General features: G+C 38.6%; 101 protein-coding genes, 2 tRNA genes, 1 pseudogene and 1 riboswitch (1 of these 105 running past the window's edge). Of the genes and pseudogenes, 32 read left to right on the top strand and 72 right to left on the bottom strand.

Going from position 1 to position 115343, the window contains the following annotated elements:
* Nucleotides 1-85, top strand: the 3' portion of a protein-coding gene (locus AAEY68_RS06130) for a response regulator transcription factor (protein ID WP_010553236.1). 503 nt of this gene lie to the left of the window's left edge; only the last 85 of its 588 coding nucleotides appear in the window; its start codon lies off the left edge, out of view; the stop codon is at nucleotides 83-85.
* Between the two features lie 22 nt (nucleotides 86-107).
* On the opposite strand, the gene AAEY68_RS06125 is transcribed toward AAEY68_RS06130, so the two are convergent.
* The 3 genes from AAEY68_RS06125 to AAEY68_RS06115 form a co-directional block, all read right to left on the bottom strand.
* Complete coding sequence (locus tag AAEY68_RS06125; RefSeq protein WP_350585679.1) at nucleotides 108-2063, bottom strand: bifunctional diguanylate cyclase/phosphodiesterase; 1956 nt, start codon at nucleotides 2061-2063, stop codon at nucleotides 108-110.
* Complete coding sequence (locus tag AAEY68_RS06120) at nucleotides 2063-2770, bottom strand: transglutaminase-like cysteine peptidase (RefSeq protein ID WP_101217122.1); 708 nt, start codon at nucleotides 2768-2770, stop codon at nucleotides 2063-2065. The genes AAEY68_RS06125 and AAEY68_RS06120 overlap by 1 nt, the downstream gene beginning before the upstream one ends.
* A 137-nt stretch (nucleotides 2771-2907) precedes the next feature.
* The gene (locus AAEY68_RS06115; protein WP_024593173.1) at nucleotides 2908-3366 is read right to left on the bottom strand and encodes an LPP20 family lipoprotein; all 459 of its coding nucleotides are present in this window, start codon (nucleotides 3364-3366) and stop codon (nucleotides 2908-2910) included.
* A gap of 140 nt (nucleotides 3367-3506) precedes the next feature.
* On the opposite strand from AAEY68_RS06115, the gene AAEY68_RS06110 reads away from it, so the two are divergent.
* Nucleotides 3507-4700 carry a flagellar assembly protein FlgT gene (locus AAEY68_RS06110; protein ID WP_350585677.1) on the top strand — a complete coding sequence of 398 codons (1194 nt, stop codon included), beginning with the start codon at nucleotides 3507-3509 and terminating at the stop codon, nucleotides 4698-4700.
* On the opposite strand, the gene AAEY68_RS06105 is transcribed toward AAEY68_RS06110, so the two are convergent.
* Nucleotides 4697-5596 (bottom strand): LysR substrate-binding domain-containing protein, encoded by a 900-nt coding sequence (locus AAEY68_RS06105; protein ID WP_010553232.1) that lies wholly within the window; start codon nucleotides 5594-5596, stop codon nucleotides 4697-4699. The genes AAEY68_RS06110 and AAEY68_RS06105 overlap by 4 nt on opposite strands.
* Before the next feature lie 112 nt (nucleotides 5597-5708).
* Between AAEY68_RS06105 and AAEY68_RS06100 the strand changes: the two genes are divergently transcribed.
* The 4 genes from AAEY68_RS06100 to AAEY68_RS06085 all read left to right on the top strand — a co-directional run bounded on the left by AAEY68_RS06100 (nucleotide 5709) and on the right by AAEY68_RS06085 (nucleotide 9756).
* Nucleotides 5709-6437, top strand: coding sequence for a glutathione peroxidase (locus tag AAEY68_RS06100; protein ID WP_010553231.1), 729 nt, complete (start codon nucleotides 5709-5711; stop codon nucleotides 6435-6437).
* Nucleotides 6438-6519: 82 nt separating this feature from the next.
* A complete protein-coding gene (locus AAEY68_RS06095; RefSeq protein WP_039484710.1) occupies nucleotides 6520-7968 on the top strand; it encodes a dihydrolipoyl dehydrogenase in 1449 nt (482 codons plus the stop codon).
* 145 nt (nucleotides 7969-8113) lie between these two features.
* On the top strand, nucleotides 8114-9046 hold the full coding sequence (locus tag AAEY68_RS06090) for a DHH family phosphoesterase (protein ID WP_165740789.1): 933 nt from the start codon (nucleotides 8114-8116) through the stop codon (nucleotides 9044-9046).
* Between the two features lie 116 nt (nucleotides 9047-9162).
* Complete coding sequence (locus AAEY68_RS06085; protein WP_350585676.1) at nucleotides 9163-9756, top strand: DUF4303 domain-containing protein; 594 nt, start codon at nucleotides 9163-9165, stop codon at nucleotides 9754-9756.
* Between the two features lie 77 nt (nucleotides 9757-9833).
* On the opposite strand, the gene AAEY68_RS06080 is transcribed toward AAEY68_RS06085, so the two are convergent.
* The 17 genes from AAEY68_RS06080 to rppH form a co-directional block, all read right to left on the bottom strand.
* Nucleotides 9834-9908: transfer RNA gene (locus AAEY68_RS06080), tRNA-Arg, on the bottom strand.
* A 72-nt stretch (nucleotides 9909-9980) separates the two neighbouring features.
* Nucleotides 9981-10649, bottom strand: a complete 669-nt coding sequence (locus tag AAEY68_RS06075) for a FlgO family outer membrane protein (RefSeq protein ID WP_165727548.1) — start codon at nucleotides 10647-10649, stop codon at nucleotides 9981-9983.
* Nucleotides 10650-10656: 7 nt separating this feature from the next.
* Nucleotides 10657-11349 carry a FlgO family outer membrane protein gene (locus AAEY68_RS06070; protein ID WP_024589981.1) on the bottom strand — a complete coding sequence of 231 codons (693 nt, stop codon included), beginning with the start codon at nucleotides 11347-11349 and terminating at the stop codon, nucleotides 10657-10659.
* A gap of 13 nt (nucleotides 11350-11362) precedes the next feature.
* Nucleotides 11363-11956, bottom strand: coding sequence for a FlgO family outer membrane protein (locus AAEY68_RS06065; RefSeq protein ID WP_007583140.1), 594 nt, complete (start codon nucleotides 11954-11956; stop codon nucleotides 11363-11365).
* A 56-nt stretch (nucleotides 11957-12012) separates the two neighbouring features.
* Entirely contained in the window at nucleotides 12013-12642 is a 630-nt protein-coding gene (locus AAEY68_RS06060) for an SPOR domain-containing protein (RefSeq protein ID WP_197160393.1), read from the bottom strand.
* Between the two features lie 10 nt (nucleotides 12643-12652).
* On the bottom strand, nucleotides 12653-15550 hold the full coding sequence (locus tag AAEY68_RS06055) for a hypothetical protein (protein WP_350585675.1): 2898 nt from the start codon (nucleotides 15548-15550) through the stop codon (nucleotides 12653-12655).
* 34 nt (nucleotides 15551-15584) lie between these two features.
* Nucleotides 15585-16415 (bottom strand): fimbrial biogenesis chaperone, encoded by an 831-nt coding sequence (locus AAEY68_RS06050; protein ID WP_197140022.1) that lies wholly within the window; start codon nucleotides 16413-16415, stop codon nucleotides 15585-15587.
* A 9-nt stretch (nucleotides 16416-16424) separates the two neighbouring features.
* Nucleotides 16425-16907: a DUF4402 domain-containing protein gene (locus tag AAEY68_RS06045; RefSeq protein WP_024589985.1), complete on the bottom strand. Its 483-nt coding sequence runs from the start codon at nucleotides 16905-16907 to the stop codon at nucleotides 16425-16427.
* A gap of 3 nt (nucleotides 16908-16910) precedes the next feature.
* Nucleotides 16911-17513, bottom strand: a complete 603-nt coding sequence (locus AAEY68_RS06040; RefSeq protein WP_024589986.1) for a DUF4402 domain-containing protein — start codon at nucleotides 17511-17513, stop codon at nucleotides 16911-16913.
* Nucleotides 17514-17628: 115 nt separating this feature from the next.
* Nucleotides 17629-18183, bottom strand: coding sequence for an SPOR domain-containing protein (locus AAEY68_RS06035; RefSeq protein ID WP_350585673.1), 555 nt, complete (start codon nucleotides 18181-18183; stop codon nucleotides 17629-17631).
* A gap of 370 nt (nucleotides 18184-18553) precedes the next feature.
* Nucleotides 18554-19237 carry an SPOR domain-containing protein gene (locus tag AAEY68_RS06030; RefSeq protein ID WP_024592961.1) on the bottom strand — a complete coding sequence of 228 codons (684 nt, stop codon included), beginning with the start codon at nucleotides 19235-19237 and terminating at the stop codon, nucleotides 18554-18556.
* 703 nt (nucleotides 19238-19940) lie between these two features.
* Nucleotides 19941-20819 carry a UTP--glucose-1-phosphate uridylyltransferase GalU gene (gene galU, locus AAEY68_RS06025; protein WP_007583126.1) on the bottom strand — a complete coding sequence of 293 codons (879 nt, stop codon included), beginning with the start codon at nucleotides 20817-20819 and terminating at the stop codon, nucleotides 19941-19943.
* Nucleotides 20820-20842: 23 nt separating this feature from the next.
* Nucleotides 20843-21694: a thymidylate synthase gene (locus tag AAEY68_RS06020; RefSeq protein WP_350585671.1), complete on the bottom strand. Its 852-nt coding sequence runs from the start codon at nucleotides 21692-21694 to the stop codon at nucleotides 20843-20845.
* A gap of 10 nt (nucleotides 21695-21704) precedes the next feature.
* Entirely contained in the window at nucleotides 21705-22508 is an 804-nt protein-coding gene (gene lgt / locus AAEY68_RS06015) for a prolipoprotein diacylglyceryl transferase (protein ID WP_007583122.1), read from the bottom strand.
* A 13-nt stretch (nucleotides 22509-22521) separates the two neighbouring features.
* The gene (locus tag AAEY68_RS06010) at nucleotides 22522-23331 is read right to left on the bottom strand and encodes a sulfite exporter TauE/SafE family protein (protein WP_024589991.1); all 810 of its coding nucleotides are present in this window, start codon (nucleotides 23329-23331) and stop codon (nucleotides 22522-22524) included.
* Nucleotides 23332-23421: 90 nt separating this feature from the next.
* Nucleotides 23422-25686, bottom strand: a complete 2265-nt coding sequence (gene ptsP, locus AAEY68_RS06005) for a phosphoenolpyruvate--protein phosphotransferase (protein WP_007583118.1) — start codon at nucleotides 25684-25686, stop codon at nucleotides 23422-23424.
* 30 nt (nucleotides 25687-25716) lie between these two features.
* Nucleotides 25717-26235 carry an RNA pyrophosphohydrolase gene (rppH, locus tag AAEY68_RS06000; protein ID WP_002958704.1) on the bottom strand — a complete coding sequence of 173 codons (519 nt, stop codon included), beginning with the start codon at nucleotides 26233-26235 and terminating at the stop codon, nucleotides 25717-25719.
* Between the two features lie 683 nt (nucleotides 26236-26918).
* Here rppH and mutH point away from each other — a divergent pair.
* A complete protein-coding gene (mutH, locus tag AAEY68_RS05995) occupies nucleotides 26919-27590 on the top strand; it encodes a DNA mismatch repair endonuclease MutH (protein ID WP_024589993.1) in 672 nt (223 codons plus the stop codon).
* Nucleotides 27591-27787: 197 nt separating this feature from the next.
* On the opposite strand, the gene eno is transcribed toward mutH, so the two are convergent.
* The 5 genes from eno to rlmD form a co-directional block, all read right to left on the bottom strand.
* Complete coding sequence (eno, locus tag AAEY68_RS05990) at nucleotides 27788-29086, bottom strand: phosphopyruvate hydratase (RefSeq protein ID WP_121953496.1); 1299 nt, start codon at nucleotides 29084-29086, stop codon at nucleotides 27788-27790.
* Nucleotides 29087-29198: 112 nt separating this feature from the next.
* Nucleotides 29199-30833: a CTP synthase gene (pyrG, locus tag AAEY68_RS05985; protein WP_169044253.1), complete on the bottom strand. Its 1635-nt coding sequence runs from the start codon at nucleotides 30831-30833 to the stop codon at nucleotides 29199-29201.
* Nucleotides 30834-30995: 162 nt separating this feature from the next.
* Nucleotides 30996-31793 (bottom strand): nucleoside triphosphate pyrophosphohydrolase, encoded by a 798-nt coding sequence (mazG, locus tag AAEY68_RS05980; protein ID WP_197183166.1) that lies wholly within the window; start codon nucleotides 31791-31793, stop codon nucleotides 30996-30998.
* 2 nt (nucleotides 31794-31795) lie between these two features.
* The gene (relA, locus tag AAEY68_RS05975) at nucleotides 31796-33952 is read right to left on the bottom strand and encodes a GTP diphosphokinase (protein ID WP_010553214.1); all 2157 of its coding nucleotides are present in this window, start codon (nucleotides 33950-33952) and stop codon (nucleotides 31796-31798) included.
* An 8-nt stretch (nucleotides 33953-33960) separates the two neighbouring features.
* Nucleotides 33961-35286 (bottom strand): 23S rRNA (uracil(1939)-C(5))-methyltransferase RlmD, encoded by a 1326-nt coding sequence (rlmD, locus tag AAEY68_RS05970; protein WP_350585670.1) that lies wholly within the window; start codon nucleotides 35284-35286, stop codon nucleotides 33961-33963.
* 109 nt (nucleotides 35287-35395) lie between these two features.
* Here rlmD and barA point away from each other — a divergent pair, with 109 nt between their 5' ends.
* Nucleotides 35396-38170 (top strand): two-component sensor histidine kinase BarA, encoded by a 2775-nt coding sequence (gene barA / locus AAEY68_RS05965; protein WP_007583105.1) that lies wholly within the window; start codon nucleotides 35396-35398, stop codon nucleotides 38168-38170.
* 82 nt (nucleotides 38171-38252) lie between these two features.
* Here the strand turns inward: barA and pdxJ are convergent, their stop codons facing one another.
* The 10 genes from pdxJ to rpoE form a co-directional block, all read right to left on the bottom strand.
* Nucleotides 38253-38984 (bottom strand): pyridoxine 5'-phosphate synthase, encoded by a 732-nt coding sequence (gene pdxJ / locus AAEY68_RS05960; protein WP_007581734.1) that lies wholly within the window; start codon nucleotides 38982-38984, stop codon nucleotides 38253-38255.
* A 22-nt stretch (nucleotides 38985-39006) separates the two neighbouring features.
* Complete coding sequence (recO, locus tag AAEY68_RS05955) at nucleotides 39007-39699, bottom strand: DNA repair protein RecO (RefSeq protein ID WP_165739865.1); 693 nt, start codon at nucleotides 39697-39699, stop codon at nucleotides 39007-39009.
* 20 nt (nucleotides 39700-39719) lie between these two features.
* On the bottom strand, nucleotides 39720-40652 hold the full coding sequence (gene era, locus AAEY68_RS05950) for a GTPase Era (RefSeq protein ID WP_007581730.1): 933 nt from the start codon (nucleotides 40650-40652) through the stop codon (nucleotides 39720-39722).
* Nucleotides 40642-41319, bottom strand: coding sequence for a ribonuclease III (gene rnc, locus AAEY68_RS05945; protein WP_007581728.1), 678 nt, complete (start codon nucleotides 41317-41319; stop codon nucleotides 40642-40644). Before rnc ends, era begins: the two co-directional genes overlap by 11 nt.
* A gap of 2 nt (nucleotides 41320-41321) precedes the next feature.
* Nucleotides 41322-42257, bottom strand: coding sequence for a signal peptidase I (lepB, locus tag AAEY68_RS05940; RefSeq protein ID WP_024589998.1), 936 nt, complete (start codon nucleotides 42255-42257; stop codon nucleotides 41322-41324).
* A gap of 16 nt (nucleotides 42258-42273) precedes the next feature.
* Complete coding sequence (gene lepA / locus AAEY68_RS05935) at nucleotides 42274-44061, bottom strand: translation elongation factor 4 (protein ID WP_007581724.1); 1788 nt, start codon at nucleotides 44059-44061, stop codon at nucleotides 42274-42276.
* Nucleotides 44062-44336: 275 nt separating this feature from the next.
* Nucleotides 44337-44786, bottom strand: a complete 450-nt coding sequence (locus AAEY68_RS05930; protein WP_154903490.1) for a SoxR reducing system RseC family protein — start codon at nucleotides 44784-44786, stop codon at nucleotides 44337-44339.
* Nucleotides 44787-44805: 19 nt separating this feature from the next.
* A complete protein-coding gene (locus AAEY68_RS05925; RefSeq protein ID WP_007581719.1) occupies nucleotides 44806-45756 on the bottom strand; it encodes a MucB/RseB C-terminal domain-containing protein in 951 nt (316 codons plus the stop codon).
* A 4-nt stretch (nucleotides 45757-45760) separates the two neighbouring features.
* Complete coding sequence (locus AAEY68_RS05920) at nucleotides 45761-46378, bottom strand: sigma-E factor negative regulatory protein (protein WP_350585669.1); 618 nt, start codon at nucleotides 46376-46378, stop codon at nucleotides 45761-45763.
* A gap of 1 nt (nucleotide 46379) precedes the next feature.
* Complete coding sequence (gene rpoE / locus AAEY68_RS05915; protein ID WP_002958721.1) at nucleotides 46380-46961, bottom strand: RNA polymerase sigma factor RpoE; 582 nt, start codon at nucleotides 46959-46961, stop codon at nucleotides 46380-46382.
* Nucleotides 46962-47207: 246 nt separating this feature from the next.
* On the opposite strand from rpoE, the gene nadB reads away from it, so the two are divergent.
* Nucleotides 47208-48818: an L-aspartate oxidase gene (nadB, locus tag AAEY68_RS05910; protein WP_007581714.1), complete on the top strand. Its 1611-nt coding sequence runs from the start codon at nucleotides 47208-47210 to the stop codon at nucleotides 48816-48818.
* Here the strand turns inward: nadB and AAEY68_RS05905 are convergent.
* A complete protein-coding gene (locus tag AAEY68_RS05905) occupies nucleotides 48793-49149 on the bottom strand; it encodes a hypothetical protein (RefSeq protein WP_007581712.1) in 357 nt (118 codons plus the stop codon). The two genes, nadB and AAEY68_RS05905, sit on opposite strands and share 26 nt — an antisense overlap.
* A 55-nt stretch (nucleotides 49150-49204) precedes the next feature.
* On the bottom strand, nucleotides 49205-49456 hold the full coding sequence (locus tag AAEY68_RS05900; protein ID WP_007581709.1) for an FAD assembly factor SdhE: 252 nt from the start codon (nucleotides 49454-49456) through the stop codon (nucleotides 49205-49207).
* 164 nt (nucleotides 49457-49620) lie between these two features.
* Between AAEY68_RS05900 and ygfZ the strand changes: the two genes are divergently transcribed.
* Together ygfZ and AAEY68_RS05890 are read left to right on the top strand one after the other, a co-directional pair.
* The gene (gene ygfZ / locus AAEY68_RS05895; protein ID WP_010553210.1) at nucleotides 49621-50532 is read left to right on the top strand and encodes a CAF17-like 4Fe-4S cluster assembly/insertion protein YgfZ; all 912 of its coding nucleotides are present in this window, start codon (nucleotides 49621-49623) and stop codon (nucleotides 50530-50532) included.
* A 12-nt stretch (nucleotides 50533-50544) separates the two neighbouring features.
* Nucleotides 50545-51030: an FKBP-type peptidyl-prolyl cis-trans isomerase gene (locus AAEY68_RS05890; RefSeq protein ID WP_007581704.1), complete on the top strand. Its 486-nt coding sequence runs from the start codon at nucleotides 50545-50547 to the stop codon at nucleotides 51028-51030.
* Between the two features lie 42 nt (nucleotides 51031-51072).
* Here AAEY68_RS05890 and AAEY68_RS05885 read toward each other — a convergent pair whose 3' ends face one another.
* Genes AAEY68_RS05885 through AAEY68_RS05875 form a run of 3 tightly spaced genes read right to left on the bottom strand, consistent with a single transcriptional unit; the run spans nucleotide 51073 to nucleotide 52756 of the window.
* Nucleotides 51073-51555 carry a hypothetical protein gene (locus AAEY68_RS05885; protein ID WP_008168001.1) on the bottom strand — a complete coding sequence of 161 codons (483 nt, stop codon included), beginning with the start codon at nucleotides 51553-51555 and terminating at the stop codon, nucleotides 51073-51075.
* Nucleotides 51556-51580: 25 nt separating this feature from the next.
* Nucleotides 51581-52393, bottom strand: a complete 813-nt coding sequence (locus AAEY68_RS05880) for a DUF481 domain-containing protein (RefSeq protein WP_007581700.1) — start codon at nucleotides 52391-52393, stop codon at nucleotides 51581-51583.
* A gap of 42 nt (nucleotides 52394-52435) precedes the next feature.
* Nucleotides 52436-52756: an HI1450 family dsDNA-mimic protein gene (locus AAEY68_RS05875; protein WP_007581697.1), complete on the bottom strand. Its 321-nt coding sequence runs from the start codon at nucleotides 52754-52756 to the stop codon at nucleotides 52436-52438.
* 367 nt (nucleotides 52757-53123) lie between these two features.
* Between AAEY68_RS05875 and AAEY68_RS05870 the strand changes: the two genes are divergently transcribed.
* The 7 genes from AAEY68_RS05870 (at nucleotide 53124) to AAEY68_RS05840 (ending at nucleotide 60948) form a co-directional block, all read left to right on the top strand.
* Nucleotides 53124-53915 (top strand): crotonase/enoyl-CoA hydratase family protein, encoded by a 792-nt coding sequence (locus tag AAEY68_RS05870; protein WP_024592976.1) that lies wholly within the window; start codon nucleotides 53124-53126, stop codon nucleotides 53913-53915.
* Nucleotides 53916-53986: 71 nt separating this feature from the next.
* Nucleotides 53987-54340, top strand: a complete 354-nt coding sequence (locus AAEY68_RS05865) for a CidA/LrgA family protein (RefSeq protein WP_024592977.1) — start codon at nucleotides 53987-53989, stop codon at nucleotides 54338-54340.
* A complete protein-coding gene (locus tag AAEY68_RS05860) occupies nucleotides 54333-55076 on the top strand; it encodes an LrgB family protein (RefSeq protein WP_197110891.1) in 744 nt (247 codons plus the stop codon). The genes AAEY68_RS05865 and AAEY68_RS05860 overlap by 8 nt, the downstream gene beginning before the upstream one ends.
* Nucleotides 55077-55114: 38 nt before the next feature.
* The gene (locus tag AAEY68_RS05855) at nucleotides 55115-55951 is read left to right on the top strand and encodes a mechanosensitive ion channel family protein (RefSeq protein WP_002958733.1); all 837 of its coding nucleotides are present in this window, start codon (nucleotides 55115-55117) and stop codon (nucleotides 55949-55951) included.
* Nucleotides 55952-56118: 167 nt separating this feature from the next.
* Nucleotides 56119-59373 (top strand): nSTAND1 domain-containing NTPase, encoded by a 3255-nt coding sequence (locus tag AAEY68_RS05850; RefSeq protein ID WP_350585668.1) that lies wholly within the window; start codon nucleotides 56119-56121, stop codon nucleotides 59371-59373.
* Between the two features lie 20 nt (nucleotides 59374-59393).
* Nucleotides 59394-59774, top strand: coding sequence for a DP-EP family protein (locus AAEY68_RS05845; RefSeq protein ID WP_350585667.1), 381 nt, complete (start codon nucleotides 59394-59396; stop codon nucleotides 59772-59774).
* A gap of 184 nt (nucleotides 59775-59958) precedes the next feature.
* Entirely contained in the window at nucleotides 59959-60948 is a 990-nt protein-coding gene (locus AAEY68_RS05840) for a sensor domain-containing diguanylate cyclase (protein ID WP_121954206.1), read from the top strand.
* Nucleotides 60949-61026: 78 nt separating this feature from the next.
* On the opposite strand, the gene AAEY68_RS05835 is transcribed toward AAEY68_RS05840, so the two are convergent.
* On the bottom strand, nucleotides 61027-61509 hold the full coding sequence (locus AAEY68_RS05835) for a winged helix-turn-helix transcriptional regulator (RefSeq protein WP_024590009.1): 483 nt from the start codon (nucleotides 61507-61509) through the stop codon (nucleotides 61027-61029).
* A 169-nt stretch (nucleotides 61510-61678) separates the two neighbouring features.
* Here AAEY68_RS05835 and putA point away from each other — a divergent pair, with 169 nt between their 5' ends.
* Nucleotides 61679-65482, top strand: coding sequence for a bifunctional proline dehydrogenase/L-glutamate gamma-semialdehyde dehydrogenase PutA (putA, locus tag AAEY68_RS05830; protein WP_010553201.1), 3804 nt, complete (start codon nucleotides 61679-61681; stop codon nucleotides 65480-65482).
* A 117-nt stretch (nucleotides 65483-65599) separates the two neighbouring features.
* Nucleotides 65600-66793, top strand: a complete 1194-nt coding sequence (locus AAEY68_RS05825) for a cyclic di-GMP phosphodiesterase (protein ID WP_165721045.1) — start codon at nucleotides 65600-65602, stop codon at nucleotides 66791-66793.
* A 53-nt stretch (nucleotides 66794-66846) separates the two neighbouring features.
* Here AAEY68_RS05825 and AAEY68_RS05820 read toward each other — a convergent pair whose 3' ends face one another.
* The 6 genes from AAEY68_RS05820 to AAEY68_RS05795 all read right to left on the bottom strand — a co-directional run bounded on the left by AAEY68_RS05820 (nucleotide 66847) and on the right by AAEY68_RS05795 (nucleotide 72285).
* Nucleotides 66847-67884, bottom strand: coding sequence for a general secretion pathway protein GspB (locus AAEY68_RS05820; RefSeq protein WP_007581677.1), 1038 nt, complete (start codon nucleotides 67882-67884; stop codon nucleotides 66847-66849).
* Nucleotides 67885-67895: 11 nt separating this feature from the next.
* Nucleotides 67896-68813, bottom strand: a complete 918-nt coding sequence (locus AAEY68_RS05815; protein WP_024592309.1) for an ExeA family protein — start codon at nucleotides 68811-68813, stop codon at nucleotides 67896-67898.
* Between the two features lie 165 nt (nucleotides 68814-68978).
* On the bottom strand, nucleotides 68979-69497 hold the full coding sequence (locus tag AAEY68_RS05810; protein ID WP_024592308.1) for an Lcl C-terminal domain-containing protein: 519 nt from the start codon (nucleotides 69495-69497) through the stop codon (nucleotides 68979-68981).
* A 9-nt stretch (nucleotides 69498-69506) separates the two neighbouring features.
* The gene (locus tag AAEY68_RS05805) at nucleotides 69507-71156 is read right to left on the bottom strand and encodes an Lcl C-terminal domain-containing protein (RefSeq protein WP_350585666.1); all 1650 of its coding nucleotides are present in this window, start codon (nucleotides 71154-71156) and stop codon (nucleotides 69507-69509) included.
* A 69-nt stretch (nucleotides 71157-71225) separates the two neighbouring features.
* Entirely contained in the window at nucleotides 71226-71558 is a 333-nt protein-coding gene (locus AAEY68_RS05800) for a hypothetical protein (RefSeq protein WP_007581673.1), read from the bottom strand.
* Between the two features lie 22 nt (nucleotides 71559-71580).
* Nucleotides 71581-72285 (bottom strand): DUF2982 domain-containing protein, encoded by a 705-nt coding sequence (locus tag AAEY68_RS05795; protein ID WP_165727571.1) that lies wholly within the window; start codon nucleotides 72283-72285, stop codon nucleotides 71581-71583.
* A 246-nt stretch (nucleotides 72286-72531) separates the two neighbouring features.
* Here AAEY68_RS05795 and AAEY68_RS05790 point away from each other — a divergent pair, with 246 nt between their 5' ends.
* From AAEY68_RS05790 to msrA, 3 genes are all read left to right on the top strand, one after another.
* Nucleotides 72532-73584, top strand: a complete 1053-nt coding sequence (locus AAEY68_RS05790; RefSeq protein WP_350585665.1) for an efflux RND transporter periplasmic adaptor subunit — start codon at nucleotides 72532-72534, stop codon at nucleotides 73582-73584.
* Between the two features lie 3 nt (nucleotides 73585-73587).
* Nucleotides 73588-76686 (top strand): efflux RND transporter permease subunit, encoded by a 3099-nt coding sequence (locus AAEY68_RS05785; protein ID WP_350585664.1) that lies wholly within the window; start codon nucleotides 73588-73590, stop codon nucleotides 76684-76686.
* Between the two features lie 85 nt (nucleotides 76687-76771).
* Entirely contained in the window at nucleotides 76772-77308 is a 537-nt protein-coding gene (gene msrA, locus AAEY68_RS05780) for a peptide-methionine (S)-S-oxide reductase MsrA (RefSeq protein WP_101164298.1), read from the top strand.
* Between the two features lie 90 nt (nucleotides 77309-77398).
* On the opposite strand, the gene AAEY68_RS05775 is transcribed toward msrA, so the two are convergent.
* The 3 genes from AAEY68_RS05775 to AAEY68_RS05765 all read right to left on the bottom strand — a co-directional run bounded on the left by AAEY68_RS05775 (nucleotide 77399) and on the right by AAEY68_RS05765 (nucleotide 80981).
* Nucleotides 77399-79228 carry a TonB-dependent receptor domain-containing protein gene (locus tag AAEY68_RS05775; RefSeq protein ID WP_350585663.1) on the bottom strand — a complete coding sequence of 610 codons (1830 nt, stop codon included), beginning with the start codon at nucleotides 79226-79228 and terminating at the stop codon, nucleotides 77399-77401.
* A gap of 37 nt (nucleotides 79229-79265) precedes the next feature.
* Nucleotides 79266-79448: riboswitch (cobalamin riboswitch) on the bottom strand.
* 63 nt (nucleotides 79449-79511) lie between these two features.
* Complete coding sequence (locus AAEY68_RS05770) at nucleotides 79512-80297, bottom strand: transporter substrate-binding domain-containing protein (protein ID WP_169059752.1); 786 nt, start codon at nucleotides 80295-80297, stop codon at nucleotides 79512-79514.
* A 201-nt stretch (nucleotides 80298-80498) separates the two neighbouring features.
* Nucleotides 80499-80981 carry a YajQ family cyclic di-GMP-binding protein gene (locus tag AAEY68_RS05765; protein ID WP_007377833.1) on the bottom strand — a complete coding sequence of 161 codons (483 nt, stop codon included), beginning with the start codon at nucleotides 80979-80981 and terminating at the stop codon, nucleotides 80499-80501.
* A 152-nt stretch (nucleotides 80982-81133) separates the two neighbouring features.
* Between AAEY68_RS05765 and AAEY68_RS05760 the strand changes: the two genes are divergently transcribed.
* Nucleotides 81134-81487 carry a VanZ family protein gene (locus AAEY68_RS05760; protein ID WP_007581666.1) on the top strand — a complete coding sequence of 118 codons (354 nt, stop codon included), beginning with the start codon at nucleotides 81134-81136 and terminating at the stop codon, nucleotides 81485-81487.
* Nucleotides 81480-82382: a ketopantoate reductase family protein gene (locus tag AAEY68_RS05755; RefSeq protein WP_197118673.1), complete on the top strand. Its 903-nt coding sequence runs from the start codon at nucleotides 81480-81482 to the stop codon at nucleotides 82380-82382. The genes AAEY68_RS05760 and AAEY68_RS05755 overlap by 8 nt, the downstream gene beginning before the upstream one ends.
* A 40-nt stretch (nucleotides 82383-82422) precedes the next feature.
* On the opposite strand, the gene thiI is transcribed toward AAEY68_RS05755, so the two are convergent.
* Nucleotides 82423-83880, bottom strand: coding sequence for a tRNA uracil 4-sulfurtransferase ThiI (thiI, locus tag AAEY68_RS05750; protein WP_350585662.1), 1458 nt, complete (start codon nucleotides 83878-83880; stop codon nucleotides 82423-82425).
* Between the two features lie 97 nt (nucleotides 83881-83977).
* Nucleotides 83978-84631 carry a TetR/AcrR family transcriptional regulator gene (locus AAEY68_RS05745; protein ID WP_007581663.1) on the bottom strand — a complete coding sequence of 218 codons (654 nt, stop codon included), beginning with the start codon at nucleotides 84629-84631 and terminating at the stop codon, nucleotides 83978-83980.
* A 198-nt stretch (nucleotides 84632-84829) separates the two neighbouring features.
* On the opposite strand from AAEY68_RS05745, the gene coaD reads away from it, so the two are divergent.
* On the top strand, nucleotides 84830-85321 hold the full coding sequence (gene coaD, locus AAEY68_RS05740) for a pantetheine-phosphate adenylyltransferase (protein WP_350585661.1): 492 nt from the start codon (nucleotides 84830-84832) through the stop codon (nucleotides 85319-85321).
* 35 nt (nucleotides 85322-85356) lie between these two features.
* Here the strand turns inward: coaD and AAEY68_RS05735 are convergent, their stop codons facing one another.
* The 9 genes from AAEY68_RS05735 to argC all read right to left on the bottom strand — a co-directional run bounded on the left by AAEY68_RS05735 (nucleotide 85357) and on the right by argC (nucleotide 94323).
* Entirely contained in the window at nucleotides 85357-85863 is a 507-nt protein-coding gene (locus tag AAEY68_RS05735; RefSeq protein WP_350585660.1) for a hypothetical protein, read from the bottom strand.
* Nucleotides 85864-85967: 104 nt separating this feature from the next.
* Nucleotides 85968-86480 carry a hypothetical protein gene (locus AAEY68_RS05730; protein WP_033026433.1) on the bottom strand — a complete coding sequence of 171 codons (513 nt, stop codon included), beginning with the start codon at nucleotides 86478-86480 and terminating at the stop codon, nucleotides 85968-85970.
* A gap of 994 nt (nucleotides 86481-87474) precedes the next feature.
* Nucleotides 87475-88008, bottom strand: coding sequence for a hypothetical protein (locus AAEY68_RS05725; protein ID WP_197188940.1), 534 nt, complete (start codon nucleotides 88006-88008; stop codon nucleotides 87475-87477).
* A gap of 16 nt (nucleotides 88009-88024) precedes the next feature.
* On the bottom strand, nucleotides 88025-88225 hold the full coding sequence (locus tag AAEY68_RS05720) for a hypothetical protein (RefSeq protein ID WP_197188941.1): 201 nt from the start codon (nucleotides 88223-88225) through the stop codon (nucleotides 88025-88027).
* Nucleotides 88226-88490: 265 nt separating this feature from the next.
* Nucleotides 88491-90356, bottom strand: a complete 1866-nt coding sequence (gene argH / locus AAEY68_RS05715) for an argininosuccinate lyase (protein ID WP_007581654.1) — start codon at nucleotides 90354-90356, stop codon at nucleotides 88491-88493.
* Nucleotides 90357-90405: 49 nt separating this feature from the next.
* Complete coding sequence (locus AAEY68_RS05710; protein WP_007581653.1) at nucleotides 90406-91608, bottom strand: argininosuccinate synthase; 1203 nt, start codon at nucleotides 91606-91608, stop codon at nucleotides 90406-90408.
* Nucleotides 91605-92537, bottom strand: coding sequence for an ornithine carbamoyltransferase (locus AAEY68_RS05705; RefSeq protein WP_024592295.1), 933 nt, complete (start codon nucleotides 92535-92537; stop codon nucleotides 91605-91607). The genes AAEY68_RS05710 and AAEY68_RS05705 overlap by 4 nt, the downstream gene beginning before the upstream one ends.
* 7 nt (nucleotides 92538-92544) lie before the next feature.
* Nucleotides 92545-93312: an acetylglutamate kinase gene (argB, locus tag AAEY68_RS05700; protein WP_350585659.1), complete on the bottom strand. Its 768-nt coding sequence runs from the start codon at nucleotides 93310-93312 to the stop codon at nucleotides 92545-92547.
* Nucleotides 93313-94323, bottom strand: coding sequence for an N-acetyl-gamma-glutamyl-phosphate reductase (argC, locus tag AAEY68_RS05695; RefSeq protein WP_350585658.1), 1011 nt, complete (start codon nucleotides 94321-94323; stop codon nucleotides 93313-93315).
* Nucleotides 94324-94547: 224 nt separating this feature from the next.
* Here argC and argE point away from each other — a divergent pair, with 224 nt between their 5' ends.
* Nucleotides 94548-95708 carry an acetylornithine deacetylase gene (gene argE / locus AAEY68_RS05690; protein ID WP_165734551.1) on the top strand — a complete coding sequence of 387 codons (1161 nt, stop codon included), beginning with the start codon at nucleotides 94548-94550 and terminating at the stop codon, nucleotides 95706-95708.
* Between the two features lie 65 nt (nucleotides 95709-95773).
* Here argE and AAEY68_RS05685 read toward each other — a convergent pair whose 3' ends face one another.
* Nucleotides 95774-96706 (bottom strand): aq_1923 C-terminal domain, encoded by a 933-nt coding sequence (locus AAEY68_RS05685; RefSeq protein ID WP_101164313.1) that lies wholly within the window; start codon nucleotides 96704-96706, stop codon nucleotides 95774-95776.
* Between the two features lie 75 nt (nucleotides 96707-96781).
* Nucleotides 96782-98167 carry a DNA repair protein RadA gene (gene radA, locus AAEY68_RS05680; RefSeq protein WP_024590039.1) on the bottom strand — a complete coding sequence of 462 codons (1386 nt, stop codon included), beginning with the start codon at nucleotides 98165-98167 and terminating at the stop codon, nucleotides 96782-96784.
* A 362-nt stretch (nucleotides 98168-98529) separates the two neighbouring features.
* On the opposite strand from radA, the gene AAEY68_RS05675 reads away from it, so the two are divergent.
* Nucleotides 98530-101007: a PilZ domain-containing protein gene (locus AAEY68_RS05675; protein WP_350585657.1), complete on the top strand. Its 2478-nt coding sequence runs from the start codon at nucleotides 98530-98532 to the stop codon at nucleotides 101005-101007.
* A 20-nt stretch (nucleotides 101008-101027) separates the two neighbouring features.
* On the opposite strand, the gene serB is transcribed toward AAEY68_RS05675, so the two are convergent.
* Nucleotides 101028-102056 (bottom strand): phosphoserine phosphatase SerB, encoded by a 1029-nt coding sequence (gene serB / locus AAEY68_RS05670; protein WP_342879289.1) that lies wholly within the window; start codon nucleotides 102054-102056, stop codon nucleotides 101028-101030.
* Nucleotides 102057-102208: 152 nt separating this feature from the next.
* On the opposite strand from serB, the gene AAEY68_RS05665 reads away from it, so the two are divergent.
* Nucleotides 102209-102829 carry an AhpA/YtjB family protein gene (locus AAEY68_RS05665; protein ID WP_007581635.1) on the top strand — a complete coding sequence of 207 codons (621 nt, stop codon included), beginning with the start codon at nucleotides 102209-102211 and terminating at the stop codon, nucleotides 102827-102829.
* On the opposite strand, the gene AAEY68_RS05660 is transcribed toward AAEY68_RS05665, so the two are convergent.
* From AAEY68_RS05660 to prfC, 4 genes are all read right to left on the bottom strand, one after another.
* The gene (locus AAEY68_RS05660; protein WP_165721059.1) at nucleotides 102796-103563 is read right to left on the bottom strand and encodes a TatD family hydrolase; all 768 of its coding nucleotides are present in this window, start codon (nucleotides 103561-103563) and stop codon (nucleotides 102796-102798) included. The genes AAEY68_RS05665 and AAEY68_RS05660 overlap by 34 nt on opposite strands.
* 21 nt (nucleotides 103564-103584) lie before the next feature.
* Nucleotides 103585-104223, bottom strand: a complete 639-nt coding sequence (pdxH, locus tag AAEY68_RS05655) for a pyridoxamine 5'-phosphate oxidase (RefSeq protein ID WP_010553172.1) — start codon at nucleotides 104221-104223, stop codon at nucleotides 103585-103587.
* 313 nt (nucleotides 104224-104536) lie between these two features.
* Nucleotides 104537-106288, bottom strand: coding sequence for an arginine--tRNA ligase (gene argS / locus AAEY68_RS05650; protein WP_350585656.1), 1752 nt, complete (start codon nucleotides 106286-106288; stop codon nucleotides 104537-104539).
* Between the two features lie 59 nt (nucleotides 106289-106347).
* The gene (gene prfC / locus AAEY68_RS05645; RefSeq protein ID WP_007581628.1) at nucleotides 106348-107937 is read right to left on the bottom strand and encodes a peptide chain release factor 3; all 1590 of its coding nucleotides are present in this window, start codon (nucleotides 107935-107937) and stop codon (nucleotides 106348-106350) included.
* A gap of 852 nt (nucleotides 107938-108789) precedes the next feature.
* Between prfC and AAEY68_RS05640 the strand changes: the two genes are divergently transcribed.
* Nucleotides 108790-111456 carry an ATP-binding protein gene (locus AAEY68_RS05640; RefSeq protein WP_350585655.1) on the top strand — a complete coding sequence of 889 codons (2667 nt, stop codon included), beginning with the start codon at nucleotides 108790-108792 and terminating at the stop codon, nucleotides 111454-111456.
* A gap of 75 nt (nucleotides 111457-111531) precedes the next feature.
* On the opposite strand, the gene rimI is transcribed toward AAEY68_RS05640, so the two are convergent.
* From rimI to AAEY68_RS05625, 3 genes are all read right to left on the bottom strand, one after another.
* Nucleotides 111532-111999, bottom strand: coding sequence for a ribosomal protein S18-alanine N-acetyltransferase (rimI, locus tag AAEY68_RS05635; RefSeq protein WP_007581622.1), 468 nt, complete (start codon nucleotides 111997-111999; stop codon nucleotides 111532-111534).
* Nucleotides 111986-112291 (bottom strand): hypothetical protein, encoded by a 306-nt coding sequence (locus tag AAEY68_RS05630; protein WP_024608990.1) that lies wholly within the window; start codon nucleotides 112289-112291, stop codon nucleotides 111986-111988. Before AAEY68_RS05630 ends, rimI begins: the two co-directional genes overlap by 14 nt.
* A gap of 64 nt (nucleotides 112292-112355) precedes the next feature.
* Nucleotides 112356-112432, bottom strand: a tRNA-Trp gene (locus tag AAEY68_RS05625).
* 463 nt (nucleotides 112433-112895) lie between these two features.
* Here AAEY68_RS05625 and AAEY68_RS05620 point away from each other — a divergent pair.
* Together AAEY68_RS05620 and AAEY68_RS05615 are read left to right on the top strand one after the other, a co-directional pair.
* On the top strand, nucleotides 112896-114479 hold the full coding sequence (locus AAEY68_RS05620; protein ID WP_350585654.1) for a BCCT family transporter: 1584 nt from the start codon (nucleotides 112896-112898) through the stop codon (nucleotides 114477-114479).
* A 108-nt stretch (nucleotides 114480-114587) separates the two neighbouring features.
* Nucleotides 114588-115343 (top strand): annotated as a pseudogene (locus tag AAEY68_RS05615) (helix-turn-helix domain-containing protein); the annotation flags it as partial.

The raw sequence follows: 115343 nt of genomic DNA, 5'->3' as shown, positions 1-115343 counted from the left end.
AATTAAAGAGCATATGAGCTCTATATTTAATAAGCTAAAAGTTCGCGACCGTATTCAATTAATGTTAGTTGTAAAAGGGCATTAACCGCACCGTTAATGCCTATTACTTACTCTTTAATAACCCCATCAAAACCTAAGTTAATAAGCGTATCTATATCATCTTGGCTTGTTACACCTTGAGCCACCACTTTAATGCCAATAGAATGCGCTAACGTGCACACTCCTCGCAGAAATGTTTGGTTATCTTGGCTGTAACTAATATTGTGTCCGTAAACACTATCAACCTTAATCATTTCAAGACCAAATTCCTGAATTTTATTAATTTTAGTAAATTCAGGGCCCACACGTTTTAATGCTACCTTAGCGCCCATACATCGAGCCTGCTCACAAAAATCTTTAAATATCTCAATTTCGCTAACGGCAATACTTTCACGAATATCAAAACAAATTTTAGAGGCTAAATCAGGAAACGCCGAAAGGTACGTAAGAATCGAAGCAAGTGCAGCATCATCAAGTAACGTTTGAGCAGATAATTCAACCGAAATCAGTTCACTTGGTGGCTCAATACTATAATGAGCCACCAACGCCTTAATTAAACCCCAATCTAAACGCGCTAATAACTTTAATCGGTTAGCCCACTGGTAGTAGTAACTAGCACGGTATACTTGCCCACCAAGCTTTAGGCTCAACCCTAATTGATTTTGCATTACCTGCCCTGTAAAGCTCGTTACTGGGTAAGTATTTATTTCTAAATTATTATTGTTGAGTGCCTCTTCTATGGCATTTTTCCAGCTAGTTGCATTATCAAACAGCTCACTTTCTTGCTTGATTTGAGCTACTTTTGCTTGTACATCAGATTGTTTACCCGATGATTTTAAAAGTTCATCCGCACGCTTTAATACATCAAATCGCGTATCGTCTTTTTGAATATAAGTACAGCTGTGAGGTATCGCTAGCTTAACGTTTTTATACTCTTCAACAAACGATTGATGCATCAATAAAATACGTTCACTGATTGCTTGAATATCATCAATATCACTAAATAAAACGGTAAAATCGCTGTGAGAAATACGTGCAATGTAATTTTCAGAAAAGTGTTCTTGATTGCTCTCTAAGAAGCTAACCAACATCTGTGAAAATCGACGTAGAAAATTAACCATTTCTACTCGTCCCACTTCCTCACTTACGCGATCGAGGTTAACAACCCTAAATAAAAACAAGGCACCATGGGCATGATCTTTCGATTTCTGTAAGTGAGCCTCAAGTGTTGCACCAAAGTATTCTCTATTTGCTAAACCAGTTAGCTCATCGTGTTGCGATTTAAATCTAAGCTCTTCTAAACGTTTATTATCTTCTTTAATAATACGACTAAAACGGGTAGATAACTGGTTCATTGATTGCACTAAACGTGCAAATTCAAATGTACGAGGGACGGTGGATTTAATAAAACGTTTTTCACCAAATGCATTAGCCTGATACACAACATCATCTAGCGGTTTTAATATCCTACTTAAAAAGTAAGCACTAACTATACAAGCAAAAAAAGCGACAATTAAAAAACTAAAAAATAGTTTAAGCGCACTTTCCCATAAGGCTTGCTCAGCATATTGACTATGGCTTTCTATAAACAAAGTACCAAATTGCTGCCAACCATTATTTACTTGCCCAACCCCTGGCTGTACATTTAATCCATACATTGCTCTAAACCACTGCGGAGCCGTCGCTTCGAGTTCATCGGTAAACGTGCGTTTAACAATCACCTCACCATTAGGGTTTTGTAGTTCTATTCGCTTATAGTGACCGGTATCAAATGTGGCCGATACTAATAATTCAAGCTCAACGGGGTCTTTGTCTAATTGGCTGATCATTAACGCGAGTGAACTGGCGTTATCTACATTTTTTAAGTACAGCTGGGTCGAAAAATAACTTTTAGCCGAATTAGTGCTAATTAAAACACTACTTATAAAGCCTACAAAAATAACAATTAATAATGCAATCCACAGCTCTTGCCTGAGTGTTATTTTTCGTTTTTTAAGATACTTAGATAAGGAAAATGATGCCATTACCACATAACTCCTTCTTTGGTTGTCTGCTCCAAAATTTTACGCCAGCGTGAAAGTCTTGCTGTTGGGCTGGCTACACTTTTGGTTGAATTATTAGCCCATAAACCTTGGCTGTTAAAGCTAAAAACAGGGCTTAAATCTACACGTTTTGCAGCAGGTAAAACCTTTGTTATTAAACTGTCTAAAATAAGTGGCTGAGCGTTTGGTGTAACAAAATAACCTAACACCATATGTGCTTGCGTTTTGTTAGTGCCCGCAATTTTTGCTTTTACATAAATAAGGCGTAACTTGTCGTCACTCACCCCTAGGGCTCTCAAGCTTATATACTTTGCTATTGCGTAATCTTCACAATCACCTAGGCCTCTGCCTAACGTTTCTAAAGGGGTTGCCCAATAATCGTTTTGTTTCCATAGCAAAATATCAGTTTGATAGCGTAAATTACGCGCAAAAAAATCATTAACAATAAGAATTTGTTGTTGCTCTGGTTTGTTTTGAGTTTGTACCAACATACTTTGCCAGTTACGTGCAACAGCCGCTCGCGCAGGTCCATATTTTTGACCCATCAGCTCAATAAAGGTATTAAATTGAATAGTTAGTCGGCTTGCAAGCACACCACTAGAGAGTACAAAAAACAGTAATAGGTAGCGCAAATTGGCTTTGCACCATATAAATAATTTAGGATTTAAATAAGTTGGCTTAAACGCCATTTACAGAGCCACTGTTAATATAAGTGGCAATAAAATACATCTGTTGAGCACTACGCAATCTGCTTAAAAATTAATCCTAACAACAGCATAGCACTCAATATAAGAGGATGAGATATTTTGAATAACTTTTTTAATGATTAGTAATAAGTTACTTTTTTAACTTCGCGTGGTTTTACTTCACCTATGTATAAATCGTGCACACGCTTCATATTAAGCTCAAGCTCGGTCACGTAAGTGTCATCTACTGCGTAAGTTTTAATTATTTGTGCACCTTTAATAAGCCCCTGCACTTTACTTTCTAAGTAATCGTCTTGAGCAATTGAACCTTCCACCGTTGTTCCGGCGGTAATTTTTTGCCCATATACTTGCTCAGTAAGCTCGCGGTAAGCCTCAAGCTTAGAAGCCTTAATTGCCATAAGTTGCTTTTGCGACAGGTTAGCGCCTTTTTGCAAGCTAATAGGTGCATACCCTATCGCTTTTAAAACGGGGTAATTATTTGGCTCTACATATTTATATTCAACATGCTTATCAAAAACGCTGCTACAACCACCTAAGGTTAAACACCCAAGTGTAATAAGTAATGAAATTGCTCGCATAGCATTTAGCCCTTGTATAGTAATTAGCAGTACATATGCACGTTTAATGCCATTTATAGCATTACTAATAATTACCAAATAACATTGGTACAGTCCTTGCTCTACCTAGTTAATAGCTAACGTTTAATTGGAGTAAAAGTATGAAGTCGTTTTTATCATTGGCATTTGCAGGGTTAAGTGCAACGGCATTATTAACTTTCTCCCCTTTTACTAAAGCGCAGTGGTATGAATCAACAGGCCATGCGAACGTTCAAAATGGTGATACGAGCGCAGCTAAATCTGCCGCTATAAAAGATGCGATTACACAAGCGCTAGTGTTCTCTGGCGCACGGGTTAGCTCTGTACAAACCTTGGTAGATGGCGTGTTAATGCAAGATCAGCTAAAAATTAGCAGCCACGGCGAGATTCAAAAAATTGAACTAGTCAGCGAAAATAAATACGACAATAAATTTGCTATTACATTACGACTCGATATATTTTCTCAAACAGAGCAATGCCCACAAAATAGCTTTAATAAGTTTGTGGCCGTTACACAAAGCCAACTTGTTCATCGTGAACACGCTAAAATGGGTCAAATATTTGACGTAAGCAAAGCGATTAGCAAAAATATTTTTACCTCACTGCAAAAATCAAAAATGAGCGCAGTGCCTATTGCTTACTATAATAATGCAATAAGCGTTGATAAATACTTTTCGCAGCAGCACGACTATTCAAACGCTCAATTAGAAGAAATATCTTCGCGCAGTAACGCTCAATATGTTCTGCTTAGCCAAATAACCAGCCTTTCGACTAGCGACAAACTCAATAACGATTATGCATTTTGGCAAGACGAGGCGTATGAGCGCAGTTACAACATTGAATTTGTATTATTTGATGGCACTACCTATGAGCAACTTTGGCAAAATAGTTACCATACTCAAGCAATTTGGCCATTTGAAAAAACAACCATAGTTGATGTTAATAGTGATAGATTTTGGCAATCGCCTTATGGGCAAAGCATAACCGATATCAACCAAACAGTAAGTTATGACATTCAAGCAGCCATGGCGTGTTTACCTACTCAAGGTAAAATAATGCATATGGAAAATAGCAAAATCGTTATTAACTTGGGTAAAGCTCATGGGTTAAAAAAAGGCCAAATGCTAAGCATTGCGCACCATAACTATTTAACCGACGCGGCAGGTAATGTTATGCCGCACACCATCACCACGCTTAATAAAATTCGCGTAGAGCAGCTTTATCAGCAAACCGCAGTAGCAGTCAGTATTGATGACAAACCGCTACCTGGCGTGCAAATTAACGATGTAGTAGAAATAATCAGCCAAGATATTTAGAGTTTTTTACTCAATTTAGCTTTTAAATTAGGGTGAGCCGATAACCACTCGCCCAATTGTTCTACACCAGATAAATGCGGATAATGCTTTCTGCATGCAAACACCACATTACGCTGCTGATTAGGGAATATAGGCAAGTAATCAATCCCTACACGGTCGGTACATGCCAACTTTGGTACAAATGTAATACCGTCATCCATAGCCACTAACGCTAATAATGTTTCTAAACTATTACCTTTATACTGGTTAGATACATCGACTCCTGCAGAAAAACAAAACTTTTGGGCTTGATCTTTAAAGCAATGGCCATCACTTAACATTAATAGGCTGCATCCTTGAAGATCGCTCAGCGCTACTTTTTTATGCTTAGACAGCGCGTTATCGTGTGATACCGCCACTAAAAAATCTTCTTTGTATAAAGCAACCGTATGGTAATTAATAAGCTCTGGCACATCGGCTAAAATAGCAAAGTCGAGTTCACCCTTGTTTAAAGCTTCTAAAATTGTTGCTGTTTGCATCTCAATAAACGAAAACTGGCTATCAATAAATGCCGCTTTCATCGATGTTAGTAACGCAGGCAACAAGTAAGGCGCAATGGTAGGAATAATACCAATAGTTAATTTACCTTGTAGAGGCTCGTTAGAAGTAGCAGCAAGTTCTTTGAGTATTTGCGTTTGTTCTAAAATAATCTCTATTTGCGTCAACAAACGTTCACCTTTAGCTGTTAAGGTAACTTGCTTGGTTGAGCGATCAAACAGAGTAACGCCAAGCTCATTTTCGAGTTTTTTTACTTGGCCACTTAATGTAGGCTGACTAACAAAACATGCATCGGCAGCTTTGCGAAAATGTTTATATTGCGCTATTGCTTTTACATATTCAAAATCTTTTAAGTTCATATTCAGCTCTACGTGATAGTTTATAACTATCAGTTTAATACAAACAAACGATTGGAACTATATTTAATTATTCACCATAATGGCTATCAACAAATCAAGAGGAACAAAAACTATGTTAAACAATATCGAAGGTCAAACAATCCCAAGTGTTACATTTGCAACTCGTCAAAATAACGATTGGAAATCAGTAACAACAGATGACATTTTTAAAGGTAAAACTGTTGTAGTGTTTTCACTACCAGGTGCATTCACACCAACATGTTCATCAACTCACTTACCACGTTACAACGAATTAGCAGGCGTACTTAAGCAAAACGGCGTTGACGAAATTGTATGTTTATCAGTAAACGATACCTTTGTAATGAACGCATGGGCTGAGCATCAAGAAGCGCAAAACATTACTTTATTACCAGACGGCAACGGCGAATTTACTGACGGCATGGGCATGTTAGTAGATAAAAACGACCTAGGCTTTGGTAAGCGCAGCTGGAGATACTCTATGCTTGTTAAAGATGGCGTGATTGACAAAATGTTTATCGAACCAGATTTACCAGGTGACCCGTTTGAAGTATCTGACGCAGACACAATGCTTGATTACATCAACCCTAAGCAAGCTAAACCAGAACCAGTAAGCATCTTTACTAAACCTGGCTGTCCTTTCTGTAAAAAAGCAAAAGAGCTTCTTGCAGAAAAAGGCTTCGCATATGAAGAGATTGTTATGGGTGCAGGCGCATCACTAACAAGTCTAAAAGCTGTATCTGGTCGTGACACTGTTCCACAAATATTCATTGGTGGTAAACACATCGGTGGTTCAGACGACTTAGAAAAATACTTTGCTTAATTAATAAGTAAATTAAATACCTAACGTTAGTAGGTAAAAAATAGGGGCTTTTATGCCCCTATTTATTAGAGGAAAAAATACTATGAAAGAATTGCAAACCGATGTTGTTGTTATAGGCGCAGGCACTGCTGGTTTAAGTGCTTATCGTAATGCTAAACAGTTCACACAAAATGTATTAATGATCGAATCAGGCCCATACGGCACCACATGTGCACGTGTTGGTTGTATGCCAAGTAAGTTATTGATTGCAGCCGCTGAAGCTGCACACGCAATTGAAATGGCACCTGCATTTGGTGTTCATAGCTCAAAGCCTATCATTGATGGCAAAGCAGTTATGGCACGCGTTAAAAGTGAACGAGATCGTTTTGCAGGATTCGTAGTAGAAGCCGTAGATGAATTACCAGATGGTGATAAAATTCGTGGTTACGCTAAATTTTTAGACACAAACCGCATACAAATAGACGACCACACAATTATTACAGCAAAACGCTTTGTAATTGCCACCGGTTCACGCCCTTCGTACCCTGGCGTATTTAATAACTTTGGCGACAAACTTATTATAAACGACGACGTATTTGATTGGGATGATCTACCAGAATCAGTCGCTGTATTTGGCCCTGGTGTAATAGGTCTTGAAATTGGCCAAGCACTTAGCCGACTAGGCGTAAATGTAAAACTATTTGGTGTAGGCGGCGCAATTGGCCCACTTACAGATCCAGTCGTAAAAGACTACGCAAATACTGTTTTTGCTGAAGAATTTTTTGTAGATACCGACTCAAACGTATCTGACATGATGCAAGTTGGCGACAAAGCACAGCTAACTTACACCGACAAACAAGGTGAAAAACACACCGAACAGTTTGACTACGTACTTGCAGCCACAGGCCGAGTACCTAACGTAGATAAACTAGGCCTTGAAAACACAGGCATTGAACTTGATGAACGCGGCGTACCGCACGCAGACACACATACAATGCAGTGTGGTGAGTCAAACATATTTATAGCAGGCGATGCGAGTAACATGCTCCCATTGTTACACGAAGCATCAGACCAAGGTGCTATTGCAGGTCAAAATGCAGGGCGCTTCCCAGATGTACGTATAGGTCTGCGCAGAGCTAAAATTGCAGCTGTATTTAGCGACCCACAAATAGCAATGGTAGGCGAAAGCTACAAGCAAATTACTGACCGATTAGGCCCATGCGGTTGTTTTGAAGTAGGCGAAGTCAGCTTTGAAAACCAAGGTCGTAGCCGAGTAATGCTTAAAAACAAAGGTCATATGCGAGTATACGCAGAGCAAGGTACAGGTTTATTTTTAGGTGCAGAATTTATTGGCCCACAAGCCGAACACATCGCTCACTTACTAGCATGGGCTGTACAAAACAAAATGACCGTACCAGAAATGCTTGATATGCCATTTTACCACCCAGTAATTGAAGAAGGGTTACGTACCGCCCTTCGCGACTTAAATGCCAAACTTAAATTTGGCCCAGACATTGTAAATTCATGTATGGAATGTGGCCCAGGCGCATAACCTATTTACTACACATACAAACTTGCTAAGTAAAAGCCAAAACTAACGTTTTGGCTTTTTTTTATAATTTTTTTAAGCTGATCTCTCAAAAAAAAATTTAACTGTTACACTTAATTGATAATTCAATTAAAAAGATGGAATAGCTATGCCCAATAATAAATTTAGACTAGTCACTCGCAGCGATTTTGATGGCTTAGTGTGTGCCGTATTGCTTAAAGACTTAGACCTAATTGACGATATTTTATTTGTTCATCCAAAAGACATGCAAGACGGCAAAATAGGCATTACCGAAAATGACATTACGACCAACCTCCCCTACGTTGCAGGCTGTCATATAGCATTTGATCATCACCTTAGCGAAACCGTTCGTAACTCAAGCGACATAAAAAATCATATTATTGACCCAGAAGCCCCATCAGCTGCTCGCGTAGTTTATGACTATTATGGCGGCGCTGAAAAACTTCCAAATATTTCTGTTGAAATGATGGACGCGGTAGATAAAGGCGATGCTGCTCAGTTTTCAAAAGACGAAATATTAAACCCAACCGATTGGGTATTAATGAACTTTATTATGGATGCGCGTACAGGACTTGGCCGTTTTCGCGAGTTTAAAATTTCAAATTACCAATTAATGATGAAACTGATTGATGCGTGTAAAGATCAGAGCATACAAGACATTCTAAAAATGGAAGATGTAGCCGAGCGTGTTGCTTTATATAACGAGCATAACGAAAAAGCAAAAGAGCAAATTTCTCAATGCGCTACCGTGCATAAAAACTTAGTGATCCTTGATTTAACCCAAGAAGAAACTATTTACGCCACAAATCGATTTGTTATTTATGCAATGTACCCCGACTGCAATATCTCGATTCATAAAATGTGGGGCCTTAAAAAGCAAAACGTAGTGTATGCCGTTGGTAAATCTATCACTAACCGCAGTTCGAACACCAATGTTGGCGAGCTGTGCTTAAAATATAATGGTGGTGGCCACTTAAATGCCGGTACTTGCCAAGTAGAAACAAGTAAGGCCGAAGCGGTACTGAGTGAGTTAATCAATACAATTACGAGTGATGGTTAATATTAACTTACAATAACCAGAGTAGTAGCTCTGGTTATTTTATTTTTTGCAGGGTGAGTTTTAATCACTCTCTTTTTCATATAAATTTCTGTAATCATAAAAGAAATAATGACCTCATGTTAGATACTAAAAACTTCGAAAAAACACTTTATCAAGATACCAAAAAAGCATTTAAAGACATCATTCAAAAATATGGTAACGATCTTTATGTAATGGGTTATTACCACACAGGTAGCTACTCATTACTGCCAATGTTTAATACTTTATCAGATTTAAAAGAAGTATTTGAAACAGAGTACAACAACGATGTAAGTAGCTTTTACATGGCTAAATGGAACCCTGAGGACTACCTGACGCTTGAATATTATTCAGAATACTTTGATGAAACAACGCTAGAATGCCAAAAACTAGAAAACAGCATTGATTTGTTTCAATCAGATATAGAGGCGATGGATAATTGGCACCAATGGCTTACAGCAATGGAAAAAGTACTTATGCAATTAGATGCAGAAGGATTATTTTCAAATGGTATTGAACGCGAAAAAATCACTTTAGCCATACTCGCCTATGATGAAGAAGAAAGCATTCAATTTAAAAGAATCAAACGACTTAATCCACCAGCCGTTCTAACGCAAATTCAAGCTGACTTTGAAGCAATGATTACAGAGCTTGAAAAATGTGAGCAAGAAGTGTTAAACGCCTTCAATTAAAAAGTGCAACACTACTACATATACGCTATACACAAAGTATAAGGGAGGGAGGTTAAAATATAACTCATTGATTTAATTGGTAGCCCCTGCAAGAATCGAACTTGCAACTGCCCCTTAGGAGGGGGCCGTTATATCCATTTAACTAAGAGGCCACAAACAAGCTGTGTGCTTAGAGGTGTGAATTATAACGGCATCTGGTTTTTTATATCAAGTGACAACTGAACTTAATTGCTTGATAAGTATATATCTTCTTTATTTAGTACATAAATTGGGATTAGTTTTCGACTACTCGCGACGATTTTTTTTGTATGCGCGTTAATTACACGTGTATTTACAACAACAGCATCACTGCGATAAATTAATGTACCCGCTAATACATGGCTCGCCATTTGATCTTCACTAAGCTTTTCAATATCGCGCGAAAAAGCAAAATCACCACGACTATTTACATCTATTGTTTGAGTGGTTTTAAAATCAACCACGCCATAACCAAACTTTTGTAACTGATGAATTAACGTTTCAGAAATTTGATTACCTAATTGATTACTTTTAGTAAGCGATGAATCAAGATCGACCAAGGTAGTAACGGCAATATTAATATTGGCGTCGGTATCACTTTCAAACTCAAGCGTATCAACCAAATCAAGTGCCATTTGCTCTACATAGTTAGCAAGTGTTTTATGGTGCTGAAGTGGTGTAAATTGATTGCCATTAGCATCATCTTGAGTTGATTTTTGCTCGGCTGTTTTAAGCATGCTTGCTAAGTCATAATTTACTTGTGTGGTTGAAGATGCATTCATTTCAGCACTTTCATTATTTTGAGTAAAGGCACAACCAGTTAAATTAGCTAAAGCAAAAAAAACGATAAAGCGGTTAAATAATTTACTATACATAATTATCTCACTTGCTTGCTTGTTTTAACATTATGCCATCAGTGCGATAGCTACTATTAAGCGCATCAACAACTGACTGTGGAATAAACCCTTGTGCAGAACCGACTACGGCCTTACTTTCTAGCCCAACAATACGTGCATTAACAAGTACACCACCTTGATGGTTTACAAGCGTACCGGCTAGTACATACTTAAAGTTTTGATCTTGATTTAGCTCTAAATAGTCGCGACTAAATACAAAGTCGCCTGTTGAGGTAACACGCATATAATCAGTTGTTTTAAAATCAATAACGGGTACACCAAAGCTGTGTAATTCATGCATGAAGCTTTCTGCAATTTGGTTTCCTAGTAAGCTACCATCGTTGTAGTCTTCATCTAAAAAAATAAAACTCGAAACAGCTAACGGTGTTTGTTCACTTACGTACTGTAAGTTTTCAACCATGTCTTGCATTATGCCGCGCACATAATGGTTAATATTTTTGCGCATTGGCGGTGTTGCTTTTGTGTAGTTATCTTGTGGAGCCATTCCTGACTGAAATAAGTTATCGTCAGAAACAGGTGCTGCAACGTCGCGTTGGTTACTCACCAGTTGGTTGCTTTGCTCACTTTGTGGTGTTGCGGTGTCTGTATTCATTGTGCCTAGTATTTGAGAGCAACCAAAGCCCAGTGGTAAGCATAATGTAATTAATAGGTTTTTCATTTTGTGCTCCAAATTAGTATTCGCTTCGGTATAAAAGTCCGTCACGCTGCTGAATTTTCTCATTGCCCCACATTACATTAATTGGGATCTCGGTACTTCCCGCAGAGAGCACCTGTTTATTTTCTATATTCACAAGTCGTGCATTAACTATGTATGCATGCTGCTGACGAGTCACTGTTCCTGTGATAACTAAGTCAATATTTTGGCGATTACGTAATTTACTTAAATCGCGACTTAAAATACTGTCTGAGTTTTCTGATAAAGAGAGGTTATTCCCAAGTCTGTACTCAACGGTGTGATAACCCAGTTGAGTAAATTGTGTAAGCAGACTTTCTTGGATCTGCTGACTTAAGCCTGAGGCTTGCCCTGTCACTAATTTTGTATCTAGTGCATCTGCATAAAAGAAGCTACTAACGCCAACACGTGCATTAGCATTTAATGCTCCGTTTAGGTGGTTAAGTTGCGACGTTAAATTAACTACATAGTCATTAACCGTAAAAGGAGCCATGGCTGCTTTAGGTGCATCTGTAGGCACACTTGGTTCTGGCGGCGGCACCAAGTTACAAGCAGCTAAATTTAAAAATAATAAAGGCAGTAAAAGGCGCATAATTGCCATCCTCTTCAAAACATACTGAGGATGAAGCAATTTGTATGCCGACTTAGCTATTGTGCGGTAAAGGGCTGATCTACGTAATAACTAACTAAACAATTTATATTTTGGCTCTTTAATTTTTGACAGTCACCCATAGCGTTTTTTTTGTCTATGTATGCGCCTAGCTTTAAGCGGTTATACATAACTCCTTTTACATTTATTGTTTCAACATTCATCACAAAATTATCGCCTAGTAAGCTAGGAAGCTTTTTTTGAAGTTGCCTAAAAGCTAAAGAGAGTTGTTCTTTTTGCGTTATTGAAAGCACTTGTAAAGCAAATTTAGGATCAACTGGTTTTGTTACTTGTAAATTGGAGCGATTAATTGTGTTGGTATTAACGATTTCTGCTTTTATTACTGGTGCATTTTTCTGCTCATTTTCTTTTGCAATTGTATTGAGTTGCGATATTAGTAAGCTTAAGTCGTCTTCAATAAGTAATAAACGCGCAAGTTCTGGCTTCATATTTTGCCACTGCTGGGAGCTTATTTTTAAAGTTTCAAGTTCTTGCTTTGTTATTTTTACGTAGCTTTTTTCGTCAGTTACGTTGGTCTGAGTAGCACTACCATCAATTGCTTTATTATTCGCACAACCATAACTTAGCAACATTGCACTGATTAAAAATATACATTGAACTCTTTTCATCCTAATTCCTTTAATGGAGTATTTTATGTGTTTCAACAACACACTTTAATCCTTGCGCTTTTACTGAGTCGCATACAGAAATAAGCTCTGGCGAACTGTTTGTTGCGTACGCTAAGGCTAAAATAAATTTATTTTTAGCTTTATCATGCATATAAAAAGCTTCTTGCTGCTCTATTCGTGGTGCTATTAAACGGTAATAAATTTTTAAGATATTTAACGAACTAAAACTTCCTGCATTGGCAATGCTTCCAGTTGTTGCACTGAGCGCCTTTAATGTTAAATCAACGCCCATTACTACATCTCCTTGAGGCGATAAATTAACTGTTATATTTTGAGTGTTTTTTAGCTGCTTGCGTTGTTTATATTCATCATCAATTACTGCTTTATACTGCCCCGGTTTAAGGTCTGTAAATAAGTAATAGCCATCATATGCTGCTTGAGTTTGTGCAACTTGATCCCCTTTCTCATTCAACAGCGCTATATTTGCAAAGGGTTGGATCTGTGTTGTATCACCTTTTTGTTGATAAACAACTCCCTCTACTTCACTGGCATTATTTAATGCGAAGTCCATATACTCTACAAAACCAGCCCTTGGTGTAATAGAAAAACCCTCATTAGCTGGTATTAAAAACGGATCTTCAAAACTATTTCTATCCAGTATTATATCTGTTGTACGATTTGCTGGCATTGAAGTTAATAGCGCAACGCCGTGTTCGTCTGTAATTGCTTGACGATAATTGTGAACGCCTTTTACTTTTACGCCGGCAACGCCGTGCTCATCATCATCCATAATACCGTTATTATTTTGATCTAAAAATACGCGTAACATTAAGCTACCCGTGTTAGTTAAGGTGCGCTTAGAGACAAAATATGTATTATGTTCAACATCAAAACCTAAGCTAAAACGGCTATAAATGCCGAGCCGCCAATCATCGTTACTGTTGTAGTTTAAGTTACTCGTTAAACTAAACTTGTCGCTTTGCCAATTGAGCCCTAATTCGGCCGATTGAATATTATTACGAAGTGAATCAGTTAAAGTAAGTTCCGCTTGTAAATCTCGGCCCAAGTTGCGGCTAAACTCAGCCTCGTAACTAACAAGCTCACTTACTGGCGATATACTATAATCTATACCAAACCTTGTGTAGGTTCTCCCAAAGCGCTTTTGAAAACGTGTTGTTCCAAAAGTACTCTTAGAGCTATCGTCTTGTTGCCACAGCAATTGGTTACTTAGTGCAAATCCTGAGTATGAGTAGTTGAACTGGTTGCGTACTTGTTTAAAGCGCCCTCTAGTATCACTATCGTCATATAGGATGTTATTTTGATAAGAAAGGCGTCCATAGGTATTATTCATTAGCCCACCAGCTAAATTTATTTGGTAGCTGTTAAAATCTTGCTGCTGTTCGTCTGTACGATTTGTAGCGCTAAAAAGTAGTGATTGTTCGGCAATTTGAGTTCGGGCTGTAAATTCAAATTCTTGTTCATTGTTATTATTTTTTTCAACATTCGCATTTAATAATAATCGGTCAAATAAGCTTATGTTGGTACCAAATGCATACTTAAGTAAATCGTCATCTGTGTTTTTTTGACCTGATGTAGCAGTGTATACAGATATATTATCTGTAAGCCCTTGCTCATATCTACCCGCAATTTGCCAACCCTGCCCCTGCGAGCTTGAAACATTGTTATTTAGTAATTGCTTGCCTTGTTCAGTAACCGACAATTCATAGTTACCTTGTCCCTGCTTAAGTTGATTTCCGTCCACAAAGTAATAATCACTTTTACGCTCAACTTGACCTTGAGGCCCATAAAAAATAAGCTCAAAATTATTAGCTCCGAATAATAGGTTTATATTATCAAAAATATAACGCCCATCTGCGAGGCTAAGCTGCTGGTCTATTAATATTTCATTACGGTACAGTTCTACATCCCAACCTGGCTGTATAGCACCGCTTAAGTTAACTTGATTATTGACTATTTTTCTATTGGTTACATTATTAGAAACTTTAACACCTCGGGCATACTGACTACTGTAGCTATTGCCAACTTGCGTGGCGATAACATCACCAAAAGATATTTCAGTAGGCATGAAGCTGTTTTTTATTTCTTTGTCTAAGTTTTGCTTTGTAAACGTTAACCTAGAGTTGGTAAGTAAGTCAGTACTTCGTCCAGACAAAAAATACTCTGCAGATAAATACGCAAAGTCTTGAGTGCCTAAAAGTGAATAGTTCGTAGAATGTCTATCATCGCTCGCGGTAAAATTTAGTTGTAAGTCGGCAACCGGAGAAGATAGCGCTTTATATGGGCTAGCTTTCCATGGCAGCGTAGGTGGCGATCTTTTGTTAGGTGATTTAAGGTTGCGCGACTGTCTGTATCTTTGTTGTTCAACCGGTAAGGGGCTATCTGAGCTTATAAGTAATTCTAAATCTGGGTAATCAATATTAAACTCTAGATTTAAAGCATTATGTAAACTTTGAATATCTACATAAATATCATCTTCAATGGTAATTTGATTTTTTGCTAATAAGTAGCTCTGTGTAGGACTAGTAAATACAGCGGGTGTAACCGCTGCATTTAGAAAAAGAGGTTGTTGATTTGCTCCAACACCTTGAGCAATTCGATTGCTAGCATCAACATTCATTGCAAATTGTAGAATATCAAATAAGTCGCTTAAACTAACTTGTACACTTTGCTCGCTTTTAATTGCTGCAACTTCACCTAAGTAGTATGAGTTTAAATAAAGCGAAAGTATTAATAACTCGCCTGTGGCGATTCGCTGTTGCTGATTTTCTTTGTTTTTATAATCAATTACTTCAACGGGCTTAGTTAGCTTTAGTTCAATTGCGCGTAGTGTTGTTAAAGCATCCTCCACGGAAGAATTAGGATTAGCTATTACACTATTACTAAGCAAACTACTTATGCTTAGTAATAGTGCATACAATAAATTATTTAGCGTCATTCACTGTTAAAACATTAAGTGATTGTGAGGTTAAAGGCAGAGTGTATTGTGCAAATGTAAGGTCTTTATATTCTTGACTGCCTTCATATTTAAAAATGACTTTTCCTGCTTTATCTAAATTTTTGTCACTAAATAAACTAAGGGTTACAAACGCATTATCTACTTCTGGATAAATACTTAAATTACCAATTTCTGCAATTTTAACTTGCTCGTTATTACTATCAACAAAGTAAGCACTTAATTTACCGTAGCTACTAAACTTACCTTCTCGTTTTATATTCAATAAAAACTGAGGACGTTGATTGCTTTCATTTAGCACTAGCTTAGCTTGTTCTATGGCAACTACTGGCTGTTTAATGTCTTTACGTAACAAAATAGGTATACTGTAGCTCATAATCATATTAACTTTTATTGAGCTTGTTTTATTAGTATTTTCACCAGGCAATGCTTGAAATAGAAGATGAGAGCGGTACTCACCAGAAGCTAGGCCTTTAGGTTTACGTATTGCTATTTTTACTGTTTGTTTTTCACCAGGTGCTAAACGCATTTGTTTTGGTGACAAACGTGCCATTGAACTTAAACTTTCGCTTGTAGCCTCTGCCAACTGTATGTAGCCACCGCTAGGTTGCGCTTGCTTCTCACTCCATAAAACACGATATGTTTGATATTCATCACCCGTATTAATTACGGTAACTTTAGCGGTTCGTTGACGTTCATCAAAACTAATACGGGTTGGAGAGATAAGTAAATTTGCGTATGCATTTTTTCCTAAAATACATACACTCAGTGCGAGCAGCACTACAACTTTATAAAGCATGTTTTTCCTTTAGTAATCAATCGTAATTTCTAATTGGGTGTCAGTAATAAAACTACCATCTAAGTAACTTTGGCTAGTCCCTGTCGTTATTAAACGGCCACCTACTTTGAGTAAAAGCTCTCCAAACTCATCGCTAGTTTGCGTTCTTGGTAAATCCACTAATACAACCGAAAACTTGGCACTATTAGCTCCTAGCGCTTCACTTTGCAATGTAGAGTCACTCGTTTTGTTAAACGATATTTGAGTAAGGGGAGGTAAATCGGTAAATAAAAGTTCTGCGGGATTCCCCTCAGTTAATACGTAAATATTACCAAATGTGGTTGTTTCACCTTCATGGCTAATGGTTATAGAGCTTAAAGTATTATTTTGAGGGATAACTAAAGTGCCAAAATTAAGCGCTTCTTGTTGTATGCTTGCGCTATAGGCTTGCTCGCTAAACATTAACGAAAGCCAAGCAGAAACATACAAAAAGCGCATTGTTTGTTTAAACACTAATTAATATGACACTTCAATATTAAAGCTACCAGAATACTCACCATCAGGGTAATCCACACTTGATGCGTTTGATGAAGTAGAAAGAGTCGCGCCTATATTAAATGATACAGCGCCATCAACGCCAGCTTGTAGGTTGGGCGTAGCACTTGTATATAATCCACCAGCATTAGTACCGCTCGTTATAAAGTAAGTCCAAGTACCTACAGTAAAATCAGGTTCATTTAACCCTTGACCAGCTAAAGGTTGTACTAAAGTATTTACTGGGTCGCTAATGGTTAAAATAGAATTTGGTACTACATCTGACACACTAAAAGCACCCGCTTCACCACCTTCAATTATTGATATAGTTGCCACATTACCAGCAGCGTCGTCTTGCGAGGTAACATTAGTTGCATCAGGATCAGGATTAATTGTAAGCGTAGCTTGCAGATTGCCTGTAGGATCTGAAATAGCACGAATAGTACCAAAATTTAAATCGTTATCTTTTGTGAGTACTACAGCATTTTGTACCGTTACTTTCGCTTCAAATGACTCTGTAGCAGCATAAGTGCTAAACGAGCTGACCACGGTGGCTACAGCTAATGCAGATAAATAAAACTTCATGCTAAATCCTTATAAGAAAATGGGCTTTATCAAATATTTGCCCAACTATAGTTAGTATCGACTATTAGTACAAATACTTTAATACTATATAAGTTTAAAAGGCCTAATTTATTAATTATATTGGCTTTCCGACAAAAGCAGCAATATTACATGCTTGATCAAGCTGATTAGCTAAATAACAAAACGCACTTACTTGAGCATCGTTTTTAAATGGACCTACACGTAATCCATACAAAGTCATATTATTATTTTTACGTTCAAACATAGTAAAATTAAATTGAGTAAATGCACTGGGGTATAATTGCTTAAGCCTTTCGACTCTTGCTTTAACAAGCTCTGGCTTTAAATACCAACCAAGCTGTGCTCCAATTTTAGTTTCATCTGTTAAGGTGAGTTCTGAATTTTGTAAGTTTGGTGTTTTTACTTCGGGAGTGTTATTTAGTGCCGTCGGTTCCAAATTCTGTGAAGGCTGATTACCATAGGTGATATCGGTTTTATTTTGCATGAGTAAAGGAGGGTTTTCAGTTAATTCACTTCGAGACGATAACGCCATAATTAACAGCTGTAAATCATCTTCCATAGCAGTTAAACGACCAATGCTTTCTTGCTCTAAGTGCCACTGCGAAACATACTCTTTTAGTTGTTTATCAGTAATTAAAGAATGCTGCACGCTCTCGTTATTTACAGTTGCGCTGCTACATCCATATAAATAAAAAGATAAGAATAAAACTGATATTAAATGACAAGACTTAAAATACCGCATTGCAAAAGCACTCTACTAACCAAGATAATAAATCAAAGCAAATTTTGCGCCACTTTATAGCAACTTTTTAATTAAGTAGTCTATCTTGAAGTAAGAAAAGCCATATCGATAACAAGGCAAAATTTCATCATTTAGTTGGTATCACTAATTGCTGCTGCATTGCCCTACCTCCTGCATTCATGCAGTCGTATATCAAAAATTATTAGCGAAGTTAGCATCAGGTCTAATCCTTCAAATTGATTAGGTATTATTGCAGATTGATATTACATACTGTGAGCTAAAGCTTTACTGGCTTATCAGTGTAGTTACTTACTATGCAATCGAGTTTATATAACTTGAATACGTCACAGTCTGCTTTTGCATTTTTAAAGTTTTGGTAAGAGCCAAGTTTTAGCCTGTAAAACATTTTGTCGTTTATTTTGGCGGTTTCTACGTTAGTCAATATTTTGTCTCTAAACAACGGTGCTGCTTTAGTATTTAGCTCTTGCCATGCTTTAGCCACACCTTGCTCTGAGTCAACCGAAGCTACCTGTAAAGCAAATACATGTTTAGGTTTATTTAATTTTACAGTTTGTTTTTTATTACTGTAATTTTGTTTAACTTGTTGGCGTGACTTAACATTGCGTGTGTTACGTGGTGAGCGTACAGACTTGCTGCTATACCCTTGATTAGACTGTGCAATAGCTTTACTGTTTATAATATCGATATGATTTACGAGGTAAGTTATTTCTTTTTCTAATCTTAAAATTCGCTCTATGCCTTCACGAGCTTGTTGCCACTGCATTGCGGCATCTTTTAGCTGTGCAAGTTCAAGGGCTGTAATTGATACGTAGTCAGGCGAGTTACTTTGAGGTTGTTCATCAATGGTTTTTATTTCAGGCGAGACGCTGCATGCTGTACCAAATAAAAGCATTAGCAAGCTAAGTAAAAGCCCAATGTTATTTTTTTTATATATAAACATGTATTAGTTGTCCTGAAAGCAGTGTTTTTACACTACATTTCAGTTAAACATTCTCACAAGAAAGCGTTTAACTTTATTTAAGCTGTGAGCTATAAAACTTAGCTCTTCGCATGCTTGTCAGTATTTCGTAAAACACAACGTTGCATACTCCATCCCTTCCTTGAGAGCATTATTTAATACAAATTCAATGCCAATTAACACAAACTTTACAACATAAATAACAATATGTCTGTAATGACTTAAAAAATTTTATTTTAGAGCTATTCCTTTTCTTATTTTATTCTAGGGCCTGTTGACCTTTCAGGATTAAAATTTGTTCAATCTAGGGGCCATTTAATCGCGGCGCGAGGTTTGTAACCTAGTGGGCTCGATAACTGCTCCTGCGTTATTCTACTGGCTTACATCCATGTAAGAATAAGTAAAAACCGAGTAAAGCTTCCGCGTCCTGCTCACGCCCCTTACCTACATCCATGTAGGCAACAAAGAGTAAATTGCCCCGAGGCAGAACCCTTCGGGCAGCGCATGTTTGGCATTTATGCTACGTTATCGCCTATTTATGGGGAATAACCACACTACATAGGCTCTGCCTTGCTTAAATACCAAACAGCCTGCTGCAAATTTAACCTCGAAAGATAAACAGGCCCTGATAAAACTCATAAAAAAAGGCGCCGATATAGGCGCCTTTCATGTTTTACGTTAACTGTTAAATCAGTTTTTTAATAAATGATTTTAATTCATCGGCAAATTCATCGCGACGAAGTGCAAACTCAATCGTTGCTTTTAAGTAACCAATTTTACTTCCACAATCGTGGCTACGGCCTTTTATAGCGTATGCATCTACTTTTTCGTGTTCCATTAACATCGCAATTGCGTCAGTTAATTGAATTTCGTCGCCTGCACCTTGCGGAGTTTTTGCAAGTAACGGCCAGATATTTTCGCTTAATACGTATCGACCCACTACAGCTAAGTTTGATGGAGCTTCATCTACTGGCGGCTTTTCTACCATATTAAGAATTGGCGAGCTTTCACCTTGCTTTAAGTCAACATCACCTAAATCAACCACACCAAACTGGTTCACTTGTGCCATTGGTACTGGTTCTACCATAATTTGGCTGTGCTTAGTTTTCTCAAAATTAGCGATCATTTCTGCTAAGTTATCTTTTTTAAGATCGCTCTCTACATCATCAATAATTACATCTGGCAAAATAACTACAAACGGTTCGTTACCAATAATAGGCGCTGCACAACTAATAGCATGGCCTAAGCCTTTTGCTTCACCTTGGCGTACGTGAATAATGGTTACGTCTTTAGGGCAGATTGCTTGCACTTCGGCAAGTAATTGCCGCTTAACACGCTTTTCTAAAGTAGCTTCTAGTTCAAAGCTCGTATCGAAGTGATTTTCGATTGAATTTTTACTTGAGTGCGTTACTAACACTATTTCTTTAATTCCTGCAGCAACGGCTTCGTTTACTACATATTGAATTAAAGGACGGTCTACCACTGGAAGCATTTCTTTAGGAATTGCTTTAGTGGCTGGTAACATACGAGTACCAAGGCCCGCTACTGGGATCACTGCTTTCATTTTATGTTTTCCTTAATCTTTTATTATACTGAAAATGGATATTGAATCGCTTCATGGCATTGATAGCCTGTTACTTCAAAGTCGTCTCGTGTTACCCACGTTTCTATGTCTTCTAATGATTTAATTTTTGGATTAATTTTTAACTGAGGTGACGCAAATGGCTCACGCGTTAACTGCACATCTCGCATCAGTTCAAGTTGGTTTTCGTAAATATGTGCATTAGCAATTTTATGATACGCCTTACCCGCTTTGTGGCCGGTAATTTGAGCCACTAACGCAAGCAACACAAAACACTGAATTTGATTGAAATTAAGGCCAAGCGGTACATCACAGCTTCGCTGGTATGACGTTAAGTATAGCGTATCGCCAAGTAGTGAAAAAGTGTGCGTATGCATACACGGGCGCAAACAACCAAGCTCAAACTCACCTGGATTATAAAACGTGATTATTTCACCACGGTCATCAATGCCATTTTTTAAGTTATCAATAACTTTGGAAAGCTGATCAAGCGTTGAGCCATCTGGACGTTGCCAACCACGGCCTTGTACGCCATAAACACGCCCCATGTCATCCTCACCTTTACGGTTAGGGTTATTAAGCCATGCGTTATTATCGTTCGCGTTGGCATCCCATGTTTTACAGCCAATCTCACGAAACTGCTCAGCGCTGTCGTAACCGCGTAAATATCCTAGTAACTCAGCAATCGCTGCTTTGTAGTAACTTTTGCGCGTCGTGATCATTGGAAACTTATTATTAGCCACATCGTATTCTAAATCGGCATTAATAACGGTTAAACAACGCGTACCTGTACGTTTGTTCTCGACCCACTGACCTTCGTCAACAATACGCTGACATAATTTTAAATATTGTTTCATGCTTTTCTTATTATGCCTTAGCTGTTTTAACGTGTTGTGGTTGCTTATATGCCCAAATTAATAAACCTAAACCACCCACTATCATAGGAAGTGACAATATTTGTCCCATTGAAATAAAGTCGGCAAATAAACCGAGTTGTGCATCGGGTTGGCGGAAATATTCAATACAGAATCTAAACACGCCGTAACCTAATAAAAATACACCGGCTACGCTGCCTGCTGGACGTGGTTTTTTAATAAACCATTGCAGGATTAAAAACAGCACTAAGCCTTCAAAAAATGCTTCGTATAATTGCGATGGGTGGCGCGCAAGCGGACCGCCCGTTGGAAATACCATTGCCCATGGCACGTCGGTAACTCGGCCCCATAACTCACCGTTTATAAAGTTACCAATACGCCCTGCTAAAAGCCCTACAGGAACCAGTGGTGCAACAAAGTCGCCTACTTGAAGCAGTGACTTTTTACGCGTCCACGAAAAAATTGCGACGGCGGTTATAACGCCAAGTGTTCCACCATGGAACGACATACCGCCCTGATCTATCCTAAATAAATACAGTGGGTTTTCTATAAAATAACTAAACTGGTAAAACAATACGTAGCCAATACGCCCACCTAGTATTACCCCTAACATGCCGTAAAACAGTAAATCGCTTACTTGGTCTTTAGTCCAACCCGAATTTGGCTTTGATGCTTGACGATTAGCAAACCACATCGCAAATGCAAAACCTATTAAGTACATTAAGCCATACCAACGTACGCTTAGCGGTCCAACAGAAAAAATAATTGGATCAATTTGAGGAAACTCAAGTGCCATAAAAAATAAACCTTTAGCTAAAAACCATTTTAATTGCGATAACTACAAGCAGCACCGCGAAAACTTTCTTAATTGTATTAACAGGTAAATAGTGAGTTGCTTTGGCGCCAATGGGCGCAACAAACCACGAGGTAATAACAATCCCAAATAATGCAGGTAAATAAACAAACCCGGCAAAACCATGCTCTAAATCGGTAACATGCCAGCCTGCGCTGATGTAACCAATAGAGCCAAATAACGCAATAACAATTCCGCACGCTGCCGCGCAGCCAATTGCTTTTTTTATATCAACCGAAAAATAATTAAGCATAGGTACTATTAAAGCTCCGCCGCCAATCCCTATTAAACCTGATAACCCGCCCATTATTGCAGAAACGCCTCCTAAAATAGGACCAGCCGGCAACGGTTTTTCTGACATCGGTTTATTACGCGCGGAGAGCACCATTCTTGCTGCAATAAATACAACACTTATAGCAAACACTGTACGTAATATTTGTTCAGGGATTAAACTTGCTGCAAAGCCACTAATAAGTGCACCTAAAGCCACACCCGACATAACCCACGGGGCGATTGCCCAAGGCACATTATCATTTTTATGATGAGCCAGCGCTGAAGACGTTGAAGTAAATAAAATAGAAGCGAGTGAGGTTGCAATAGCAATTACTAATACATGATCAGCCGACGTTACATTAAATGAGAGTAGCAGAGTGCTTAGTACTGGAACGATAATTAAACCGCCGCCAATGCCTAGTAACCCAGCTAAAAACCCAACAATACAGCCTAGTAGTGCGCAGCTTGCGACTAACAAACCTAAGTCATACATAGTAATCTCAAATACCCTTTTAAGGTTTATATATTAAAGGATTATAAAACTAATAGCATCTGTGTATTGCAATTAATTAGGTGTACAAGCTTATTTGGGGGTGTAAAACAAATCACCTAATTTATGCTCTAGCATAAAGCTTCGCGTTAAACGTAGTACTTGTTTGGCAGTGGATTGCGCTAAACATTCACTTAGTAGTTGTTCCATGTCACTGACATTTAAACGCCTAAGTACCCACTTCACTTTATTAAGCGATGATAAGTTCATACTAAGGCGTCTGTAACCCATGGCAATAAGTAAAATAGCCCCTTCAGGATCGCCGCCTAGTTCACCACACAAACTAAATGGCAGTTCATATTGCTCACATTCGTGCGCCACTTTATTTAGTACTCTTAGTACACCTGGGTGATAAGGGTTAAAAAGTTCGGCTACACGTGCGTTAGCCCTGTCTACTGCTAATAAATACTGTGTTAAATCGTTACTGCCTACTGAGCAAAAATCGACTTTTTTTGACCACTCTGGAAGCATAAATACACTTGAAGGTACCTCCAGCATTATTCCTATGTCGGGTCTTTCTATAGTTTGCTCTGGGTATTTTTCACTTAACTCAAAATAAGCCTGTTCAAATAACGCAAGTGACTCGTCCACTTCTTCAGTGCCACTGATCATAGGGAGCATTATTTTTAAGTTACCTAAACCAATATTTGCTTTAAGCATCGCTTTTAGTTGATCTAAAAATAACTCTGGGTGATCAAGGCTAATACGAATCCCACGCCAACCTAAAAATGGGTTTTCTTCGGTAATATTAAAGTAATCAAGTACCTTATCGCCCCCAATATCCAATGTACGCATAACCACAGGATTAGGATGATAGCTAGTTAGTACTTCTCGGTACCAATTTTCTTGCTCTGATTGCGAAGGAAACTGACCCTTTTGCATAAACCACGCTTCGGTTCGATAAAGCCCCACACCGTCACAAATATGAGCGCTACTTTGCTCAGTATTAAGCTCAAGGCCTGCGTTTAATAATAAGCTAACATGTTCACCGTCAAGCGTAATTGATTCTGAGTCTTGCTCAGCTAAAAAGCGGTTATTAAGTAGGTTATCTTGATGCTGTAACTCTGTGTATTCGTCCATCAGCATTTGTGAAGGCGATATATATAAACGCCCAGCAAATGCATCTAAAATCATCGGTTTGCCATTAAACTGCAGTAGAGGTAAATCCTCTATACCCCAAATGGCAGGAATGCCCATCGCACGCGTTAATATAGAAGCATGGCTATTTGCAGAGCCATTTACGCTTACAACGCCTGTTAAATGACCTTTTGGCACTTCAGCAAGCATGGCGGGTGTTAAGGTATTAGCAATTAAAATAGTGTTGGCCGGATAATTTTTAACAGCGTGCTCGGTATTTACAAGGTGGTGTAATACGCGAAGACCAATGTCTTTAACGTCAACAGCACGCTCTTTTATATAAGGGTCTTGCATGGCATTAAATTGAGATATTAAACGCTCTATTACAATTTTTAGGGCGCTTTTAGCACACCAGCCTTCTTGTAATTGCATTTCAACATTATGCCCTAAACTTTTAGCGTCAAGCAGTTGTTGATACACATCAAATACCGCAAGAGCTTCGTGCGGAATAGAATCGCTTAGCGTCATAGATAGGGTATTAAATTCTTTGCGCGTTGCAGCTACAGCTTGAGTAAATAAACGGCGCTGCTCAGTGACGTCACTGTCTTTTAAAAGCTCAATAGATTTAAAATCAAGTTTTGGTAATACAACAAATGCTTGTCCTATACCTATTCCTGGCGCACTCGATACACCTTTTAAAACAGACGTTTGATGAGATGACTCATCTTGGCGTAGTATTTCTTTAATTTCAGCATGCGCCAACTGTGAAGCAAGTTGAGCAGAAAGCGTTATTAAAAACGACTCTTCGTCTTGGCTAAATACACGTGCCATTTTTTGTTGGACAACAATAACGCCCAGTACTTTTTTTTGATGAACAACGGGTACAGATAAAAAAGCGTTGTAGCCTTCTTCATTTACTTCGGGGGAGAGCTTAAAACGAGGATGCGATTTAGCAAATGCAATATTAATAGGTTCTTCGCGTTGCGCTACTAGGCCAACTAAACCTTCGGTAAAACCAATTCTAAACTTACCTACCGCATCGGGGTTTAGCCCTTCGGTTGCCATAAGTACAAAATTGTCCTGGCTGTAATCTGCAAAATAAATGGAGCAGCACTGGGTTTTCATGGCATCTTTAACCATTTGCACAAAGCACACTAATGCGCTGTCTAAATTCGCTTGTCGCGATACAGACTCCGCAATAGATCTCAGTGTAGCCAGCATGTCCTGCTCCTTTATTTTATTCTGAATTAACTACCTTTTACTTCGCCAATGATCTTTATGTTGTTCTCTCTTATTAAAAGGCATGGCGAAAGGAGCAAACTCTTTCATTACACGTCGATAAACATCCCGTTTAAACGATACAACCTGTCTTACAGGATACCAATAACTTACCCAGCGCCAATCATCAAATTCAGGATGATGGGTTTTAAGTAAATTTACATCTTCGTCTTTACAGCGTAATTTTAGTAAAAACCATTTTTGTTTTTGCCCAATACACACCGGACTAGAGTCTCGGCGGATTAATCGTTTGGGTAATTTATAGCGTAACCAATGTTTTGAGCTTGCGACTATTTCTACATCTTCTGGTCGCAACCCTACTTCTTCGTGTAATTCACGGTACATGGTTTGTTCTGCAGTTTCGCCATCATCAACACCACCTTGGGGAAATTGCCAAGAGTGTTGACCATAACGTCTGGCCCAAAAAACCTGTCCCTGATTATTGCAAATCACAATTCCGACATTGGCACGAAAACCTTCGGCATCAATCACCTTAGTGCCTCATTTGTAAGTCGATTTTTAATGATTGTTCCACATTAGCCGCAATACGGCAAATACTATTATACCCAACCCGATTAGTAAGCTAAGTTTGAGCTTTTAGTACATTGATAAATTATGGAGAGTGGGTAAATATTTGGAAAATAACTTAACAAGGCTATTGCGGTTCTTGTTTTCCTCTAGTTACTCACAGTTTGTGCATAACTTTTGTAAAACACGCTCATTTTGCAAACAAATCCACAATATTAGATCCAAAAACTTGGCTTCTCCACAGATTCTGTGGATAAACATGTTCATATAGTTGTATTTATCCTTACAACTTTTAAATTGCTTAATCAAAACTGAATGTACAACATTAAAAAAACCAACTGAGTCAGTAACTTAAAGTAAAGCAGCTTAATTTCAATATGTTCAAAATTAACACAAACAACAAGCGAGCAAAAAACACACAACTCTAGTGATATCCACGGCTTAGCCTATTTGCTATCATGGCTATGATATTTATACAACCGAAATTAAGAATACTGATTACGTTGAATTGATACTTATAATCGCAATAAAAAGTAGCTCAATAACAAAAAACTATCATATGCAGTTTCTCCGCATAAGTAATTTCAACGTAGTTAGTGAGTTATTAAACCTCTATAATATTCATATTTTAATAAAATTGGCATGACATGCGACCTACAAAACCACACTCAATTAACGATTTAATGCAACGCGTTAATAATATTGCCGGATTAACTCTAGGGCAGCTTGCTAACAAGTATAATTTTAAAACGCCAGATGATTTACTGCGCGAAAAAGGTTGGACTGGTCAGTTAATTGAATACGTACTAGGTGCTACTGCGGGCTCAAAACCACTTCCGGATTTTGAAGATTTAGGAATTGAGCTAAAAACACTCCCTATTTCCTATAAAGGTAGGCCACTGGAAACTACGTTTGTATCGGTTACACCTTTAATGAACGTTACAGGAATGACGTGGCATACCAGCTCTGTACGTAAAAAACTAAATCATGTTTTATGGCTGCCAATTTTAAGCGAACGTGATATTGCCCCGTTTGATAGAACCATTGGCAGCGGCTTTTTGTGGCAACCCTCACCTGAACAGGACGCTTTATTACAGCGCGACTGGGAAGAGCAAATGGAGCTAATTGCGCTAGGTAGAGTCGACGAAATATCAGGCCATTTAGGCGATGCGATGCAAATACGCCCTAAAGCAGCTCATAGCAAAATAGTGACTGATGCTATTGGTCCAAATGGGCAAATAATTAAAACCCTACCCCGTGGCTTTTACTTAAAAACCAGTTTTACAGGTGATATTTTAAAGCAGCAGTTTCAGCTTTAACTGTGTTATAAAATATTAAAACTTAAGTAACCTTTAATATTATTGCCGCCACCCTCTTTCGCTCTGTGCGCGCGCCAGCAAGCTTAACCCTACAACTTATTCTCATCTCTTTGAAAAAGTATCAGGCATAAAAAATCCCCGCTTATGCGAGGATTTTATCATCTAAAATTAAAAATTAGATTCTATATAAAATAGAATTACTGACCTTTAACTTCTTTAAGACCGTTGTACGGTGCTTTATCACCTAATTGCTCTTCAATACGTAGCAATTGGTTGTACTTTGCAACACGGTCAGAACGGCTCAATGAACCTGTTTTAATTTGACCTGCAGCAGTACCAACAGCTAAATCAGCAATTGTTGAATCTTCAGTTTCACCAGAACGGTGAGAAATAACAACAGTAAAACCAGCGTCTTTAGCCATTTTTATTGCAGCTAAAGTTTCAGTTAAAGAACCGATTTGGTTAAACTTAATTAAGATTGAGTTAGCAATACCGTTGTCGATACCACGTTTTAAAATCTTAGTATTTGTTACAAATAAATCATCACCTACTAATTGGATTTTATCACCCATTAGTTTAGTTTGATGTGCAAATCCATCCCAATCAGACTCATCAAGACCATCTTCAATAGAAACGATTGGGTACTGATTAGTAAGATCTTGTAAGAAGAAGTTAAATTCTTCAGAAGTGAATTTTTTGCCTTCACCCTTAAGGTCGTAGATATTTGCTTCTTTGTCGTAGAACTCAGATGCAGCACAATCCATCGCTAAAGTAATATCTTTACCTAGCTCGTAACCTGCGTTTGCAACAGCGACTTTAATTGCTGCAAGAGCCGCTTCGTTAGATGCAAGGTTAGGTGCAAAACCACCTTCATCGCCAACCGCTGTTGAATGACCATCAGCTTTAAGTACTTTAGCAAGGCTATGGAATACTTCAGCACCCATACGTAGGCCTTCGCGGAAGTTTTTAGCGCCAACAGGTTGGATCATGAATTCTTGAATATCTACAGAGTTATCTGCATGCTCACCACCATTGATGATGTTCATCATTGGAAGTGGCATAGAGTAAACACCTGGTGTGCCGTTTAAGTCAGCGATATGTTCATAAAGCTCAACTTTTTTAGACTGTGCAGCTGCTTTCGCAGTTGCTAGTGATACAGCTAAGATTGCGTTTGCACCTAATTTTTCTTTATTTTCGGTACCGTCTAAATCTAGCATCACTTTATCTACAGCGCTTTGATTTAATGCACTTTGGCCTTTTAAAGCATCAGCAATTTCGTTATTGATATAACCAACTGCTTTTAATACACCTTTACCTAAGTAACGTGATTTATCACCGTCGCGTAACTCTAATGCTTCACGAGTACCGGTAGATGCGCCTGAAGGTGCTGCTGCACGACCCCAAGAGCCATCTGCTAAATGTACGTCTGCTTCAACAGTTGGGTTACCACGCGAGTCCATAATTTCGCGACCGATTACTTTTACGATTTCTGACATCTTGATTCCTCTATATTCCCAAAATGGTGAGTTCAGCTAACTTTACTACGTTTTATATAGCTTAGTCAGCCCTTAAAACAAAAAAGCCGTGCAATATGCACGGCTTTTAAAATTACGAATTCGCTTTTTGGTGGATATGCGCGGCTGCTACAAACCCTTCAAATAACGGATGACCATCACGTGGAGTTGACGTGAATTCCGGGTGGAACTGCGCGGCAATAAACCATGGGTGATCTTTATTTTCGATAATTTCTACCAGTTTTTTATCTTCTGATAAACCAGTAAAGCTTAAGCCTGCTTTTTCAAGTATTTCTACAAAGTTATTATTTACTTCGTAGCGATGACGATGACGTTCAACTATTTCGTCGCTGCCATATACTTCGCGTACTTTAGAACCTGGCGTTAAATGACATTTTTGTGCGCCTAAACGCATAGTGCCACCTAAATCAGATTTTTCGCTACGTGTTTCAACATTACCTTCTGCATCTAGCCATTCAGTAATTAAGCCAACTACTGGCGCTTCTGAATTTGCATTAAACTCTGTAGAGTTTGCATCCGTTAAGCCTGCAACATTACGTGCATATTCAATTAATGCTACTTGCATACCTAAACAAATACCTAGGTATGGTACTTTATTTTCACGTGCGTATTTAGCCGCTAAGATTTTACCCTCAACACCACGTCCGCCAAATCCACCTGGCACTAAAATAGCGTCTAAATTAGATAACAGCTCAACACCTTTGCTTTCAAGATCTTGTGAATCTACGTATTGAATATTAATTGTTAAACGGTTTTTAAGGCCCGCATGCTTTAATGCTTCGTTAACCGATTTGTACGCATCTGGTAATTCAGTGTATTTACCAACCATACCAATTGTCACTTCACCCGTTGGGTTAGACTCTTGATAAAGTACTTGTTCCCACTCAGCTAAATCAGCTTCTGGTGGATCTAAGTGAAAACGACGACATACGAAGTTATCTAATTCTTGCGTTTTTAATAGCGCTGGAATTTTATAAATGCTGTCTACGTCAGGTAATGAAATAACCGCTTTTTCTTCTACGTTTGTGAATAATGAGATTTTTGCACGCTCATTATTAGGTAGTTTACGGTCTGAACGACAAATAAGAATATCTGGCTGAATACCTACTGAGCGTAACTCTTTAACAGAGTGCTGGGTTGGTTTTGTTTTAACTTCACCTGCAGGGCCTAAAAATGGCACTAACGTTAAGTGAATAAATAGCGCGCGTTCGCGGCCAATCTCAGTTCCCATCTGACGAATTGCTTCAATAAACGGTTGTGATTCTATATCACCTACAGTGCCGCCAATTTCTACAATAGCAATATCATAACCTTCAGCACCGTCGTATACACGTTGCTTAATATCGTTAGTGATATGTGGAATAACCTGAATAGTAGCGCCTAGGTATTCACCACGGCGCTCACGACGTAATACGTCTTCATATACACGGCCTTGTGTGAAGTTATTACGACTAGTCATTTTGGTACGAATAAAACGCTCGTAGTGACCTAAATCAAGGTCAGTTTCTGCGCCGTCTTCTGTAACGTAAACTTCACCGTGTTGAATTGGGCTCATTGTGCCTGGGTCAACGTTGATGTAAGGATCCAGCTTTAAAATGGTAACATTTAAACCACGGGCTTCTAAAATAGCGGCCAGTGAAGCTGCGGCAATACCTTTACCCAACGAAGAAACAACTCCGCCAGTAACGAAGATAAATTTTGTACTCATGCGAACCCTAGAATATCAGGAATTAAAAGGAATATAACACCCAAAGAAGAGCCTAAGGGTATATCATCAAGACGGGGCGAAATTGTACCAAAACACTGCTTATCAATCCAGCTAAAATTAGCTAATGCGCGCACAAAAAATGTGCATTATTTAACATTAAGCCTATTTTACTTTTTTAATCGCATCCCACGCACTATCCATCTCTTCAAAGGTGGCTGTATCTAAGCTTTTACCTTGCGCATGCAAATAGGCGTTTACCTTTTCAAAACGCGCTGAAAACTTATCATTAGCGCTACGAAGCAGTTGTTCGGGATCTCGTTTAACATGGCGTACAACATTAACAGTGGCAAAAAGTAAGTCGCCGAGCTCTTCCGCTGTATGATCAGATAACGGGTCTTGCTCAATCGCTTCTTTTACTTCAAGCACTTCTTCGCTCACTTTATCAAGTGCACCGTGATACGTTGGCCAATCGAAACCAAGTGCGGCAACGCGTTGTTGAATTTTTTTAGCTTTACTTAAGCTTGGCATATTGGCAGGAATATCTTGCCAAAAAGAAGGTGATTCTGTTTGCGCTCTAGCACTGCGTTCTTGTGCTTTGATTGCTTGCCACTGTTGCGATAATTGATCGTCTGTTAGCTCTTTTTTATCGCCAAATACATGCGGGTGACGACGTGTAAGCTTATCGTTTAATTGCTCTACTAGATCATTAAAATCAAATAGATTTTGCTCTTGTGCAAGCTGCGCATAAAAAATAATTTGAAATAACAAATCACCCAGTTCACCTTTAAGCTCACCTAACTTGCCTGACTCAATACAATCGGCAACTTCGTATGCTTCCTCTAGTGTATGCGGCACAATAGATTTAAAATCTTGTTTAAGATCCCACGGGCAACCGCCCTTGGGATCTCGCAGTGTTTTCATTATGCTAAGAAGTTGTGTAAGCGCTGCATTATCATTCATGATTAATGACCACGCTTGGCATCGTGTACACCTTCAATTTGGTGTAACTTAGAAAGAACACGGTTAGTACCCGATAAGTCATGTACTTCTATTTGCATCGTAAATATAGCTAACTGATTATCTTCAACCGTATTTACGTTCATGTTTAAAACATTTACTTTTTCGTTAGCAAGTACTGAGCTTATATCGCGTATTAACCCTGAACGATCGGTTGCTTCTATTTTAATACTTAGTGCGTACGAGCCGTTGATATCATCAGACCAACTTACCGAAATAACACGCTCTGGATGCTGATTTTTTAAGTTATTAAACGAATCACAGTCTTCCTTATGAACACCTATTCCTCGACCTTGCGTTATATAACCTATTATCTCATCGCCAGGGACAGGACGACAGCATTTTGCTACATGGCTCATTAAGCTACCAACGCCATCAACCACTATGCCGTTTTTATCACCCGTTACTTTGCTAGGCGCTTTAATACGAATAACCGGTTCATCTTCTGTCCGATCACTTACAAAGTTAAGCATTTGATTGAGACGTACATCACCCGCACCAATTGCAACCATTAAGTCATCAAGTTCTTTAAAGTTAAAACGCTTGATGGCAGGCTCTAAATCTTTGTATGTTAAATTAAGCTTTTGTAATTCACTGTCGAGAATTTCTTTCCCCGCACTTAAGTTTTTGTCGCGGTCGAGCTGTTTAAACCAGTGATGAATTTTGGCTCTAGCGCGCGATGACTTAATGTATCCTAATGACGGGTTTAACCAATCACGACTTGGATTTGGTTGTTTTTGGGTCAGTATTTCTACCTGATCCCCAGTTGTAAGTTGATGCGTGAACGGCACTATTTTGCCGAAAATTTTTGCGCCAATACAACGATGCCCTACATTTGAGTGAATGTAGTAAGCAAAATCAAGTGGTGTAGCGCCAAGTGGTAAATCGATAATATCGCCGCTTGGGGTAAATATGTATACGCGGTCTTCTACTACTTGGTTTTTAAGCTCTTCTGCTAAATCACCACCATCAACCACTTCTTCTTGCCATTGGAGTAACTTACGCAACCAGCTAATTTTTTGCTCATAACCCGAGCCGCGTCCCGGTAATGCACCTTCTTTGTACATCCAGTGTGCAGCTACACCCAACTCAGCATCTTGATGCATATCGCTGGTACGAATTTGTATTTCTACTGTTTTACCTTCAGGCCCAAATACTACTGTATGGATTGACTGATAGCCGTTTTGTTTTGGGGTTGCTACATAGTCGTCAAACTCTTTATTAAGATGACGCCAATTGGTGTGCACAATACCCAGCGCGCCATAACAATCTTGTAGGCGTTCAACAACGATACGCATTGCACGAATATCAAAAAGCTGATCAAACTCGTAGTTTTTTTGCTGCATTTTTTTATAAATGCTGTAAATGTGCTTGGGGCGGCCATAAACTTGGGCCTCTATGCCCGCTTCACTTAAACGGTTTTTTACTTGCTCAACCATATCTTCCATATAGGCTTCGCGCGTAAGACGTTTGTCGTCAAGTTGTTTGGCTATGCTTTTATAGGTGCCTGGGTGCAAATATCTAAACGATAAATCTTCCAGTTCCCACTTTAATTGCCCTATTCCTAATCTGTTTGCCAATGGTGCAAAAATATCAGCCGTTTCTTTAGCGGCAATGACGCGGTCTTCTTCATCCGCATTTTTTACATTACGTAAATGACATACCTGCTCGGCAAGCTTAATGACCACGGCGCGCACATCTTCAACCATGGTTAATAACATTTTTCGAATATTATCAACTTGCATAGTTCCTTTACCTTGATGCGATAAAGTACTAATAGTGGCCATTTGTGCAACCCCAGTTAACAGCATGGCTATATTACTACCAAGCTGCTCTTCTATGGTTTCTAGTGATATTAAATCGTTTAAAAAATACGGGGTTAAATACGCAGTAGCTAACGATTCGGGGTCGAGATTTAGCTCAGCTAAAATTTCAACCATTTCGATTGCAGTAGTTTGCCTGCTTTCATTATCACATTTTACGCAGAGCGCTTGCGCTTTAGTAAGTAGCTCTGTTTTTTCTTCAGACAAGGCAAGAAATGAAAGCCGAGTGCTAAAATCTGTTGTCTCATCTTGTTGATGTGATTGTCGTGTAGCTACCATAATGCGTTCTACCTCCGTTGAAATAACGCCATAGTTTCAATATGCCCTGTATGAGGGAACATATTCATTAGCCCAATTTTATTAAGATCAAAGCCAGCTTGTGAAATAATTGCGCTGTCACGGGCTAAAGTAACAGGGTCACAAGAGACATATAAAATAGTTTTAAACTGCTTTAAAGATAATTGCTCTAATACAGCCATTGCACCAGTCCTAGATGGATCGAGTACAAGCACATCTAAGTTTTTACTAAACCATGGGGCGCTCTGTATGCTTTGCGTTAAATCAAAGCAATGAAACTGCGCATTGGTAATAGAGTTAGTTTGCGCATTTTGAGCAGCCATTGCAACCGCTGAAGTCACACCTTCTACGCCAATTACAGATTTTGCTTGTTTTGCCAACACTAATGAGAAATTACCAATGCCACAAAATAAATCCAATAAATTTTCATCACCTTTTAAATCAAGCCAATTTGCGGCTTGCTTTAACATAGCTTCGTTAACTTGCGCATTTACCTGAATAAAATTACCTAAACCAAATTCAAATTTTAGATCAAACTCTTTAAGATAATAAAACGGCATGGCTAAGTGTGAATGCTCAATTACATCGCTCTCGCTTTGCCATACAACTTCAAACTGTTGGCTTTTTGTTATGTGCTCAACCAAAGCCTTTGTATCATCGTTAATTGCTTTAGTGTGACGAATAACAACAAAGTTTTTCTCATCACTTTGGCATAACTGTAAATGGCTTATACTGTGCAGCGCTTTGTGTTGATTAATTAAACCATCAAAAAGTGTAAAAACATCTGCAAATACTTCATCAAGTACTGCACATTTATTAATACTGACAATATTTTTTGAACCACTGGCTCTGTAACCCACACGCATTTTTTTTGCTGCTTTATCAAACATAACGGCTATGCGAGCGCTGCGCCTGTAATGCAAAGACTTACTTAATAATGGAGCTTGCCAGTTTAAGCTGTTTAATTTAGCAAACTTACTAAATAGCTGAGTAACTGCAGTTTGTTTTTCTACAACTTGTTGGCTTACTTCTAAATGCTGTAATTGGCAGCCACCACACTGATTATAGTGCTCACAAAAAGCGTCTACTCTTGATTCACTCGCTTTAATAACTTTAATTACTTTTGCACTGCTGTATTTAGCTTTATCTTCGACGAGCATTGCTTTAACTGTTTCATTTGGTAATGCACCGCTTACAAAGCATACTTTATTATTATGCTTAGCAATGCCACGCCCTTGATGATCCATTCCCGTTATATTTAATTCTAATGTTTGTTGCTTAAGCGGTTTTTTTTTCGCTTTAAAAATTTGCGCCATTAGGCATTACCTTCAGTTTATTTATGAAGCACCTATATTTAGATGCTTTAGAATGCGTGTTGAACCGTATATACTCAAATCATACTAATAACGATAAAACGCTCCCATTATGACCAAATTAGGCTTACGCGATTCTGTTTTAACACTGACCCTGATCCCAACGGTGATCATAGGATTACTACTTGGTGGCTATTTTACAATAAATCGTTACATTGAGCTTGATGAAATTTTATATCAGCAAGGTACTACTATTTCTGAGCCCCTTGCTATTGCGCTTGAGCAACCCATGCTCGAAAAAAACAAACAGCTATTGAATCGCCTTATAAGCTACACACATAACAAGCACTCCCCTACAATTAAGTCGATTGCAATTTTTGATAAAAATAATGCGCTATTAATGACGAGTAATTATCACCGCTCATTTGAAAAGTTAATTAATCAAAAGACGCTCATAAATTTAAAAACGACCCACGTGCAAAAGTCAGATGAGCTTGTTACATTCTTCACGCCCATTATTAACCATACAAGTCACGACTCTAAATGGGATCCATCTGCTTTTCAGTCATCTCTGGGCACCGTTATTATACAGCTAAACAAAGACCAAGCTGTTATAGGGCAGCAACGTGCTTTATTAATTAGCGGTATTGTAATTATTTTATCATTGGTATTTGCAGCAATTTTAGCTTTAAGGTTAAGCCGCATGTTTATGACGCCGCTTAATAAGTTAGTACTTGCAACCGACAAGTTAGTCGAAGGTAAAAGAAGTACTGGCCTTAACGACAACATGATAGGTGAATTTGAGCTATTGCGAGAAGGCTTAAATACCATTGCTCACACTATGGTGATGCAAAAAGATGAAATGCAAAAAAATATTGACCAAGCAACTAGCGACTACCGCGAAACACTAGAGCAATACGAAACTTCAAATATAGAGCTCTCATTTGCAAAAAAAGAAGCTCAAGATGCTAACCGCGTAAAATCAGACTTTTTAGCTAAAATGAGTCACGAACTTCGTACTCCGTTAAATGGTGTTATTGGATTTACACGCCAGCTTTATAAAACACCACTAAACAAGCATCAAAAAGACTATCTCGACACTATTATGCTATCAGCAAATAGTTTAATGACTATTATTAGCGACATTCTAGATTTCTCCAAACTAGAAGCGGGTGCAATGGAACTTGAGTCGATTCAGTTTCAACTTCGTGATGCTGTAAATGAAGTGATGACACTGCTCGCTCCTAGCGCACACGATAAACAATTAGAGCTATCCATTTACATTAACCAACAAGTACCAGATGACTTAACGGGCGATCCCACTCGCTTTAAACAAGTGCTGATAAACCTATTAAGTAATGCGATTAAATTTACTGAAAAAGGCTCCATTAAGGTCGACATAAGCCATCGGTTACTCGATGACGAACGTACTTCTTTACTTGTGTCAGTAACAGATACTGGCGTGGGTATACCTATGGATAAGCAAGACTCTTTATTTACGCCATTTGGGCAAGCAGACTCAAGCATTACACGTAAGTTTGGTGGTACAGGTCTTGGCCTCATTATTACCAAGCATATTGTTGAAGCGATGAATGGCCGCATAACATTAAACTCTGCACCAGGTAACGGTACCTGTTTTACATTCAATAGTGTGTTTAGTTTGCCCAATCATGTATTTACTAACGACTTACCGACTAAATCGCTCATTGGTAAACGTATTTTGTATTTAGAGCCACACGAGCATACACATCACGCTGTACTTTCGTTATTGACTCAGTGGGAATCAAGCGTAACGGCATGTTTTAATGAGACTAGCTTTTTAGACGCTATAAAAAATACTGAACATAAATATGATGTTTGCTTAATTGGCCATATGGCATCAGTTGATGATATGCAGCAACTAAAAAGCTATGTAAAAGCCGTGCGTGAATCTACTGATTACTTATATTTAATGCTTAATACTGTATCGCACAATATGCGAGAAGCCTTTATAGGCAGCGGTGCTGATGCGTGTTTAAGTAAACCACTTAATCACCGTAAGTTATGTGAAGTACTTGCTGCACCTTACAGGCTTGACCACCCTACTCATAATATTGAACAAAACGATCAAGCTTTGCTGCCGTTAAAAGTATTAGTTGTTGATGATAACGATGCCAACTTAAAACTTCTCCATACTTTATTAAGTGAACAGATTGAAGTAATAGAAACGGCACATAATGGTTCACAAGCATACAGCTTAAGTAAAAGTCATAAATACGACATAATTTTTATGGATATTCAGATGCCAATTATGGACGGTATAACCGCATGCAAGCTTATACAAGAATCATCACTTAATGAAGATACACCAATTATAGCTGTAACGGCACACGCCCTTCAAAGCGAAAAAGAGCAACTACTAAAAGATGGCTTTAAAGGCTATTTAACTAAGCCTATTGATGAAGATATGCTTAAACAAATTATTAGCGATCATAGTCCACAGACCCCGGTTAATCGCGATAAAGCTAAAACAGATACACCACAAAGCCCGGCTCCATTTCAAAGTAGTCGAATTGATTGGGCACAAGCCCTGCAGCGTGCAGGAGGAAAGAGCGAGTTAGCGCTAGAGATGCTTAATATGCTACTTCTAAGCGTCCCTGAAACTCTTACATTGCTTGCTAAAGCGATAGAGAGTAATGATTGTCAGCAAGTCCTAAGTATTGTCCACAAGTTTCATGGCGCATGTTGTTACACTGGTGTACCAAAACTTAAATCACTCGCAGAAACAATTGAAACATCACTTAAAAATAAATGCTTGTTAGAGAATATTGAACCTGAATTATTTGAGTTACAGGACGAGCTTGAAAACTTACTTGCTGATGCAAGCGTAACTGAGCTACAAAGATAAGCTTTGAATTTTAGATACAAAAAAACGCGGCATTAACCGCGTTTTTTTAATTAAGCTTTTTAAATACTTATGTAGATTCGTATTACATTCTTGCTTCAATCATTAATCGTTTCATGTCGCGTACGGCTTTATCGAGCCCATCTATCGCTGCACGAGCAATAATAGCGTGGCCAATATTTAGCTCATAAATCTCAGGCATCGCGGCAATGGGTTTAACGTTATGGTAATGAAGACCATGGCCAGCGTTAACAATCAAACCTAAGCTTGCTGCGTATTTAACACCTTCACGAATATGCTCTAACTCTTTGTGTAAATCAGTATCATTTGTTGCATCAGCATACGCGCCTGTGTGTATTTCTACATAAGGAGCACCACATTCTTTAGCTGCATCTAATTGTGCTTTATCTGCATCAATAAATAGCGATACTTTAATACCCGCGTCGGTAAGCGTTTTTGTTGCGGCTTTAATTTTATCTATATTACCCGCTACATCTAAGCCGCCCTCGGTGGTTAACTCTTCGCGCTTTTCAGGTACTAAACACACGTACTCGGGTTTTACTTCAAGCGCTATCTGTATCATTTCATCGGTAACAGCGGTTTCAAGATTCATGCGAGTTTGGATAGTTTTAGCCATCACATAAACGTCGCGATCTTGAATATGGCGTCTGTCTTCACGTAAGTGAATCGTAATACCGTCTGCGCCTGCATGCTCTGCTACACTGGCTGCATGGGCTGGATCTGGGTAACTTGTTCCACGCGCTTGACGAAGTGTTGCAATATGATCTACGTTTACACCCAAAAGAATATCTTTCATTTTCTTACCTGTAAAATTACGTTTATTGAGAGGCCATAAATAGCTCACGGCTTTTTAATGGTTTACTACCTAATAAGGGTTTTAATAAATAGCGACTTAATTGCTTTGCCATATATAGCACATCACTTTGGCTAAAGTCATGATTTGCTATGGCGTTGAGTTGTTTGCCACTAAATCCAGAACGCGTATCTTCTTGTACTAAAAAACCAAGTTCGGGGAAATAACTATACGTCTGCTTTTCATCTATTGGTTCACCACTGGCATCAAAACTAAAATCCACGCCATAACCGAGTAATTCCAATAATTGAAATTCGTACGAGCGAAGCACTTCTTGTAAATTGGCCCCGCTGTTTAGGTTTTCTAGGTGGGATTTATATAGCTCAAATACTTGTTCAATTGGCTCATTAACAGGAACGATGCGATTAGTTAGCTCATTCAAATAAAAACCACAATAAAGCTCATCACCTTTTAAAAAGTGCGGGTTACCATGCAGTTCAAACTTATTGATATATTTTAAATCGTACTTGCCACTGTAATTAACAAGGAGTGCCTGGAACGGCTGAAGTTGTGCTTTATGTTTAGTGGCCTGGCGACCACTGATTCGGGCCAGCATTCTTAACTGGCCAACGCCTTCTACAAGCATATCTAACATTACTTGGGAGTCACTATAAGGACGCCGATGCAATAAATACGCGGTGTAGAAGTCGCTATCCATTCACTAAGCTACTGCTTGGTTTAGTCTTCACTGTAACCTAAGCTTCTTAGTGCACGTTCATCATCAGCCCAACCCGACTTAACTTTAACCCAAAGCTCTAAAAATACTTTGTTATCAAGCATTTCTTCTATGTCTTTACGGGCTTCACGGCCAATGGTTTTTAGCTTTTCGCCTTTATTACCAATAACCATGCGTTTTTGTGTTTCGCGCTCAACAAGAATCAACCCATTGATGTGCCAAATACCGTTGTCTTGCCATTTAAACTGCTCAATTTCAACAGTCACAGAATACGGTAGTTCTTCACCCATAAAACGCATTAGCTTTTCACGAATAACTTCAGCTGCCATAAAGCGCATCGAACGGTCAGTTACATAATCTTCAGGAAAGTAAAATTCGCAAGGAGGTAAGCGTTTAGTTACTTCTGCTTTGATTAAATCAACGTTTTTACCTTGCGTTGCTGATACTGGCATAATTCCAACAAAATCAAACTTGTCACTTAACCACTTCATATGAGGCAATACAAGATCACGGTCTTTAACTTGGTCAATTTTATTAATAACCAATAATACAGGCTTACCACTTTGCGATACTTTATTAAGTACCATATCGTCATCTGCATTCCAATGAGTGCCTTCAACGACAAAAATAATAAGCTCTACATCGCCGATAGAACTAGACGCTGCTCGATTCATTAGACGGTTAATAGCACGCTTTTCTTCAACGTGTAGACCCGGTGTATCTATGTATACCGCTTGGTGTTTATCTACGGTATGAATACCCATAATACGATGACGTGTAGTTTGTGGTTTACGTGAGGTAATACTCACTTTTTGCTCAATGATTTCATTAAGCAAAGTCGATTTACCTACGTTTGGTCGACCGACAATCGCCACCATTCCACAAAATGTATCTACATCACGTTCATGAGGCTGTATTAAGGTATCAAGGTTCATTTTTAAGTATCTTCAATGCTTTTTCGGCAGCTTTTTGTTCGGCCTTACGGCGCGAGCTACCAACAGAAATTATGCTATCCATTCCATCAACAATACATTCAACCGTGAATGTTTGATTGTGTGCTTGGCCTTGTGTATCAACCACTGTGTAGCCCGGTAACGATAATTTACGGGCTTGTAAATACTCTTGCAGCAGGGTTTTAGGATCTTTCTGGTTAAGCCCTGGTGAAATAGCATCCAAACGTGATTGGTACCACGCCAATATAAGATCGCCACAACTGTCGATACCTGAATCTAAAAATGCAGCGCCTATAATAGCTTCTACTGCATCAGCAAGCGTTGACTCGCGACGGAATCCGCCACTTTTAAGCTCGCCCGGCCCTAAGCGTAAATAATCGCCTAGACCAAATTCAAGACCAAACTCAGCAAGTGTTTGACCACGCACAAGTGTTGAGCGCATGCGACTTAAATCGCCTTCACGCGCTTTAGGAAATTTGGCATAAAGTGCATTGGCAATCACAAAGCTTAAAATCGAGTCGCCTAAAAATTCTAGTCGCTCATTATGTTGGCCTTTGTGGCTGCGGTGCGTCATTGCTTGTTCAAGTAAACCTTGATCAGCGAATTCATAGCCAATTTTTTTATATAATTCTGTTACATTTTTTTTCATCGTTACTGAATATTACCTAGGCGTTCAAAGCGAACACCAGTTGGAACCCATCCTGGTAAAATATCATCAGGGCCATTCTCAAATTCAAAACTCATCCATATAAAGACAGCTTTACCCACCAAGTTTTCTTTTGGTACAAAGCCCCAAAAGCGACCATCTTGGCTGTTGTCGCGGTTATCACCCATCATAAAATAATGATCAGCAGGAACAGTCCATTCATCAGAAGGCGTGCCCGGTTGCTGATAGTAACGCCCTTTTCTTTCAGGCGCTTGTGGGTTGATTAATATATCATGCGTAACTGTTGTTAAATTTTCATTCACACGAGCTAGAGGCATTGGGCCTTGTTTAAATTCGTTATCATTAATTAGTTTAAAATCAATTTTATTGAATTCATTACATAAAAGCTCACCCTGTTGGGTTTCGCCTTCTTTACAGTTTGGCTGAATATATAAACGTTTATCACGATAAACAATTTTATCGCCAGGTAAACCAATCGTACGTTTAATATAGTCAACACTTTCATCTAAAGGGTATTTAAAAACAACAATATCACCACGTTCAGGCTCACCGACATCAACTAACTGAGTGCGCCAAACTGGGTCTTTTATTCCATATGAATACTTTTGTACTAAAATAAAGTCACCCACTAACAGTGTAGGCATCATTGAACCAGATGGAATTTGAAACGGTTCAAAAATAAATGATCTAAAAATAGTAATTGCTGCAATCATCGGGAAAATCGACTTTGCTGTTTCTGTTAGTACTGGTTCTGGTGCAATTAATGCCGCAGTTTCTTCATCTAACGGAGCTCCAGCAGACGTTTGCGCTATCGCTAAGCGCTCCTGTCTTTTAGGTGCATACATTAAGTGATCTATTAACCATATTAAGCCTGAGCCTAAGGTTAATAGCACCAACAAAACTGAAAAATAACCAGCCATTTATAATCCTTTGTTTTTATTTACCAACTTTTAAAATAGCTAAAAACGCTTCTTGAGGCACTTCAACATTACCTACTTGCTTCATACGTTTTTTACCATCTTTTTGCTTTTTAAGTAGCTTTTTCTTACGACTCACATCGCCACCGTAACACTTAGCAATTACGTTTTTACGTAACTGTTTTACCGTAGTACGTGCAATAACGTGTTGTCCAATAGCTGCTTGAATCGCAATATCAAACATTTGACGAGGAATAAGCTCTTTTAATGCATCAGCTAATTGGCGACCACGAGACTGAGCACCATCACGGTGAACAATAATCGCAAGTGCGTCAACACGCTCACTATTGATTAAAATATCAACACGCACCATATCTGATGTTTGAAAGTGTTTAAAGTTATAATCAAGCGATGCAAAACCACGGCTTGTTGATTTTAATTTATCAAAAAAGTCCATTACCACTTCAGCCATAGGTAGCTCATACGTAACAGCTACTTGCTTTCCGTGATAGGTCATTTTTGTTTGGCTACCGCGTTTTTCAATACACAAAGTAATAACATTACCTAAGTATTCTTGTGGTACCAAAATATTAGCTTCAACAATCGGCTCACGAATTTCTAAAATATCGTTTACTGCAGGTAAATCAGACGGGTTATCAATCTGGAATGTACCTTCTTTAGTAACTATCTCATAGATTACCGTAGGTGCCGTTGTAATTAAATCAATATCGTATTCACGCTCTAAACGCTCTTGAATGATTTCCATGTGTAGCATACCTAAAAAGCCACAGCGGAAACCAAAACCTAATGCAGTTGAATTCTCTGGTTCAAAGAATAACGACGCATCGTTTAAGCTTAATTTATTAAGCGCATCACGGAATGATTCATACTCATCTGATGCAATTGGGAACATACCGGCGTAAACCTGAGGCTTAATTTTTTGAAAACCAGGTAAACGAAGTGGAGCCGCATTTTTTTGATGAGTTATAGTATCGCCTACTGGCGCACCATGTATCTCTTTGATGCCAGCAATAACAAACCCTACTTCACCGGTTCTTAAAATACCGGTGTTAGTTTGCTTAGGTGTAAACACACCCACTTGGTCGGCTGTATGTATATGCTCATTCGACATTATTTTTATTTTGTCGCCAGTGCGTAATTCACCGTGCTTAATACGCACTAATGATACAACGCCTTGGTATGGGTCAAACCAAGAATCGATAATAAGTGCTTGTAGAGGTCCATCTGTATCGCCTACTGGCGGCGGAACATCTCTAACAATCATTTCAAGAACTTCGGCAATACCTACACCCGTTTTAGCGCTACATTGCACTGCATCAAGGGCATCAATACCAATAATTTCTTCAATTTCTTCTGCAACGCGCAAAGGATCCGCTTGCGGTAAATCTATTTTGTTAAGTACTGGAATTACTTCTAATTCCATTTCAATAGCGGTGTAACAGTTAGCTAATGTTTGTGCTTCAACGCCTTGGCCTGCATCGACAACGAGTAGTGCACCTTCACATGCAGCTAAAGAACGCGATACTTCATATGTAAAATCAACGTGTCCTGGAGTATCAATGAAATTAAGTTGATAAGTTTCGCCATCGTTCGCTTTGTAATTCAACGTTACACTTTGCGCTTTAATGGTAATACCACGTTCGCGCTCAATATCCATTGAATCCAAAACTTGTTTTTGCATTTCACGGTCGGTTAAACCGCCACAAACTTGGATCAAACGATCTGAAAGGGTCGATTTACCATGGTCAATATGGGCGATGATCGAAAAATTACGGATATGCTTCATAAACTGGATTCTATACTTCTATTTTAATGGACTAAATATGAATACCTAAGTGACTTGAAAATACTTGCTGTAGGATGCCATAAGCTCAGTTTGTAAATTACAAACATCACGAATGCTTTTTAATATTGATTAAAACCATTTTATTTATTGAATAACAATAAGTTAAATTTATTTAACTTACATAATTCAGCTAGATAAAATAATTTAAAAAACCACTATTCCCTGTATTTCCAAGTTACTTTGGTATAAAACGGCAATTTTACATTTAATTGGCGTCAATCACCATCTATTTGAGTTAAAGGAATACTAATTGGGTGAATTTTTATAACTTTTATATCGTGCTTTAGCGATTTCACGCGAGTTTTAGCTATAAAGAAACCAGTAACACCACCTAAAGCTGCAGCTAAAATTTGCCAACCTTCACAAGACATAAATAATTGCGCTGCAATCAGTGCAAAAACCAGACTTAAAAGCAGTGGTAGCATGTATACCGCAAATGCATGCTTAACGACGTGACTATCATCAAGTGACAAGGTTACCTTTTGTCCTACTTCAACAGAGGATTCAAATTTATAAGGGAAGGTTTTTTTTGCAGTGCCAAATAGCTTACCAAACACTTGTGAGCCGCAACGACCATTGCAGCCTTCACAAGCTTGTTTTTGTTGTGCTTCTAAATGAGCAATGTGGCCATCGAGGGCCACAACAGTGAGGGTTTGTTCAATCATAACAATCCTTACGAATCGTTTATAATGCGCGGGTAACTGACTCAGCAATCGCTTTTGCGGTCATACTCGGTACATTACCAACAACCGATACATCAAAATTACCGCCATTATGCACATATACTGTCGTTGCACCAGAGGTTAGTGCACCACTTAAACGCTTACCCGGTAATGGACGCTGAATAAATACCGAAATTTCAACAAAACCATCAGAGAACAAGTAATAGTCTGTTAATTCGTTATTTAAATCGAGCTTATGTCTGTCTGATTTTAGTAATTCAAAGCCATCCGGTAACCAACTAATTTGCCAGTTAGTAGCTGTACTGTCTTCGTTTATAAGTGCATCGTTTGGTAAAGGCGTTGGAAAGTTTCGATTGAGCACTTCAAGTAACATACCTGCTGGCTGCTCTGTCACACTAATGTGAGTAAGCTGTAACTGCTCTAAGGCCTCACCTTCATGGTTAACGTACGCGGCTTTTAGTAATAACGACGATTCCATATCCAGCCAAATCCAATAATTATATTTATACTCGTCTTTAGATTCTATGCGAACTAGTTGAGCAGCACGCCCTGCAATACGACCTTTCCCGCCTAATACAAAATCATAGTGCGCGCTTAAGCGATCTATATCTTTAAAAAGCACTTCAGGAATTGGACCCGCTATTGAATCTGTTTTTAGGGAGTATGGTTCTGACTGAGGTTCAAAATAAGTAACTTGGTTGTCAATACGGACCATTTCAAGCCCAGCACCGTTAAGTAAACTTAAATGCTCAAGTTCTGTGTCACCTTGTAAAGCATGCACCCATCGGTAGGGTTCCATTGTTTTACCTTTGACAACCACAAACGAAGCGTCAAAATTACGGGTGTGAACGGCATTAGCCATTTTTAGTAATAAATCTTTGGCAGGATTTGTGTCGTTGGCAAATGCATTAAAGCTTACTACCAACGACAGAACAAAAGTGATTACCTTCATTTAATTAGTTTTTTTCCTCAGACGCTTTGGTATTAGTTTGCGCTGTTTCTAAAGAATTCGCAACTCGTGCTTGGCGTTGATGCTCAAGGACTAATGCACCAATACGTTGTTGCTGTAATTCACGTAAACCTTGCTCTGCATTTCCAAGCGCAGGCTCAGATGAGTAACTTACTGGCGACGCCATACCTGTCAGCGGTGTGGTTTGTAGTAATGGAATTTCGCTTTGTTGCTCGTTGTTACTTTGAGGAAGCGTATTAACGCCCACAATAGCAAACATTGCCACACTGGCTGCAATTGCTAGTTGAGCAACTGGCTTGCGCCAATTAAAAGCCACTACTTTATTATCTTGTACCGTCTCAGTGATTGCTTGAGGCTGTGTTTTTGACTGACTAAAGTCAGCATAAACAGGCTCGCTTTCTAGTGCTAATGCAACGCGATCGCTAATATCAATATGTATGTCGTTATTATTTTTTTGAGCACGCATCGCATCACCAATTAACGCATAACGGCCAAACGTAGTTACATCTTGCTCTGCAATTTTTGCATCAGTCAGATGTTGCTCGCCATCAAGTAATGCCGATAACGCTTCGTTATCTAACTTGTTAAGGTGTGCTTTTGTCATACTAAGACTCGCCTATTAATGGGTTTAATTTGTTATCTATTGCTTCACGGGCACGAAATATACGCGAACGCACAGTCCCGACCGGGCAATCCATTACCACTGCTATTTCTTCATAGCTCATCCCTTCGATTTCTCTAAGGGTGATTGCGGTTTTAAGATCTTCAGGCAAACTATCAATCGTATTAAAAATAACAGCGCGTACTTCTTCGCTTAAAAGTAGGTTTTCAGGAGATGCATTAGATCGCATTGAATCTGCACAATCATAAAACTCGGCATCTTCAGCGTCTATATCATTTGCTGGCGGCTTACGCCCCTGGGCTACTAAGTAATTTTTAGCACAATTAACGGCAATACGGTATAACCACGTGTAAAAGGCGCTGTCACCTCTAAAGTTTGGAAGTGCACGGTAAGCTTTAATAAAAGCCTCTTGTGCTACATCAGCAATATCGCCTTGGTTTGATACATAACGTGAGATCAAACCTGCAATTTTGTTTTGATACTTCTTTACTAATAGGTTGAAGGCGTTTTTATCTCCTTGCTGGACCCTTTTTACTAGCACTAAATCTAATTCCTGCTCGCTCATTCGAGCCGGTACTCCTATGTCTGATTTTTGCTTGTTATTCATATTGTCGTCATTGTTCACAAATACTCTGACCTCTTTATGAATAAAAAGTTCTGCTTAATATTATTTTTTTATAAAATAGATGATAAATAACGGCGCTAAGCCTTTAAAATCACTACGTAGTAGTATGACAAATATGGTACAACTACAGATATTAAAAACAAATATTGCTCTATACGAGCATTGTAACCGCAAAGTACCTCTGACATGAACCAAAATAAACATCACATTGCAGATGTCGCTATTATAGGTAGCGGCGCAGCAGGCTTATCACTTGCATTATCTCTAGCTAATTATTGTAACGTTACCGTGATCAGTAAAGGAGCGCTTACAGAAGGTTCTACTTTATATGCTCAAGGTGGTATAGCAGCTGTATTTGATAAACAAAACGACAGCATAGAATCTCATGTTGAAGATACACTCGATGCGGGCGGCGGTTTATGCGATAGAGACGCTGTTCATTATACTGCCAGCAATGCTCACGATTGCCTACAGTGGTTAATCGACCAAGGTGTTCCCTTTGATATGGAGTTTGATAGCAAAGGAAAAGAGCGTTTTCATTTAACACGTGAAGGCGGTCACAGCCATCGTCGTATTTTACATGCAGCCGATGCTACTGGCAAAGCGGTGCAAACAACACTCATTAGCCAAGTTAAAATTCATAAGAATATAACGCTCTTAGAGCAATACAATGCCATTGATTTAATTACAGATAAAAGCGCCGGAAAAACAGGCTCACACATTGAAGGTATGTATGTGTGGAACAAAAAAGCTAAAAAGGTAGAAACCATTTCAGCTAAATTTGTTGCTCTTGCCACTGGTGGCGCAAGCAAAGTGTATTTGTATACTTCTAATCCAGATGTATCAAGTGGTGATGGCATTGCAATGGCATGGCGCGCAGGCTGTAAAGTTGCCAATATGGAATTTAATCAATTTCATCCAACAAGTCTTTATCATCCAGAGCTACAAAACTTTTTAATTACAGAAGCCATGCGCGGTGAAGGGGCTTATTTAAAACGACCTGATGGCACTCGTTTTATGAAAGATTTTGACAGTCGTGAAGAACTTGCTCCACGCGATATAGTGGCACGCGCAATCGATTTTGAAATGAAGCGTTTAGGTGCTAATTGTGTTTATTTAGATATTAGCCACAAAGATAAAGACTTTATTATTGAGCACTTTCCTACTATTTACGCAAAATGCCTAAGTGTAGGGCTTGATATAACAAAAGAAGCAATCCCAGTTGTACCTGCTGCGCATTACACTTGTGGTGGCGTAATGACCGACTTTAACGGTAAAACAGATCTCGATAACTTGTATGCTGTTGGCGAAGTCGCTTACACAGGCCTGCATGGTGCAAACCGTATGGCAAGTAATTCATTATTAGAATGTATTGTATTTGCCCACGCTGCAGCTAAAGATATTTTAAGTAAAATTGAACATGCACCAGAGCCAATGGCTCTACCTCATTGGGATGAAAGCCGTGTTAGTAACTCTGATGAAGAAATTGTTATTACCCATAACTGGCATGAACTACGTTTATTTATGTGGGATTATGTAGGTATTGTACGCTCTACTAAACGCTTAGAACGTGCACTGCATAGGGTTGAGTTGCTGCAGCAAGAAATACATGATTATTATGCAAACTTTAGAGTAAGTAATAACTTGCTTGAGCTTCGTAACTTAGTACAAGTGTCAGAACTCATTATTAGAAGTGCAATGGAGCGAAAAGAAAGCAGAGGCCTACATTATACTATTGATTACCCTGAACAAAATGAAAATCCAACACCGACTATTTTGACTCCAAAACGCAATTAATCGCGCTTAAAGTAGCACGTTTTAGACGCGCATAGCTTTGTTCATTAACACCATTGGCTGAAATTATAAGCCAATGGTTGTTACTAAAACCTTTAATATGTAGCCATATATTATTGCCATAAAAACGGCTTTTTTTACTAATTTCACCCTGAATTTTTAAACCTTCACCCTCGAACCTAAATAGCTTGGGTTCTAGAATTATAACGCCATGGTTTGGATGAATTGCCAACACTTTTTGCCACACTAAAAAGCCAGCTAATATATTAATTATCAAACAAAAAAGCATAGCTAGTAGCGAATCTAAAAATAAACATAATATTAAACTGAGCATGCAAAAAAAGACCACAATAGGTTTGTGGTCAGCGTTATTATTAGTAACTGTAAACCTATACACGAACTCGGTCTAAGATCAGCGAAACCATACCGTTTAACTGCTCATCTTTACATTCTTGATGACCCATAAACCATGCAAATAAGTCAGGGTCTTCTTCTGTTAGCAAACGCTGAAAAATAGCCTGTTGCTCTGCGCTTAAAGAGTCGTATGCTTCTTCAACAAACGGCATAAACAAAACATCAAGCTCTAACATGCCACGACGGCAAGCCCAACGAATACGTGCTTTACTATGAATTTCAACCATTTTAAACCTCATACTTAATTGACTCGAGTTTAACAAACACAAGCCTATTTAGCAGCTATTAATCTCTCATTAAAGAATAAACCCGCACCAATAAGCGCTTGTCTGTACCATACGTAACAACTGCGTTATTATGTCACTTCATTTATATTGCAAAGAAGGTTTTTATGTCGAGCGTTTATGCATGTCCGTTATCTCATCAACTTATTAGCCTCTGCGGTGCTGATAAATTATCTTATTTACACGGGCAAATCACTCAAGATCTAAATAAATTAACCAGCAGTAATTATTTGTGGGCTGGCCATTGCAGCGCTAAAGGTAAACTTTGGGGCGTATTTAAATTATTTTCTTATCAAGACAGCTACTACCTTACAGGCAGCGAAAACGAAGTAGAAAAATCGTTAGCTGAGCTAAAAAAGTATGCCGTATTTGCAAAAGTTGACATTAGTGCATGTTCAAAGCGATTAATTGGTCTCATTGGTGATGATTTATCGGATGTACTCGCACAACTTGATATTAACTTTGAAGGTGATGCGAGCGCGTGTGACTTTGAAAGCGGTAAAGCACTAAAATTAGCTGATAACCGTGTTTTATTGATGGTCGATAGCCAGTTTAGTATGCCTGATGACGTATCTACACTTGATAACGAAGCTCCTTGGCAACAAGCATCTATGCTTGCAGGTGAACCTCAGTTAAGTGCAGATGCAATTGGCGAGTATGTTCCTCAAATGGTAAACCTACATGCTATTGACGGTATAAGCTTTAAAAAAGGGTGTTATACCGGTCAAGAAACTGTAGCTCGCATGAAGTACCTAGGTAAAAATAAGCGTGCAATGTATATAGTCTCAGGTCAAAGCGAAGGGATACTTTCAGAGCCCGATTTAGAAACCCAATTAGGCGAAAATTGGCGCCGTGCGGGTAAACTTATTGCACAAAGCTTTAATGAACAAACAAATAAATTAACAGGCCTCGTTGTGTTGCCAAACGATACTGATGTAACTCAGGTACTTCGTGCAAAACACACACCTCAGGTGGAGCTAAGCATTCTGCCTCTACCCTACTCTCTTGAAGATGAATAAATAGGAATGACTATGATCGTTGCGGCAAACAAAGTGGTAAAAATGCATTATTCGGTAATGGATAATGATGGCAATAGCATTGATAATTCGTTCGGTGGTGAGCCACTACACTTTATCATTGGCACAGGCTACTTAATTTCAGGCCTAGAAAATGCTTTGCAAGGCAAACAACCAGGCGACACACTTAGCGTAAAAGTTGAACCTGATGAAGGTTATGGCGAACGCCACGATAACCTAATGCAAGCTGTACCTAAGTCGATGTTTGAAGGTATGGAAATTGAAGTCGGCATGCAATTTCGTGCATCAACAGATGATGGTGACCAATCAGTAATGATCATCGATATCCAAGATGAAGAAGTTATTGTAGATGGTAATAACCCACTTGCAGGCATAACACTTAACTTTGATGTAGAGATACTAGAAGTACGTGATGCAACCGAAGAAGAACTCACTCATGGTCATGTACATGGTGAAGGTGGATGTGGTCACGACCACTAATACACTGTTAAACCAAGTAAAAAAGCGCCTAGGGCGCTTTTTTTATATCATATTGTTGCGCTTAACCGTTTCAGTTTTTGCCTTACTAGGCAGCGCGATTGATACATTCTTTTCTTTTAGAGCGGCGAGTAAACCTTTTTGATCGTTTGTGCCAACTCGATACAAAGTGCCATCTTTAAGCGTTAGCTGTATTGCACTAAAGCCAGATACTGTATACACCCAACCATCGTGAGTAATTCGCATACCAATACCGTGTCTGTAAGAGTTTTGAACTGCCTTAGCTTCTACTACTTCGCCAAGCTCAATGCTTTGCCCTGCAACGCCTGGACCAAACGCCCAGCTAATTTTTTTATCATCTACTTTTACTGTTAGACCATGGAACAAAAAGCCCACCAGCACTAAAATCCCAGCAAATATCATTAAAGGTCCATCAGCGCCTAACAAGTTCCATGCAAGCGCTACAAAACCGCCTATCCACGCTAATACAAAAAAGATAAACACCGCATACTGTTTATGCTGATACATAATATTCTCTAAATTAAATAAATACTTAAAAGCTGTACACCAATGTAGCACTCAGCTCTGAGTCAAACTTGAGTTTATCATCTTCGGGTTTTGAATTATAACGATACATGTAGGTAAATTTAAGTGATACCGCACCAATCACTTGGCTTATTAGTGCAGTTTCCGATTTTAAGCGAGAATTAAGACCTGAGAGCGACTGCTCTATACTCACATCTTGATTAAAACGAGTACGCTTAGAAACCAAACGTTCCCACTGCATTGCAACACGTACTAAATAACCGGTTTTATTAATTTCATCTTCGCTCACATCCGAATCTTCATCGGCTACTGAACGGTATAAACCAGGTCCTATATCAATATCTACTTTGTTTTTAGAGCCTTGATATACACGCGCACCATAGCCTGTCGCCACCGTACTTTTAAAATCAAGTCCACTAAACTCATCTTCTTCGTAATCACCGTAAATAAAAAATGAGGAGTTTTTAACACCTACTTTATAGTTACCTTGCGCAGATACAAAAACACGATTAGCTGTAACATCAGTGCCACCGCTTTCATCGTTCTCATCACGCTTATAAAGAGAGTCTATTTTAAATTGGTTACGCCACTTTTCAAAGTCTTGGTATAAATTACCTTTGAGCTTAAAACTGGTCGAATTGGTGTTACCTTTACTTAGAATAAAGCCAAATTCAGTATCACCGTAGAACATGTCACCTTTGTGTAACTCATGAATTTCTTCATCAGAGAGCTTGCCATATTCATGAAAATCTTCAAATGGATCAACGGCCCAACTTGGGCTGCTAATTATTAAAAAAATTAAAAATAAATACTTACGCACAATACCCTCTCTGCACACAATTATAAAAATAAGCAGTATTACTTATTCAGTTTCTTTCCATAAAATATGACAAAACGGAGCATCTTTATCACGACTAATCAAAATTTTAGCAAACAAAACATCATCATTTTCAAATTCTAAACCAACCAACACCTGAATAAAGTGCTCTGGCTCTATTTCAAGGGCTACAAAGTCTTGCCACTGGTCATCTGGCTCGTCTTCTTCAATAAAGCCTAGGTCTTCTCTAAACTCATTAAAGTCTTCAACATCTTTTTCACTCAAGTTATTTGGCGCTAACTCTAAAAAAATATCATAAGCTTGGTGAGTAGCTTCTTCTACCGTATATAAACGTGGACCCGACATATGTGCTTAACCTTAAGCTTTTAAGTTGCGCTATATTATCAAATCTCATCATCATTTTGATAAAAAAAAGCTTAAAACACTGACTTTTTTGTAACCGAGTCATGCTTTATTCAGCATACAACTAAAACGACAAATAACAATTCACCTAACCTATTGAATATAAAGATTACTTTTATTATTTAAGTTAAAATAACAACGTAAAATATTTTTATTATCTTAGGTCCGAATTGTTTAGCCTTTTCTCATCTAAAACCAATCCTTTAAGACTACGGCTTTAGCAATAAATTCCATTTATTTAAAAAATACCGTCACTTTACTTAATTCCTATAACAACATAAGCTCAAGCAACAGGTCAGAGGAGTGTGTAATGATAAAACTAGAAAAACAAAATGGCATTGCAACCGTCACGCTTAGCAGAGCAAAAAAACAAAATGCATTAAGTTTTGAAATGTTTGTAGAGCTAAACAAAGTCATTAAAAATATAAAAAGAGATCGCAGTATTCGTGCTGTGGTAATAAAAGGCGATGGCGAGCATTTTTGTGCAGGCCTTGATATATCTGCAGTAATGGCTACGCCAATGAACATAGTGAAATTATTGCTTAAATGGTTACCAGGCAATCAAAATTTAGCGCAAAAAGTAGTATTAGGCTGGCAGTCACTGAGTGTGCCCGTTATTGCACAAATTGATGGCAACTGTTTAGGGGGGGGTTTGCAAATAGCTTTGGGGGCAGATTACAGAGTTGTTCATATTGATGCCAAACTTGCCATTATGGAAGCGCGTTGGGGATTGTGCCCCGATATGGGCGCAAATGTAATGATGAGCGGTTTAGTTAAGCGCGACCAAGCACTTTGGCTTGCAAGCCACGCAAACCCAATCACTGCACAACAAGCAAATGAGCTAGGTTTGGTTACTAAACTTACCGATGATACTCAGCAAGCAACGCAAAACATGCTCGATACATTACTTGAGCGTTCACCAGATACGCTTGCTGCTATTAAACGTGTTACACAACTTAGCTATAAACCAAACCAACGAAAAATACTCGCTAAAGAAACCTTCAGCCAAATTCGCTTATTGCTAAACCCAAACACTAAAAAAGCAATTGCTAAAGCAAAAGGAAAAGCGAATATAACCTACGCAAATACAAAGCACTGGTAGACTATTGCACAATGCATAAAAGAGTTTGATTTGTTAAAGTTAAGCTCTTATCTTTTCTGTGAGCCACTTTGATGAAATATCTGCTCAGTAGCGCTATTATTTTACTATGTTTAGCCTGCGCTAAACTCATTATGCACTTTATTGGTGGAAGCTTTCCTGCATCGTTACTCGCTATGGTTATTTTATTAGTTTTACTCTTGTCGGGTATTGTAAAAGAGCAACATGTAAAACCATGCGCCTCCCCTATTTTAAATATTATGCCTATCTTTTTCATTCCTGCGGGTGTGGGATTTATTGAACATCTCGGCCTTATAAAATCGCACTGGGCATTTTTAGCCTCAGTTGTGGTGCTAGTCCCTATAACTACCTTGTTGCTTGTTAGCAGTGTAATTGCGAACTTTAAGGGAAGAGAAAATAATGACTGATTTTACTTTTTCCGCTATTTCAGAGCTACAGCCTAATTTATGGTGGCTAAGTATTCCTTTTATTATTGTATTATTTTTAGCACTAAGGGCCGTAAACCAAAGTATAAAAAACAGCGTATTTAAATCGCTCACTAACCCCGTATTTTTAAGTATTAGTATTATCGCTTTATTACTAATTAACCTAAATCTGCCTTATACGCAATTTGCCTCGCACAGCAAATTATTAAGCTGGTTATTAGAGCCCGCGATTGTAGCTTTAGCACTTCCTTTATATCAGCAGTTTACACACGTACGAAAAAATCTATTACTCATAGTCGCAACATGTAGCTTAGGTATTGTTAACGCAACCGTTGTGGCATTTTTGCTAAGCATATTATTTAATGCGCCTGCGCAGCTAAGTGCATCTGTTGCCGCACTCAGTGTCACAACCCCAATATCTTTAATTGTTACTGAGTCATTAGGGGGGATTAGCTCTCTTGCTGCGGCTTTAGTTATTTTTATTGGTTTACTAGGCGCTTTATTTGGCTTTATGCTTTTTCAACTCATTAATATTTTTAATCACGAATCTCAAGGTGTTGCAATGGGCACAGCTTGTCATGCAATTGGGACTGCTGCTGCTATTGCTGAGCATCCAAAAGTAGGCGCTTACTCCTCAGTTGCAATGGCGCTAAGTGCTTTATTAACAGCAATTATAGTGCCGCTGTTATATCCATTTTTAGTCAACATTTTGCTATAGTTGGAAAAATACAACATAGCCCTAACATAGAGCGCTTTATGATCAGTTCTGAAATCGAACAGTTTGAAAAATATTACACCATGCTTACTGAGTATATGGTTACCTACAGTATGCAAATTGTTGGCGCTATTTTTATCGTCCTCATTGGTTTGTGGATAGCACAAAAGCTTGCCAAATTTGTAGCCGCGTTAATGACCCGTCATAACGTTGACATTACGCTTACTAACTTTGTCAGTAGCGTGGTAAAAGTACTGCTAATTGTAATGGTTATAATTATTGCACTTGGCAAAATAGGTATCAGCGTTACGCCATTTGTAGCAGCCATTGGTGCTGCATCTTTAGGTGCTGGTTTAGCGCTGCAAGGAATGCTTTCTAACTATGGTGCGGGCCTTGCCATTATAGCCACTCGACCTTTTGTTGTTGGTGATACTATTGAAGTTAAAAATGTAAGCGGCCAAGTTAAAACAATTGAGCTTGGCTACACTATTTTAATCAATGAAGAAAAAGTAGAAATCACCATTCCAAATAAGCATATTGTGGGCGAAATACTTCATAACTCATTTAGTTACTCATTGGTCAAAGGTGAAATAGATATAGCCTATAGTGCTTGCTCTGATAATGCGATTAGCCTTATTGAAGACGTACTTAAAGCACACGAATTAGTCGCACAAAATCCGTTATCACAAGTGGGTATTGAACGCTTTGCCGATAGCGGTGTTACAATAAGCTACCGATATTGGGTACCTACTACTAAAATTATCGAAACCAAGCTGGCTATTAATGGCGGTGTTTATAAAGCAATTAATAACGCTGATATTGAAATCCCATTCCCTCAACGCGTCATTACAATTAACAAAGCCGATCTAGAAAGCTAATTTATTTTTATATTGAGCTTGCATATCTGCAAGCTCATTCTTTCCTACCCCCTCTCCTCAGAATAAACTCAAATAGTTGTGTTATAGATTTATTTGCCATATAAATAGTGTTAATAAATACCAATACGCACTTAATTTTAATAATAAAAAAACAATAATGAGTAATTATGATGCGCAACCCCTTCTACCTAGGCGATTGGCAAGTAACACCTTCAACTAACTCAATTCAGCTCACTGGTAAAGCCAAACAGTTAGAGCCCAAAGCGATGGATGTTTTATTGCATTTGTGTCAACAAAATGGCGACATTGTAAGCAGCTATGAATTGCTCGATAAATGCTGGAAAAATACTGATATTGGCGATAATCCTTTACATAAAACTATCACTCAGTTAAGAAAAGCGCTCGGTGATAAAGCCAATGAACCACATTATATTGAGACTATCCGTAAACGTGGCTACCGCATTATTGCAAAATTATCTTTTCCATTAGCTGATCCTATCCCAAGCACTAAAAGTACATGGCAAGGAGGATCCCCTTTTTTAGGCCTGCGTGCATATAACCCAAATGATACCCACGTTTTTTTTGGCCGCACCCAATCTATAGCTACCCTGCTGGAAAGGATATCTAGCCAGGTAAATTACGGTCGTGCTTTTTGCTTAATACTTGGCCCTAGCGGTACAGGTAAATCCTCGCTTGTTAATGCTGGAATTTTACCAAAACTGCTAGATGAGCGAGGCTATAATGGCATCGGGGTTATTTCCTACACCCAGATCGACTTTGCAGATGTTCATAAAAATAGACTTTTTTTAGATTTAGCTTCTGCATTGCTTGATTGGGATATAAATGGCCTTCCTGTATTTGAAGGATTAAGCGCGCAAACACTGGCAGAGCAACTAGAATTGGCAATCGATGGCGTAATCAACGCCATACAAATTGCACTTAGCAAAGCCTCTACACAACTTAAAACACCACAGTTATTTTTATTTATTGACCGCTTAGAAGTACTGCTTTCTTCTCCTATATTTAGTAGCGAAACGCGCAGCCATTTTTTATCGGTTATTGAGCGCTTAGCAACCTCTAAAACTGTGATTGTATTTAGTGCGTGTCGTAACGACTTTTACCCTTTAGTTGTTGAACAACCAAGTCTAATGGCAGGCAAAGCTCATGGCGCGCACTACGATTTAACACCGCCAAATCGCCAAGAGCTTCAACAAATTATTCGCCTGCCAGCGCTAACCGCTAATTTAACGTTCTCCAATGACCCACAAACCCAAACACCACTGGATGAAATATTGTGCGCCGATACAGCCAATAACCCTGACGCACTGCCCATGCTGCAATACACATTGCAAGAGCTGTACTTACAGCGCAGTGATAATAACGAGCTACTGCACAGTGTTTACACAAAACTCGGGGGTATTGAGGGAGCCATAGGCAAAAAAGCAGAAGATATATTTATTGACCTCAGCAACGAGCAACAACAGCAACTAAAAAGCGTATTATCACAGCTGATCACTTTAAATCCAGATGGTAAAACCATTACGAGCCGCGCTGCCCGCTGGCAAATATTAACGAACACAAGCCAAAAAGAGCTTGTGCAAGCCATGGTCGATAGCCGTTTATTTGTATCGCATTTACAAAACCAAGAAGCCTGTTTTAGCCTTGCTCACGAGGCATTATTACGTCAATGGCCGCGCGCAAAACAATGGATTAATGACCATAAAGATGCCTTAGCAATAAAAAGTCGTTTACAACACCAAGCGCAAAATTGGATAGATGAAGGTAAAAGTAGTGCTTACCTCCTAGCGCCAGGTAAACCGCTACAAGAAGCGCAGCTATTACTAAACGACAAACTGTTTAAATTAGATGATAACGAGCACACTCTTATCAAAAGCTCTATTAAAAAAACAAAAACAAAAATAAGAGTAAAACGAGTGACCGTTGCTTTATTGTGCTTACTTACATTTACCGCGTTATTAATGAGCTTTACTAGTTTTAAGGCCCAACAACATGCGCAAAAGAAACAGCTTGAGGCCGAAAGCTTACTAGGGTTTATGGTGGGTGACTTTGCCGATAAATTACGTAGCGTTGAACGCATGGACTTACTTGATGGTATTAGTAATAAAGCACTTGAGTATTTTACTGATCAAACTGACGATTCAAGTTCACTTTTTAGCTTTAGCGATAATAAAGCACAATTTAACAACCGTTTTCAGTACGCACAAACCCTCGAAGCAATGGGTGAAGTAGCTTATTCCCGAGGTAAAACCGATGAAGCCTTTACCGCCTTTGAAAACGCCCGCACCCGCCTTGAGGCATTATTAAAAATACAGCCTAACAACTTAGAGCTACTCACGCTTGCGGGTGCCAATGCCTTTTGGCTTGGTCAATTAGCTTATGATCAAAATGATCATCAAGCTACTGAGCAAATGTTTAAAAAATACCACGCTTACAGTAAAAAAATGTATGCGCTGGCAGCCAATGATTTTAACTCCATTATGGAATTGTCGTATTCATCTAATTCTTTAGGTTCTTTATACATAGAAAAGTCTGACTACAGCGCTGCAAAAAAGAACTTTACAGAGTCGCTTTTACTTAAAAATAAAGCGCTTGAACTAAAACCGAATAACAAAAATTTACTTCGAGATAAATCCGATACGATTAGTTGGCTTGCAAAAACAGAAGAGAAGCTAAGTAACTTTAATGAAGCAGTTAATATATTGGAAGGTGCAGTTGAGGTAATCACAAAATTGATTGCTAACTACCCTCGTGACGCAAGCCTTTTTTACACGTCAGCAAACCTATATATGCAACAAAGTTATTTACTGAGCTATTTGAGTGATAAACGGATGGCTCATAAAAAAGCCAGCTTGGCTAATCAAGTTATCAATGAAGCTTTAGTACAAGATCCAAAAAACAATAAATTTCAGCTTATGTATTATCGCTCTTTAGCACATTCACTAATGCTATCTACTGATGAAGCTACTGACTCAACAATTGAAAAAATAATTAATTTTTTAAAATCTCAAAATTTTAAAAATACCAGCACTATTAATACACAAATTACACTGATTCAATATTTTATAAATAGACAATCACCACTCAAAGCGCAGGAGTTATTAACTGAGCTTGAGAATAATGAAAACTACACACATCAATTAGCCAACCTAACTAGAACTGGTGATTACTTAGTACATACAAGAATAAACTTAATCAAAGCAAACTTAGCTACAACTAATAAACAGCGAGAGCAATTTTGCTTAAATGCTATCAAAGCTATTTCTGAAGCTGCAAAAATAAGTCAGAGCGTAAAAATAACATACCCACTAGTACAAGCTTATACCTGTTTAAACAGAGAAGACGAGATATCAGAAATAAAAGCAAGCCTAGTTAAATTAGGCATTACGAACTTCCAACTATAATTACTCATAAAGGAAATGATATGAATAACACCCTAGAAAATGTCGACTTTCAAGTAAATATTAAACTCAACAACGGTGAAGCTATTTTTAGCTATACAAAAAATGGCGAACCCGCTACTGGCGGTGGTGTTGTAAGTACCGAAACCGCTGGCAACTACAATTTAGACGACGCCACAATTCAAAACGGTTTCGTATTTACTGGCGCTACTATCACCGATATCGACACACAAAAACCATGCACCCAAAACTTCAGCTATAAAGTAAGTGATAACGGCCACACAATTATCATTACCGACACAGACGAAAATAATGGATCTGTATGCTTAATCTTTAACGTTGAGTGTAATGGCAAAAAATATGAAAGCGCCGATCCTCAAGTTAAGAATGAAAAAGAACTCTAATTAGCAACGCTTCTTTTTAAATTGCACAGGCCTATTAATTGCAGTGCAATTTTTTTAAAAACGCCCCTAAATAAACATTAAATAACAACAACTTAAATCAGAAGGTTACCGAAAGGTTTAAAAACCATAAATTAAATAAACTCTTAGACATAAAGTTTCATTAACAATAAAAATGAGCAACACCATGTCTAACAATAATGAAAATAGCAGAGCAAACAACACCGACAACGCTGTATCTGCATTAATCAGCAGCATTTCTAATACCGTTAACAATGAAAAAATAAGCGCAATTATTAATGTCACTAATGTCATGGCCGATGCTATTTTTATTGTTAATGCAGATGGAGTGTTTGAATCAGTAAATCCCGTTGCAGCTCGTTTTTTTAATGTTACGTCTGACTCATTAATAGGTAAAAAATGGCAAGATTGTTTACAAGAACAGTATCGCGATGACTATCAATACATGTTTGAAAGTTGGAAAAACAACTATCAAACACCACTCAATCATGGCCCAAAAGAAGTTAAAATAATAAAAAACAATGGTAACTGTTTAGATATAGAGCTCTCAATTTCTTGTATACCCGCATCAACCACAAACAATACTCCTCTATTTATTTGTATTATGCATGATATTTCTAGGCATGTTAAAAAGTATAAAGTACTCGAAAACATAGCCAAAATAGATCACCTTACAGGCGTCGCTAATCGCTGCACTTTAGAGAAGGCGATTATTAAAAATTGGCAAGAATGCATAGTAGACAAACAGCCTTTGAGTTTTATCTTGATCGATATTGATTTTTTTAAACTGTTTAATGATAATTTTGGTCATGTAAAGGGTGATAAATGTTTGCAAAAAGTAGCTCAAACAATTGAAGACTGCCTCCCCTCAAAAGATAGTTTAGTAGCACGCTATGGTGGTGAGGAGTTTGCTGTTGTATTACCCCGCTCACATGTCTCAAATGCAGAAATGATCGCAAAACGTATTCAAGAAAAAATACTCAACATTAATTTTAGAGATATTGGTTTGCCAGCGAATGTAAAGATAAGTGTAAGCCAGGGTTTAGCGTGTGAATACGATAATCAGTACAGAACATCTGAGGCATTAATATGCGCGGCTGATACGGCTTTATATAGAGCGAAGTCGGAAGGTCGTAATAAATTATGTATAAGGTGATGTACTAACTATTTGGTATAGCCTTTATCTACTAAAATAAAAAACCGCAATTGCGGTTTTTTATTACTTGAGAAAAGCTTAAATGTCGATTAGCAGCCCTTCGTCTTTTTTAATCTTTTCGATCACCATATAAGTATGATGAGTGCCCACGCCGGGAATATCGACTAAGTCGCCAAGAACTTGTCTATATTCTTCCATATTAGACACGCGGATTTTTAATAAATAATCATAACCGCCTGCCACCATGTCGCATTCAACGACTTGTTGTATTCTTAGTATATGCTCTCTAAATACCTTAAATACTGCTGTATTTGAAGCAACAAGCGACACTTGAACATGTGCTACTAAGCTTTGATTAAGCTTTGCTTCGCTAAGCTTAGCGTAGTAGCCTTCGATATAGCCTTCTTGCTCTAATCGTTTTACACGATCAAGACACGGGCTTGCACTCAAATTAACCTGTTTTGCGAGGTTAACATTTGAAATTCTGCCGTTCTTTTGTAGAACGTCTAGTATGGCTAAATCAATACGATCTAGCATGCGTAATCTATTTGGAATTGTCATAACAGAATTTTATGCGGATAAGTTAAATTTATGCCCTGTAAATTATCGTAAAACGCGAAATTTAACCAGCATATTCTGCTGAAATTTAATTAGAATGCACTCACAATATCACTGGTAATTTATTGGTAATTAATTTTACTTTAATTCTTAACACTCCTGAGGGTTGCTTATGTTATTCAACGGCGATTTAACAACGATTTGTCCTATTAGACAAAGAATCCGTGACTTCTACCGCATAGATGAAAATGCGGTTATTGATCATATTTTACCGCTTGCAGAAGTAGGCGTAAAAGCACGAAGTCGTGCCTGGGAAAGAGCCCGCCAGATTGTTTTAAACATTCGTAAAGAGCAAGATGGGCAAGGCGGTGTTGATGCGCTTTTAAATGAATTTTCACTCTCTAGTGAAGAAGGCGTTGTATTAATGTGTTTGGCCGAAGCGCTGCTTCGCGTACCAGACAAAGCAACTCAAGATGTACTGATTCGTGACAAGTTAGCGAAAGGTGATTGGAGCTCTCATTTGGGCAGCAGCGATTCTTTATTCGTAAACGCGTCTTCTTGGGGATTATTAGTTACCGGTAAAATGGTTAACTACACAGACAAAACGAAAGAACAACAGTTCGGCATGCTTAAAAAGACTATTGGTCGTTTAGGTGAGCCAGTTATTCGTAAGTCTGTAAATTTTGCTATGAAAATTATGGGTAAGCAATTCGTTATGGGTCGTACCATTGACGAAGCAATTGAACGTGCTGCCGATACAGAGCAAAAAGGTTATGTATATTCTTACGATATGCTAGGCGAAGGCGCGCGCACAATGAAAGATGCGAAGCGTTACTTTGACAGCTACATGAATGCTATACACTCGATTGGTAAAGCGGCAAATGGTCGTGGTCCAATTAAGAGCCCTGGTATTTCAGTTAAGCTTTCTGCTATTCATCCACGTTATGAGTTCACTCATAAAGACCGTGTGATGGAAGAAATTGTACCAAAGTTAAAAGAGCTTGCGCTTGCTGCTAAGAAATACGATATCGGCTTTACCGTTGATGCTGAAGAAGCTGACCGTTTAGATATTTCATTAGATGTCATTGAAGCGGTATTTAGTGATGAAGATCTTGGTGATTGGCAAGGATTTGGCTTAGCGGTTCAAGCGTATCAAAAACGCGCTATTTTTGTAATTGAATGGCTAACAGACCTTGCAACCCGTGTTGGTCGTAAAATGATGGTACGTTTAGTTAAGGGCGCGTACTGGGATACTGAAATCAAAACCACACAACAAGATGGTTTAGAGCATTTCCCTGTATTTACTCGTAAAGCAACAACCGATGTTTCTTACAAAGCATGTGCAATTAAAATGCTTGAAGCGCGCGACGTACTTTATCCACAATTTGCAACGCACAACGCTTACACTGCCGCGACTATTTTAGAAGTAGCGAAAGGCGACAACACCGGTTTTGAATTTCAACGTTTGCACGGTATGGGTGAATCATTATTCGACCAAATCGTTAACGAAGAAAAAATTCAATGTCGTGTATATGCACCGGTTGGTCAACACGAAGACCTACTTGCTTACCTTGTTCGTCGTTTGTTAGAAAATGGTGCTAACTCATCATTTGTAAACGCGATTGTAGATACAACAAAACCTGTTGAATCATTACTACCAGACCCTGTAGAAACACTGCAAGGCCTGCGTAACAAGTACAATACGCAAATCAAAATGCCAATTGATTTATACGGTGAAGAACGTGCTAACTCTAAAGGCATGGATTTAACCGATATTAACGTTATTACCCCTTTCAAAGAGAATCTTGAAACATGGTTTAACGAGCACTTAATTGAGCAAAGCCAAGTACCAGAAGGCTCATTGGCTGTTAAAAACCCAGCAAATCACAAAGAAATCATCGGCCACGTTAAATTGCAAACTGGCGAAGAGATGAAAGTATTACTGGCTAACGCTGAAGCGGCACTTGAATCATGGTCACAAACACCAGTAAAAGAGCGTGCTAATTTACTGCGCCGCGTTGCTGACATTTTAGAGCGTCATCATGATGAACTAGTCGCTATCTGTATTAAAGAAGCCGGTAAAGTAGCGCAAGATGGTATTGATGAAGTACGTGAAGCGGTTGATTTTTGTCGTTACTACGCAGCGCGCGCTGAAGAGTTATCTAAAGATGAGCGTTTCGAAGCCCGTGGCGTTATTTTATGTATTAGCCCGTGGAACTTCCCGCTTGCAATATTCTTAGGTCAAGTTGCTGCTGCGATTGTTACAGGTAACACTGTAATTGCCAAGCCTGCTGAGCAAACAAGTTTAATCGCCCTTCGTGCCATTGAACTAATGCTATCTGTTGGTTTACCTGAGCACGTTGTTCAACCTGTTATCGCTCGCGGCTCAGAAGTAGGTAAAACAATTGTTCCAGATGAGCGCATTCAAGCGGTTATGTTTACAGGTTCTACTGAAACAGGCACATTAATTTCTCAAACACTTGCTGCACGTAACGATATTCAAGTACCGTTAATTGCAGAAACAGGTGGCCAAAACTGTATGATTGTTGACTCAACGGCGCTTCCTGAGCAAGTAGTTGACGATGTGATCAGTTCTGGTTTTCAAAGTGCTGGCCAACGTTGTTCTGCTCTTCGTGTTTTATTCATTCAAGATGACGTAGCAGATGGCATTATCGAAATGCTTAAAGGCGCTCTAGCTGAGTTACACATTGGCGATCCATCGTTACTATCAACTGATGTTGGCCCTGTAATTGATGAAAAAGCACTTAAAAACTTAAATGAACACGTTGAGTACTTAAAAGGTAATTCTATACTTCATTACGAATGTAAAATTCCTGATAATACTCAAAATGGCGCATACTTTTTTGCTCCTCGTTTATACGAAATTAAAGACTTATCAGTACTTAAACGTGAAGTATTTGGCCCGTGTGTTCATATTGTTCGCTTTAAATCGAATGAACTTGATGATGTGATGGATCAAATAAATAACACGGGCTATGGTCTGACAATGGGTGTTCACTCACGTATTGAAGAGCGCTGTGAGTACCTTGCTAAAATGTCACGTGCGGGTAATGTTTACATTAACCGAAACATGATTGGTGCCATTGTTGGTGTGCAACCGTTTGGTGGCCGTGGTTTATCAGGTACTGGCCCTAAAGCCGGTGGCCCTAACTACCTACAACGTTTAGTAAAAGAAAAAGCATCACCAGATAACGTACAAATGACTAACCTAACGCCTGACGAACTTGATTTACACCACTACAGCGGTGCGAATGAGCAAGTTAAAAAGCTAATGGCCAACTCAATGCGCGATGAAAAAATCTGGCGTGCAACACCACTAAACGACCGTGTTTCGGCTGTACGTCAGTTGCTTGCTAAAATCGCGACGGTAGAAATTATCGACGATTTAGCAGACGACTTAGCATTAACATTATCAGAAGCACGTGCACAGCTTAACCGCCTTGAAAAGCACATGCGTAAGTTTACTACCCTGCCTGGGCCAACGGGTGAGTCTAATACACTTCATCTAGAAGCACGTGGTTGTGTAGTGTGTTATGCAGATAAGAGCACATCATTTAACTTCTGGGCATTGTCTATCATCACTGCTATTGCCGCAGGTAATACGGTAATTACTGTAGCGTCTGAGCTGTTTTATGATGAAGCCGTTGCCTTTAAAGATAAATTTATCTCTACAGGTGTTGCTGAAGGTGTTTTCCAAGTAGCTAAACCTAACCAGTTACAAGCTATTTTGGCGCACCCTCATTTAGCCGGTGCGGTAGTTGCTGCTCGCTCATCTCGCTTGGGCTACTTTAGTCAACAGCTTGCACAGCGTAAAGGTGCTATTTTACCAGTAATTAGCTCTGAGTATTACGATACATTAATCAAACGTCTTATTACTGAAAAAACAATCAGTATTGATACAACAGCATCAGGTGGTAACACATCACTAATGACGCTTGTTGAAGATGATGAATAATTAAGCTAATGCTTTTTAACTAAAAAATAAAAAAGGCACTGAAAAGTGCCTTTTTTATTAGGTAGTAACGTATATATTTGTTAGCTTAATGAAAGATTAACAATAGAAGTAATAAATTTGAAAATAATTCCTGTAGGTCAGTTATTGCCTGGTATGTTTGTGCAAAGCGTTACTAGACAAACTGGCAGTATTAAAATTAAAAATCAAGGCTGGGTTAAAACTCAGGCTGGTATTAATAACCTAATAAAAGCAGGTATTTTAGAAGTAGAAATCGACCCTGATAAAACCCTCATTGAATCAGTCCCTGAAAAAGCTCCTATTGCTGTACCTGCAACAAAAATAAAGCGTGACCCTTGGCAAAAAACACACAGTGCCGAACAAGAAATGGGAAAGGCAAAAAAACTGTATGACGAAGCTAAAACACTGCAAATAAAAGCATTTAAAGATATTAAAGCAGGCCGCGATATAGATATTGCACCGTTCAAAGAGCTGGCAAGTGGCTTTATGGACTCTGTTTTTAGAAACCAAGATGCCCTAGCCTGCCTTACCCAAATGCGCCAAAAAGATGCTTACCTACTTGAGCACTCTATTAATGTATCGATATTAATGGGGATTTTCGCTAAGCATTTAGGTATAGAAAAAAACATTATCGTTGAACTGACTACCGGCGCACTTTTACACGACATTGGTAAGATAAAAATCCCTGATGAAATACTCAATAAGCCGGGTCGCTTTACCGATGATGAATTTAAAATAATGAAAATGCACTCGCTTTTCAGTAAAGAAATATTAGAAGAGTCTGGCTTAACGGGTATCGCGGTTGATATTGCAGGTATGCATCATGAAAGGCTTGATGGTAAAGGCTACCCGTTTGGTAAAAAGGGCGACGAAATAAGTCAGTACGTACGTATGGCATCAATTGTAGATGTGTATGATGCACTTACCGCAGAACGTGTTTACAAAACAGGCATGGAGCCAATAAAAGCCTTTAAAATACTAAAAGACGGATGCCCAGATAGCTTCGATCCCGTGCTGCTTAATAAGTTTATTCAATGTATTGGTATTCATCCGGTAGGAACGCTCGTCAGATTATCGAGTCAAAAAGTTGGTTTAGTGACCGAGAGTAATCCCAGTACACCACTAAAACCTATCGTTAAAACATTTTACAGCGCCAAACATAGTCGCTATACAGAGATAAAAGATATCGATTTATCTAATAAAAAAACCTTAGATACCCTTGAATCAGCGGTGAAACCTAAAGAATATAATATTGATTTAGAACGCTTTTATAAAAACTCAATATTACCTTAAGCAATATTGAGAGCTCAACATTCTACCGAGCTCTCAACATAATAGCTAAGCGTTTACTGCGGCCAGTCTTGCAAAGCCTTTAAGCTAAACTCATAACCATCAAAATCAAGTACACTTTGCTCAGGTGTAATCTCTCTTACAGTTAAAGCACCTATGCTCTCTCCTTCATGTAACTCTCGGCCATTTAGCTTGATCCAACGTTTGTCAGCACTCGATGAATAAATATGCGCTTGATATTTAATACTAGGCAACATTGATTGCAAACCATCTGGTAGTAATTCTACAGGCTCAACACGTGATGACGTTTTTGATGCATGGGTCACTTCATAATCCTGATTTTTTTCGACGTCTTGTATAGCTTGCGCAAACGCATTTTTAAGTGTTGTAGGCACCTCATCAAGCTCAGGATCGCTCATCTGTTGAGATTGGTTGTTACCATTAATTGGCTTACCTAGTACTTTATATTTACTCATATCTAGTTGAGCTGATGCTGTATTTTGACTTTGCCCAAATACCGAAGCGTTCTGTGTATTATTTGGATTGTAATTATTTTGTGGATTAAATACTGGCTGATTATAATTTTGAACTGGCATTACTTGTTGCACGTTCTGCTGATTATAACCCGTTGCGCTCGTGACCGGACTCGATGGCATAGGAATATATTGCCCATTAGGCGTTAATAACATTTGCTGTACACCATTAGGTGTTTGCACATGTACAAGTTGCCCTTCAATCGTTGCAGTATTATTTGGAGCTATTTTAGCGGGTTCTAACTTAGCTATTTGCTGCTTTTCAACTGCGGCATCTACCTCTTTAACTTGTTCTTTAGGTGACGATTTTTCGCTTTCAACCACCTTAATTACAGCGGGTTCCGATGTGTTTAATAAAGTAGTACCTTGAAACCACTTACCCGTAGTAAACCCACCAGCTACAGCAATAAAAGCAGCTAAGCTTGTACCAAATACTAACGCTAATCGTCTATAACGCTTTAGTGCTTGCTGTTGCTTTAACTGCTCTGATTGTAAGTCGTATTGCTCAGCACTCATATCTGATTGCTGCGACTGCTTTAGCGCATCTAATAAATAAGACATAACTTACCTAACTATAAAATAAATGAAAGCCCAATGCCTACGGCAAATAAAGCAACGAATGCAAGGCTATATGGTACAAATGACGTTGCTTTGTTGGCCTCATTAACTGGCGCTACAAAATCCATGGGTAATGACTCATGTGCTGATTTTTTTATTATATCGCTATCAACTATCAACTGCTGCTTTGCAAAAGTGCCTACCAAAGCTCGCTCACATACCAAGTTCATTAATCGTGGCACACCACCGGTTAATTGATGAACAGCTTGCATGGCATCCATCGAAAAAATTCCTTTATCACATCCTGCAACATGTAACCGATGCTTTATGTAAGCAACTGTTTGGCCTTGCGTAAGTGGTAATAAATGGTAACGAGCTGTTATTCTCTGGGCGAGTTGCCTTAATTCATTGCGCTTTAAAAGCTCTTGTAGCTCAGGTTGACCAACCAATACTATTTGTAATAATTTTTTATGATCGGTTTCTATATTTGTTAGCAAGCGTAATTGTTCAAGCACATTAGGGGCAAGTAACTGCGCTTCATCAATTATAAGTATGGTGTGCCCACCCGATTTATTATTGGTCTCTAAGTGCTTTTTTATAATATCGGTAAGACTTTTAAGCGTCGCATTATTAGCATCGTAACTAATGTTGAGCTCATCACAAATACTAGCCAATAACTCTAGCTCTGAAAGTGCTGGGTTATGGATCATCGCTACTTGCGTGTTTTCAGGTAACTGCTCTAACATACTGCGGGTAATTGTAGTTTTACCAGTACCTACTTCGCCTGTTAATAATACAAAACCACCGTCTTCACCTAATCCATAGGTAAGGTGTGCTAAGGCTTCTTTATGTCGTTCACTTAAAAATAAGTAATGAGGGTTGGGCGAAATTGAAAAAGGTTTTTCATTCAGGCCAAAATAGCTTAAATACACCGTGATGTTCCTTCGTAATTAAATCACGGCCTATAATGGCAAAAAAACGCACTAAGTGACAACGTTGTAAGCGCTTTATTATTGAAATAACGTAAATTTATGTAAAACAAAAAAATGCAGCGGTTTTAAGGCTGCACTTTCATCTGTCTAATCTTAGTAAGTACTTTATTCTTCGTAGCGAACTAACCGTAAATACACATTACTAGTTTTGGCGTGCAAGCTATTCAACCCACTATCAAATTGATAAACCCATGCAGAGCTCATCGTGCTCACACCCGATGTATTTGACCAATAGTTTTGAAGCTTAGTACCAAAAAACACCTCTTCATTAATGCTCGGCTCGGTGCAACTGTGCTCTAAAATACTCGCCAACTCTTTAATGTTAGGCATTTGCCAATCATCGTAATCTGCGGTTGTATCATTTTTAGCACCGCGTAGTGCTTCTTGCCAAGTAAGAGAAGGTGTAGAGCCTTCGCAAAGTTTTGTATCTGTATTATAAATTTGCCCATAACTACAACGTTGCCACATAAGGCCTGTTTCGGTATCTGACACTGTGCCATCTGTATTTATAGTAAATCTATCTGTCGGCGTTGTGGTATCTGCACCGTCGTAGCACGTTTGCGCCGCTGCAATATTAAAGCTCAAGCATATAGTTGCTAGTGCATAGAGTAATTTAAATCTCATTATTTTCTCCTAACGGCTTCTAACTAAACGAACATACGCGGTATTTTCTTTTGGATAAGCAAGATCGTTACCATCACTCATATCAATAATGTACGCTTGCGATAAACTTGTACCATCGGCTGCGGTTTGTGAAGTCCAATAACGTAAGTGGCTTAATGCACTTTCACTTGGCATATTGGGGAAAAACACCTCATCAATTAATATGCTTTGCCCTTGCTTACCATAATCAATTAAACCTAAAAGCTCTGTATAAGTAGGTAACCGCCAATTTGTACCACCACAAAAATCTAAGTTATTCACTTCGTTTATATAACTTTGTACTCCACAACTCGTATCATCCGGACAAGTTGAATTGGCTGTACTGGTATCGGTAAAAGTAGTATCGCCTAAATCCCAAAAGTAATGATTTTCCCCCTCACGCAAGCTTGTATTTGGCAATACTCCTGAGGATTCACTTTTTACTTCCCATACAAGTCCAGTAACATTATCGCGTATACAGGTAAAGTCACTACTATCATCACCAACTTCATCAGCAAACTGATTAAGTTTAGTGTAATCAAACGCTAAATTACCTTTACCAACCTTATCTAAGCGGTTTGCATAGCTATCGCGTCCAAGTTCAGCATCTTGCGCTGGAAAGTCATCGCTTTCACAGTTAATGCGTTGGGTGTTGTTATAGCACTCACCAACACCACTATCGTTTATAAGCCCAAGCGCTTTTGGTGATACATCAACAAATAAAGAATCTGTATCGGTGCGTCCTTTTGAGTCGGTTACCGTTACTTCAAAGCTCAACGTGGATTCTGTATCTACATCAGAGGCAAAAAATGTCGTTGTACATTGGTCGCTATTACTTAATGTTTCGCTATTACCGGTAAGTTGTTGCCACTTACACTGATAGGTATCGGTGACAGTTTCGCTATTCGTTGCATCAAGCGTTACTTCTTCAAACTCTTCGACATTTTGATCAGCGCCTGCATTTGCATCCACTAGTTCATTTGTTTTATTAAGCGTCATTGAATATTGAGTACTCGCCTCACCGCCTTCATCATCAGTGACTGTTAGCTGCCAAGATAAATTTACGTTACTTTCTAGTAATGGATGAGAGAAGCTAAGAGTTGACTCATTAAAGCTAGCAATATCTAAGTCAGGACCTGATAACAGTTGCCACAAATAACTATCAATTTGGCCATTATCATCAGGATCGCTCGACTCAAGGGCGCTCAAAGTCACTGTGTCTTTGTATACAGAAGGAAGTGTTTCAGGAGATGTTTGGGTAACAACAGCAAGAGGAAGTTGATTATTAGAGCTCACTGAAATAGAAATGTCGTCACTAACAGCGCTACTACCGGTGCTTTGATAGCTTACTCTTAAGATTATTTCACTATCAGTTTTTACGTCAGGGGCTGTCAATGTTTGCTCAGCACCATCAAGCGGAAAACCTTCTAAGCTTGGGCCGCTAACTTGTTGCCATGAAAACGTACCATCAGCGGGGGAACCTTGTGCTGTGATGGTAAATTCAGTTTTTTCGATAATTTGTAAATCGGTTCCAGCATTAACAGATGTTTCTACAACTGTATTATCGCTATCACCGCCACCGCCTCCACACGCACTCAGCAAACCGCAAGAAATGAGGGGGATTAAAGCAAACGCTTTCATACGCAGCACCTTATTATGTCAAATAATTACTATAGTGTAATTACTAGCAATAAAGATGCCATTAAAGTACTACATATATGTATCTTGATGAATGCGTACAAACAACTTCGTACCGATTTTACTGTAATCTACTTTGTATTCACGCCCATCTAAAGCTTGAATAAATAGTAATTGTTTTTCTTCGCCAAATACATCAGGGCTTCCAACATAGACTATTTCTAAATAGCGATCTTTTGCATCACGGCGGTTTTTAGGTAACTCTTCTTTAAATGGCTCTAAGCCATGTTGAGTCACTTTAATTTTAGGATGAATTTCAGAGTTTACAATCACTAAATCATGCTTTTTATCTTTATGTATTATGGTGTTTCGACCACTTTTTAAAAAGGCTCTCTCTTGACTCATTTTTCTTTCCTACAGTCGCAGCTTAATTATTAATTTGCGACGCTATAAACTGACTAGGCTCGCGCTTCCACTTATTTAAGTTAGCACTAAATGCCCAAATATCTCTATCTAACACACTGGCTGGTAATAATAAATCGTAACCGGTTAACAGTTGAAGGTGCTTAGTCCTGTTAGCAAACATAGCTATAAGACCAGTATAGCTTATCCCTTTATGGGATGTGTAATGTGTATCTTCTATTAGCCATTCTGATGGGCAATTGCCATTTTTGCAATGTTTTTGAACAACTTGCATAAACAAATTACGCTGCTCTATTAATAATTTCCCTGCAATGCGAGGCGCTATGCTTGTTAAAAAGTCATCTATGTCGTTTACCTTTATACCAACCGCATTTAATTCTAAGTAATCAAAGCCATCTTCTACTTTGGGTATACCACTGTGATGAAAGTTACTATGAGGCATACACCAAGCTCCGTACTTATGGCAATAAACGAGCTCAGACTCATTTAATATAAGGCTATGATATGGTTCTTGAGTTTTTAAATATCCAATAAAAATAGCGGCAATACACAAGCTCACTAAAAATATTTCAAGTATGCTAATCTCACCCGGCCTCAGTAAATTAAACAACATAATAAAAACTAAACCAATTGCACCTGCAACAAGCACTTCAATTGCGTTTCGCGCACCTTGTGCCCGAAACTTAATGACATTGTTAGGTTTATCCATATTGGTAAAACACCATATAAAAAACAAACATAATAACAGCCCAAATTATGACCTTTCTTGTTGTTATACATAAGTTACAGGTGGTTTTAAATTTCATACATTACCGCTTTTTCCTCAACAAAATAGGAACAATGAATAAATCTTATTTACTTTTACGCTTAACGCACAAATTTATGAGACACATAACCGTCTTTTCCCGGTCTTATTTCGTACAATACTTACAATTCATTTTCAGGTATGAAATCAATGTACTCAAGACAATCAGGTAAAGCACTTTTTCCATTTATTATTACGTTACTTCTAATATTTAGCGTTTATTTATATCTACCCGCTAGCCACGGCGAACAGGCCGATTTATCACAAATGTCTACTCAAGTAACAGCTCATACTGTTACTTCTCAGGAAAACGCAGTGATGATAGAAGCGATCGGTAGCGCGCGTGCAAACCAAGCAATCTATATAAAAAGTGCGCAAAACGATTATGTCACAGATATATATTTTAAAGACGGCGACTTAGCCAGTAAAGGACAAAAGTTAGTACAGTTACAGAGCCAACAAGAACAGCTTGCCGTTAAAGAGCTTGGCATTAACTTACGTGAAGAACAACGCCAGTTAGATCGCCTAACCGAACTTTCACGCTCGCAATCAACGGCAAAGTCGTTACTTGAAGAGCAGTTATCTCGTGTTGATGCAACAGAGGCCCAACTAGAAAGCGCTAAAACTAAATTAAACGAAATGACTATTAGTGCGCCCTTTTCAGGCCTGTTAGGTAAGCGTGAAATATCAATAGGTGCTTACGTAAGTAATACAACAATAATCACAACACTTGATGATATTAGTATTATTAAAGTTGACTTTAAAGTACCTGAAAAATATTTAGCACAATTAAATATGGGCATGAAAGTGCTTACGCAAAACGATGCCTACCCAGGACAAACATTTAACGGCAAGGTAACGCATATTAGCTCGCGTATTGATTCGGTTACTCGCAGTGTTGAAGTTACAGCAAGTTTTGCCAATAAATCAGGATTACTTCGCCCTGGTATGTTACTAAATACAGCACTTGAGCTAAGCAGCAACCAAGCTTTAATGGTGCCAGAAAAAGCGGTTATACCTTTGCAAGACAAACACTTTGTTTTTCAAATTCAAGATGGGATAGCTAATAAAATTGAAGTGCATGTTGCTAGCAGAAATAATGGCTGGGTTGCTATCGACGAGGGCCTAACTGATGGCGAGCAAATTGTTACTGAGGGGCTAATAAAAATTCGCTCTGGAAGTAAAGTAAGCGTAAAGGGGTAATACGTGAAAATTACAGATACTAGCGTCAAGCGCCCCGTTTTTGCCATTGTAATTAATTTACTGCTTCTTACTTTTGGACTGGTTGCGTTTACTATGCTGCCACTTCGTGAATACCCGGATATTGAAACGCCGATTGTAAATATCAGCACTGAATACACAGGTGCTTCTGCCGAAATTATAGAAACCAAAATAACGCAAATAATAGAAAATCGAATTTCAGGTATTGAAGGTATTAAAAGTATTAACTCATCGAGTCGTAATGGACGTTCAAACATTACCATTGAGTTTGATATTAACCGCGACATAGATGCTGCATCTAACGATGTACGCGAACGTGTAGCACGTGCACTTGATAGTTTGCCCGATCAGGTACGCCCGCCAGAAGTATCTAAATCAAATAGTGATGAAAGCCCAATCGCCTGGTTTGTATTAAACAGCGAAACAATGGACTCGTTACAGTTATCTGATTACGCGCAGCGTTTTATTGTTGACCGCTTAGCCGTAGTAGATGGTGTATCTAACGTACGTATTGGTGGTGAGCGCCAATACGCCATGAAAATTTGGCTAAACCGCCAAGCAATGGCTGCACGTGGCATTACCTCAAGCGATATTGAAAATACACTGCGTACAGAAAACGTTGAACTACCCGCCGGCGAAATAGAATCTATAGATCGTGATTTTACCGTGCGTACTGCCCGTAGTTATAAAGATCAGCGCGATTTTAAAAACCTGGTAATTAAACGTGGTGATGAAGGTTACTTAGTACGTTTAGGTGAAGTTGCCGATGTACGTTTAGAAGCTTCCGATGACGAAAGCTTATTTCGTGGTAACGGGCGTAATATGATTGGCTTAGGTATTGTAAAACAAGCTAAAGCAAACACACTAACCGTAGTAGATAACGCACGCAGCGAACTTGAAAAAATCAAACGAAACCTACCTGAAGGTACTACAATTCAAGACAGCTACGATTCGTCTGTATTTATTAAAGAGTCTATTAATGAAGTTTACAGCACACTTGCCATCTCTATGGGTTTAGTCGTACTCGTTATATTTTTGTTTTTAGGCAATATACGAGCAACGCTTATTCCTGCGGTCACCGTACCGGTCGCACTTGTTGGTAGCTTTATGTTTTTATTGGCAATGGGCTACTCAATTAACTTACTAACTTTACTTGCCTTAGTACTGGCCATTGGTTTAGTAGTAGATGATGCTATTGTAATGCTTGAAAACATTCACCGCCGTATTGAACTGGGTGAGCCGCCGTTACTAGCTGCATTTAGAGGCGCGCGTGAAGTAGGTTTTGCTATAGTAGCAACCACGCTTGTACTAATATCGGTGTTTGTGCCATTAGTATTTATGGATGGCCGTATAGGTGCATTATTTACTGAGTTTGCTATGGCGGTAAGTGCTGCCGTATTTTTCTCAAGTGTTACAGCACTGACTCTCGCACCAGCCTTGTGCTCTAAAGTACTTAAAGTATCAGACAAACCAAATAAATTTAGCCAATGGATGGACCGCCAGTTTACTAAAATTGAAGTAAGTTACCGTAATTCACTCTCCACCAACATAACCCGTAAATGGGGTTTAATGGTGAGCTTATTATTAGCTGGCTTTGTTAGTTACTCGTTGTTTTTACAAGTTCCTTCTGAGCTAACGCCAAAAGAAGATCGTGGTACGTTCTTTATTATGATGAGCGGCCCAGAAGGCGCAAGTTACGAAAATAACGCCGCTAATATGGCTAAAATTGAAGAGCGCTTAATGCCTTACTCGCAAGCCGGTGAGCTAAGTCGCGTACTTGTTCGAGTGCCTGGCTGGGGTGGCAGCGGCGGTGTTGCGATTGTGGGTATGGCCGATTGGGATAAACGCAAACGCTCAACGTGGGAAGTAATGGACGAAATAAGCGGTAAAATGCAAGAAGTTACCGATGTTCGTGCATTTGCCATTATGCGCCGTGGTATTGGTGGTGGTGGTTCATCTCGCCCAATTGAGTTTGTACTGCAAGGTAATGATTACGCACAACTTGCCGATTGGCGTGACCGTATAATAAAGCGTGCTGAACAAAACCCTGGTTTAGTAAGAATCGATCATGATTATAAAGAAACCTTCCCGCAGTTTTTAGTCAGCATAGATAAAAACAAAGCTGCCGATTTAGGCGTTTCGGTATCTGATGTAGGCCGTACACTAGAAACAATGCTTGGCCAGCGCCGTGTTACGACCTTTATTGACCGCGGTGAAGAATACGATGTGATTTTAAAAGGGACAAAAGAAGATTTTACCAATCCTACTGATATTTCAAATATATACCTTAAATCACGAAGCGGTGAACTAGTTCCACTTGATAGCCTTATCAGCTTAAAAGAAGAAGCAACAGCATCGCGCTTAAACCGCTTCAACCGTATGCGCGCAATTACCTTAAGCGCCAACTTAGCCGACGGTTATACCCTTGAGCAAGCGCTTAACTTTTTAAACGAAGTAGCCGCGCAAGAAAACGATATAGATGGCGCAGTAGATTACAAAGGTGAGTCGCAGCTTTATTACGAAGGCGCATCAGCGATGACCTACGTATTTATACTTGCACTCACCGTTACCTTCTTGGTACTTGCTGCGCAGTTTGAAAGCTTTATGCACCCATTTGTCATTATGCTTACCGTACCGCTTGGTTTAATGGGTGCTATGTTTGGGCTTTGGGCTACAGGACTGACCTTAAATATTTACAGCCAAATAGGTATTGTTATGCTCATAGGCTTAAGTGCTAAAAATGGTATTTTGATTGTAGAATTTACTAACCAATTACGCGATAAAGGCGTTGAGTTTAGTGAAGCAATACTACAAGCGGCTACCCAGCGCCTTCGCCCAATAATAATGACCTCACTTACAACCGTTATGAGCTCTGTTCCCTTGGTTTTTGCTTCAGGCCCCGGCGCTGAAAGCCGTATGGTAATTGGTGTAGTTGTGTTTACAGGGGTTATTGTATCTACCCTGCTGACTCTTTTTGTTGTACCTGCTGCGTATTATGCTCTATCGAAAAATACACAGTCACCTGAGTTTTTACAACAAAAGCTGAATAAACAAGCTGCTGAAAAGCCTTTCGAAGAGATCTAATCTCTTTATTGCGCCGTAACCTTGTTGTTGCGGCGCATACAATTTATGCTCGCCTTTAAACTCCATATACATTTTAGGAATACTTATGAGCTCAACAACGCAAGTAGCAACATTTGGTGGCGGCTGTTTTTGGTGTATAGATGCAGCATTTAGACGTGTAAATGGCGTATTAGATGTGAGTTCTGGCTATACCGGTGGCGAAACCGACACCCCAACCTATAATTCTGTATGCTCTGGCACAACCGGGCACGCTGAGGTTGTTAAAATTGAATTTGATACTACTGTAGTTAGCTTTGAAACACTTTTAGCAATGTTTTTCACTTTGCATGATGCTACACAATTGAATCGCCAAGGTAACGATATAGGCACACAATATAGAAGCGTTGTTTACTATCACGACGAAGCTCAACTAAAGCAAACCAATGAAATGGTAGCTCAACTGCAAAGCCATGTGAGTGAGTCAATTGTGACAGAAGTCAGCCCTGCCACTACGTATTATCCAGCAGAGCATTATCATCAAGATTACTATAACGAAAACCCACAGCAGGGTTACTGTAGTATTTTAATAGCACCTAAATTACATAAGTTTGAAACCGTATTTAAAGAGTTCTTAGCTGACTAGCTAATTTGAGCAGTTAAATTGATTAGTTAAACTTAGCTACGCATTAAAAAGCCCGACATAAGTCGGGCTTTCTAATATTAATAAATACCGTTAAAACTGGTAGCTTGCGCCTGCAAAAAAGCGACGCTCTGGAGTGTTGTAGTAATACACTTGACCCGTTGTAAAATCAGTATTTGAATCAACAGCGTTATACTCTTTATCAAATAAGTTTTCTACACGAAGCGAAACTTCAATATGCTCATTTACTTGATAATTACCCGCTAAGTTCCAAAGCGTGTATGACCCTAAACGCGTCACAGCACCTTGTCGGTCGCTACGGTATTGCATGTCTAAGCTCGCATCAAACGCACCAAACTGTTTTGCAAGTTCCCAATTAAATGTACGTTTAGCAACATTGCGCAGCTCTGCGCCCGTTTCTTCGTCTTCTGCACTTAAATAAGCAAAGTTAAGGTTGCTATCAAAACCAAAAAACTGCTGAGATAAGCTAAATTCAACCCCCTCATAACGTGCTTCATTTAAGTTGATAGGAAAGAAGTTAGAATCTAAAGATATCTTATCTTCAATATCATTTCTAAAAATAGCAACGTCAATACTTGCTATATCAAAATCTACATTTAACCCAATCTCTTGATTTAATGATTTCTCAGGCTCTAAATCAGGATTAGATGAAGGTGGAAAACCAGGAAAAGCCGGAAAGTATAAATCGTTAAATGTAGGTGCTTTAAAACCAGTGCTTTGGCTTATGCGGAACGTGGCGTCTTCAGATAAATGATAACCTGCAGCGGCTGTATATGTTGTTTCATCACCAAACTGTTCATCATCGTCTTGGCGAATTGTTAAATTAGCTAACACTTTTTCAGCATTGTAATAAGCCCCAACAAATACTGCTAATACATCACGCTCTTGCATATCATACTGCGTTGAACTGTGCGATACATCATCGTTGTACCAGTTAACACCACCGCTAATATTAAGCTCTTCAGATAATATATATTGACCGTTATAATCAAATTGCACACGTTTCGTTATAAAATCATTTACACCAAATGCTGAGGTATCGTGAGAATCATCTGTTGAAATAGCAATATCAATACTGTGCGACTGGTTAGTGTAGTTTTTACTCCAACCTACAGAAAGCTGATAGTTTTTAAAATCACCTGTTTCCATAGTACTTGTGGCTGGACTAAAGCGACTGTCGTAATCTGCATAGCCTTCACTGTATTGACCTAATAACTTAAAGTCGCCGTAGTGTGCATCAGTATAATTTACTTTAAAACCAAGGTTTTTATTTTCATAGCCATCTTCATCTGGTGCTACGCCTTGCAGTGCATCAAAGTTATCTGTTTTTTCAAAGCCTGCATTAAATGCTGTTGTTATATCGCCTGATTTTACAGAGCCTGCCACTTGATAATTTTGGTAAGAATCAGAACCGAACGTAGCACTCACAGATAAGTTATCTGATTCACGCGTTATAATGTTAATTACGCCAGCAAGTGCATCAGAGCCGTAAACAGCCGCGCGAGAACCCTTAATAATTTCAATGCGTTCAATACTATTTAAAGGGACATTATTTAATGCTTTTTGACCAAGTGTTGCTGAGCCTGTACGTACACCGTCAATCAAAATTAGCGTATCGCCAGAGCCAGTACCACGAAGTGACACACCTGTATTTTGGCCAAAACCACCGTTTGGATTAATCTGAAAACCAACTCGCGTGCTTAATAAGGTTGGTAAATCGCGTACGTTGCTTGCTTCTATTTCTGCACGCTCAATAACATTTACACTTGCTAAAACGTCATTGATTGATTGCTCAAATTTATTAGCTGTAACGGTTATTTTTTCAATTGATTGCTCTGCGCCAGACACAGAAAATGAAAGCGCAGCAGAAATAGCAACGCCTAAAGTTGTTTTGTTTAACATGATGTCCCCTACCTTTGCCCACCGCAAAGATTTAAGTAAGTAAGATTGCATCAAGGCCGGTCTCCGGACTCAGTAAGCACATCAAAATATGCAATACTTTACCGTTGCGGGGGCAGTGTTGGGCTTGTAGTCATCAGAAAACGCACCAACTTCCCGATTATCCTGCTAAAAAAATCATTACATGAAGTGGCTAGCAAGCACCTTGAAAATATGTCGCTATTGTGAGTATTTTGTTTACAAATGTCAATGGACGTCTATACAGCTAAAAACCTTTAAAATGCAGTTAAGGGCTAGTATAGTTTGAAGAAACGCCATATTTATCAAGTAGCTTCTGAAGTTGTATTTGTGCAGTAGGTAAGCTTAGTATTTCATCCATTTTATTACTAGTGATCTTATTTGATTTAGAGTTAACTAAAAAGTGCGTTTTATAAACGGCATCTGGTACGTTACTTTTATAGAGTAAATCCATATTAAAAGTATTTTGATTTTTAAAATATTGGTAAGCAATATTATTTAAAACGCCTACTTCCGCGCGCTTTAATAGCAGCATTTTAACAACATTGAATTCATCAATGGTTAAACTTACTTGATGTTCCTCACTTAAAAATTCGGCATCTGTATTAAATCCAGCAAATTGATACGAGTACCCCAGAACCCCAACCTTTGTTAATGACGTAATGTCGTCAAAGTAAGCTTGCTCATTTGTATTTTCTTTAAGCGTATAAAGCTCATTTTTGGTAATGGTATAAAATTCGGTTTTTTCAATGTTTTCTTGCGCTGATAGTGGGATCCATTGCAGTGCCATTAAAAATAAAACATCAAAATTATTTTTTTCAACTGACAAAGCAAGCCTTTTTACAGGTAGAGAATTAAGTACGAAATTAAACTCCTGCTGTGCTCCGTTTAAAATCTTAATAAACTCAGGAGCAAAACCCTGTTTTTTTTGCGCATTAATAATAATGGGAAAGTAGCCATCTTCAACCAGTACATCAATATCAACTGTTTTTGATAAGCTTGGTTTGGTAAATGTAAGCAAAACAAATAACAAAAATAATTGATGACGTTTCATTTTAATACCTTCTAGTGTGAAGTACTTAATTGCATGTGATTAAATATAATAGCTTAAATATCAAAAAGGAGATTAATACATACGGGAGTATCTAGGCAGCAAAGAGGGATAATAGTGAGATATTTAAAAAGAGTAAGTAGCTTCAATCTGTCTGTAAGTATAAACAGATTAAAGCATGCTTAATTTAAAACTATTTATTGATTAATCGCGGAAATTTTTAAACTGAAAAGGCTGACCTAGCTCAGCACTGCGCACTACTTGCATAGCCTCTTGAAGATCGTCACGTTTTTTACCCGTTACACGTACTTCTTCGCCTTGGATAGCAGCTTGAACTTTAACTTTAGAGTCTTTAATGGCTTTAACTACTTTTTTAGCCATGTCCTTTTCGATACCTTGCTTTAAGCCAACGTTACGAAATACATTTTTACCTGCACGGGTAATATCTTGAAGCTCTAAGCTTGATACATCCATACCACGCTTAGATATTTTGTTAGCTAAAATATCAAATAATTGCATAACCTGAGAGTCTGCTTCAGCTTTAAGCTTAATTGTTTTGTCATTTAGCTCAATAGATGCATCAACGCCTCTAAAGTCAAAGCGAGTCTCTAGCTCACGATTTGCATTATCAACTGCGTTTTTAGCTTCGTTCATTTCTACTTCAGATACAATATCAAATGAAGGCATTGGTTTGCTCCTAACTATTTAATCTTAATTTTATGTGGCAATTATAACGCTAAAATTATAAATCTTTACATTTTTCTGCATCTTGTTCAGGTGCGATATTAAATTAGTTTGATATACTTGCGCCTCTTTTTTAAGCGATTTTAGGATTTGTCGTGACAAGGCGTGTTTATCAAGCAATTTTTTTAATCAGCATAGTAGCTTTTACCTTTTTATTTGCCAAAGAAATAAAAGGTGGCGTTGTAAATTTATTTCCTCATGTTGATAAAGTGGCCCATTTTGGGATTTTTTTTATACTAGCCATAATAATGGATAAAGCGTTTAAGCTTCCTTTATATGCGCAAATACTTTTATTGGCAGGTTATGGCGCCTCTATAGAAATAATGCAAGACGCACTTCCATATAGGCAAGCATCACTCGGTGATTTTTTTGCTGATTTTGCAGGTGCCGCAAGCTACTTTTTACTTAGAGTAATTTTTACACCTCGAAAAAAGAACCCATATGGCTAATATTTTAATTGTCGGCGATGGTGCTATTGGCTTGTTACTTAGTCATTTTCTAAGTGCGTCGCATAATGTCAGTGTTTTAACTCGCAAAAGCCCAACAAATACCCGCTTTTATAGTCGAGGTAAGGGTGCATCTAAAAAAATTGACGCACAATTTATTGCATTAAATCAGCTAAATAAAGCGGCTGAATTTGATGTTGTTTTATTTACCGTTAAAGCCTTTCAAGTACTTGATGCATTTACGCAAATAAAGCCTCTTCTACCAAGTCATTGCTCTGTTGTACTTTCGCATAACGGAATGGGTAATGTTGATGAGGTAAATAGCCAGCTAAGCACTCACCAAGCACTCTACTTTTTAACGACGAGCATAGCGGGCTTTAAATCAAACCAATACATTGTGCAGCACACTGGTGAGGGACAAAGTGTTATTGGTGCTTGTAATGAATTAGCTTTTCAAAATAGCGCGCCAATAGCTGATATTTTTAAAGTAATACCCAGCCTAAAGTTTACTAATAACATTCAGCAGCTTCGTTTTGAAAAACTACTCGTAAATATTGCCATTAACCCATTAAGCGCTTTAAGTAATGTAAAAAATGGTGAGTTACGCGCACCTAAGTACAATGCTATAATTTTTAATGCACTCACTGAAGCATGCAATATAGCAAAGGTACAAGGGCTTAATATCCCATTGATTAAAGCACTTAATACCGCTTATAAAATAATGGAATTAACGTCTGACAATTACTCTTCAATGCAGCAAGACGTCGCGCATTGCAGAGAAACTGAAATATCAGCTATATGTGGCTATATTAGCCAACAAGGCAAACTTCACGGTATTCCTACACCTTACAACGATGAGTTGTTTGTCAAAATTCAGGCAAAAAAAAGCGTGGTATAAACCACGCTTATATAAATTCTTAACTTTAAGACGACAAACCTTATGGGCGGTAAACTTTTACCGTTTCAAAGCCTTGTTCGTGCAGCATAAGTGCCTGTAGTTGGCTCATTACGCCTCTGTCACAATATAAATAGTAGTCGGTGTCTTTTGGTAAATCACCAAACTTAGTCGCCAGACGGAAGAACGGTAAATGAACCACTTCAACACCATCGATTGCAAGCGGTGCAGCTTCTTCTTCCTCTGGTGAGCGAATATCAACTACCACAGAGCCTACAGGTAAATCAGCAACCGATTCAGCTTCTTTAAGTTCTTGTTTGGCTTCAACGTCAATATCACGCACGTCCATTATACGTGCGTTATTTACAACGGTATCAAGTACATCAAAGTCGAACTTTTCTTCTTCACCAAGAATAACGTCTATTTTGGCTTTAACCGTTGGCTTTTTAGAAATAACACCACAGTATTCAGGCATTGTTTCTGCCATTTCAGCCGTACCAATTTGACGAGCAATATTAATAATTTCTTGCTTATCGTGTTGAATAAGCGGGCGTATAATAAGCGTTTCAGTAACACGGTCAATCACGCTTAAATTCGCTAATGTTTGACTAGATACTTGGCCAATACTTTCGCCAGTGACAAGTGCTTGAATGTTTAACTTTTGTGCAACCACACTCCCTGCGCGCATCATCATACGTTTAAGTACAACACCCATTTGGCTATTTTCAACGTTCTCTAAAATTTCAGCAACAACAGGTTCAAAATCAACCGTTACAAATTTAACTTTATGTGTAGAGCTGTATTTTTTCCATAAGTAGTAGCTTGCTTGCTTAACGCCAATTTCGTGCGCTGCGCCACCTAGATTAAAGAATAAAAAGTGCGTGCGTGCGCCTTTTCGAATCATTTGGTAACTTGCTACGCCAGAGTCAAAACCACCAGACATAAGCGAAAGCACATCTTCTTGAGTTGGCAGAGGAAAACCAGCCATACCAAAATGTGTATGAGAAACAATGTAAGCTTTATCGTCTTTTACTTCTAGGCGTATTGTTACTTCTGGGCGGCTAAGCTTTACGCTTGCGCCTTCAATATGCTGATTTAATCCACCACCAACATAACGCTCTAAATCAGTTGAGGTAAAATCGTGTTGCCCTATGCGCTTAGCACGAACACAAAAGGTTTTACCTACAATAGTATGACCAACTAAAGCGATGGTTTTTTGATAAATATCATCAAGAGTTTCGAATTGTGTTTCGGTTACTTCAATAAATTGAACAATGCCAGGGATGCGTTTAAGGCTATCGATAAAATCAAGGCGAACTTGCGCGTCTTCAAGTTTTGTAACAACTGAAATGTTATCCCAGTTATTTCTTACTTGTACTTTTTCGTCAACACGGCGCAATACAATTTTAATGTTATTTTCTAACACTTTAGTAAAGCGTTTACGGACTGAACGGCTTTTAATGGCTATTTCAGGATGTAGTTTGACGATAAATTTAAGCATAGTTCACTCTTAGACTGCGGGAATTCGCGCTCCCAGGCATTTGGCGCGGGATTATAGCAAAAAATTCAGCGCCTAGGAAACAGCCTATTACTATCGATTAAACTACTGTTGGGGCTTGTTGCGCTAATTCAGTATATTTTTCACGTAGCAGGTTCATTTTATCAATGCTTTTATCGGTACTGTACGCTCTAAATAATGTAAGTACTTTTAAAATGCCATGATATATATCTTGCTCAGCAAGCGTACCACTTGGCCTACGGGCTTTAATATAAGGCGTCCAAAAACTAACCGTTAACTTTAGTGTATGTGCTAAATCAATGACATCTTGCTCATCAATAGCAATCATTTCACTGTCGCGAAGTCCTAAAATAATTTTACGAACTTGCTCTAACAACTCTAACTGAAAATCAATATAAGCTTGTTTTAAATCAGCATCTCTAGAGAGAATATCCCCGAGATTATCGTAAAAAAAATGATAGCGCCACATCAGCTCAAATAACGAATCTAGGTAAGCCGTTAAATGATTAAATGCATCATCATCTTTATTAATAGGTTTAAAGTGAGTATTTAAATGATCGCGATACAGCGCAAAAATATGACGGATAATGTCTTCTTTATTTTTAAAATGATAATAAAGATTACCCGGGCTCATCCCTAAGTTTGATGCAATATGATTTGTCGTTATTGCACGCTCACCATTTTCGTTAAACAACAAAATACTGGTGTGTATTATTTTATCCTTGGTATTCATATGCTAATACTCAAATTATCTATAGGCTACATTACACTCAAAAGAGGTAAACAGTATAAACAAATATGAATCATTAAAACACTCCCACCATGGACTGACCTGTTTAAAGAAAGTAAGTGTTTATATGCTTTTTTAGCTAGGCTGCTTTGTGGCATAAACACTGTTAAACTAGCGCTAAAATAATAAATAGTGAACATTATGAAAGTTATTGCAATTTACCCTGGCACCTTTGATCCACTAACTAATGGGCACACAGACCTTATTCAACGTGCAGCTAAAATGTTTGATACTGTATTAGTTGCGGTTGCTAATAACCCAAGTAAAAAACCCTGCTTTAACCTTGAAGAACGTGTTGAGCTTGCAAACTCTATTTTAAGCCACATAGATAATGTTAAGGTGATTGGTTTTTCTGGTTTATTGGCTGATCTTGCACGCGATCACAATGCTAATGTGCTTATTCGCGGTATTAGAGCGGTATCTGACTTTGACTATGAATTTCAATTAGCTAACATGAACCGCCGCCTGAACCCCGACTTAGAAAGTGTATTTTTAACACCCGCAGAGCGAAATTCATTTATTTCATCAACACTCGTTAAAGAAGTAGCTTGCCACAATGGTGATGTAAGCGAGTTTGTAGACCCTGTAATTGTTAAAGCTCTAAAAACTAAATTGGGCTGTGGTGCCAGTTAATAATAAATAAGGCCTGTTAGCACTGAAATCCATTACTAATAGGCCCTTTTATTAAACACTTTATTTAGCTTTCCTTCTAACCAAGCAAGTTTTAAAACATCTTTACCTATAAAGAAAATTAAAACCATGGTCAAATCTGTAAAATTTATACCTACTATGTACACCCACCAGAACCACCAAAATTCATAATGGTGCATAACATCATTATCTATATACATTGCAAAAAATAGTGAGGTGTTTATACCTAAACCAAATAATAAATAAATGTATACGCTGCTAATCTTTATAAAAAAACCAGATAAAATAATAACAAATAGAGTAATAATATCGAATAAGAAAAAATCGAAGTAAGTAATCGCGTCCATATCAATAAACATACTAGAAGAGTAAGAAAGTGCCATGATGAAAGATAGCCAAACAATGCTTTTATCTGCGCTATTTATCGAACTTGCTAAAGAATATAAAAAAGCCATCAAAAAGCCCCATTGTACAAAAATACCTATATAAAAAGAGATATTTGTATTTAAAAGTAGCTCAACCATTTTACTCCAACACTAGATAAAAAATTATTATACCGCTTTACATATTACGGCAACATCAAATAAAGGCACAAAATCACTCTTCTTTTAAGTTGAGCTTTACTGCCTCAGCGATCTAAACTTAACTTTCTAACACATCTTAAAAGCTTGTTTAAGCCTAAAAAATCCTTATTGATGATTAATACCAATGCCATTGTAAAGTCGACAAAATACATTCCAAAAATATAAACAGTCCAAAACCACCAATAGTAAAGAGTACCTGCAATTTCAATATCGTAGTGCATACCTAAAAATAAACATGCATTAATAAAAAGGCCTACAATTAAATAGGAGAAAGCAATTGGTACTAATTTTTTATATATAAATCGCCAAAGTATCAGGGCGCTAATAGTAGCAAGATCATAATAGAAGTAATTTAGGTGAGGATTTTCAATAAGTGGATCCATGAAAAGACTAGATATATATGAGACCATCATTATAAATGAAAGATGCGTTCTACTTTTATCATTTTTATTAATACTCGCTGATAGGTTATATAAAAATGCGATTAGGAAGAACCATGTAAATAGTATTGCTACGTTATATCCTAAATCTACTAGAGCCCAAAGTATGTCAGCCATCAACTGTCCTTTTCAAACTAGTAATCAAACCATTTTTAAATTTCATCAAGTATAAAAAATCTTTGTTTATAAAAAATATAGCTACCATTATAAAATCAGCAGCGTTGACCCCTATCGCGTAAGCATTCCAAAACCAGTAGCTTGTGTTATTTGATATATAGATGTCGTAGTGCATGAGAAAGTGTAGAGCTGAGTTTATAGCTAAACCAGTTATAATATATAAATAGGCAATACCATCATGCCAGAGCCGCCTAAGGGAAATAATAACTAGGAGAGTTAAAATATCGGAAAACAAAAAATCTAGATAAGTTACCGTATCCATATTTGTAAATATACTAAACGAATATGAAACACTCATAACCAAAGACAAATACACTCTTTCTTTATTAGGCTTATTAATCGAATGAGCAAGGGAGTACAAAAAAGCCATAAGAAATCCCCATTGTACAAATGCACCTATGTACAGAGAAACTGTTGGGCTAATTAAAAGTTCATTCAATATTTTTCAACTTTTTAAAGTTCAATGCAACCCCTCTTTTAAAAATGGTATTTTTATTGAATACTAGTGACAGAAACATTAAAACATCGAACATATTAACGCCAACAGAATAAACACTCCAATACCACCAAGGCTCATAGTTATATAAGACGTATAGATCGTAATGTAATATTAAGGTAAGCACAGCATTTATTATTAACGCAAAGATGATGAAGTGAAAAGCTATAGAGCGGTGAAGTACTTTAAAGTACTCTAAAATTAACAAAGCTAAAATTGTAACAAAATCGTAGAGCACCGAGTTTAAATATAAACCTTCTAATAAGTCTATATAACCACTAGAAACATATGAGCAGAGCATAAGCGCAGATAAATAAACAGGAGACTTATTTTCTTTATTTATAGTAGAGGCCAAACAATACAGGAAGGCCATTAAAAAGCCCCATTGAGTGAAAGCTTGCATATAAACCATTAGGGGTTCAGTAACATACATTTAAGCTAGGTTACTTTGTCGGTATCGTTTGATTTGAAGTAGCTGAGGGTTTTGTTTTTTAACTTATGAAGACCAAGTAAGTCTCTATCTACAATCAAAATAACAATCATTATAAGATCGATTATATTGACTGAAAATGTATACAAATCCCACAAAAACCAAGGTTCCCTGTTATTGTAAACATACATATCTAAGTACATACACAAACTCAATAATGAATTAACTATAAGGCCTATTAATAAATACATAAATGAGGGAGTTGTTTTTTTTAATAGTAAATAAACTGATAATAAGGCACCCACAGTAGCATAATCATAAAGTGCCCAATCAAGATAAAGTGAGCTTTCAACTGATAACCATGAGAAAAAATAGTCTGAAGTAGAATAAGAAAACATCATAATGAAAGAACTGAGCAATAAGGTTGTATTTCTTTTTATGCCTAATGAAAAAACAAAAACATTAAAAAAAAATGCCATCAAAAAACCCCACGAGGCAAAAGCTGATAGCGAAAAAAAACCAAAAAACTCAGTTAAAAACATTCATTACCTTCATTAATTATTTTGGTTTATTTGGGGGATAAAGTATCACACCACCACGTTCTAGATCAGTACTCGCAGCAGCCATCGCTTCTTGAGAGAAGCTTACTGTATCAGATTGCAGGGTTTTAGGGCTAGCAGTTTGTTCCATTGCAGGCTTTAATTGTTGTGTTTTGTTGTATGCTTGCATTTGTACTTGGCTATTAGCTGAAACTTGCATGTGATTGATCCTTATAAAAGTTTTAATTATATTTGGTGCAACTTTTAACCACATTATTATGTAGATAAATGCATCACCTGTTTAAAGTAGTGATAGCTATTTTGCTATCTACTTTATACAAAGCAACCAATGTGCCAACTTTTTTTGACACCTTAAAACTCACTCAAAACATATTTATATAATCAAACCAAACAGCTCCGACCAGTTTACTACAAACATAAAAAAACGCACAGGGATAACCGTACGTTTTTTGTATCCAGGGAGTTTAAGCTACGTATTTACACGGGATCTCCGCACGTGTACTTAACTTCAAAATATATTCCATTGCTACTTCGTCACAATTTTCTTTACGAAGGCAAAGTTCACAATCTTTCATTACTTTTTCAGGCAAAGAGTCTTTGCTACAAAAAGTAAAACGTTGTTGTTCAAAAAAATCTGGTACGCGTGTTAATACAATAACTCGGTTAAGTGCCAATTTTTTGGCTTTAGTAAGTAGATGATCTACAAGCTGTCTACCCTGCCCCGACACTTTACTTTTTGGGTCTATACCCAATGAGCGTATTTCAGCAAGGCCGGTATCGTAAATGTATAACGACGCACAGCCCGACACTTTTCCATTTATTTCTGTTACTGCAAACTCGTTAATAGAGTGCACCATATCGCTTTTTGCACGAGGCAGGTTTTCACCTACCGTTGCCCAATGCTGTATAAGTGTGGCAATTGCTTCTACATCATCTAAATTTGCATCACGTACCGTTATTTGCTGTTTTTTTTTGGCTTCTTTAACAGCATTAGTTACTTGTTCAATAGACGTCCCACCAAGGGCTTTACGTGCTTTTATACACGCATCAATTTCAAGTACTGGGTAAACATCGTCTTCAAATACAGTGTTTACTGATTTGTACTGCTCAAGCGATAGCTCTTCAAGCGTTTTACCTTCGCTAATCGCAAGCTGTACAAGTACACCTACAATGTGATGCCCTTCTCTAAATGGCACACCTTTAGCAACTAAGTAATCAGCAAGTTCGGTGGCGTTTGCATGCCCTCCTTTTGCTGCAGCAAGTGTCTTATCACCGTTTACTTTAACGCCTTTAATACATGCTTGCGCCATATGAATACATGCAAGCCATGTTGGCATAGCGTCGAACAGGCCTTCTTTGTCTTCTTGCATATCTTTATTGTATGCAAGTGGCAGCGCTTTTAACGTCATCATCATAGCGCTAAATGCACCAAACACACGTCCGGTTTTACCGCGAATAAGCTCGAGTGCATCAGGATTTTTTTTCTGAGGCATGAGCGATGAACCTGATGTTACGTTATCAGCAAGCTCTATAAATCCGGCTTCACCCGAATTATAAAAAATCAGATCCTCTGACATACGAGATAAGTGAATCATCGAAATAGACGCACAACTTAAAAGATCTAACACAAAATCACGATCAGATACGCCATCAAGGCTATTTTTTGTAGCCGCTGTAAAACCTAGTCCATGCGCTAATGCTTGGCGATCAATCGGATAAGCTGTACCTGCTAATGCACCACTGCCTAATGGGCAAAAATTCATGCGCGCTTTAGCATCTTGCAGGCGGCTTTCATCACGCTCTAGCATCTCTACATACGCCATACACCAGTGGCTAAACAATACTGGTTGTGCGCGCTGTAAGTGCGTGTAACCTGGTAATATTGTGCCAAGCTCTCGCTCTGCAAGCGCTACAAACTCGCCTTTAAGCTGTGCAATAGCATCTAGTAAATGGTCAGCCGTATCACGGCACCATAATCTAAAGTCGGTGGCAACTTGGTCATTACGGCTTCGGCCTGTATGTAATTTTTTAGCTAAATCACCTACTTTTTCAATTAGAGCTGCTTCAACATGTGAATGAATATCCTCTGCACCTGAAGTAGCTACCGCTTGTGGATCTGCTTTAACTTCTTCAAGCAGCTCATTTAATGCAGCCACTAATCTTGTGTGCTCGTCACTTGAAAGTACACTTACCTGTTCAAGTGCACCAGCCCATGCCACAGAGCCAATAATATCTTGCTCTGCTAACTGGTAGTCAAAGGGAAGAGAGTCGTTAAATTGCTTAAACGCCTCATCTGGACCCGTAGAAAAACGTCCGCCCCATAATGCCATGAAATCTCTCCAAACCCTGTAGTGCCCCTTTTATAAGGGGCGTAATAAATTACTTTTTAGCGAGTGCTGAAATTCTGCTTGAAAGCGAGAATAAACGAATAAAGCCTTCAGCGTGTGACTGGTCGTACACATCATCTTCGCCAAATGTAGCAAATGCTTCGCTGTATAAGCTATTTGGTGACTGCTTTTGAACTGCAGTTACTTGGCCTTTGTATAGCTTAAGTACCACTTCACCTGTTGCCACTTTAGAAAGTGCTTCAGCACCGGCTAAAATAGAATCTTTAAGAGGCGTAAACCAACGGCCGTCGTATACTAAATGCGAGAACTCGCCACCGAGTACTTCTTTCCACTTACGGCTTGCTTTATCAAGCACTAGCTCGTCAATGGCTTGAAGCGCTGCCATAATGACTGTGCCGCCTGGCGTTTCATAACAACCGCGTGACTTCATGCCAACTAAACGATTTTCTACAATATCAACACGTCCAACACCATGAGGCGATGCAATATCGTTTAATTTAACTAAACAATCGTAAGGTTTAAGCTCTACGCCATTTACAGCAACCACTTCGCCTTCAACAACTTTTAATGTTACTAGTTCTGATTTATCTGGTGCTTGCTCTGGAGAGTTAGTCCAAGTCCATACTTGTTCAGTTGGTTGACACCATGGGTCTTCAAGCTCACCACCTTCGTGCGAAATATGCCATGCGTTAGCATCACGGCTATAAATTTTTGTAGCAGATGCTGAACACGGAATGTCACGCTCTGCTAAGTAATCAAGTAATGATTCACGGCTCGATAAGTCCCACTCACGCCATGGCGCAATTACTTTTAAATCAGGGGCTAGTGCTGCAAAACATGATTCAAAACGAACTTGGTCATTACCTTTACCAGTACAACCATGAGAAAGTGCATCAGCACCTACTTTACGTGCAATTTCAACTTGTGCTTTAGCAATAATTGGGCGCGCCATAGAAGTACCTAATAAATAAGTACCTTCGTAAATTGAGCCCGTTTTAAGCGTTGGGTAAATGTAATCACTTACCATTTCATCTTTTAAGTCAACTACGTAACATTCAGATGCACCAGAGGCAATTGCTTTAGCTTCTACGCCTTCAAGTTCTTCAGCGCCTTGACCTACATCGGCAACAAACGCGATTACTTCACAGCCGTAGTTTTCTTTTAACCATGGCACGATAGCCGACGTATCAAGACCACCAGAATAGGCTAAAACGACTTTTTTAATTGAACTCATAGGTGTTCCTTAACAAAATTTGGATTTAGTAATGTAACTAGCAGAGCATTTTGCGCATGCATGCGATTCTCTGCTTGTTGAATGATTTTTGATGCTGGACCATCCATTACCTCAGAGGTAATTTCAAATTCACGGTGTGCCGGTTGGCAATGTAATACCGTAGTCGCACCTGTTTGATCTAGCAATGCCTGGTTTAATTGATAAGGCATGTATTTTTCTTTTACTTGCTCAAGCGGCGTTGTATCACCCATTGATACCCATGTATCTGCGTATACAACGTTTGCACCAACCGCAGCTTCAACTCTATCGCTCACCATGACTGATGCGCCATTCATTGCTGCAATTTGCTCTGCTTTTTTAAGTATTTGTGAATCTGGCGAACACCCTTTTGGTGTTACAGCAACAAAGTCAGTACCTAGCGTTGCGGCAAGTAACATCAATGAATGAGTCACGTTATTGCCCTCACCTAAGTAAGCTACTTTAAGCTGACTCACATCGCCATGTACTTCTTGAAGTGTTAAAAAATCAGCAAGTGCTTGGCAAGGGTGGTACAAGTCACACAAGCTATTTACCACAGGTACCGATGAATATTCACCTAACGTGGTTAATGTGCTGTGCTGATTTACACGCGCCACAATACCGTCGGCCCAAGTAGAAATATTAAGTGCAAAATCTTTAATTGATTCACGTGCACCCATAGCGCCATTTTGCTGATCTAAATAAACAGCATGACCACCAAGGCGATTAATACCTATATCAAACGATAAACGTGTACGTAAACTTTGCTTTTCAAACAATGTTACGATTGATTTACCCGATAATACTTGGCTGTATTTTTCTGGCTTTGCTTTTATATCTTGCGCTAACTTTAATAAATTAAGTGCGCCTTCTTGGTCTAATTCTAAACCCGTTAAAAAATTCTCAAACATAATAAACCTATGGTGTAATCTTTGTTCCGACATGCTCGCCTTGCAGCAGAGCAGTTAAATTTTCTGGCTTTTGCCAGCTGGAAATATACACACCGCGTCGTAAATGTTGGGCAGCGTGAAGGCTGGTCTTAACTTTGACCTCCATCCCGCCCAAAATTACTCCATCTGTAATTAAAATATCAATGTGTTTTGTGTCAAGTTGATGTAACGGTTGTTTATTTGCGTCAAGTACCGCTTCTACATCCGTCATAAAAATTAGTTCTGCATTTAAATTACTGGCAATAGCCGCTGCAGCTTCATCTGCATTTACGTTGTACCACAAGCCTTGTTCATCAAAGCCGATAGAGCTAACAATAGGTAAACGAGAAATTTTAAGTAAATCGTTAATAATAGAGTCATCGTTGCTTGTACATTTACCCACTAAGCAAAGCGCTTTTAATTTTTGGGTTGCAGTCACACCCGCCTCAAAAAGACTTAAGCCGACAGGCTTATGCCCTGCGCTTATAGCTTGAGTCATTAATTGTTTATTAGCGCAACCTGCAAGCGCACCCACTATATAAGGCATTTGCTCTGCTGGACTAATACGTAAACCTTGGTGTTTAGCACTAGCAAAACCCGCTTGCTTTAGCCATGTATCTACTAAAGAACCACCGCCATGAACAATGACAAACTCATCATTTTTTTGCTCGCTTAGCACGTCAAATAACGCTTTTGCTGCATTTTCTGTATTAAGTACTGCACCACCGAGTTTAATAACCCACGTTTTTTTACTCATTTAAAACGCTCCTTTTAAGCCCGTAGTGTGATCTAAATTCATAGAAATATTAATACACTGCAAAGCTTGTCCAGCAGCGCCTTTTAATAAGTTATCAATGGCAGACATTACAATTAACTGCGTGCCTTGTTGCTGCCAACCAATATCAACAAATGGTTGCTTAGCAACACCTTTAATTGACGGTATTTTATCGCCTAACAAACGAATTAATGGTTCGTTAGCAAGCACTTGATAAGCAGATGCAACGTTTTCCTTGGTAACGCCTGGCTTAAGTTGTACATAAATAGTTTCTAAAATACCGCGCGGAAAGCTACCTAGATGCGGTGTAAATAATACTTTGTGGCCAAGGTGTTGTTCAATTTCAGGACCGTGGCGATGGTTAAACAAACCATAAGGTGCAAGCGATACCTCACAAAAATGTGTTCCTACACTCGCTTTACGCCCGGCACCCGTAACACCCGAAACGGCATTAATAATAATACTTTGATCGCTCAATAAGCCTGCTTGTTTAAGCGGTTTAAGTGCATTGAGCGCCGCTGTTGGGTAACAGCCTGCAACAGCAATTAGCTTTGCGTTAGCGATAGCATCACTGTTCCACTCAGCTAAACCGTAAGCCGCTTCATTTAAAAGCTCTGGGTGTTGATGCTCAAAACCATAGTAAGTAACGTAATCATCATTACTTGCTAGACGATAGCCACCAGATAAATCAAATACTTTTTTACCCATAGCTAAAAATTGAGGCGCTAAATCAACACTTACTTTGTGATCGGTACATAAACACACATAGTCAGCATCACTTTGAATGTCATCAAAAGCTGATGCACTAAGAGGAAGTAAAGGACAATCTAGTAAGCCAAGGTGCTCTGGATATAAATCACTTAGTAATTTATTTTTATCTAAGCTACCCTCAGATACATAACAGCCTGTTAAGGTAAGGTTTGGATGATTAGCAACTAAGCTTGCTAACTCTGCGCCGCTATAACCGCTTGCGCCAATAATAACTACATTCATTGATTACTCGTTATTTTAAAATTTACTGCTAAATATATATGTTGTTCGCTTAAACTAGCTAAGACGCTAAATTAAGACTTAATTTAATGAATTTGTAGATTATCGTCGCATTATTTTCATAGCTTTACTTTAATATATTTATGCTTAAAAAGTGAATTGATATTCATCATAAATACTTTTATATTGTTATGCAATTAAATTGAATAATAATTTTGGATTTTTTTATGCCTTTGCCTTCGTTTATTTCTATGTATCAACAATTGATTGCAGCCCCTTCTATTAGTGCAATTGAAGACAGCTTGTGTATGAGCAATAAAAACGTAATTGAACTCCTTGCGAGGTGGTGCGAAACACTCGGTTTTACGTGTGAAATTATTGAATTAGAAGGAGGTAAAGGCCGCTTTAATTTATTAGCAAAGCGTGGAAAAGGCGATGGCGGGTTAATGCTTGCGGGCCACACTGATACAGTGCCTTTTGATGACAGCCGCTGGAACCACAATCCGTTTAAACTTACCGAACTCGACAATAAATTGTACGGGCTAGGAAGCATTGATATGAAAGGATTTTTTGCTTTTGTATTACAAGCGATTAGTGAACTTGATGAAAAGCAGCAAACTCAACCTATTTTAATACTCGCCACTGCCGATGAAGAAACAACTATGGCAGGTGCACAGCAAATATGTAAGCACCCTAATTTAAAACCTGCACGCTGTATAATTGGCGAACCTACTGATATGACGCCAGTATTTATGCACAAGGGCCATATGAGTACAGCAATAAGAGTGGTTGGTCGCTCTGGGCATAGCTCAGATCCCGAACGTGGCCTTAACGCCATTGAAGTAATGCATAAAGTGATTACAAAATTGATGATCTTAAAAGAGCAATTAAAGCATAAGTATTCAATAAATCACTTTGAAATTCCTTATCCAACATTAAACTTAGGTAATATTCATGGTGGCGATAATGCGAATAGAATTTGTGGTTGCTGTGAAATGCATATAGATATGCGCCCATTACCAGGTTTAAGTGTACAAGAACTACAAGCATTAGTGCTTGATGCAACAAAAGAGATAAATCAGCAATACCCAAATGCGGTGAGCGTTATTGATTTACATGAACCAATCCCGGCATTTAGTGGTAGCACCGACAGTGCTTTAGTTAAAATGGCTGAAAAAATAGCAGGGCAAAAAGCGGTCGCGGTAAATTATTGCACTGAAGCGCCGTTTATCCAGCAACTCGGTTGTGAAACAATCGTAATGGGCCCAGGCTCAATTAACCAAGCGCATCAGCCTGATGAGTTTTTAGCGATGGAAAAAATAAAACCATCACAACAAATAATCACCAATATCATAAAAGCAAACTGCTTTAGCAATCAGAGTTACTAACTGCTTATAACAACACAAAATAATAAAGGCGCCAATTGGCGCCTTTATTAATACAAAACTAAGGCTTAATCACCTTTAACTTCTAAGTTAATAAACTTAACTAGCTCTTCAGGTTGCCCTACTAGCATCATAACTTGTTGGTTAATTTCCATCATAGTTTTACCTTCAGGTAGCTTTGCAGACACACTGAATGAATTTAAACCTTTAGCAAAGCTAGTTAAAGCCTCTGCAATATTTTCAGTTACAGGAGCTTGTTGTAACTGCTGCTCTAACATCATTTCCATTTGCTCTAGCGTCATGCCTTGCTTTTCAAGCTCACTTGATAGTAAGTCTTTTAACTTACCTTGGTTATTTAAGGCAAAGCTAACATTGCGCGGCTCTAACTTACTCATTGCTTGCATAACAAGTGTTTGCTGCTGTAACTCTTGCTCATAAGTAAGTGGCTGGTTACCCGCTTCTTGCTGCGCTTTACTAATCGCCAATGAAGCATCCATTAATGCTTTTGAATTAGCCAAGCCCATATCCATATTAAAACTAACAATGTCTTTTGCATCAAGCTTAACGACTACATCACTATTGCCAGACTCTTCATCGTAATCAAGTGATGAATGTAAGTCGTAACTTGCCGACGCGAGCATTTCGTTTGTATCAGCAGGTAATTTTGAAACAAAACCTTTATCAAACTGAAAGCTTTTTACATCAAATGATGTATGCGGTGATATTTTATCTGGCTCGTAACCAGTTATTTCAATGCTTTGAATATTAGCAACATTGTCGCCCTCAGGGCTTATTACTTCCATGTTTGTTATTTCTACGCTTTTTGAAATAACACTTGCCGATAAACCAGCGTATTTAAATGTAGCGCCAGTTTGCTCGCTTACTAGAGCAAGTTGCTTATCTACTTCTGCACGCACTTCTTGTGTAGCTACATAATTTGCATAGCTCACGCCACCAACGCCCGCAGCTACAATCGCTGCAACTATTACTAACTTTTTCATGTTATTTCCTTATTCTATTCTTTGTGTAAACCGAGTTTTATTAAGAGTAACATTACACATTAACACCCGTAAGTATTAATTAATTAAACTAAGCAACTCATGTACTGTTTTAACTGGGGTAATTTTAGCGCCCAGCCCTTCCATCGACTTATGGTAATTACGAAATGGAATATATATCTCTGTAAAACCATGTTGTGCCGCTTCTTTAACACGTGGTACTCCACTGTCAATTGGGCGTACATCGCCATTTAAGCTAAGCTCACCCATAATACACGTGGTACGAGGCACAACAAATTCGTTTAAGCTGCTAAGTAACGCGGTTACTAATGCTAAATCAATACAAGTTTCTGTTTCATCTATTCTTAGGCCACCCACAATATTAAAAAACGTATCGTGGAATATTTTGGTTTTAGTGTGTTTGCGTAATATGCCAGTCAGCATTTTTATGCGGTTCATGTTTAAACCAACGCAAACACGCTGCGGAAATTCCGCCTCGGTTTCGGTAGTTAAACATTGAATTTCAAGTAGTAAATTTCGATTACCTTTACGGATACAGGTAATTGTAGAGCCTGGCGAGTCAGTTGTAGACCCCGATAAAAATATTTCGCTCGGGTTATCAACGCTTAACATCCCACGTTCGCACATTTTAAAAATGCCAACGGTATCTATATCACCAAAGCGGTTTTTATTTGCCCTAAGGGTTCGAATTTGCCCATCATTGGTGTCTATGTGTAAAAGCGCATCGACAATATGTACAAGTGTTTGAGGACCTGCTATTTCGTTATTTTTATTTACATGAGCAATAATGAACATGGTTACATCATTTTGCTTACAGTATTGAGTCAATGCTTGGGCGGCACTTTTTACTTGCGAAGGGGAACCTGGGCTACCATTTGCCGTTTCGGTTACAACCGCTTGAATAGAGTCAATAACAGCAAACTTAATTTTATTTTTCTCGAGCTCTTCAATGATGGTTTCAACACTGGTTTCTGAAAGTAAATAAAGCTCGTCAGGGTTATAGTTTAACTTTAAACGATTTACCCTGTTTTTAAACTGCGATAATGACTCCTCGGCCGTACAGTAAAGTGACGGCATACGTTGTGACATTCTCGCGACTAGGTCAGATAGCAATGTTGTTTTACCAGCACCTGGATCACCCGAAATTATATTAACAGAGCCGGTAGTTACACCACCGCTTAGCACACGATCGAGCTCGCCAATTTCTGTCAGCTGTTTTTCTGCCTCTGACGTAGCAATATCATTGATTTTTTTAGAGCCGCCACCAGCACCGCCAGCATAACCACCTACATTTGCTCGAACTGACGCTTTTTTACTCTGCCCTGCTGAAGGTTTAAATTCTGCTAATGTGTTCCACGCACCGCAGCGGCATTGGCCCTGCCAACGTGGGTAGTTCATGCCACATTCTGTACACACAAACTCTATTTTTGCCGCTTTAGTCATTTATAACCTTATCTACGATTCTCTAATTTTAAAAACATTTACTGTTAATAACTTATTTTGCCACTTCAAGCATTTACTTAGCAACAAACTCTTGCCTGCGTAAAAATCTAGCGTCACAATCATTAAATACACATGGTGTTTCTTTTTAGCTATAATTTAGGGCATACTTTTTGCTTTGAAATAGTTTAAAGTAACTTGCCAACAAAATGGCATATAACACATAATAACAAGAGCTAAACAGTAGTAACTAAAATAATTGTACCTATATTAATAACATAGCGCGATTTAACGTTTATTGAACTTCTAATAAATGGACTTAACAGTATACCTACTTTTTCAATTAGACGGTGATGGTTTTATAAATGGCTGATGACATAATGCTCAAACACGAAGACCTCGTGAATGAGTTAAAAACATATTTAGGCAATGCTAAATTTGACCTAATTTTCAAATCAAAAACCGCTGGGTTAACCAAACCTGAGCAATTTTTGATGAAAATGGAAATGTCACGCTTATCTCAGCCAGTGGCACGCTTTGTTGATCTTCGTGGATTAGTGACGGGCCAAGTAAAACCGTATGAGCATAACGGCAAACAGCACTTTATGGATGACACAGCCATTGAAGTGTTTGAAAAAGCACTTAAACAGCATGGTGAATATACCCTAGCCGTTTACGAAGCCGTAATGAATACAGAAAATAACCACCGCGTATTACAAAAACAAGCCGCCGAAAAATCAGAACTACAAGAATCAGAAAGTAACTTAAGCACTGAAGTAATTAAGTTTGCCTCTTACGAGAGCCGCCGTGAAGAACGGATGAATTACTCAATAAAAGTAACTATTGATTACAAAGATAAAAAGAACATTGCTGCTAGCACCTCAGATATATCTTTAAGCGGTTGTAAAGTTAAGCTTGCAACGCGCTACTCTATAAAAAAAGGTGAACTAATAGCAATGCGCTTGGTAGGCCTTGAACAAGACTTTGAACTTGGCCTAAAAAACGGTATTCAATACGAGGTTGTTGCCGTTGAAAATATCTCTCGTGAATACAACCACATTCGCTTAAAACGCACTTATATCGAAAATAACGATGCCTTTAATGACTTTTTAGAAAGCTTTATTCACGGTAATAAACGTCGTTATAAAGTAAATTTAGATAACACGCTCGATGCTGTAGTATCAAAGGGGTATGAGCAATACTACATCCCTCGTGTAACGTCTTTATATGTATTTTTAAGCAAAAAAGATGAACAGTATTACCCAAGCCTTAGCCTTACTACTGAAAATAATATTTTTATCCAGCGCTATTTTACCGATGAAAGAAAAATACCGTGTTTGTACAATATACTCAATCATCAGCGCATTACACAATTACTAACCCAAATTACCGCGGTCAAAGAAGATTACCTCTATACATTTACACATATATCATCGGGTAAAATTTACTATTACTCTGCGACACGAACTGAGCTAAATAATAACCCTAAATTACGTGATCTATTTTTAGGTTTTGGTAGCCAAAAAGAAAGTTGGCAGTGCTTTAAAATACAAATAATGCCAAGTCATCCAGATGATTCTTTTATACCGCTTTCATTACCTAATAGTGCTGGCGCTAATATTGAAAAACTCAACAAGCCGCCTTCCCCTCGAGTTAAAGGCCTTATAAAAGACGTTAAATATATTGTTGTACTTACAAGTATTGGCAATAAAACAGAGCAAACAGATTATAAACAACTTACTTTTGATAAAGCGTTAGTAAATCAGCTTAAACATTTTGGCCACGCAAAACATAAAACGCCACCTTATTTAGATATTGTGCCACTTGAATACGTAAATTTACGCTCGCATAAGCGCTACCTTTATAAAACACCGGTTAGCGTCACTATTAATGATGAAGTATTTAACGGTTATACACGTGACTTTTCTGTAATGGGTTTGCAATTAGAGTGCGAGCAACCAGTCACATTTAAAAAAGGTGATATAGTACTTTTAACATTTCCTGAGCTTCAAAAAATAACTAAAAAGCATAAGCTTAGCGAACTAAAGTACGAAATAATGGCCATTAGTAAGTCATTCACTACTATTAACCTAAAAGCGAATCGTGTTGCTGATTTACCCCATGCTGGCGTGACTTTTTTCACTCAGCTAATAGAAGGTAATAAAGACAAACTTAAAGTAGCTGAAGAAGCCGCTAAAGTAGAAGGCTTATCTACCGCGCTTAGAAATATGGTTACAAAAAGTGTATGCCAATTTCCGCTGTATTTACACAAGGAAGCTGCACACTTTAAAACAGGTGCAATTGGTTATGGCTTATACGCCAGTCCTATGCATGTTATTTTGCAAAATTTTGGCTTATTAGGTAACAAAACTGACTTTTCGAGTATTCTTACCGAAGAGCAAATTATTAATGTAATAACGCCTAATATTAAAGATCGCAGTCGCCAAGATGCACCGCTTGCTTTTACACTCGCTATTAATTTCGACCCTCGTAAGGGCAAAATTGAAGAGGCTATTGTTAGCCAATGCGCCCTAGGTGAAGACTACTCAAGCTTTTACAAACAAATTAGTAAAGGCATTACATCACAACTTATATTTGTGATGCGTTTGTATATTTCGCGCACAGGTCGCCCCGATACTGACTATCTATCAAACGAGCTTAAATACGTAAGCCAATATGCAATGCATAAAGCAAAAGACTTAGAAGAAGCATTATGGGCTGTTGCAGGCGTGGGGGACGTAGTAGATATAACTGAAGAAGCTCTAAGCCATTTAGAGCTTAAAAAAGAGCAAGTTGAACAAATGGGCCGCCGTAAACTAATCTGGTTAAACCGCTTACGCTAAGCGGTTTAACTTAAACAACTTTAAAGAGCGGGCTCTTTATCTAACGGAATGGCCAACATATACAACAATTGTAATAATGACCCTTCACAAATAGCCGCTTGTGCTTGCTCAACTACTTTAGGTTTGCCATGCACTGCTACACCTAGGCCAGCTTTAGCCATCATGACTAAATCGTTTGCGCCATCGCCAATAGCAACTGTTTGCGACTTCTCAAGCCCTAGTTTATGTTGTAACGACTCTAGAATAATTGCTTTTTGTTGTGCATCTACAATTGTACCCAGTACTTTACCTGTTAGTTTATCGTCTTTAAATTCGAGTACATTAGCGTGCACTTCATCTAAATTAATAAGCTCTTGAACGCGCTCTGCAAACGGTACAAAACCACCTGATGCGATTACTAAATACCAGTCATGCTGTTTTAGAATTTGACACAGCACTTTAATACCCGGCATGAGTGGCAATGCACTTTTTAGTTCTTCAATTAAGCTTTTTTCAATACCAGCCAGTTTAGCTACGCGCTGATTTAAACTCTCGCTAAAATCAAGTTTACCCGCCATTGCAAGTGCGGTTACAGAGGCAACTTCGTCGTAAACATCAGCAAGGCGTGCTATTTCGTCTATGCACTCAATAGTTATTGCAGTTGAATCCATATCCATAACCAATAAACCAGGCTCATATAAATTAGGTGCAGTAGCAACTTGCACTAATTGACAATCTAGGGTGTTTGAAAACTCTTGTAGCACTAACGGGTTTATAGCTTGATCGGAGTTTTGCGCGTAAAAACACAGTGCTGGAGCTAACCCTAAATCTGGTTGATATTGACATATAGCAGTGACGGTTTGGTTATGCATAGCTAAAAAATCAATAATGCTAACAATGTGTTTTTCTTCAAAATCACCCGCAAATGCGATGCTAAATAACCCTAATGCTTTGTTTGGTATATAATCAAGAGGTGTAAATACACCACCACTATAGCTAAACCATTTATTTAGAGTTAAGTGTTGTAATGGTTGCTCAGCAGCTTGCTGTGCCATGTTGATTTGCGACATGGGATCTCCGTGTTTATTTTTATTTTCCTGATAATTGGCATATCATAACTGGTATTCTCAACACTAAATTCGCCATCAGGTGGGGTTTAAGGTTATAGTTAGTGTAGTTGTAACATCAAATCAAAATGCTGTCAGTAGCATAAACGGTGACTATGAAAAATAACCATATTAAAAACCCTATTACTGCTTCTCAAAGAAAACGACTTGTTCGCTTAATACTAGCGGCTGGTTGTTTTGTATTACTAAGCTGGGTAGGTGTTAATAGTAGTTTTCAGAGTCATCAGTTACTTTATGATAGTGCCGATAGCACGGCAAAAAGCCTCACTCAGTTTATGGCTTTAAATGTTAAAACACCGCTTATTGAAAAAAACAAACCACAGCTCAACGCCATTTGTAACGATATAAGTAAAGATGAATTTGTACTTTCTGCGACTATTTATGATCAACAAGGCATTTTAATTGCTAGCAGTGACAATTGGCAGTCACATCATATTTATGGACAACTCCCTGACTCTACACCGGGTATTAGTAAACTAAAAACACCTTTTATGGAACCCGTGATAAGCGATGATGACCGCCCTATAGGCTTTGTGTCTGTTACTTATTTAACTCGCGCCGCAATATCCGACAGCCATAATCATTTTCATGACTTAGGTCGGCAGGTACTATTAATGCTAGTGATTGCATGTATTTTTACGTGGCAGTTAGGGCGTGGATTAAAACGTTGGCAGGTAAATCGCTATATGCAAAAAACATCTGAACAAGAATCGTAAAGCTGCTTTGCAAGCGTCCCTCTTTCACTATGTGGCTTTAAATCACATAACGCGTTAAATACATCAGGTATATGCAGTGGCGTGTTAACTTCACCTTGATGACCGCTTAACGGCATTGAAGGTGAGTCGGTTTCAAGCACTAAGTGCTCTGGCTCAATAGCAGCAATAACAGCGCGTGTTTTAACTGCGCGATCATAGGTAATAACGCCGCCTATGCCAAGCTTAAAACCCTGCTTAATATAGTACTGCGCTTGTTGAAGTGAGCCCGAAAAGGCATGAATCACTCCCCCGTTTTTTGGCTTACACCGCTTAAACGATTGCGCAATTAAATCATGGCTTTGCCTATGATGCACAATGAGCGGTAAGTTAAGCTCATTAGAAAGCCCTATTTGCTGCTCAAATAAATAAGTTTGTTTAGGAAGGTTTTCAATACTTCGATCAAGCCCGCACTCCCCAATAGCTACCAACTGATACTTATTTGCAGTCGCGAATTCAAATAACGCTTCTATGTGCGATTCGTTATGTTGCTCTAAAAAGTAAGGATGTAGCCCTGCGGCTATTTTTATACTTGGGTAAGTTGCTTTGAGTTTTATGAGAGTATGCGATTGAGCAAGCGTAATACCCGGCACAACAAACTGATTAACTCCCTTTGCTACACACTCGTTTATGAGCGATTCACGATTCGAATCAAACTCGCTAAAGTCGAGGTGGCAATGAGAGTCAATAAATTGCACGGTTACTTACTCATCTTTTAATTAAGGGTTTAAGCGTGTAATTTGCCAGCTGTTATCTGCTTGGCGCTGATATATAAAGCGATCATGCAAACGATGCGCCCCACCTTGCCAAAACTCAATTTTAGTGGGTACTACACAATATCCGCCCCAAAAATCAGGGAGTGGAATTTCACCTTTAGCAAACTTATTTTTCATGTTGGCGAAGGTTTCCATGAGTACTTTACGTGATGACACCGGACGACTTTGCGCTGACGCCCATGCAGCTAATTGGCTTTCTTTAGGACGAGATAAAAAGTACTTTGCCACAGCAGATGTAGGTAATGGTTTAGCCTCGCCATATACAATAACTTGGCGTTCCATGTGGTGCCACGGAAAGTGCAGCGATATTTTGTTATTACCTTTAAGCTCTTGCGCTTTACGCGAACCTGTATTGGTAAAAAATACAAAACCGTTATCATCCAAATGCTTTAAAAGCACAATGCGCTGTGAAGGTTGACCGGTTTCATCAACAGTTGCTACAACCATCGCAGTTGGATCGGGTAACTGGCTTGCCACTGCATGCTCAAGCCATGTTTCAAACTGCTTAAACGGATCATCTTGCAAGTTATCTTCGCTTAACGCGTCTTGCAGGTATTCACGGCGGATATCTTCGAGTTTCATAACAAGTCCTTTAAATAAAGCCTTAGAAAAGAGCTTAGAGTAGCGAGCTTAAAACAATGGATGTTCAGTAGTAACAAATATTAAAATTCAGGTGTATGCGATAGTAATAACACCGAGTCTCAGGCGTATCGTTGGGTTTCGTTTCACTCAACCCAACCTACAATGTAAACTACACAACTCAGGTATCTGCAAGTGTAGGAGTGCTAGCAAGGCAAGAAGTTTATTTATGCCAAGGAGCATACGGTTTGTATGTGACTTAGGCTAAATAAACTTCTTAACGCAGCTAAAACGAACTACACGCAGCAGAAGGTGATTACATTTGCTCCATGACTTCGATGCCTAGCAAATCCAATCCCGTTTCTAATGTTTTAGAAACCAAATTACACAGCACTAAGCGGCTATCGCGCACGCTTGGCTCTACGCCCTCTTTAAGTACTGGGCAGGCTTCGTAAAATGTCATGTATAAGCTTGCTAGCTCATATAAGTAACCACATAGTACGTGCGGTGTTGCTTCGCTGATCATTAAATCAAGTACTTCTTCAAGCTGTAGTAGCTTAAGCGCTAGTGCTTTTTCTTGAGGCTCAACTATTTTAACATTAACACCAAGAAGAGTTAGCGCTTCGGCACTTAAATCTGACTTACGGAAAATACTGCGTATACGTGTATAAGCATATTGTAAGTAAGGGGCGGTTGCGCCTTCAAAGCTTAGCATGCTGTCCCAGTTAAAAATGTAATCGCTGGTACGGTGCTTAGAAAGGTCGGCGTATTTAACTGCGCCAATACCTACTTTACGTGCAATCTCGCTGCGATCGCTATCACTTAAATCCGATTCACGTTCAGCTAGTTTTGCAGCTGCACGGTTAATTGATTCTTCTAATAAGTCAGCAAGTTTTACTGTGCCGCCAGTACGTGTTTTAAATGGTTTGTTATCGGCGCCCATCATGGTGCCAAACGGGCAAAACTCGTAACTTGTTTCGTCTCGTAATAAACCTGCTTTACGCGCTGTTAGCTCTACTTGATTAAAGTGTAGGTTTTGACGTGCATCTACAAAAATTAAGATACGATCAGCACCTAATTTATTTGAACGATAATCACATGCCGCTAAATCTGTTGTTGCATATAAAAAACCACCGCCAGACTTTTGTACGATAAACGCAGATGGTTCACCATCTTTGTTGGCAAGTTCATCTAAAAACACAACTTGCGCACCTTGCGACTCTACTGCAATATTTTTATCTTTAAGTAGGCTAATAATATCGTTAAGTTCTGCGTTGTATGCGCTTTCAGCCATAATATCAGCTTGAGTAAGTGTTACATTTAAACGCTTGTATACTTCTTCAGAATGCTTAACTGAGGTAGCTATAAACAGTTTCCAAAGTTTTTCACAGTGCGCGTCGCCGCCTTGTAATTTAACAACGTAATTACGTGCTTTATCTGCAAAGCCTTCTTCGTCGTCAAAGCGTTTTTTAGCATCGCGGTAAAAGGTTTCTAAATCAGCAAGCGCTACAGAATCTAAATCTACACCTTGGCTAATTTGATCTTCTAAATGCGCGATTAACATACCAAATTGCGTGCCCCAATCACCCATGTGATTTTGACGTACAACCGTGTCGCCTCTAAATTCAAGCGCACGCACAATTGAGTCACCAATAATAGTTGAACGTAAATGGCCTACGTGCATTTCTTTAGCAAGGTTTGGTGATGAATAGTCAACAACTACTTTTTGCGGGTTAGCATGCTCGTTTACAGCAAGTTTTGCATCACTGTTAGCTGCTTTAACGCTTTGCGCTAAAAATTCAGGCTTTAAATGAATATTAATAAAACCTGGGCCAGCAATTTCAGTCTTTTGAGCAATATCGCTTACATCAAGATTATCTATAATTTTTTGCGCAAGCTCACGTGGGTTGCTTTTCATTTTTTTAGCCGCGCCCATTGCTGCATTAATTTGGTAATCACCAAATTGTGGACGTGTGCTTTGTGTTACTGCTGGGTTTGTATCTTCAGGTAAGCCTGCGCCCGCCATAGCGGCAATGGCTTTTTCGATTAAAATAGTACGAATATTCATATTTTTTACCTTTGTAAGCCCGCCAAAGCAGGCTTTCAGTTAACTGTAGTCAGTCGATTCTAGTTTTCGCGAGTGTGGTTAAATGTCACTTCTGGGTAACGCTCTACTGATAAATTAAGATTTACACGGCTCGGCGCAATGTAAGTTAAGTTATCGCCACCATCGAGTGCTAAATTACTTTCGCACTTGCGCTTAAAGTCTTCAAACTTTTTCACATCGTCGCTGCTTACCCAACGCGCTGTATTTACGTTTACACCTTCGTAAATAGCATCTACGTTATATTCGGCTTTTAAGCGCGCTACAACCACATCAAACTGAAGTACACCTACCGCGCCCACAATTAAATCGTTGTTTATAAGCGGTCTAAATACTTGCACAGCACCTTCTTCAGAAAGCTGTACTAAGCCTTTTAATAGTTGCTTTTGCTTAAGCGGATCGCGAAGACGAATACGGCGGAATAATTCAGGCGCAAAGTTAGGGATACCGCTAAATTTAAGTTTTTCGCCTTGTGTGAACGTATCACCAATTTGAATGGTACCGTGGTTATGCAAACCAATAATATCGCCCGCGTAAGCGTCAGCTGCGCGCTCACGATCGCCCGCCATAAAGGTTACCGCATCAGAAATGCTCACTTGCTTGCCAATTCGCACGTGATTCATTTTCATGCCTTGGCTGTACTTACCCGATACAATACGCATAAATGCAATACGGTCACGGTGTTTAGGGTCCATGTTGGCTTGAATTTTAAATACAAAACCAGTAAAGTTTTCTTCAGTTGCAACAATAAGTCTGTCTTCGGTTTCACGAGGCAGTGGCGTCGGTGCCCATTTAGTTAAACCATCTAAAACGTGGTCAACACCAAAGTTACCCAGTGCGGTACCGTAATAAACTGGCGAAAGCTCACCGGCTAAAAACAGATCTAAATCAAATTCGTTTGATGCGCCAATAACAAGCTCAAGCTCATCGCGTAATTGCGCAGCTAAATCTTCACCAATGGCAATATCAAGTTCTGGGTTATCAAGACCTTTAATGGTACGAACTTCTTGAATTTTATGACCCTGACCTGTTTTGTATAAAACAGCTTCGTCATTATGAATGTGATAAACACCTTTGAACTCTTTACCACAGCCAATTGGCCAAGTAATGGGTGCACAGGCAATATTTAGCTCTGTTTCAACTTCGTCAAGCACTTCCATTGGGTCGCGAATTTCACGGTCACATTTATTCATAAACGTAACAATTGGCGTTGTACGCAGGCGTGTAACTTCCATTAGCTTACGGGTACGATCTTCTACACCCTTTGCCGCATCAATAACCATTAAACACGAATCTACCGCAGTTAATGTGCGGTAAGTATCTTCCGAGAAATCTTCATGTCCTGGAGTATCAAGTAAATTAACAAGTGCGTTGTTATATGGAAACTGCATTACAGAGGTAGTAACAGATATACCACGCTCTTTTTCCATTTCCATCCAGTCAGACTTTGCATGCTGGTTAGAGCCACGGCCTTTTACAGTGCCGGCTCGTTGAATAGCTTGTCCGAATAACAATACTTTTTCGGTAATGGTTGTTTTACCAGCATCTGGGTGAGAGATGATAGCAAAGGTTCGTCGTTTATTAATTTCGCTAAGGAGATTTTGATCTGCCATTAAAAAAGTTCTTTTAGTTTGTATACGGATATTATCCACTTTAAGTATGCTGAGCTTTCAAGGCTTAAATAATACCAATTGCATTAAATTAGCGTTCTATTATAGCGATAATAAAATAGCGCAATAACAAGGCGAAATTATCACATAGAGTTATTCTCTATGAATAATTTTTAACGTAGTTAGTGAGTTATTTAATACGCTAGAACGATCTTGTTTTAATAAAATTGGTATAGAGCAACCTCGAAAGCTCAACACACCATCAGAAAAGCCCTAAATTGGCCCTTCACATGCGATCCGTTATGTTAATCGTAATTGGAGACTATTTTCGCTGATCTTGGCCTTATAAACAATCAATGGTTGGTTATTAGCTGATCTTTTTTATTAATATGGATTTTGGGAAGCCTAACTGCAAATGAGGTACAAAAAAATCAGTAATAAGCCAAATAAATAGAATCAGCACACAATACAACAAGCCTCTGCACACCATTAGAATTTTTAAGCCTTGCTTGAGAATATAACCTAGTGGCCCGGCTAACAGCCCTGCGTTAACCCACTGGTATTTATAACTAAGAGTAAATTAGAAAATTCAATTTTAAGTGATAGCATTTATCTTTAAAAAAATGACTTTAAAAGATGTAAATTTATGTAAACTTTTTTGAACGATAAAATAACGGTTATAAGCATGTAACTTATTAAATTAAAATAACTTAATAAAATAAAAAAACACCAATACAGAGCTAAATACCATGCAACTACTGATTGTAATTTAGCCACCAAGACCGCCACAAGCTTGTGTAATAAAGTCGTAACGCATATTATTGATAGATTGCATGGAGGATAAGTCGTTTGGTCATGAAAACCAGTAAGTTAAGTATTAGATTATTATGGTATATAACACCCCTTGTTATTCTACCGCTGCTATTTTTAGGTGGCTTTACGCTCACCAATGTAACTAATTCAACACAAAAACAAGCTGATTTAATAATGAGCCGCTTTGTTGAGCAACAACAGCAAAAAATATTTAATTATATCGACTCTTTTCACTCTACTGCAAAACTACTTTCAACCTCGCCAGTACTTAGTGATTTTTTAGCAAACGACATTCGTGCCAACGGTAATTACACCCGAAAACTTGGCGCGCTTATGGATGTATTTGCCAGTTACAGTGAGGCTTATCCCGATATAATTAGCATTAATCTAGTTTCAACAAGTGGGAAAAGCGATGCCTACTATTCTAACAACCTAACAACAGCGCCTAAAAGCTACCCGTTTTTTAATCAAGTATTGCAAAGTAATTTAAGTAAACAGCAATTTATGATTCAAAAGGATGATGGCACCACTAGTTTGTATTTTATTCAACGAATTTATAGTGTTGATTACTATTTAAAACGACCACAGCAGCTTGGTTTTATTGTAATACATATAGAACCTTCAATACTAAACTCTAGTATTTTAGAAGCGCCATATAACAACACGCTTAATTTAATGTTGACTAAAGACGGGAAAATTTTATTTAGCTCCGATTATAATATGCGTGGCCAATACATAAGCGAGTACGAACTTAATCAAGTGCACGACCTCGCTGATATCGGCATGCTTTCAACTATTGAACTCTCAAGCATAGACAAAATAGAGCGAATGATTTTTGCAGTGCAAATGCCCGGCGGATATTATTACGTATCAACCATTCCCAAAGGGGTGCTTTATCAATCAGGTAAAGCCATAAGTTTAATAACAGGCTTAATTGTTATTATTTCGGTGATCACCCTGCCAATATTAATTTTTGTAGTGGTCCGCAATTTATTACTTAACCCAATTGAGTTACTCGGGGCTGCGAGTCATCGTGTTGGTGATGGCGATTTGTCGGTGCACTTACCAGCTCATACAAATGATGAGGTAGGTGTTTTATTTAACGACTTTAACCACATGGTTAATCAAATAAGGCACTACCAACAACAGCTTGAAGAATACAAACACCACCTTGAAGATAAAGTGGAAAGTCGTACCCAAGCACTTGAAGCTATGAACAGCCAACTTGAGTTAGCTATTGGCCAAGCTGAGCAAGCTAATCAACTTAAGAGTCGTTTTTTAGCCAACATGAGTCACGAAATACGCACGCCGCTCACGGCCATTATGGGCTTTACAGAGCAGTTACTACATAACGATAAAGTAGCGAATGACAAACAACACCTAAGCACTATTTTACGTAATTCCAAACACTTACTAGAGTTAATAAATAACATACTCGATTTATCTAAAATTGAAGCTGAAAAGCTGGCTGTTGATTTGTCAGCGTTAAACGTAGTGCAGCTTGTGCACGACATTGAATCAATTATTCAACCACTGGCACAAGAAAAACAATTAACCCTTAATATCGACTATCAACTGCCGCTACCCCGCACCATTTATAGTGATGTGACCCGCTTAAAACAAATACTTATAAACATTGCTAATAACGCTGTTAAATTTACCGAAAATGGCAGCGTGTCTATTTGTGTGCATTATTTACAAGCAAGTCAAAAGCTAGAGTTTGTAATTAAAGATACTGGTATTGGTATGTCTGAGCATCAAATAGAACGTGTATTTAAGCCGTTTGAACAAGCCGATGCCACAACTACACGTCGTTTTGGTGGTACAGGTCTTGGGTTGTGTATTTCTAAAAACTTAGCACTGTTACTTGGTGGCGATGTAAACCTTGAAAGTGAAGTGGGTGTAGGTAGCCGAGTTACAATTAGGGTGGCATGTCAGCTATCTGATGATCAACCCATGCTTGAATTTTTAACGCAAGACAGCCAGTTAATACCAGAGAAAGACCCTCTCTTATCGTTTGCAACCAATAGCTTCGACGCCAATATATTAGTGGCTGAGGATAACCCAGATAACCAACTATTAATTAAATTATTACTGCAAACCTGGGGCCTTGAACCCGATATTGCCAGTAATGGCGCACAAGCTGTAGAAATGGCGCTCGTAAACGACTACCAACTTATTATTATGGATATGCAAATGCCTGTAATGGGCGGATTAGAAGCGACTAAAATGCTTCGTCATGCAGCGTATGATGGCCCTATCATTGCCCTTACTGCCAATGTAATGAACCATGATATAGGCACTTATCTAGAAGCTGGTTGCGACAAAGCACTGGCTAAACCCATTGATAAAGATGCTCTGGAAAACGTACTCGTAAGCTACCTGCATCTTGAAAAAGATAATCAAAATAAATGGGATAGCCTATTAAAGAGCGAAAAGTTTCAGCAAATTGCCGATAATTACTTAGCTAACTTACCTACATATTTAGAAGAAGTTAAAGCTTTGCAGCATTGTGATGATTGGGAAGCATTAAGAGGTATAGCGCACAGTGTTAAAGGCAGTTCTGGATGCTTTAACTTTGATGAAATTTACCATAGCGCTGCGGCACTTGAAGAGAACTTAAAAAGTAACAATAAAGTACCAAGAGACGAGCTGGTTAATGATTTAATAGCAGCCATTGAGCAAGCAATTAGCGACAAAGTAACCTAAAAAGTAAACTTACAAAACGGTACAAATGCAGTACTTTAGCGGCTCTATATTTTAAATGCTAATTACCGACTTTAATTATGAAAAGTTTAAACCTAGCGCCATACCCATTAAAATAGCGTCTTCAAAGCCATTTTTAGCAGGGTTATCACTTGGGTAGTAGTTTTTACGAACTGACATCTCAGCAAAGCCTGCGCGCTCGTACAGCGCAATAGCACGCGTATTTGATTCGCGTACTTCTAAAAAGAGGTTTTCAGCATTTTGCTGCTCACCATATTCAATAAACTGCGCTAACAACTGCCTTGCAATACCCTTACCCTGGTGACTTGGTGTTACACAAATATCCATAAGTGTAAAATCAGGCCCTGCTTTTTCACCAATATAAAAACCAATCATGCTCGCCTCATCAAATGCGGCAACATTAAAATAGCGCCCGCCTATACATGAACCCATTGTATTTAAAGTCCACGGATGGCTATGACACGCTGTTTCGATGGCCATTAATTGAGGTATTGCAGTTTCATCTACTGATTTAAAGTTTATCAAGGTATTCACTCATTAAAGCCCATAAAGCACGCTTCTCAGAGGCGTTGAGCTGTGGGGTTGGCAATGTAAGCTTATTGTCGTTTAATTGCATCTCACTGCCCTGTACAACGCTATTTATAATAATAGGTTCTGCACTGAGTTTAATGTCTGCAAGTAGTTGCTCATTTAGCGTTAAAGAACTAGCTATCGTGCTTTGCGATAAAGTATTAGCTTGATCATTTGCTTGAGGACAATAATGTTGATTGAGTTCAAGATTTTCTATATCAAAAATAGCTGCGTAACGTGGATGCATAACAACTCAGTAGATTAGACATTTGAACAATATAAGAAGTAATAAAAACGATGTAAAGAAGAAATGGCAGGGGCGGAGAGATTCGAACTCCCAACCATCGGTTTTGGAGACCGCTGTTCTACCAATTGGAACTACGCCCCTGCAATGACGACGAATTATAGAGAAGTTTCGCCAAAGGTAAAGAGAAAAATCACTCTTTTAGTTTAACTGCTTTTTAAATAAACAAAACGGCGAATTAGCATGCTAATTTACTGTTTTATCTACTGTAGTAATACAATAAATACTTTTATTTAGTGCTCTGCCTAACGAGGGTTATTAAGGATCGACAGCATAGAGACATAAACAACATCAATCCCATGCAAAAAACAGGTGAGAAAAACACCTAAAACAGCTGCCATTACTTTTTCCTTAACTAAATAAAACTTAGCGCATGAGTAAACATATAAACAAATCAATAACATTGATAGTATTTATGATACAGTTTCTCCTCTAGAAGATCCGCGCTTTATCTCTAAATTATATATTTCATCATGTATCTTATTTACGCGGGTTATACACAATACCAATATGGAGGCGCTTTAGCGAATGGTTTACACCATGTTATATGAAGTTTAAATCAAAAAAATACAGTATTGATTCAACCGATTACCAAGTAGGTCAAGATAACGTCAGTAAATGGGGGATGGATATTCATAGTAATGTGTTTTCTGTTTCAATTGGCTTATCCTTACTTTTCATAATAACTTTACTCGTCTTACCACCTAGCGAAACAAAAAACGCTATTAACGCCATAAAAAATGCTGCACTAGTAAATTTTGATTTCGTATTTATGTGGGGAGCAAATATACTCCTACTTTTTGCTATAGGCATTGCTGTTTCGCCACTTGGGAAAATTCGCTTAGGCGGCGACAAAGCAACAACTGACTATTCTACCCTTTCTTGGGTTTCAATGTTGTTTGCTGCAGGTATGGGCATAGGGCTTATTTTTTGGGGTGTTGCCGAACCAACAGCATTTTATACAGACTGGTTTGGTACACCGCTCAATGCGATGCCATTTACCGAGCAAGGACGTGAAATAGCTTTAGGCGCAACGGTATTCCATTGGGGCCTTCATGCATGGGCTATTTATGGTATGACTGCATTGTGTCTCGCTTATTTTGTTTATAATAAAGGCTTACCCCTTTCTATGCGCTCTATATTTTATCCACTTTTTGGAGATCGTGTATGGGGGAAACTAGGTGATGTTATAGATGTAATGGCTGTTTTGGTGACTCTATTTGGCCTTGCTACATCACTTGGTCTCGGTGGTTCGCAAGCAGCAAGTGGAATAAGCCACGTTTTAGGATTTGAGAATTCTCTACTATTGCAACAAGGCATTATTTTGCTGATTATGGGCTTAGCCATTTTGTCGATTATACGTGGTATGGATGGCGGCGTTAAATTACTTAGCAACATTAATATGGGCATTGCTTTTGTGTTTCTTGCCCTGGTTGCTATTTTAAACTTCTCTACCGTTCTTGATTCTGCCTACACCGCTGTCGTCGGTTATGTAACAAACATTATACCTCTGAGTTCTAGCACAGGGCGAGAAGACACTGAGTGGCTACATGGCTGGACTGTATTTTACTGGGCTTGGTGGGTGGCTTACGCACCTTGCTTTGGCATGTTTGTGGCACGTATTTCTAAAGGCCGCACCATACGCGAATTTTTAGTGTACGTATTACTTATTCCAACGCTTGTCACTACAGCTTGGATGTCAGTTTTTGGTGGCGTTGCTATCGATCAAATTATAAATGAAGTCGGTGTATTGGGTGCAGATCAGGGTATTACTGATGTATCACTTAGCCTTTTTTATATGCTCGATGCATACTCTTTTGGTACTGTGCTCTCGCTATTAGCGGTGGCGTTAATTATCATATTTTTTGTAACCACCCTAGATTCAGGCTCTATTGTAATAGATAGTCTGACATCAGGCGGTAAACTTGAAGTACCAATAAAACAAAAGCTAGTATGGGCTAACATTGCCGGTATTATTGCAATGGTAATGCTGTGGATTGGCGGTACCGAGTCAATTCAGGCACTACAATATATTACTATTATTGCGGCGCTCCCTTTTACTCTTATTTTATTACTTGGCAGTGTTAGCCTAGTGAAAGGCTTACTCACTGAGCTGGAAACACACAAGTAAAAGCATATTAGTACCAAGTAGTAATCGTAAAAAAGCCCGTTTAATAAACGGGCTTTTTAATGAGTAACTGTCTCGTCCTGAAATGTGTTTACACATTTAGGATTTATTATGACCAAGTCAAATAATACACCGATCAAACGAACACAACGAGATTATTCATTAGGCTTTAAATTACAAGTTGTCGACGCTGTAGAAAAAGGCGATATGACTTATAAACAAGCCCAAAAAATTTATGGCATACAAGGTCGTTCTACCGTGCTTACTTGGTTAAGAAAACACGGTAAGATGGATTGGACTCAATCACCTAAGATAACTATGCCTACATCACCTAAAGCCAAAGAAAGTCCCGCTCAAAAAATAAAACGCCTCGAGCGAGAGCTTGAAGATGAGCACTTACGTAACCTGTTACTCAATGAAGTGGTTAATATTCTTGACGCTGAGCATGGAACAAGCCTTCGAAAAAAGTATATTGCCAAGGAGCAAGAAGCCTTCAAAAGCAAAAAATAGTTAGCTTAGAACGTGCTTGCATGCTGCTTGGTATAACGAGACAAGCGATATATCAACGAGAGAGCAGAGCTAAACTGCGTGCTATTGAACTAGCACCAGTTAAAGCGATGGTATTGGAAATACGACGTTTTATGCCGCGCTTAGGTGGAAGAAAGTTGTATTTTTTACTTAAACCAAAATTCATAGAGCGAGGCATAAGTTTAGGTCGAGACGCTTTTTTTAGTTATTTGAAAAATGAACGTTTATTGGTTAAACCTAAGCGTAGTTACACTAAAACTACTTTTAGTAAACATTGGATGAAAAAGCATCCTAACTTGCTAAAAGATGTGCAACCATCGCGGCCAGAAGAGGTTTTTG

The sequence above is a fragment of the Pseudoalteromonas sp. RB2-MNA-CIBAN-0110 genome (assembly GCF_040309305.1).
Lineage (GTDB): Bacteria > Pseudomonadota > Gammaproteobacteria > Enterobacterales > Alteromonadaceae > Pseudoalteromonas > Pseudoalteromonas arctica.
Note: the sequence above shows the minus strand (reverse complement) of the source record. Positions and strands in the feature narration are given on the sequence as shown.

What these genes read in the sequence shown, in the direction of transcription:
- AAEY68_RS06050 (WP_197140022.1), bottom strand. Translation starts at nt 16,415, where the DNA reads ATGCTTTATAAAGTTGTAGTGCTGCTCGCACTGAGTGTATGTATTTTA.
- AAEY68_RS05805 (WP_350585666.1), bottom strand. Translation starts at nt 71,156, where the DNA reads ATGAAAGCGTTTGCTTTAATCCCCCTCATTTCTTGCGGTTTGCTGAGT.
- AAEY68_RS05720 (WP_197188941.1), bottom strand. Translation starts at nt 88,225, where the DNA reads ATGCAAGTTTCAGCTAATAGCCAAGTACAAATGCAAGCATACAACAAA.
- AAEY68_RS05725 (WP_197188940.1), bottom strand. Translation starts at nt 88,008, where the DNA reads ATGTTTTTAACTGAGTTTTTTGGTTTTTTTTCGCTATCAGCTTTTGCC.
- AAEY68_RS05900 (WP_007581709.1), bottom strand. Translation starts at nt 49,456, where the DNA reads ATGGTTGAAATTCATAGTAAAGCACGTATTCGTTGGGCTTGCCGTCGT.
- AAEY68_RS05930 (WP_154903490.1), bottom strand. Translation starts at nt 44,786, where the DNA reads ATGATTGAACAAACCCTCACTGTTGTGGCCCTCGATGGCCACATTGCT.
- msrA (WP_101164298.1), top strand. Translation starts at nt 76,772, where the DNA reads ATGAGCTCAACAACGCAAGTAGCAACATTTGGTGGCGGCTGTTTTTGG.
- AAEY68_RS06115 (WP_024593173.1), bottom strand. Translation starts at nt 3,366, where the DNA reads ATGCGAGCAATTTCATTACTTATTACACTTGGGTGTTTAACCTTAGGT.
- AAEY68_RS05845 (WP_350585667.1), top strand. Translation starts at nt 59,394, where the DNA reads ATGAATAACACCCTAGAAAATGTCGACTTTCAAGTAAATATTAAACTC.
- nadB (WP_007581714.1), top strand. Translation starts at nt 47,208, where the DNA reads ATGAACCAAAATAAACATCACATTGCAGATGTCGCTATTATAGGTAGC.
- AAEY68_RS05755 (WP_197118673.1), top strand. Translation starts at nt 81,480, where the DNA reads ATGGCTAATATTTTAATTGTCGGCGATGGTGCTATTGGCTTGTTACTT.
- AAEY68_RS06090 (WP_165740789.1), top strand. Translation starts at nt 8,114, where the DNA reads ATGCCCAATAATAAATTTAGACTAGTCACTCGCAGCGATTTTGATGGC.
- AAEY68_RS06030 (WP_024592961.1), bottom strand. Translation starts at nt 19,237, where the DNA reads ATGTTTATATATAAAAAAAATAACATTGGGCTTTTACTTAGCTTGCTA.
- AAEY68_RS06065 (WP_007583140.1), bottom strand. Translation starts at nt 11,956, where the DNA reads ATGCGCCTTTTACTGCCTTTATTATTTTTAAATTTAGCTGCTTGTAAC.
- pyrG (WP_169044253.1), bottom strand. Translation starts at nt 30,833, where the DNA reads ATGAGTACAAAATTTATCTTCGTTACTGGCGGAGTTGTTTCTTCGTTG.
- argH (WP_007581654.1), bottom strand. Translation starts at nt 90,356, where the DNA reads ATGGCATTATGGGGCGGACGTTTTTCTACGGGTCCAGATGAGGCGTTT.
- AAEY68_RS05675 (WP_350585657.1), top strand. Translation starts at nt 98,530, where the DNA reads ATGGCTGATGACATAATGCTCAAACACGAAGACCTCGTGAATGAGTTA.
- AAEY68_RS05890 (WP_007581704.1), top strand. Translation starts at nt 50,545, where the DNA reads ATGATCGTTGCGGCAAACAAAGTGGTAAAAATGCATTATTCGGTAATG.
- AAEY68_RS05875 (WP_007581697.1), bottom strand. Translation starts at nt 52,756, where the DNA reads ATGTCGGGTCCACGTTTATATACGGTAGAAGAAGCTACTCACCAAGCT.
- AAEY68_RS05765 (WP_007377833.1), bottom strand. Translation starts at nt 80,981, where the DNA reads ATGCCTTCATTTGATATTGTATCTGAAGTAGAAATGAACGAAGCTAAA.
- AAEY68_RS05705 (WP_024592295.1), bottom strand. Translation starts at nt 92,537, where the DNA reads ATGTTTGAGAATTTTTTAACGGGTTTAGAATTAGACCAAGAAGGCGCA.
- lepA (WP_007581724.1), bottom strand. Translation starts at nt 44,061, where the DNA reads ATGAAGCATATCCGTAATTTTTCGATCATCGCCCATATTGACCATGGT.
- AAEY68_RS06105 (WP_010553232.1), bottom strand. Translation starts at nt 5,596, where the DNA reads ATGAACTTAAAAGATTTTGAATATGTAAAAGCAATAGCGCAATATAAA.
- rnc (WP_007581728.1), bottom strand. Translation starts at nt 41,319, where the DNA reads ATGAAAAAAAATGTAACAGAATTATATAAAAAAATTGGCTATGAATTC.
- AAEY68_RS05735 (WP_350585660.1), bottom strand. Translation starts at nt 85,863, where the DNA reads ATGGTTGAGCTACTTTTAAATACAAATATCTCTTTTTATATAGGTATT.
- AAEY68_RS05730 (WP_033026433.1), bottom strand. Translation starts at nt 86,480, where the DNA reads ATGGCTGACATACTTTGGGCTCTAGTAGATTTAGGATATAACGTAGCA.
- AAEY68_RS05870 (WP_024592976.1), top strand. Translation starts at nt 53,124, where the DNA reads ATGATAAAACTAGAAAAACAAAATGGCATTGCAACCGTCACGCTTAGC.
- ygfZ (WP_010553210.1), top strand. Translation starts at nt 49,621, where the DNA reads ATGTCGAGCGTTTATGCATGTCCGTTATCTCATCAACTTATTAGCCTC.
- serB (WP_342879289.1), bottom strand. Translation starts at nt 102,056, where the DNA reads ATGTCGCAAATCAACATGGCACAGCAAGCTGCTGAGCAACCATTACAA.
- AAEY68_RS05820 (WP_007581677.1), bottom strand. Translation starts at nt 67,884, where the DNA reads ATGTCTTATTTATTAGATGCGCTAAAGCAGTCGCAGCAATCAGATATG.
- coaD (WP_350585661.1), top strand. Translation starts at nt 84,830, where the DNA reads ATGAAAGTTATTGCAATTTACCCTGGCACCTTTGATCCACTAACTAAT.
- pdxH (WP_010553172.1), bottom strand. Translation starts at nt 104,223, where the DNA reads ATGAAACTCGAAGATATCCGCCGTGAATACCTGCAAGACGCGTTAAGC.
- AAEY68_RS05800 (WP_007581673.1), bottom strand. Translation starts at nt 71,558, where the DNA reads ATGAGTCAAGAGAGAGCCTTTTTAAAAAGTGGTCGAAACACCATAATA.
- AAEY68_RS05710 (WP_007581653.1), bottom strand. Translation starts at nt 91,608, where the DNA reads ATGAGTTCAATTAAAAAAGTCGTTTTAGCCTATTCTGGTGGTCTTGAT.
- argE (WP_165734551.1), top strand. Translation starts at nt 94,548, where the DNA reads ATGCCTTTGCCTTCGTTTATTTCTATGTATCAACAATTGATTGCAGCC.
- AAEY68_RS05840 (WP_121954206.1), top strand. Translation starts at nt 59,959, where the DNA reads ATGTCTAACAATAATGAAAATAGCAGAGCAAACAACACCGACAACGCT.
- AAEY68_RS06100 (WP_010553231.1), top strand. Translation starts at nt 5,709, where the DNA reads ATGTTAAACAATATCGAAGGTCAAACAATCCCAAGTGTTACATTTGCA.
- AAEY68_RS05685 (WP_101164313.1), bottom strand. Translation starts at nt 96,706, where the DNA reads ATGAAAAAGTTAGTAATAGTTGCAGCGATTGTAGCTGCGGGCGTTGGT.
- AAEY68_RS05850 (WP_350585668.1), top strand. Translation starts at nt 56,119, where the DNA reads ATGATGCGCAACCCCTTCTACCTAGGCGATTGGCAAGTAACACCTTCA.
- AAEY68_RS06120 (WP_101217122.1), bottom strand. Translation starts at nt 2,770, where the DNA reads ATGGCGTTTAAGCCAACTTATTTAAATCCTAAATTATTTATATGGTGC.
- AAEY68_RS05865 (WP_024592977.1), top strand. Translation starts at nt 53,987, where the DNA reads ATGAAATATCTGCTCAGTAGCGCTATTATTTTACTATGTTTAGCCTGC.
- AAEY68_RS05905 (WP_007581712.1), bottom strand. Translation starts at nt 49,149, where the DNA reads ATGCTCAGTTTAATATTATGTTTATTTTTAGATTCGCTACTAGCTATG.
- AAEY68_RS05835 (WP_024590009.1), bottom strand. Translation starts at nt 61,509, where the DNA reads ATGACAATTCCAAATAGATTACGCATGCTAGATCGTATTGATTTAGCC.
- lepB (WP_024589998.1), bottom strand. Translation starts at nt 42,257, where the DNA reads ATGGCTGGTTATTTTTCAGTTTTGTTGGTGCTATTAACCTTAGGCTCA.
- rlmD (WP_350585670.1), bottom strand. Translation starts at nt 35,286, where the DNA reads ATGGCGCAAATTTTTAAAGCGAAAAAAAAACCGCTTAAGCAACAAACA.
- AAEY68_RS06075 (WP_165727548.1), bottom strand. Translation starts at nt 10,649, where the DNA reads ATGTATAGTAAATTATTTAACCGCTTTATCGTTTTTTTTGCTTTAGCT.
- radA (WP_024590039.1), bottom strand. Translation starts at nt 98,167, where the DNA reads ATGACTAAAGCGGCAAAAATAGAGTTTGTGTGTACAGAATGTGGCATG.
- AAEY68_RS06020 (WP_350585671.1), bottom strand. Translation starts at nt 21,694, where the DNA reads ATGAAACAATATTTAAAATTATGTCAGCGTATTGTTGACGAAGGTCAG.
- AAEY68_RS05790 (WP_350585665.1), top strand. Translation starts at nt 72,532, where the DNA reads ATGTACTCAAGACAATCAGGTAAAGCACTTTTTCCATTTATTATTACG.
- AAEY68_RS06125 (WP_350585679.1), bottom strand. Translation starts at nt 2,063, where the DNA reads ATGGCATCATTTTCCTTATCTAAGTATCTTAAAAAACGAAAAATAACA.
- AAEY68_RS06060 (WP_197160393.1), bottom strand. Translation starts at nt 12,642, where the DNA reads ATGAAAAGAGTTCAATGTATATTTTTAATCAGTGCAATGTTGCTAAGT.
- AAEY68_RS05885 (WP_008168001.1), bottom strand. Translation starts at nt 51,555, where the DNA reads ATGTATCAGCATAAACAGTATGCGGTGTTTATCTTTTTTGTATTAGCG.
- galU (WP_007583126.1), bottom strand. Translation starts at nt 20,819, where the DNA reads ATGAAAGCAGTGATCCCAGTAGCGGGCCTTGGTACTCGTATGTTACCA.
- barA (WP_007583105.1), top strand. Translation starts at nt 35,396, where the DNA reads ATGACCAAATTAGGCTTACGCGATTCTGTTTTAACACTGACCCTGATC.
- AAEY68_RS05640 (WP_350585655.1), top strand. Translation starts at nt 108,790, where the DNA reads ATGAAAACCAGTAAGTTAAGTATTAGATTATTATGGTATATAACACCC.
- mazG (WP_197183166.1), bottom strand. Translation starts at nt 31,793, where the DNA reads ATGAATGATAATGCAGCGCTTACACAACTTCTTAGCATAATGAAAACA.
- AAEY68_RS05775 (WP_350585663.1), bottom strand. Translation starts at nt 79,228, where the DNA reads ATGTTAAACAAAACAACTTTAGGCGTTGCTATTTCTGCTGCGCTTTCA.
- era (WP_007581730.1), bottom strand. Translation starts at nt 40,652, where the DNA reads ATGAACCTTGATACCTTAATACAGCCTCATGAACGTGATGTAGATACA.
- AAEY68_RS06085 (WP_350585676.1), top strand. Translation starts at nt 9,163, where the DNA reads ATGTTAGATACTAAAAACTTCGAAAAAACACTTTATCAAGATACCAAA.
- eno (WP_121953496.1), bottom strand. Translation starts at nt 29,086, where the DNA reads ATGTCAGAAATCGTAAAAGTAATCGGTCGCGAAATTATGGACTCGCGT.
- prfC (WP_007581628.1), bottom strand. Translation starts at nt 107,937, where the DNA reads ATGGCAGATCAAAATCTCCTTAGCGAAATTAATAAACGACGAACCTTT.
- AAEY68_RS05745 (WP_007581663.1), bottom strand. Translation starts at nt 84,631, where the DNA reads ATGAATACCAAGGATAAAATAATACACACCAGTATTTTGTTGTTTAAC.
- ptsP (WP_007583118.1), bottom strand. Translation starts at nt 25,686, where the DNA reads ATGCTGGCTACACTGAGATCTATTGCGGAGTCTGTATCGCGACAAGCG.
- AAEY68_RS05795 (WP_165727571.1), bottom strand. Translation starts at nt 72,285, where the DNA reads ATGGATAAACCTAACAATGTCATTAAGTTTCGGGCACAAGGTGCGCGA.
- AAEY68_RS06070 (WP_024589981.1), bottom strand. Translation starts at nt 11,349, where the DNA reads ATGAAAAACCTATTAATTACATTATGCTTACCACTGGGCTTTGGTTGC.
- mutH (WP_024589993.1), top strand. Translation starts at nt 26,919, where the DNA reads ATGCGACCTACAAAACCACACTCAATTAACGATTTAATGCAACGCGTT.
- recO (WP_165739865.1), bottom strand. Translation starts at nt 39,699, where the DNA reads ATGGATAGCGACTTCTACACCGCGTATTTATTGCATCGGCGTCCTTAT.
- AAEY68_RS05925 (WP_007581719.1), bottom strand. Translation starts at nt 45,756, where the DNA reads ATGAAGGTAATCACTTTTGTTCTGTCGTTGGTAGTAAGCTTTAATGCA.
- AAEY68_RS06010 (WP_024589991.1), bottom strand. Translation starts at nt 23,331, where the DNA reads ATGTATGACTTAGGTTTGTTAGTCGCAAGCTGCGCACTACTAGGCTGT.
- AAEY68_RS05665 (WP_007581635.1), top strand. Translation starts at nt 102,209, where the DNA reads ATGAAAAATAACCATATTAAAAACCCTATTACTGCTTCTCAAAGAAAA.
- pdxJ (WP_007581734.1), bottom strand. Translation starts at nt 38,984, where the DNA reads ATGAAAGATATTCTTTTGGGTGTAAACGTAGATCATATTGCAACACTT.
- rpoE (WP_002958721.1), bottom strand. Translation starts at nt 46,961, where the DNA reads ATGAGCGAGCAGGAATTAGATTTAGTGCTAGTAAAAAGGGTCCAGCAA.
- relA (WP_010553214.1), bottom strand. Translation starts at nt 33,952, where the DNA reads ATGGTAGCTACACGACAATCACATCAACAAGATGAGACAACAGATTTT.
- AAEY68_RS06110 (WP_350585677.1), top strand. Translation starts at nt 3,507, where the DNA reads ATGAAGTCGTTTTTATCATTGGCATTTGCAGGGTTAAGTGCAACGGCA.
- AAEY68_RS05630 (WP_024608990.1), bottom strand. Translation starts at nt 112,291, where the DNA reads ATGCATCCACGTTACGCAGCTATTTTTGATATAGAAAATCTTGAACTC.
- AAEY68_RS06040 (WP_024589986.1), bottom strand. Translation starts at nt 17,513, where the DNA reads ATGAAGTTTTATTTATCTGCATTAGCTGTAGCCACCGTGGTCAGCTCG.
- AAEY68_RS05855 (WP_002958733.1), top strand. Translation starts at nt 55,115, where the DNA reads ATGATCAGTTCTGAAATCGAACAGTTTGAAAAATATTACACCATGCTT.
- thiI (WP_350585662.1), bottom strand. Translation starts at nt 83,880, where the DNA reads ATGCTTAAATTTATCGTCAAACTACATCCTGAAATAGCCATTAAAAGC.
- AAEY68_RS05860 (WP_197110891.1), top strand. Translation starts at nt 54,333, where the DNA reads ATGACTGATTTTACTTTTTCCGCTATTTCAGAGCTACAGCCTAATTTA.
- putA (WP_010553201.1), top strand. Translation starts at nt 61,679, where the DNA reads ATGTTATTCAACGGCGATTTAACAACGATTTGTCCTATTAGACAAAGA.
- argS (WP_350585656.1), bottom strand. Translation starts at nt 106,288, where the DNA reads ATGAATATTCGTACTATTTTAATCGAAAAAGCCATTGCCGCTATGGCG.
- argC (WP_350585658.1), bottom strand. Translation starts at nt 94,323, where the DNA reads ATGAATGTAGTTATTATTGGCGCAAGCGGTTATAGCGGCGCAGAGTTA.
- AAEY68_RS05920 (WP_350585669.1), bottom strand. Translation starts at nt 46,378, where the DNA reads ATGACAAAAGCACACCTTAACAAGTTAGATAACGAAGCGTTATCGGCA.
- argB (WP_350585659.1), bottom strand. Translation starts at nt 93,312, where the DNA reads ATGAGTAAAAAAACGTGGGTTATTAAACTCGGTGGTGCAGTACTTAAT.
- AAEY68_RS05770 (WP_169059752.1), bottom strand. Translation starts at nt 80,297, where the DNA reads ATGAAACGTCATCAATTATTTTTGTTATTTGTTTTGCTTACATTTACC.
- AAEY68_RS05810 (WP_024592308.1), bottom strand. Translation starts at nt 69,497, where the DNA reads ATGAGATTTAAATTACTCTATGCACTAGCAACTATATGCTTGAGCTTT.
- lgt (WP_007583122.1), bottom strand. Translation starts at nt 22,508, where the DNA reads ATGGCACTTGAGTTTCCTCAAATTGATCCAATTATTTTTTCTGTTGGA.
- AAEY68_RS06095 (WP_039484710.1), top strand. Translation starts at nt 6,520, where the DNA reads ATGAAAGAATTGCAAACCGATGTTGTTGTTATAGGCGCAGGCACTGCT.
- AAEY68_RS05620 (WP_350585654.1), top strand. Translation starts at nt 112,896, where the DNA reads ATGAAGTTTAAATCAAAAAAATACAGTATTGATTCAACCGATTACCAA.